The sequence below is a fragment of the Tenacibaculum caenipelagi genome (assembly GCF_004363005.1).
Taxonomy (GTDB): domain Bacteria; phylum Bacteroidota; class Bacteroidia; order Flavobacteriales; family Flavobacteriaceae; genus Polaribacter; species Polaribacter caenipelagi.
The window spans coordinates 1-115,343 of the sequence record NZ_SNYH01000004.1; the positions used below are offsets into that span (position 1 = coordinate 1).

The 115,343-nt window shown below is 31.7% G+C and carries 109 protein-coding genes and 2 riboswitches (1 of these 111 running past the window's edge); of the genes, 57 read left to right on the top strand and 52 right to left on the bottom strand.

All coding sequences use genetic code 11. From position 1 onward, the window contains the following. Window positions 1-548 precede the first annotated feature (548 nt). The 6 genes from dsrP to DFQ07_RS08790 are packed head-to-tail and all read right to left on the bottom strand — an operon-like array spanning window position 549 to window position 6,803. Entirely contained in the window at window positions 549-1,766 is a 1,218-nt protein-coding gene (gene dsrP, locus DFQ07_RS08765) for a sulfate reduction electron transfer complex DsrMKJOP subunit DsrP (RefSeq protein WP_133535945.1), read from the bottom strand. Between the two features lie 10 nt (window positions 1,767-1,776). Then, window positions 1,777-2,904, bottom strand: a complete 1,128-nt coding sequence (locus DFQ07_RS08770; protein ID WP_133535947.1) for a 4Fe-4S dicluster domain-containing protein — start codon at window positions 2,902-2,904, stop codon at window positions 1,777-1,779. Between the two features lie 8 nt (window positions 2,905-2,912). Continuing rightward, on the bottom strand, window positions 2,913-3,539 hold the full coding sequence (locus DFQ07_RS08775; RefSeq protein ID WP_133535949.1) for a multiheme c-type cytochrome: 627 nt from the start codon (window positions 3,537-3,539) through the stop codon (window positions 2,913-2,915). Beyond that, on the bottom strand, window positions 3,540-4,229 hold the full coding sequence (locus DFQ07_RS08780) for a nitrate reductase cytochrome c-type subunit (RefSeq protein ID WP_133535951.1): 690 nt from the start codon (window positions 4,227-4,229) through the stop codon (window positions 3,540-3,542). Between the two features lie 3 nt (window positions 4,230-4,232). Further along, on the bottom strand, window positions 4,233-6,560 hold the full coding sequence (locus tag DFQ07_RS08785) for a molybdopterin-dependent oxidoreductase (protein WP_133535953.1): 2,328 nt from the start codon (window positions 6,558-6,560) through the stop codon (window positions 4,233-4,235). A gap of 3 nt (window positions 6,561-6,563) precedes the next feature. Further along, window positions 6,564-6,803, bottom strand: a complete 240-nt coding sequence (locus tag DFQ07_RS08790; protein WP_133535955.1) for a hypothetical protein — start codon at window positions 6,801-6,803, stop codon at window positions 6,564-6,566. A 475-nt stretch (window positions 6,804-7,278) separates the two neighbouring features. Between DFQ07_RS08790 and DFQ07_RS08795 the strand changes: the two genes are divergently transcribed. The 11 genes from DFQ07_RS08795 (at window position 7,279) to nadB (ending at window position 18,708) form a co-directional block, all read left to right on the top strand. Beyond that, complete coding sequence (locus DFQ07_RS08795) at window positions 7,279-7,755, top strand: c-type cytochrome (protein ID WP_133535957.1); 477 nt, start codon at window positions 7,279-7,281, stop codon at window positions 7,753-7,755. Between the two features lie 13 nt (window positions 7,756-7,768). Continuing rightward, the gene (locus DFQ07_RS08800; protein ID WP_133535959.1) at window positions 7,769-9,103 is read left to right on the top strand and encodes a cbb3-type cytochrome c oxidase subunit I; all 1,335 of its coding nucleotides are present in this window, start codon (window positions 7,769-7,771) and stop codon (window positions 9,101-9,103) included. A gap of 212 nt (window positions 9,104-9,315) precedes the next feature. Beyond that, window positions 9,316-10,194 (top strand): CbbQ/NirQ/NorQ/GpvN family protein, encoded by an 879-nt coding sequence (locus DFQ07_RS08805; RefSeq protein ID WP_317126694.1) that lies wholly within the window; start codon window positions 9,316-9,318, stop codon window positions 10,192-10,194. 60 nt (window positions 10,195-10,254) lie between these two features. Further along, on the top strand, window positions 10,255-12,024 hold the full coding sequence (locus tag DFQ07_RS08810; RefSeq protein ID WP_133535961.1) for a nitric oxide reductase activation protein NorD: 1,770 nt from the start codon (window positions 10,255-10,257) through the stop codon (window positions 12,022-12,024). Window positions 12,025-12,057: 33 nt separating this feature from the next. Next, window positions 12,058-12,639 carry a cytochrome c oxidase subunit 3 gene (locus DFQ07_RS08815; RefSeq protein WP_133535963.1) on the top strand — a complete coding sequence of 194 codons (582 nt, stop codon included), beginning with the start codon at window positions 12,058-12,060 and terminating at the stop codon, window positions 12,637-12,639. Window position 12,640: 1 nt separating this feature from the next. Further along, complete coding sequence (locus tag DFQ07_RS15890; RefSeq protein WP_133535965.1) at window positions 12,641-12,880, top strand: cytochrome C oxidase subunit IV family protein; 240 nt, start codon at window positions 12,641-12,643, stop codon at window positions 12,878-12,880. Between the two features lie 3 nt (window positions 12,881-12,883). Further along, window positions 12,884-13,303: a c-type cytochrome gene (locus DFQ07_RS08825; RefSeq protein WP_133535967.1), complete on the top strand. Its 420-nt coding sequence runs from the start codon at window positions 12,884-12,886 to the stop codon at window positions 13,301-13,303. Beyond that, window positions 13,293-14,654: a cbb3-type cytochrome c oxidase subunit I gene (locus tag DFQ07_RS08830; protein ID WP_133535969.1), complete on the top strand. Its 1,362-nt coding sequence runs from the start codon at window positions 13,293-13,295 to the stop codon at window positions 14,652-14,654. Before DFQ07_RS08825 ends, DFQ07_RS08830 begins: the two co-directional genes overlap by 11 nt. A 130-nt stretch (window positions 14,655-14,784) precedes the next feature. Continuing rightward, a complete protein-coding gene (locus DFQ07_RS08835) occupies window positions 14,785-16,050 on the top strand; it encodes an acetyl-CoA hydrolase/transferase family protein (protein ID WP_133536755.1) in 1,266 nt (421 codons plus the stop codon). Between the two features lie 153 nt (window positions 16,051-16,203). Further along, entirely contained in the window at window positions 16,204-17,127 is a 924-nt protein-coding gene (gene nadA, locus DFQ07_RS08840) for a quinolinate synthase NadA (protein ID WP_133535971.1), read from the top strand. A 3-nt stretch (window positions 17,128-17,130) separates the two neighbouring features. Further along, on the top strand, window positions 17,131-18,708 hold the full coding sequence (nadB, locus tag DFQ07_RS08845) for an L-aspartate oxidase (protein WP_133535973.1): 1,578 nt from the start codon (window positions 17,131-17,133) through the stop codon (window positions 18,706-18,708). Between the two features lie 59 nt (window positions 18,709-18,767). On the opposite strand, the gene ric is transcribed toward nadB, so the two are convergent. After that, window positions 18,768-19,487 carry an iron-sulfur cluster repair di-iron protein gene (ric, locus tag DFQ07_RS08850; RefSeq protein WP_133535975.1) on the bottom strand — a complete coding sequence of 240 codons (720 nt, stop codon included), beginning with the start codon at window positions 19,485-19,487 and terminating at the stop codon, window positions 18,768-18,770. 5 nt (window positions 19,488-19,492) lie between these two features. Next, entirely contained in the window at window positions 19,493-20,728 is a 1,236-nt protein-coding gene (locus tag DFQ07_RS08855) for an alginate export family protein (protein ID WP_133535977.1), read from the bottom strand. A gap of 164 nt (window positions 20,729-20,892) precedes the next feature. On the opposite strand from DFQ07_RS08855, the gene msrB reads away from it, so the two are divergent. The 19 genes from msrB to cysM all read left to right on the top strand — a co-directional run bounded on the left by msrB (window position 20,893) and on the right by cysM (window position 40,694). Next, window positions 20,893-21,339, top strand: a complete 447-nt coding sequence (gene msrB / locus DFQ07_RS08860; RefSeq protein WP_133536757.1) for a peptide-methionine (R)-S-oxide reductase MsrB — start codon at window positions 20,893-20,895, stop codon at window positions 21,337-21,339. Between the two features lie 14 nt (window positions 21,340-21,353). Beyond that, on the top strand, window positions 21,354-21,902 hold the full coding sequence (gene msrA / locus DFQ07_RS08865) for a peptide-methionine (S)-S-oxide reductase MsrA (protein WP_133535979.1): 549 nt from the start codon (window positions 21,354-21,356) through the stop codon (window positions 21,900-21,902). A gap of 8 nt (window positions 21,903-21,910) precedes the next feature. Further along, entirely contained in the window at window positions 21,911-23,479 is a 1,569-nt protein-coding gene (locus DFQ07_RS08870; protein ID WP_133535981.1) for a protein adenylyltransferase SelO, read from the top strand. 184 nt (window positions 23,480-23,663) lie between these two features. After that, a riboswitch (SAM riboswitch) is annotated at window positions 23,664-23,776 on the top strand. A 131-nt stretch (window positions 23,777-23,907) separates the two neighbouring features. Continuing rightward, complete coding sequence (locus tag DFQ07_RS08875) at window positions 23,908-25,200, top strand: O-acetylhomoserine aminocarboxypropyltransferase/cysteine synthase family protein (RefSeq protein ID WP_133535983.1); 1,293 nt, start codon at window positions 23,908-23,910, stop codon at window positions 25,198-25,200. Window positions 25,201-25,254: 54 nt separating this feature from the next. Beyond that, on the top strand, window positions 25,255-28,653 hold the full coding sequence (gene thrA / locus DFQ07_RS08880; protein ID WP_133535985.1) for a bifunctional aspartate kinase/homoserine dehydrogenase I: 3,399 nt from the start codon (window positions 25,255-25,257) through the stop codon (window positions 28,651-28,653). Window positions 28,654-28,713: 60 nt separating this feature from the next. Next, window positions 28,714-29,880 (top strand): O-succinylhomoserine sulfhydrylase, encoded by a 1,167-nt coding sequence (locus DFQ07_RS08885; RefSeq protein ID WP_133535987.1) that lies wholly within the window; start codon window positions 28,714-28,716, stop codon window positions 29,878-29,880. A gap of 23 nt (window positions 29,881-29,903) precedes the next feature. After that, window positions 29,904-30,311 (top strand): RrF2 family transcriptional regulator, encoded by a 408-nt coding sequence (locus tag DFQ07_RS08890; protein ID WP_133535989.1) that lies wholly within the window; start codon window positions 29,904-29,906, stop codon window positions 30,309-30,311. A 116-nt stretch (window positions 30,312-30,427) separates the two neighbouring features. Then, a complete protein-coding gene (locus tag DFQ07_RS08895; protein WP_133535991.1) occupies window positions 30,428-30,682 on the top strand; it encodes a DUF2061 domain-containing protein in 255 nt (84 codons plus the stop codon). 11 nt (window positions 30,683-30,693) lie between these two features. Continuing rightward, a complete protein-coding gene (locus tag DFQ07_RS08900) occupies window positions 30,694-31,302 on the top strand; it encodes a phosphoadenosine phosphosulfate reductase domain-containing protein (protein ID WP_133536759.1) in 609 nt (202 codons plus the stop codon). Between the two features lie 11 nt (window positions 31,303-31,313). Beyond that, complete coding sequence (gene cysD / locus DFQ07_RS08905) at window positions 31,314-32,219, top strand: sulfate adenylyltransferase subunit CysD (RefSeq protein WP_133535993.1); 906 nt, start codon at window positions 31,314-31,316, stop codon at window positions 32,217-32,219. A 39-nt stretch (window positions 32,220-32,258) separates the two neighbouring features. After that, window positions 32,259-33,506 (top strand): sulfate adenylyltransferase subunit 1, encoded by a 1,248-nt coding sequence (locus tag DFQ07_RS08910; RefSeq protein ID WP_133535995.1) that lies wholly within the window; start codon window positions 32,259-32,261, stop codon window positions 33,504-33,506. Between the two features lie 15 nt (window positions 33,507-33,521). Beyond that, window positions 33,522-33,872 carry a 4Fe-4S dicluster domain-containing protein gene (locus DFQ07_RS08915; protein ID WP_133535997.1) on the top strand — a complete coding sequence of 117 codons (351 nt, stop codon included), beginning with the start codon at window positions 33,522-33,524 and terminating at the stop codon, window positions 33,870-33,872. A gap of 37 nt (window positions 33,873-33,909) precedes the next feature. Continuing rightward, window positions 33,910-36,012, top strand: coding sequence for a HEPN domain-containing protein (locus DFQ07_RS08920; protein WP_133535999.1), 2,103 nt, complete (start codon window positions 33,910-33,912; stop codon window positions 36,010-36,012). A gap of 13 nt (window positions 36,013-36,025) precedes the next feature. Further along, window positions 36,026-36,793: a uroporphyrinogen-III C-methyltransferase gene (cobA, locus tag DFQ07_RS08925; RefSeq protein ID WP_133536001.1), complete on the top strand. Its 768-nt coding sequence runs from the start codon at window positions 36,026-36,028 to the stop codon at window positions 36,791-36,793. Then, window positions 36,793-37,368, top strand: a complete 576-nt coding sequence (locus DFQ07_RS08930; RefSeq protein ID WP_133536003.1) for a precorrin-2 dehydrogenase/sirohydrochlorin ferrochelatase family protein — start codon at window positions 36,793-36,795, stop codon at window positions 37,366-37,368. Before cobA ends, DFQ07_RS08930 begins: the two co-directional genes overlap by 1 nt. Before the next feature lie 125 nt (window positions 37,369-37,493). After that, complete coding sequence (locus tag DFQ07_RS08935) at window positions 37,494-38,549, top strand: NAD(P)/FAD-dependent oxidoreductase (RefSeq protein WP_133536005.1); 1,056 nt, start codon at window positions 37,494-37,496, stop codon at window positions 38,547-38,549. A gap of 136 nt (window positions 38,550-38,685) precedes the next feature. Continuing rightward, on the top strand, window positions 38,686-39,021 hold the full coding sequence (locus DFQ07_RS08940) for a 2Fe-2S iron-sulfur cluster-binding protein (RefSeq protein ID WP_133536007.1): 336 nt from the start codon (window positions 38,686-38,688) through the stop codon (window positions 39,019-39,021). A 22-nt stretch (window positions 39,022-39,043) separates the two neighbouring features. Then, the gene (epsC, locus tag DFQ07_RS08945; RefSeq protein WP_133536009.1) at window positions 39,044-39,787 is read left to right on the top strand and encodes a serine O-acetyltransferase EpsC; all 744 of its coding nucleotides are present in this window, start codon (window positions 39,044-39,046) and stop codon (window positions 39,785-39,787) included. Window positions 39,788-39,806: 19 nt separating this feature from the next. Beyond that, window positions 39,807-40,694 (top strand): cysteine synthase CysM, encoded by an 888-nt coding sequence (gene cysM, locus DFQ07_RS08950; RefSeq protein ID WP_133536011.1) that lies wholly within the window; start codon window positions 39,807-39,809, stop codon window positions 40,692-40,694. 220 nt (window positions 40,695-40,914) lie between these two features. Here the strand turns inward: cysM and DFQ07_RS08955 are convergent, their stop codons facing one another. The 23 genes from DFQ07_RS08955 to DFQ07_RS09060 all read right to left on the bottom strand — a co-directional run bounded on the left by DFQ07_RS08955 (window position 40,915) and on the right by DFQ07_RS09060 (window position 61,774). Further along, a complete protein-coding gene (locus tag DFQ07_RS08955; protein WP_243743956.1) occupies window positions 40,915-42,054 on the bottom strand; it encodes an alpha/beta hydrolase-fold protein in 1,140 nt (379 codons plus the stop codon). A gap of 259 nt (window positions 42,055-42,313) precedes the next feature. Next, window positions 42,314-42,901, bottom strand: coding sequence for a hypothetical protein (locus tag DFQ07_RS08960; RefSeq protein ID WP_133536015.1), 588 nt, complete (start codon window positions 42,899-42,901; stop codon window positions 42,314-42,316). A 99-nt stretch (window positions 42,902-43,000) separates the two neighbouring features. Next, window positions 43,001-43,834, bottom strand: a complete 834-nt coding sequence (locus DFQ07_RS08965; protein ID WP_208107685.1) for a phospholipase D-like domain-containing protein — start codon at window positions 43,832-43,834, stop codon at window positions 43,001-43,003. A gap of 107 nt (window positions 43,835-43,941) precedes the next feature. Continuing rightward, a complete protein-coding gene (locus DFQ07_RS08970; protein WP_133536017.1) occupies window positions 43,942-45,042 on the bottom strand; it encodes a serine hydrolase domain-containing protein in 1,101 nt (366 codons plus the stop codon). Window positions 45,043-45,206: 164 nt separating this feature from the next. Beyond that, window positions 45,207-46,991, bottom strand: a complete 1,785-nt coding sequence (locus tag DFQ07_RS08975) for a GmrSD restriction endonuclease domain-containing protein (protein ID WP_133536019.1) — start codon at window positions 46,989-46,991, stop codon at window positions 45,207-45,209. 197 nt (window positions 46,992-47,188) lie between these two features. Continuing rightward, window positions 47,189-47,359 (bottom strand): hypothetical protein, encoded by a 171-nt coding sequence (locus DFQ07_RS15585; protein ID WP_166627757.1) that lies wholly within the window; start codon window positions 47,357-47,359, stop codon window positions 47,189-47,191. 334 nt (window positions 47,360-47,693) lie between these two features. Beyond that, complete coding sequence (locus DFQ07_RS08980; RefSeq protein WP_133536021.1) at window positions 47,694-48,206, bottom strand: DinB family protein; 513 nt, start codon at window positions 48,204-48,206, stop codon at window positions 47,694-47,696. Window positions 48,207-48,226: 20 nt separating this feature from the next. Further along, a complete protein-coding gene (locus DFQ07_RS08985; RefSeq protein WP_133536023.1) occupies window positions 48,227-48,709 on the bottom strand; it encodes a YdeI/OmpD-associated family protein in 483 nt (160 codons plus the stop codon). 126 nt (window positions 48,710-48,835) lie between these two features. Beyond that, on the bottom strand, window positions 48,836-49,201 hold the full coding sequence (locus DFQ07_RS08990) for a VOC family protein (protein WP_133536025.1): 366 nt from the start codon (window positions 49,199-49,201) through the stop codon (window positions 48,836-48,838). Between the two features lie 5 nt (window positions 49,202-49,206). After that, complete coding sequence (locus tag DFQ07_RS08995) at window positions 49,207-50,412, bottom strand: serine hydrolase domain-containing protein (protein WP_133536027.1); 1,206 nt, start codon at window positions 50,410-50,412, stop codon at window positions 49,207-49,209. 141 nt (window positions 50,413-50,553) lie between these two features. Beyond that, window positions 50,554-51,075 (bottom strand): DinB family protein, encoded by a 522-nt coding sequence (locus tag DFQ07_RS09000; RefSeq protein ID WP_133536028.1) that lies wholly within the window; start codon window positions 51,073-51,075, stop codon window positions 50,554-50,556. A 263-nt stretch (window positions 51,076-51,338) separates the two neighbouring features. Further along, window positions 51,339-52,343 carry a C45 family autoproteolytic acyltransferase/hydolase gene (locus DFQ07_RS09005; RefSeq protein ID WP_133536030.1) on the bottom strand — a complete coding sequence of 335 codons (1,005 nt, stop codon included), beginning with the start codon at window positions 52,341-52,343 and terminating at the stop codon, window positions 51,339-51,341. A gap of 56 nt (window positions 52,344-52,399) precedes the next feature. Further along, window positions 52,400-52,837 carry a GNAT family N-acetyltransferase gene (locus DFQ07_RS09010; RefSeq protein ID WP_133536032.1) on the bottom strand — a complete coding sequence of 146 codons (438 nt, stop codon included), beginning with the start codon at window positions 52,835-52,837 and terminating at the stop codon, window positions 52,400-52,402. Window positions 52,838-52,862: 25 nt separating this feature from the next. Further along, on the bottom strand, window positions 52,863-53,495 hold the full coding sequence (locus DFQ07_RS09015; protein ID WP_133536033.1) for a LysE family translocator: 633 nt from the start codon (window positions 53,493-53,495) through the stop codon (window positions 52,863-52,865). A 153-nt stretch (window positions 53,496-53,648) separates the two neighbouring features. Then, the gene (locus DFQ07_RS09020) at window positions 53,649-55,091 is read right to left on the bottom strand and encodes a ligand-binding sensor domain-containing protein (protein ID WP_133536035.1); all 1,443 of its coding nucleotides are present in this window, start codon (window positions 55,089-55,091) and stop codon (window positions 53,649-53,651) included. Between the two features lie 158 nt (window positions 55,092-55,249). Continuing rightward, a complete protein-coding gene (locus DFQ07_RS09025; RefSeq protein ID WP_133536037.1) occupies window positions 55,250-56,158 on the bottom strand; it encodes a hypothetical protein in 909 nt (302 codons plus the stop codon). Between the two features lie 187 nt (window positions 56,159-56,345). Next, window positions 56,346-57,005, bottom strand: a complete 660-nt coding sequence (locus tag DFQ07_RS09030) for a hypothetical protein (protein WP_133536039.1) — start codon at window positions 57,003-57,005, stop codon at window positions 56,346-56,348. 43 nt (window positions 57,006-57,048) lie between these two features. After that, on the bottom strand, window positions 57,049-58,122 hold the full coding sequence (locus DFQ07_RS09035; RefSeq protein WP_166627758.1) for an NAD(P)-dependent oxidoreductase: 1,074 nt from the start codon (window positions 58,120-58,122) through the stop codon (window positions 57,049-57,051). 454 nt (window positions 58,123-58,576) lie between these two features. Next, window positions 58,577-58,957, bottom strand: a complete 381-nt coding sequence (locus DFQ07_RS09040) for a VOC family protein (RefSeq protein WP_133536763.1) — start codon at window positions 58,955-58,957, stop codon at window positions 58,577-58,579. A 137-nt stretch (window positions 58,958-59,094) separates the two neighbouring features. Next, window positions 59,095-59,922, bottom strand: coding sequence for an AraC family transcriptional regulator (locus tag DFQ07_RS09045; RefSeq protein WP_133536041.1), 828 nt, complete (start codon window positions 59,920-59,922; stop codon window positions 59,095-59,097). A gap of 154 nt (window positions 59,923-60,076) precedes the next feature. Next, on the bottom strand, window positions 60,077-60,451 hold the full coding sequence (locus tag DFQ07_RS09050; protein ID WP_133536042.1) for a VOC family protein: 375 nt from the start codon (window positions 60,449-60,451) through the stop codon (window positions 60,077-60,079). A gap of 189 nt (window positions 60,452-60,640) precedes the next feature. Next, entirely contained in the window at window positions 60,641-61,273 is a 633-nt protein-coding gene (locus DFQ07_RS09055; protein ID WP_133536044.1) for a dioxygenase family protein, read from the bottom strand. A gap of 246 nt (window positions 61,274-61,519) precedes the next feature. Further along, the gene (locus tag DFQ07_RS09060) at window positions 61,520-61,774 is read right to left on the bottom strand and encodes an aminotransferase class I/II-fold pyridoxal phosphate-dependent enzyme (protein WP_133536765.1); all 255 of its coding nucleotides are present in this window, start codon (window positions 61,772-61,774) and stop codon (window positions 61,520-61,522) included. Window positions 61,775-62,032: 258 nt separating this feature from the next. Between DFQ07_RS09060 and DFQ07_RS09065 the strand changes: the two genes are divergently transcribed. Continuing rightward, window positions 62,033-62,788 carry a ThiF family adenylyltransferase gene (locus DFQ07_RS09065; RefSeq protein ID WP_133536045.1) on the top strand — a complete coding sequence of 252 codons (756 nt, stop codon included), beginning with the start codon at window positions 62,033-62,035 and terminating at the stop codon, window positions 62,786-62,788. On the opposite strand, the gene DFQ07_RS09070 is transcribed toward DFQ07_RS09065, so the two are convergent. Beyond that, the gene (locus DFQ07_RS09070; RefSeq protein ID WP_133536047.1) at window positions 62,785-63,543 is read right to left on the bottom strand and encodes a response regulator transcription factor; all 759 of its coding nucleotides are present in this window, start codon (window positions 63,541-63,543) and stop codon (window positions 62,785-62,787) included. The two genes, DFQ07_RS09065 and DFQ07_RS09070, sit on opposite strands and share 4 nt — an antisense overlap. 156 nt (window positions 63,544-63,699) lie before the next feature. On the opposite strand from DFQ07_RS09070, the gene DFQ07_RS09075 reads away from it, so the two are divergent. The 7 genes from DFQ07_RS09075 (at window position 63,700) to DFQ07_RS09105 (ending at window position 72,166) form a co-directional block, all read left to right on the top strand. Continuing rightward, on the top strand, window positions 63,700-64,350 hold the full coding sequence (locus DFQ07_RS09075; protein WP_133536049.1) for a hypothetical protein: 651 nt from the start codon (window positions 63,700-63,702) through the stop codon (window positions 64,348-64,350). Window positions 64,351-64,401: 51 nt separating this feature from the next. Beyond that, a complete protein-coding gene (locus DFQ07_RS09080) occupies window positions 64,402-66,894 on the top strand; it encodes an outer membrane beta-barrel protein (RefSeq protein WP_133536051.1) in 2,493 nt (830 codons plus the stop codon). 90 nt (window positions 66,895-66,984) lie between these two features. After that, window positions 66,985-67,170, top strand: a complete 186-nt coding sequence (locus DFQ07_RS09085; protein WP_133536053.1) for a hypothetical protein — start codon at window positions 66,985-66,987, stop codon at window positions 67,168-67,170. Window positions 67,171-67,231: 61 nt separating this feature from the next. Further along, on the top strand, window positions 67,232-68,425 hold the full coding sequence (locus tag DFQ07_RS09090) for a radical SAM protein (protein ID WP_133536055.1): 1,194 nt from the start codon (window positions 67,232-67,234) through the stop codon (window positions 68,423-68,425). A gap of 2 nt (window positions 68,426-68,427) precedes the next feature. Continuing rightward, a complete protein-coding gene (locus tag DFQ07_RS09095; RefSeq protein WP_133536057.1) occupies window positions 68,428-69,519 on the top strand; it encodes a hypothetical protein in 1,092 nt (363 codons plus the stop codon). A 15-nt stretch (window positions 69,520-69,534) separates the two neighbouring features. Continuing rightward, window positions 69,535-71,748: a peptidase domain-containing ABC transporter gene (locus tag DFQ07_RS09100; protein WP_133536058.1), complete on the top strand. Its 2,214-nt coding sequence runs from the start codon at window positions 69,535-69,537 to the stop codon at window positions 71,746-71,748. Next, entirely contained in the window at window positions 71,738-72,166 is a 429-nt protein-coding gene (locus DFQ07_RS09105) for a hypothetical protein (protein WP_133536060.1), read from the top strand. The genes DFQ07_RS09100 and DFQ07_RS09105 overlap by 11 nt, the downstream gene beginning before the upstream one ends. A gap of 390 nt (window positions 72,167-72,556) precedes the next feature. On the opposite strand, the gene DFQ07_RS09110 is transcribed toward DFQ07_RS09105, so the two are convergent. The 12 genes from DFQ07_RS09110 to DFQ07_RS09170 form a co-directional block, all read right to left on the bottom strand. Then, window positions 72,557-73,072: a hypothetical protein gene (locus DFQ07_RS09110; protein WP_133536062.1), complete on the bottom strand. Its 516-nt coding sequence runs from the start codon at window positions 73,070-73,072 to the stop codon at window positions 72,557-72,559. A gap of 74 nt (window positions 73,073-73,146) precedes the next feature. After that, a complete protein-coding gene (locus tag DFQ07_RS09115) occupies window positions 73,147-73,881 on the bottom strand; it encodes a class I SAM-dependent methyltransferase (RefSeq protein ID WP_133536064.1) in 735 nt (244 codons plus the stop codon). A gap of 174 nt (window positions 73,882-74,055) precedes the next feature. After that, the gene (locus tag DFQ07_RS09125; protein WP_133536068.1) at window positions 74,056-75,045 is read right to left on the bottom strand and encodes a hypothetical protein; all 990 of its coding nucleotides are present in this window, start codon (window positions 75,043-75,045) and stop codon (window positions 74,056-74,058) included. Between the two features lie 249 nt (window positions 75,046-75,294). Next, window positions 75,295-75,897: a hypothetical protein gene (locus DFQ07_RS09130; protein WP_133536070.1), complete on the bottom strand. Its 603-nt coding sequence runs from the start codon at window positions 75,895-75,897 to the stop codon at window positions 75,295-75,297. 16 nt (window positions 75,898-75,913) lie between these two features. After that, window positions 75,914-76,306, bottom strand: coding sequence for a hypothetical protein (locus DFQ07_RS09135; RefSeq protein WP_133536072.1), 393 nt, complete (start codon window positions 76,304-76,306; stop codon window positions 75,914-75,916). 227 nt (window positions 76,307-76,533) lie between these two features. Next, complete coding sequence (locus DFQ07_RS09140; protein WP_133536074.1) at window positions 76,534-77,496, bottom strand: hypothetical protein; 963 nt, start codon at window positions 77,494-77,496, stop codon at window positions 76,534-76,536. A gap of 835 nt (window positions 77,497-78,331) precedes the next feature. Then, window positions 78,332-78,784, bottom strand: coding sequence for a hypothetical protein (locus tag DFQ07_RS09145; RefSeq protein ID WP_133536076.1), 453 nt, complete (start codon window positions 78,782-78,784; stop codon window positions 78,332-78,334). A 161-nt stretch (window positions 78,785-78,945) separates the two neighbouring features. Beyond that, on the bottom strand, window positions 78,946-79,710 hold the full coding sequence (locus DFQ07_RS09150) for a hypothetical protein (RefSeq protein ID WP_133536078.1): 765 nt from the start codon (window positions 79,708-79,710) through the stop codon (window positions 78,946-78,948). 260 nt (window positions 79,711-79,970) lie between these two features. Beyond that, a complete protein-coding gene (locus DFQ07_RS09155) occupies window positions 79,971-80,768 on the bottom strand; it encodes a TrmH family RNA methyltransferase (protein WP_133536080.1) in 798 nt (265 codons plus the stop codon). A 345-nt stretch (window positions 80,769-81,113) separates the two neighbouring features. Next, on the bottom strand, window positions 81,114-82,406 hold the full coding sequence (locus DFQ07_RS09160; RefSeq protein ID WP_133536767.1) for an amidohydrolase family protein: 1,293 nt from the start codon (window positions 82,404-82,406) through the stop codon (window positions 81,114-81,116). A gap of 91 nt (window positions 82,407-82,497) precedes the next feature. Further along, complete coding sequence (locus DFQ07_RS09165; RefSeq protein ID WP_133536082.1) at window positions 82,498-85,440, bottom strand: amidohydrolase family protein; 2,943 nt, start codon at window positions 85,438-85,440, stop codon at window positions 82,498-82,500. A gap of 76 nt (window positions 85,441-85,516) precedes the next feature. Continuing rightward, window positions 85,517-86,566 carry a WD40/YVTN/BNR-like repeat-containing protein gene (locus tag DFQ07_RS09170; RefSeq protein WP_133536084.1) on the bottom strand — a complete coding sequence of 350 codons (1,050 nt, stop codon included), beginning with the start codon at window positions 86,564-86,566 and terminating at the stop codon, window positions 85,517-85,519. A gap of 150 nt (window positions 86,567-86,716) precedes the next feature. On the opposite strand from DFQ07_RS09170, the gene DFQ07_RS09175 reads away from it, so the two are divergent. Next, window positions 86,717-87,670 carry a patatin-like phospholipase family protein gene (locus tag DFQ07_RS09175; protein WP_133536086.1) on the top strand — a complete coding sequence of 318 codons (954 nt, stop codon included), beginning with the start codon at window positions 86,717-86,719 and terminating at the stop codon, window positions 87,668-87,670. Window positions 87,671-87,672: 2 nt separating this feature from the next. Further along, on the top strand, window positions 87,673-88,566 hold the full coding sequence (locus DFQ07_RS09180) for a DUF72 domain-containing protein (protein ID WP_133536088.1): 894 nt from the start codon (window positions 87,673-87,675) through the stop codon (window positions 88,564-88,566). A 275-nt stretch (window positions 88,567-88,841) separates the two neighbouring features. Here DFQ07_RS09180 and DFQ07_RS09190 read toward each other — a convergent pair whose 3' ends face one another. Beyond that, window positions 88,842-90,290 (bottom strand): S41 family peptidase, encoded by a 1,449-nt coding sequence (locus DFQ07_RS09190; protein WP_133536092.1) that lies wholly within the window; start codon window positions 90,288-90,290, stop codon window positions 88,842-88,844. Window positions 90,291-90,449: 159 nt separating this feature from the next. Here DFQ07_RS09190 and DFQ07_RS09195 point away from each other — a divergent pair, with 159 nt between their 5' ends. The 8 genes from DFQ07_RS09195 to DFQ07_RS09230 all read left to right on the top strand — a co-directional run bounded on the left by DFQ07_RS09195 (window position 90,450) and on the right by DFQ07_RS09230 (window position 97,402). Beyond that, window positions 90,450-90,959, top strand: coding sequence for an RNA polymerase sigma factor (locus DFQ07_RS09195; protein ID WP_133536094.1), 510 nt, complete (start codon window positions 90,450-90,452; stop codon window positions 90,957-90,959). Next, window positions 90,946-91,416 carry a hypothetical protein gene (locus tag DFQ07_RS09200; protein WP_133536096.1) on the top strand — a complete coding sequence of 157 codons (471 nt, stop codon included), beginning with the start codon at window positions 90,946-90,948 and terminating at the stop codon, window positions 91,414-91,416. The genes DFQ07_RS09195 and DFQ07_RS09200 overlap by 14 nt, the downstream gene beginning before the upstream one ends. 40 nt (window positions 91,417-91,456) lie before the next feature. Next, on the top strand, window positions 91,457-91,972 hold the full coding sequence (locus DFQ07_RS09205; protein WP_133536098.1) for a DUF4252 domain-containing protein: 516 nt from the start codon (window positions 91,457-91,459) through the stop codon (window positions 91,970-91,972). A gap of 52 nt (window positions 91,973-92,024) precedes the next feature. Next, the gene (locus DFQ07_RS09210; RefSeq protein ID WP_133536100.1) at window positions 92,025-92,585 is read left to right on the top strand and encodes a DUF4252 domain-containing protein; all 561 of its coding nucleotides are present in this window, start codon (window positions 92,025-92,027) and stop codon (window positions 92,583-92,585) included. Between the two features lie 118 nt (window positions 92,586-92,703). Further along, window positions 92,704-95,151 (top strand): M1 family metallopeptidase, encoded by a 2,448-nt coding sequence (locus DFQ07_RS09215; protein ID WP_133536102.1) that lies wholly within the window; start codon window positions 92,704-92,706, stop codon window positions 95,149-95,151. Window positions 95,152-95,235: 84 nt separating this feature from the next. Beyond that, entirely contained in the window at window positions 95,236-96,432 is a 1,197-nt protein-coding gene (locus DFQ07_RS09220) for a hypothetical protein (protein WP_133536104.1), read from the top strand. Between the two features lie 46 nt (window positions 96,433-96,478). Next, window positions 96,479-96,724: a hypothetical protein gene (locus tag DFQ07_RS09225; protein WP_133536105.1), complete on the top strand. Its 246-nt coding sequence runs from the start codon at window positions 96,479-96,481 to the stop codon at window positions 96,722-96,724. 69 nt (window positions 96,725-96,793) lie between these two features. After that, window positions 96,794-97,402: an alpha-ketoglutarate-dependent dioxygenase AlkB family protein gene (locus DFQ07_RS09230; protein WP_133536769.1), complete on the top strand. Its 609-nt coding sequence runs from the start codon at window positions 96,794-96,796 to the stop codon at window positions 97,400-97,402. A 25-nt stretch (window positions 97,403-97,427) separates the two neighbouring features. On the opposite strand, the gene DFQ07_RS09235 is transcribed toward DFQ07_RS09230, so the two are convergent. Together DFQ07_RS09235 and DFQ07_RS09240 are read right to left on the bottom strand one after the other, a co-directional pair. Continuing rightward, window positions 97,428-98,729: a WG repeat-containing protein gene (locus DFQ07_RS09235; protein ID WP_133536107.1), complete on the bottom strand. Its 1,302-nt coding sequence runs from the start codon at window positions 98,727-98,729 to the stop codon at window positions 97,428-97,430. A gap of 111 nt (window positions 98,730-98,840) precedes the next feature. Further along, window positions 98,841-99,959: an ABC transporter substrate-binding protein gene (locus tag DFQ07_RS09240; protein ID WP_133536109.1), complete on the bottom strand. Its 1,119-nt coding sequence runs from the start codon at window positions 99,957-99,959 to the stop codon at window positions 98,841-98,843. A gap of 57 nt (window positions 99,960-100,016) precedes the next feature. Further along, a riboswitch (cobalamin riboswitch) is annotated at window positions 100,017-100,245 on the top strand. An 89-nt stretch (window positions 100,246-100,334) separates the two neighbouring features. Between DFQ07_RS09240 and DFQ07_RS09245 the strand changes: the two genes are divergently transcribed. Continuing rightward, complete coding sequence (locus DFQ07_RS09245; protein WP_133536111.1) at window positions 100,335-102,215, top strand: TonB-dependent receptor plug domain-containing protein; 1,881 nt, start codon at window positions 100,335-100,337, stop codon at window positions 102,213-102,215. 50 nt (window positions 102,216-102,265) lie between these two features. Here DFQ07_RS09245 and DFQ07_RS09250 read toward each other — a convergent pair whose 3' ends face one another. Then, on the bottom strand, window positions 102,266-102,679 hold the full coding sequence (locus tag DFQ07_RS09250; protein WP_133536113.1) for a thiol-disulfide oxidoreductase DCC family protein: 414 nt from the start codon (window positions 102,677-102,679) through the stop codon (window positions 102,266-102,268). Between the two features lie 147 nt (window positions 102,680-102,826). On the opposite strand from DFQ07_RS09250, the gene DFQ07_RS09255 reads away from it, so the two are divergent. Genes DFQ07_RS09255 through DFQ07_RS09270 form a run of 4 tightly spaced genes read left to right on the top strand, consistent with a single transcriptional unit; the run spans window position 102,827 to window position 107,124 of the window. Then, the gene (locus tag DFQ07_RS09255) at window positions 102,827-103,531 is read left to right on the top strand and encodes an ABC transporter ATP-binding protein (RefSeq protein WP_133536115.1); all 705 of its coding nucleotides are present in this window, start codon (window positions 102,827-102,829) and stop codon (window positions 103,529-103,531) included. 2 nt (window positions 103,532-103,533) lie between these two features. Next, the gene (locus DFQ07_RS09260) at window positions 103,534-104,763 is read left to right on the top strand and encodes an ABC transporter permease (protein ID WP_133536117.1); all 1,230 of its coding nucleotides are present in this window, start codon (window positions 103,534-103,536) and stop codon (window positions 104,761-104,763) included. A 2-nt stretch (window positions 104,764-104,765) separates the two neighbouring features. Continuing rightward, on the top strand, window positions 104,766-105,983 hold the full coding sequence (locus DFQ07_RS09265; protein ID WP_133536119.1) for an ABC transporter permease: 1,218 nt from the start codon (window positions 104,766-104,768) through the stop codon (window positions 105,981-105,983). 34 nt (window positions 105,984-106,017) lie between these two features. Further along, complete coding sequence (locus tag DFQ07_RS09270) at window positions 106,018-107,124, top strand: efflux RND transporter periplasmic adaptor subunit (RefSeq protein ID WP_133536121.1); 1,107 nt, start codon at window positions 106,018-106,020, stop codon at window positions 107,122-107,124. 262 nt (window positions 107,125-107,386) lie between these two features. On the opposite strand, the gene gcvT is transcribed toward DFQ07_RS09270, so the two are convergent. Beyond that, entirely contained in the window at window positions 107,387-108,469 is a 1,083-nt protein-coding gene (gene gcvT, locus DFQ07_RS09275; protein WP_133536123.1) for a glycine cleavage system aminomethyltransferase GcvT, read from the bottom strand. Between the two features lie 168 nt (window positions 108,470-108,637). On the opposite strand from gcvT, the gene DFQ07_RS09280 reads away from it, so the two are divergent. From DFQ07_RS09280 to DFQ07_RS09290, 3 genes are all read left to right on the top strand, one after another. Beyond that, window positions 108,638-110,266 (top strand): aminopeptidase P family protein, encoded by a 1,629-nt coding sequence (locus DFQ07_RS09280; RefSeq protein ID WP_133536125.1) that lies wholly within the window; start codon window positions 108,638-108,640, stop codon window positions 110,264-110,266. Between the two features lie 77 nt (window positions 110,267-110,343). Then, window positions 110,344-110,889 carry a TlpA family protein disulfide reductase gene (locus DFQ07_RS09285; protein ID WP_133536127.1) on the top strand — a complete coding sequence of 182 codons (546 nt, stop codon included), beginning with the start codon at window positions 110,344-110,346 and terminating at the stop codon, window positions 110,887-110,889. An 18-nt stretch (window positions 110,890-110,907) separates the two neighbouring features. Continuing rightward, the gene (locus DFQ07_RS09290; RefSeq protein WP_133536129.1) at window positions 110,908-111,129 is read left to right on the top strand and encodes a VF530 family protein; all 222 of its coding nucleotides are present in this window, start codon (window positions 110,908-110,910) and stop codon (window positions 111,127-111,129) included. Window positions 111,130-111,141: 12 nt separating this feature from the next. Here DFQ07_RS09290 and DFQ07_RS15590 read toward each other — a convergent pair whose 3' ends face one another. Beyond that, the gene (locus DFQ07_RS15590) at window positions 111,142-111,309 is read right to left on the bottom strand and encodes a hypothetical protein (RefSeq protein ID WP_166627760.1); all 168 of its coding nucleotides are present in this window, start codon (window positions 111,307-111,309) and stop codon (window positions 111,142-111,144) included. On the opposite strand from DFQ07_RS15590, the gene priA reads away from it, so the two are divergent. Beyond that, the gene (priA, locus tag DFQ07_RS09295) at window positions 111,301-113,745 is read left to right on the top strand and encodes a replication restart helicase PriA (RefSeq protein ID WP_133536131.1); all 2,445 of its coding nucleotides are present in this window, start codon (window positions 111,301-111,303) and stop codon (window positions 113,743-113,745) included. The genes DFQ07_RS15590 and priA overlap by 9 nt on opposite strands. Window positions 113,746-113,892: 147 nt before the next feature. On the opposite strand, the gene DFQ07_RS09300 is transcribed toward priA, so the two are convergent. Further along, window positions 113,893-114,750, bottom strand: a complete 858-nt coding sequence (locus tag DFQ07_RS09300; RefSeq protein ID WP_133536133.1) for a hypothetical protein — start codon at window positions 114,748-114,750, stop codon at window positions 113,893-113,895. Between the two features lie 114 nt (window positions 114,751-114,864). Then, a protein-coding gene (locus DFQ07_RS09305) for a (S)-benzoin forming benzil reductase (RefSeq protein ID WP_133536135.1) crosses the window boundary here: on the bottom strand, window positions 114,865-115,343 show its 3' portion. Its footprint extends 247 nt past the window's final position; 479 of the gene's 726 nt are visible here — the last part of the coding sequence; the start codon falls outside the window, past its right edge; the stop codon is at window positions 114,865-114,867.

Consider the following 115,343-nt stretch of genomic DNA (forward strand, 5'->3'; position numbering starts at 1 on the left):
AAGCCCATTAGCGCCGATGGTACTGCCACTGGTGGGAGAGTAGGTCGTTGCCTTTCTTTTAAACCTCAATCTTTTATTAGATTGAGGTTTTTTTTTGTTCTTATTTTTCGAAAACTCCTTTTGCTATGACTGGATGTCGTAGCTTTTTATCCTTTACCCGTTATTTTTATAACTTTTTTGCTTCTATTTTAAGGAAGCTTTTTTTGTTATTGAAGAGAAATCACTACTTGAATCTTTATAGTAGGATCGCGTAGTAGAACCACAAGATAAATTTCTAAGGAATCTAGTTAGTAATTATACAAGTCAACAAGCTTTTACTACCTTATAATACAAACTCCATATAAGTTATCATTAAAGAATTGGAGTATGAACTAGAGGTTTATAATGAGGGTTATTTGGTAGAGGATATATTACAGCTAGCATATATAGATGAAAAGTTAGAGTATATAGAGTCGAAATTGAATAAAGACTATATGAATAGGTTAGATATCATAGAAAAAAAGGGTAGCATAAATTTGCTACCCTTTTTTGACTTAGTAAGAATAATTTTATTTTTTATACTTTAATTTTCCTGTTTCTATACCAATAGCGGTTTTAGCAAGTACTGTAAATATAAGAGCTCCTAAAGCCCAAATACCTAATGTAACACCTATTTCTATAGCTGTTGGTGTATATTCTGCAATTTTACCATAAGGACCAGGAATAAATCCAGGAACAATTAAGCCGAAACCTTTTTCAATCCATATTGCAATAAAGAGTATAAAACAAGCGAAGTATAAAATTTTTAAGTTGTTACGAAGCTTATGAAAAGTTAAAATAACTGTAGCTATAACATTTAAAGTAATGGCTGTCCATATCCAAGGTAATAAGGCTGTTTTTCCATCTAAACCAAAGAATAGATAATAAGCACTTTCACTATGATGCGTCGGAGCATAAAATTCTTTAAATAGCTCAGATACCAACATAATTATATTAATTTGAGCAGCTACAGTAACTACTAAGGCTATTTTCTTAATTGTTTTATCTTCTATTTTAAATTCGGTAAAGGTTCTAATAATAGCAAGAACTAAAATAATTAAGGCAGGACCTGCTGCAAAAGCAGAAGCTAAAAATCTAGGACCTAAAAGAGCATTATTCCAAAAAGGGCGCGCTTGTAATCCTTGGTATAAAAAAGCGGTTACTAAATGAATTCCAACAGCCCAAAAAACTGATAATAAGGCACCAGGTACATAAACACTAGCTTTTGCTTCTTTTCCTTGATAATGTCTAAATAAAATATAAAATGGAATTGTAATATTTAAAAATAAGTACCCGTTTAATACTATTACATCCCAAGTAAGCATTGAATTAGGAAAGTTAAATACCCCAAAACCAGGTATCATATGCCATAATACCGAAGGTCCACCCATATCGGCAATAACAAAAGCTAAACACATAATAAGTGCAGCAACTGCTAAACCTTCACCAATTAAAACAGCTTGCTTAAAATCAATATCTTTTAAGACATAAGTAGGCATCACTAGCATAACGGCTGCAGCTGCAACACCAACTAAGAATGTAAAGTTTGAAATATACAAACCCCAGCTTACTCTATCTGTCATTCCTGTAACACTTAAACCATGTTCTAATTGAATGGAATAACAATACATTCCTATTAATATTATTAGGGTTAAAAAGCCCATCCATAAATGGTACTTTTTAGAACCTTTAGTGATAATATCTAAACTATCTCTGACTAAACTTGTAAAAACTTTAAGTCTTCTCATTGTATATATTTTAATCCATAAAGTACCAGAACTTTGGTTCTGTACCTAAATCTTCTTTTAACCTGAACACCTTCTTGTTTTCTAAAACCCATCTAATTGTACTATTAGGATCTAAAAGATTACCAAAAATTCTAGCTCCTGTAGGACAAGCTTCAACACACGCTGGGTTTTTACCAGCTCTGGAGCGTTGTACACAGAAAGTACACTTTTCCATAACTCCCTTTTTTCGTAATCGATTTCCTAAATAATGTTGATTTTTATTAATTTCTTCTTCAGGAACTTCAGGCTTACTCCAATTAAATCTACGCCCATCATAAGGGCAGGCAGCCATACAATAACGACAACCTACACACCAGTCGTAATCAACCACAACCAATCCGTCTTTTTCTCTCCAAGTAGCTTGTACAGGACATACTTCTACACAGGGTGGATTATCACAATGAAAACACTGTGTCCCCATATAGAAATGCCCTTCAGCAGGAACTTCATGGTAGTAATTGTCATCTGCTTCGTTGAAGTTAAATCCTTTTCCGTCTTTCATTTCATGAATACGGATGTATTGCATTTGTGAATTTCTGTCTTGATTATTTTCTTTAACACAAGCACTCACACAATCCATATATCCTTGACATTTTGAAATGTTAAAGGCATAACCAAAAAGTACATCTTCTTCAGCATTTTTAGAAGACATATTAATCGTTTTTCCTGTTCTTAATTGATAGGAACGAACTAATCTGTTTACAGTGGCTTCTTTTTCTTCATCTGTCATTAGTTTATAGTTTCCTTTAAACTGTTCTTCCCAATCTATTTGAGCTTTTTCTTTAGATTCATCACTAGAAACTACACTTGTACATGATGATACAGCACCAGCACCAATTAATAGACTTGCAGTTAGTTTTTTAAAAGCAGATCTACGATCCATTTTTACATCGAAAACTTGATCGAAACCGTCTTTGTGTCTTTCATCTCCGATAGAGGCATTAATAGCCGCTTCAAAGAATTCTTCATTACTTAATTCTTCTTTTTTAGTGTGTGAACTGCATCCTTCTGATGTTTTACCACAACCACAAGAACTATCTTGCTGCTTATGTTTACTATTTAGGTTTAGAGTAAACCATTTTTTATTGTTATTGCTCATACCTAAATTTATTTACGTTCTTTAACTTTTTGAGTATTGAATCTTGCTGGCCATTTTGGGCTAAAACTAGGTGAATGTGGATTATGACAATTTACACAAGTCATAGATGCTCTTGGTGTAGCCCAACTTTCAATTCGTTTTCCATGAGCTCCACCTGTCCAATCTTTATACTGTTTTTGATGACATTGACTACATAATTTATAGCTCTTATTAAGATCAATAGAATGCCCAGTAATACTTTTTAAATCATCCATGTTAGCATCATTATGACAGGTAATACAGTTCATGGTATTTAATGTTGCATGGTTTAATTTAATGTTCCAATGTGCTTTTTTTATATCTTTAGCTTGCATTTTAACTAAAGGTTGTGTGTGGCACTCTGTACATTTGTATGATTTGATTTTATCTTTTCTAGTAGGAATTAAAAATGTGATTTCATTTTCTGTAACCTCCATCATTTTCATTCCTTCTAGGTACTTTTCTGAAGAAATAGAAGTTCCTTTATAATTTATACTTTCTGCTTCTATTTTATCTGTAATACTATGGTATTCATCTTCTTTATGTTTACAAGAAACTGATATTATAACAAACAAAATAGTACAAAAGACGAACTTTATATATTTATGGTTTCTCATTTAGTTTTCAATTTTTCTGATAAAATTACCAATGTCTTCAGTTACTTTATTATTGGGTACATGACATTGTCTACAATTAATTCTCTCAGGGTGTGTAACTCTAATTTCTTTTGGAGCACTTGGACCTGCATGACAAGCCAAACAATTTTCTCGTAATTGTAATTGATGTGGGATTACAGGAGGGCTTCCAGCCAAAGCATTATTGATTCCTACTGCTGGAATGGTGCCTTTTTTAAAGTTAGTTCCTTTAAAAAGTGATTGTGTTTTTTGAGGCACGTGACATTGACGGCAGTTCACCATTTCTGGATGCGGTGTTACCGGAGCATAAGCTTCAAATTTATCTACATAGCCACCATTTTCATGGCACTTTAAACAAGTGTTTTCCCCCATACTACGCTCGCTAGTAACTTCATGAGGAATACTAGGAGGAGCTCCATGAAAAGCTCTATTATCGTAATAAGTTTTCATACTTCGTTGATGGTTTTCATCAACGGGCATGTTAGCATAATCTAAGGCGAATTCTGAGCGTTGAAAAACTCCAGTTTCAGATGGGATTATAGGTATAGGACGATTATTTTCAATAGGAATATACGCTTCCTCTTGTCCTTGATAATAACTATAATTCCAAATAGCAATAAATGCAATACATAAGATTATGAATAATGATATGATACCTAAACGTTTCCTCATAATTTATGCTTTTTCTACCTTAACGGCACATTTTTTATAGTCAGGCTCTTTAGAAATAGGACAAAATGAATCTAACGTAATATCATTAATTAGCATGTTTTCATCAAAGAATGGAACAAATACTTGCATTGGTGCAGGAACTCCTCTTTGATTTACAGATGCAGGTAATATTATTTCACCCCTACGTGTTGTAAGTTTTACTTTATCTCCATTTTTTATCTGCATTCGTTTTGCATCTTCTGGGTTTAGCTCTACATAAGAATGAGGCATGGCTTTATGCAATACAGGGATACGTCTTGTCATAGAACCAGTATGCCAGTGCTCTACTACACGACCTGTATTTAACCAATATGGGTATTCAGCATCAGGTTCTTCAGCAGCTGGTTCATATGGTCGTTGCCAAATAATTGCTTTTCCATCTTTTTTACCATAGAAATGAAAATCTTCTCCGTTAGAACAAGCAGGGTCATATTTAGAGTTGAAACGCCATTGTGTTGGTTTTCCTTCTACGTACGGCCATTGCATTCCCGGATTTTCTTTAAGTACTTCTAGAGGAGCCATATTGTGCTTTTTGTTATCGTGATGTTTACGATATTCTGTATAAATTTCTTCAATATGAGTATCTTCATTATAGTAGAATTGCTTTTCATAGCCTAAACGTTTTGCTACTTCAATCAATTGCCAAGTATCACTCATCGCTTCACCTGGTGGTTGTATCATCTGTTCGAAGTATTGTGTTCTACGCTCTGAGTTACCATACATTCCTTCTCGTTCAATCCACATAGCAGAAGGTAAAATGACATCAGCTATATCAGTAGTAGGAGTAGGGTAAACATCAGAAACTACAATAAAACGACCTTCTTTTTTTGCAGCGTCTCTGTAACGTTTTAATTTAGGCATGGTTACCATTGGGTTAGTAACTTGAATCCACATAAAACGAATATCTCCTCTATCTAAAGCTCTAAACATTTCAACTGTATGATACGTAGGTTTAGGATCTATATTTTCAACAGGCACATCCCAAATTTTTGCAGCAAATTCACGGTGTTCTTTATTCATTACTACTCCATGAGGTAATTTGTGAGTTAAGGTTCCTACTTCTCTCACAGTTCCACAAGCAGAAGGTTGTCCTGTTAATGAGAAAGGACTGTTACCAGGAGTAGATATTTTTCCCGTTAGTAAATGAATATTATATATTAAGTTATTCATCCATGTACCTCTACTATGTTGGTTAGGTCCCATACACCAAAGTGACATTACTTTTTTATTAGGGTCACCATAATAGGCTGCCATGTATTTTATATCTTTAGCAGAAACTCCTGATATTTTTTCAACTTTTTCTGGTGTGTAATCCTCTAAGAATTTTTTATAGTCTTGAAAACTAATTTTTTCAGGTTTGTCTTTAAACTTGTATTTATCTTCTAGACCATACCCCATGTTAGTTAGTCCTTTATTGAAATTACAGTGTTTTTCAACAAAGGATTTGTTAACCCAACCATTTTTTATAATTTCATAACATATTGCGTTGGCAACTGCTAAATCGGTTTGAGGTAAAAATAAAATAGATTTATCTGCAGCCATACTAGTACGAGTAGTACGAGTGGCAAAATCAATAATTTTCACACCTCTTTTTAGGCGTTGATCTAACAATCTAGAAAATAGTACAGGGTGCATCTCAGCCATATTGTTTCCCCATAAGACAAACACATCAGCATGATCGATATCTTCATAGCACCCCATTGGCTCGTCAATTCCAAAAGAAGTTAAAAAACCTGTTACAGCACTAGCCATACACAGACGAGCATTGGCTTCAACATTATTAGTACCAATACAGCCTTTAAAAAGTTTAGAAGCTACATACCCGTCGGGGATGGTCCACTGACCAGAACCATAAATAGATACTGAATCTTTACCATGATCTTTAATGGTTTCTTTCATTTTAGAAGCAATTAAATCTAAAGCTTCTTTCATTGAGGTTTCTACATATTTACCATTCTTTTTAACTAGAGGTTTTGTTAAACGGTCTTTACCGTACATTGCCATTACTGAATGATATCCTTTAACACAGCATAGTCCTTTGTTAACTGGCGATTTTGGGTCTCCTTTTACAGCGACAGCTTTTCCGTTTTCAATCCCAACTAAAACTCCGCATCCTACACCACAAAATCTACAGGGAGCTTTTTTCCAGTCTAAATTTCCTCCTTTAGGTAAGTTTTTTTCTTGTTCTCCAGCAAACATAATTCCAGGAAACATGGTAGCGGCAGCAGTCATAGCAGATAATACTGCCATCTTTTTTATAAAACTTCTTCTGTTTGTTGTTGAAGTGTACATGGGCTAATTCTTTTTAGGTGTATTAAATCCTGAAACCATAGCCAATAGTTTTAAGCTACTTATGGTTTCTAGTTTCTGTTTTAAAATATCTTCTTCTGCCTTAGTTTCTGTTTCTGTAATAAGTACTAAAACATCTTTGTTTTCTGCAGGGATAACATCACAATGATTAAGGTTAGAAAGTGCTTGGATAAGCTCTTCTTTTTTGCCATCATGCGGATGGGCTAAATAACTTTTTATAGGCATAAAATAGTGGTATTTAATCTTTAACAAATTAATAAATATATCAATATAAGAAACATGATATTTATCATAACTCATGGTTTTTTAAAGAGTCATGTTTTTGAAAATGTAATTATTTGGTGTTGTTAATCAGGTTTTTAAAGAAATTTTGGCTGTTTGTTAATTATGAAATATCCAGTAATTTATTTTCAATTTAAATAAGGTGATATTGAATGTACTATTTATAGATTTAATAGAAGATAAGGTGAAAATTTATACTGATTTATTGACTCTACTTAAATATAAAGACCTAGTAATTGAGTCATACTATTGCCTTATTTACTAATCATGATGATTTAAAAGTGGTAGTTTGATTCTCGTTAAAAATACTTGTTATTAAATAACAAAAAATGACATTTATCATATTCCTTTTTTGCCTTTGACCATATTTTTGCTAAATAAAGGACAAAAAAGTCTTTTACTTTAAAATCATTTAAATATGTTGTCAAAAAAGCAAGCTAAAACATTTTTTCTCGGAGGAACTTTAGTTACATTCTTGATATTTATTGGTTTAACGGTTTATTCTTTTTCGAAGAGTAATGATCAAACAAACTATAATGAATTAACAGAATCTGCAATTAGAGGGAAAGAAATCTGGGAGTCTAACAATTGTATGGGATGTCATACAATTTTAGGAGAAGGAGGTTATTACGCTCCTGAATTAACAAAAGTTGTTGATCGTTTAAATAGTAAGTACGGTGGAGAAGGAGAGGAAGTAATTAAAAGTATTTTAATGTCACCAGCGCCATGGCAACCAAACGGAAGAAAAATGGTTGCATATGAGATGAGTGAACAAGAAGCTGAAGATGTAGTAGCTTTTTTTAAATGGATTGGAAATATCGATTTAAACGGATTTGGAGAAATAGTAGGGGTAGATAGAAAAATATCTCCTTTATCAAAAAAGAACAACGAATAAAATTTAGAGTATTATGAAATATAAATCACAAAAAGTAGCGTATTGGTTTTTTGCTTTATCAATGCTCTTATTAGTATTACAATTAGTGTATGGATTTATTATGGGATTCGCACGAGTTGGATTAGATAATTTACACGACTTTATACCTTTTAATACAGCCAGAGCTGTGCATACTAATTTATTAGTTGTTTGGTTGCTCTCTGGATTTATGGGAGCAGCGTATTATATTATTCCTGAGGAAGCACAACGAGAATTAGTTAGTGTTAAACTAGCTTATGTACAACTTATTTCTCTAGCGTTAGTAGGAGTAACAGCTATAGTAGGATATCATTTTAACTACTGGGAAGGACGTAAGTTTTTAGAAATTCCTAGACCTTTAGATTTCTTAGTAGTAATTAATGTGTTGTTGTTTTTAGGGCTGATATTATTAACACTTTTTAAAGGAAAACGAAAAACAACTACGGCTTTAGTATTATCAATGGGACTTCTTTTTGCGGCATTATTGTATTTGCCTGGGATGTTACCATTTGATAGCCAAGTAACAGATTCTTTTTTCCGTTGGTGGGTAGTTCACTTATGGGTTGAAGGTGTTTGGGAATTAATTATGGGTGGTATTTTATCATTCCTATTAATTAAGCTAACAGGAGTTGATAGAGAAGTTATTGAAAAATGGTTATATGTAATTGTAGGACTAACTTTTCTTTCTGGAGTTTTAGGAACTGGACATCACTATTATTATATAGGTGTAAATAAAATATGGTTAGTAGTAGGAGGTGTTTTCTCAGCTTTAGAACCTTTAGCTTTCTTAGCTATGGCTTTATTCGCAGTTAATATGTATCGAAAAGGAGAGAAGAAGCATCCAAACAAACTAGCATTATATTGGACTCTAGGAGCAGCAATAGTATCATTTATAGGAGCAGGGTTATTAGGTTTTGCCCATACATTACCACAAACCAATCTTTATACCCATGGTACTTTAGTTACAGCAATGCACGGACATTTAGCCTTTTGGGGAGCATATGGCATGATTGTACTGGCTATTATTAGTTATTCTTTACCTAACATGACAGGGAGAAAACTTTATGAATCTACAAGAGGACGAATGGCATTTTGGCTTTCGAACATAGGAATGATAGGTATGACAGTTGCTTTTGGGGTAGCAGGTGTAGCACAAGTATATTTAGAAAGAAAATTTGGTATGGAATTTATGAAGGTGCAAAATGAAATAAGTATTCACTTTGTAGTATTAATCTTATGTGCATCATTATTTACTTCAGGAATAATTTTATATATCATCGATTTTTATAAGCATGGTAAACCTACTGAAGAAGCTTTAGAATTAAGCTAATTTATATTGTTATTATGAGTGTTATATGACTAAACAAAAATAAATAAGTGTAGAGTTTGTAGACATTGTTAAAAGTTTAACAAAACACTTTGAGTAATAACAAATGATTATAGAAAAAATGTATTTAAAAACTTACTAAATTCTAAATCAGTGAAGCTATTTGAAGGTTGGGGGTTTATATTCTTCTTTCCCTTTTTTCTCTTTTTTTAAAAATGAAAACAAACTGTCAACCTAAAAATAGTGGAGATTTTAACCTAAATAAATTTAAAAAGTATATAATGAAAGAAGTAGTTTTTTCACCAAATAAAAATAAAATAGAAGAAGTTCCGTATTACAAACCTATAGCAAAAGAAGTAGAGGTTTTTACTCATTCGTATAAACAAAAACTTCCATTTTTGTTAAAAGGTCCTACTGGAACAGGGAAATCTAGATTTATAGAATATATAGCACATGAACTAGGAAAAGAATTGATTACGGTAAGTTGTCATGAAGAAACTTCATCTACTGATTTGATAGGTCGTTACATAATTAAAGGTGCTGAAACTACATGGATTGACGGACCGTTAACAATAGCTGTTAAAAATGGTGCAATTTTATATTTAGATGAAATAGCAGAAGCTCGTCCTGATGTTATAGTAGCAATACATTCACTTACCGATCACAGAAGAGAGTTGTTTATTGATAAGCTTGGAAAAACAATTAGAGCACATAAAGATTTCATGTTAGTAGCTTCATTTAATCCAGGTTACCAAAGAGGTTTTAAAGAGTTGAAGCCTTCTACAAGACAACGTTTTGTTGCGGTTTCTTTTGATTATCCTGAGGCAAAAATTGAAACAGAGATTTTGGTAAATGAAACTTCAATTAAAGAATCAGACGCAAAAAAGTTAGTCAATATAGCTAATAAAATAAGGAATTTAACAGAATTAGGATTAACTGAAACAGTATCTACAAGGTTATTAGTTGATGCTGCAAAATTGATAGAATCTGGTTTGCCAAAAAGATTAGCTGTTCATGTGGCTGTTGTAGAGCCATTGACCGATGATTTGGAAGTAATAAAAGCATTGAAAGATTTATGTGATTTAATGATATAATAACCATAAGCAGTTTATAAGTTATAGGATAACAAAAACTGATTATAGAAAACGAAAGCTATGTTCGAATTTGAACCAGATGAATATATTTTTACCAAGCTAGCACACTATTTTAAACGTCGTAGTAAGAAAAAAGAAGCAAGTTTAACTCATGTGGCAAAGTTAAATGAGATAAAACCACGTTTAACCATTTTTGCTAGAGCTATAACAGGTAAGCCAATTGAAGTTTATGAAGCTGAGAGAGAAGGAGGATATAAAAACAACAACTTTTTTTTACCCTCAAAATATGCAGAGTTTTCAACCATTGAAGAAAATAATTCTTTTTATGTTTTTCGAATTTTATACTTAGCCACTCAAAAGAGTTTAGGTTTAAACTGGGAAAATGTTGAAGATACTTCTCTAAAAGAATCTCAAGCAAAAGCTAGAGAAACATCATCAAAAGTTTTACATCAGTTATTTAAAGAATTTCCTATTACTGAAACATACTATCATAAATTTATTACGCATTACACAGATAATAGTAAAGCTAAGGAACCTGATTATACCTTTATATATGGAAAATGGATGCTAAATTCACCAGAGGAAACTTCAACAGATACGTTAAAAAACTTTTCAGAAAAAGTAAAAGAAGCAAACAAAGAACAACCTAAAACAATAATACAAGCTAATGCAGTAGAAGAAATCATATCTGTTCAAGTAGATGAAAAACAATTAGAAGATGCTGTTTTACAACATCAATTTGAAAAAGTGGAAACAGCCGATGAATTTGGAGGAAATTTTAGAGATATGGATGGAGATGATGAATTAGATGATCATGCTAATGCTTTAGAAGATTTAAATATGAAGTATACTGTTCGTGTTGATGATACAGCACATTCGGTATATCAAGCAGACTTTGTAGAAAATACAACTATTGCAGAAAGTGCAGTAACTGACGGAGAAGGTTATTTTATAACTTATGACGAATGGGATTATGCTAAGAATAAATACAAAGAAAATTTTTGTAAAGTATATCCAAAATCCATTTTGAAAAATGATGCTGCTTACTACAAAAAAGCAATTACTAAAAATAAATCTACATTACTTGGATTAAGAAAAATGCTTACAACAGTAAATAATAGATATCAGCAACAGCGTAGACAAATTCAAGGAGAGGAGTTTGACTTAGATGCTATTACTGACTTATTTGTTGATGTACATTCAAAAATTACCCCGTCAGAAAAAGTATATGTATCAAAAAGAAAAAAAGAAAAGGATCTTTCTATTTTATTGTTGTTAGATAGTAGTTTGTCTAGCGATGGATATGCAGCAGGAAATAGAGTCATAGATGTAGAAAAACAAGTTTCAATTCTATTTGGTGAGATTTTAAATGAGTTTGACATTGATTTTTCAATTAATTCATTTCATTCAAAAACTAGAAATCATACTAGCTATATAACTATGAAAGATTTTGATGATAATTGGGATGTAGCTAAAAATAGAATAGGCTCTATAGAGCCCAGTGGTTACACACGAATTGGTCCAGCATTAAGACATTCTGGAGCTTTACTAGATAAGAGACAAACTAAAAATAAGTGGATAATATTAATTTCAGATGGAAAGCCCAATGATTATGATCGTTATGAAGGGCGGTATGGAATTAATGATATTAAACAGGCATTACGAGAGTTAAATGAACGCCAAATAAATTCATATGCCTTGGCTATTGAAGCTGAAGCCAAATATTATTTACCACAAATGTTTGGGCAAAATCATTATCAAATTTTAACATCACCAACAGCTTTATTACAATCTTTAGTAAAGCTTTATGATAAAATAAAACATCAATAAAAACTCTCTTTTTATTAGAACTAAAACAGTATAATGAAAGCAGTTATTAATTATAAAAATATTTACTATCCACCTGGGGGTATTCTTATGTGGATTATTATTTACCTAGAACTCATAACCTTTGGTCTAGCTCTTTTAGCTATGGTTTATTATAGTTTGGAAGAACCCGAAGTGTTTCATAATTCTAGATTGTTGTTAAACCCTACTTATGGGCTGATTAATACCATTTTATTACTAACCAGCGGCTTTTTTATGGCTGCAACACTTAATGAGTTTAAAGAAGGTAACAATACTAAAAAAGTAAAAAAATACTTACTGCTTACTATTCTATTTGGTATCCTGTTTTTAGTATTAAAAAGTATAGAGTATAATGATAAGTTAGAAGCTGGCTTAACGATAGGTTACAATACGTTTTTTAGTTTTTATTGGATGCTAACATTGTTTCATGTAATTCATGTAATTGTGGGGCTGGTTATTATAGCAACTGTTTATTTCGGAGTTAAAAAAGAAAGAGACACTACGAAAATTGAAGATGTTGAGGCAAGTGCTGCTTTTTGGCATATGTGCGATCTCATTTGGTTATTACTTTTTCCTGTCATTTATTTAATTTTTTAATATGAATGTATCTACAATTGTTACCGGTGTAATATTATTCGTACTTACAATAATGTCTGCTCTTTTTTTTCTGGGGATGCAGAGTATGTATACAGTACATATTATTTTGGCACTAGCAGTATTAAAGTTTGGAGGCGTAGCATTTCAGTTTATGGAATTAAAAAAAGCTCATGCCTTTTGGAAAATATTAATACTTAGCTTTTTATTCATTTTTACAGTATTAGTTATAAGTATGCTATAGCCTATGAATATTAGAAAAAACATTGCGGTTATTGGAGTTTTGATAACATTTTTTTGTTTTTATAATTTTTTAATCTACACATCTAAAGAAAAGGAAACACCAGTAAAGTTGTCTAAAAAAGCTATAAAGGGACAAAAAATATGGCAAGATAATAACTGCTGGTCTTGTCATCAAGTTTATGGTTTAGGGGGGTACTTAGGTCCCGATTTGACTAACATTTATTCGACAAAAGATTCAAATTATATAAAAGCTATGTTGAATAGTGGTATTCAATCTATGCCAAAATTTTCTTTTACAGAAGAAGATAAGGAAGCAATTGTAGCTTACTTAAAAACAATAGATAGCACAGGATATTACCCAAATTACGAAGCGATAATTAAACCAAATGGATGGGTAGAATTAAAATATAAAGATGAAAAATAAAACCGCTTTAACTTTTTTAGTTTTTGCTTTAGTTACATTAGCCCTAGGTATATTGTTTGGGCTTTTGGCTTCATTGCAATACATTTTTCCAACATTTATAAAATCGGTCATACCATTTAGTAAAATGCGACCATTTCATGTTACAACAGTAATTTCTTGGATAATACTTGCCGCCACAGGAAGCATCTATTTTTATATGGTTAAAGAAGAAAAGTTATCTCTGTTTTCTTTTAAACTCCCAAAAGCTCACTTGTTACTGTTTTTAGCTACCGGGGTAACTATTTACTTTTCTTTCATGTTGGGATATACTGAAGGAAGAGAGTATTTGTCTTTTTCACCTATTTTAACAATTCCTGTATTGTTAGGGTGGATTTTATTTGGACTCAATTATTTTAAAACACTAAGAAAAAGTGTCAAGAACTGGCCTGTATATTATTGGATGTGGGGAACAGGAATTGTATTTATGGTTTATCACTTATGTGAAGCACATTTTTGGTTAATTCCATCATTTAAAGAACATTTTGTTAAAGACATAGCGGTGCAATGGAAATCATACGGATCGTTTGTAGGTTCTTGGAATATGTTGGTGTACGGAATATCTATTTACATCATGTGTAAAATTAAAGGAGATGAAAAGTTAGCTAGAGGAAAAAAAGCATTTTTCTTTTATTTTTTAGGGTTAACTAATTTAATGTTTGGTTGGGCACATCACACATATATTATACCAATGCAACCTTGGATAAGATATGTTGCTTATGGTATTTCAATGACCGAATGGATTATATTAGCTCATATTATTTATAGTTGGAAACAATCTTTATCAATACAAAAACAAGAGGAATATCCTATAGCATATAAATTTTTAGTTGTAGCTGATCTCTGGGTGTTTTTAAACCTCATTTTAGCATTGGTGTTTTCAATTCCTGCGATTAACTTTTTTACTCACGGAACACATATTACTGTAGCACATTCTATGGGGACAACAATTGGTATCAATACATCAATTCTTTTTGCTTCTTTATTTTTTATAGCGTCTAAACTAAAGCCTGATTTTACATTTAAAAAGATAAAACAATACGTTACGTTATATAATGTTTCTCTGTTACTATTTTGGGTAGTACTACTCATGGCAGGAATAAAGAAAAGCCATTGGATGTATTTTACTAAGAATGTGCTATTTTCTGAAATGCAAGAATCACTATTTTATGTATACATTGCTTTTTTTTCGTTTGGTTTACTATTGGTAATATCTATTTTACGAATTATTACCCCTTTATTTTTTGTGTTTATAAAGAACATATATCAAAACCGAGTAATGATTAAAGATGAAGAAAAACAAGCGGTTTTATAACATATGATTAAAAGAAAAGCTATATTCTTTACAGGCAAAAATAAATATTGTTACATGACTTTTGTCATTCATTAAGCTTGATTTTCTGAAGACCTTTGTGTTTTAAAAGAGAGAATTCATGGCAAAAAAAATGAGTATTGTTACAGCTGAAGAAGCGGTAGCTTCTGTACAATCAAATAATAAAATCTTTTTTCAAGGAGCAGCAATGACTCCTAATTTATTGATAGATAGTTTGTGTGATCGTTATCAAGAATTATCAAATGTAGAAATCATACAAATTCATACCCATGGTAAAGCTAAGTATTTAGAAGAACCTTATAGTAAATCTTTTAAATTGGTAAGCTGCTTTGTGGGCGATAATGTTAGAAAAGGGGTAAACACTAATAATGGTGATTATGTACCTATCTTTTTAAGTGAAATTCATTGGTTGTTTAGAAGAAATATTTATCCGTTAGATGTAGCTTTTATTCAGGTTTCTCCTCCTGATAAACACGGTTATTGTTCATTAGGAACTTCAGTAGATATTACGCTTCCAGCTATTTTAACAGCTAAGAAAGTAATTGCTTTAGTAAACCCTAATGTACCAAGAACACATGGAGATGGTATTATACATATGAGTCGCATAGATTATGCGGTTGAAGTTAATACGCCTATACATGAATCTATTTCAGAAACTCCTTCTGAAATTGAAATCAAAATAGGAAAACATGTTGCTGAGTTAATTGATGACGGAGCAACTTTACAAATGGGAATAGGCAATATACCTAATGCGGTCTTACATAATTTAACCAATCATAAACGTTTGGGAATTCATACAGAAATGTTTTCTGATGGAATTCTTCCGTTAGTTGAACAAGGCATTATTACTGGAGAAGAAAAAGAAATCAAGACAGGAAAGATAGTTACCTGTTTTGCTGTTGGTTCTAAAAAATTGTATGATTTTATTGATGATAATCCGTTAGTACACTTTAAAGAAGCTGGATATACAAATGATACATCTCTTATAAAATTAAATCCTAAAGTTACTGCTATTAATAGTGCTATTGAAATAGACATTACAGGACAAGTTTGTGCAGATACTATAGGGCAGTATCAATATTCTGGGGTAGGAGGTCAAATGGATTTTATCAGAGGAGCATCGCTCTCAAAAGAAGGAAAAGCGATTATTGCAATGCCATCACTTACTACAAAAGGAATTTCTAAGATCACACCTTTTTTAAAACAAGGGGCTGGAGTAACGACTACTAGAGCTCATGTACATTATGTAGCCACTGAATATGGAGTAGTGAACTTATTTGGTAAGAGTTTAAAGCAACGAGCAAAAGCTTTAATATCGATAGCACATCCTAATTTTAGAGAAGAATTAGAAAAAGAAGCATATAAAAGATTTCATTAGTTTAGGTTGGTTGTAGAAACTATATAGTTTCATTTCTTTTAAAAGCCTTCTTGTCAATCAAGAAGGCTTTTTTGTATAGTCATAAAGATGATTATTATCATGTTTTTCTTGCTAGGTCAATATTATTTTTGTGTTTGCTTAAAACAAACACTGATGGACATTATAGAAGAAATACAGAGATTAAAGAAAGAGAAAAATGCTATCATACTAGCTCATTATTATCAAGAGCCAGCGATACAAGAAATAGCAGATTATGTTGGAGATAGTTTAGGGTTATCGCAAAAAGCTGCAGAAACTGATGCAGACATTATTGTTTTTGCAGGAGTTCACTTTATGGCTGAAACAGCTAAAATATTAAATCCTACTAAAAAAGTATTATTACCTGATTTAAACGCAGGTTGTTCCTTGGCAGAATCTTGTCCACCAGAAGCATTTGAAAAGTTTATAAAAGCACACCCAGATCATACAGTTATAACTTATGTGAATTGTAGTGCGGAGGTAAAAGCTTTAACCGATGTAGTTTGTACCTCATCAAATGCTTTAAAAATAGTAGAATCTATACCAGAAGAAACCCCAATTATTTTTGCTCCAGATAGAAATCTTGGTAAGTATATCATGCAAAAAACGGGAAGAGAAATGTTACTTTGGGATGGAAGTTGTGTGGTACACGAAGCTTTTTCGATAGAAAAATTAATTCAGCTACATAAAAAATATCCTGATTATAAAATTATAGCGCATCCAGAATCAGAAGAACATATTTTAAAAACAGCAACTTACATTGGTTCTACAGCAGGAATGATTAATTATGTTAAAGAACATGCAAATGAAAAATTTATCGTAGCGACCGAAGCAGGAATTTTACATAAAATGCAGCAAGAAGTTCCAAATACCGAATTGGTTCCAGCTCCTGCTAAAGAAGATAATACATGTGCTTGTAGTGAATGTGCTTATATGAAGGTAAACACCATACAAAAACTGTATGATTGTTTGTTGAATGAAACTCCGCATATTGAAGTTTCAGAAGACATTCGTAAAAGAGCCTTAATTCCTATTGAACGAATGCTTGAATTGTCTTAAAAAATGTTGACAACCGATTATTTAGTTATAGGCTCAGGAGTTGCAGGCTTAACTTTTGCAATTAAAATAGCCGAGCGTTTTCCTGATAGAAAAGTAATTATAGTAACCAAAGGAGATAAAGATGAATCGAATACCAAATATGCGCAAGGTGGTGTTGCTGTAGTGATTGATAAAAAAGAAGATTCTTTTCAAAAACATATTCAAGATACGTTAATTGCGGGGGACGGACTCTGTGATAGAGCTGTTGTAGAAATGGTGGTAAAAGAAGGTCCTAAACGATTACAAGAATTGGTGAATTGGGGAGCCAACTTTGATACAAACTCTAATGGAAATTATGATTTAGGTAAAGAAGGAGGACATTCAGAATACAGAGTTGTACACCATAAAGACATTACAGGGTATGAGATAGAACAAACCTTACTCAGGTGCATACAACAATTAAAAAATATAACAGTACTAACGCATCATTTTGTTATAGATTTAATCACACAACACCATATAAAAGAAGTTAAAGAGAAAGAATTAACTTGTTACGGAGCGTATCTATTAAATGAAAAAGATAATACAATTAAAGCCATACAAGCAACAAATACTTTATTAGCTTCAGGAGGTATAGGAAGTGTTTACGGACATACTACGAATCCTGTAATTGCTACAGGAGATGGTATTGCTATGGCATACAGAGCCAAGGCGCTTGTAAAAGATATGGAGTTTGTACAATTTCATCCAACTGCATTATACATGGCAGAAGGAGGGGCTTTATTTTTAATTTCTGAAGCAGTTAGAGGTTTTGGTGCTTATTTACGAAATAAACAAGGACATAGGTTTATGCCCGATTATGATGTGAGAGCGGAGCTTGCATCTCGAGATATTGTATCACAAAGTATTGACAATGAGCTTAAAAAACACGGAGATACACATGTGTTTTTAGATTGTACTCACCTAAATGTTTTAGAGTTTACAAAGCATTTCCCTAATATTTATCAAAAATGTAAAGACTTGCATATTGATATCAGTAAACATTGGATTCCAGTGGTTCCAGCATCGCATTATTTATGTGGAGGAATTGTGGTTGATACCTACGGAAGAACAAGTGTAAACAATTTATTTTCATGTGGTGAGTGTTCAAGAACTGGACTGCATGGAGCTAATAGATTGGCTTCTAATTCTCTTTTAGAAGCATTGGTGTATTCACACAACATTTTTAAATATTTAGCAAGCAATTATACAAAACACTATCAAATAGTAATTCCAGAATGGAATGATAAAGGCACAACTATACCTGATGAACATGTTTTAATTCAGCATAACTTAAAAGAATTACAAGCACTTATGAGAAATTATGTAGGAATTGTTCGTAGCAATAGTAGGTTGCAAAAAGCTAAAATAAAGCTCGATAATATATATCAAGAGGTCGAAGAATTGTACAAAACATCCAAAATAAGTGTAAGCCTTTGCGAACTACGAAATATGGTAAATGTGGCACATTTAATTATTAATCAATCAGTAAAGCGAAAAGAAAATAAAGGGGGATATTTTAATATTGATAATGTATACAATACATCTCAAAAAAGTTTTTAAATGTATTAATACAAAACGAAATTAATAGGCAATCTGATTACAGATTGCCTATTAATCAACTATAAAATCTCCTTTTCAAGTAAAATTGCTTTAGGGTGTAATATATTATTTTCAAGGTGTATATGTGTATGTAAGTCTTGTTCGAATTCATCTAACTTAGCATACAATGCTTTAAATGTATTACAAGCTCCTTCAGGTGGAGTATAATTGTTACTTAGTTTAGCAATTTGTTTAAAGATATTACCAGCATTTTCATGTTCATATTCCATCATTCTAATAGGATTATTTACAGTGCCAAATGGAGGAGTTATATTTTTTATGCCCTCTTTTTTAGCTTGTACTAATTGTTTTATAAAAGGAAATAATACTTGTTCTTCTTTCTGCATATGAGATAGTAACTCATTTGCTACTTCATGAAATAATTGATTAATTTCAATAACTTCAGAATAATGATGTCCGTGTACTTTTGCCACTTTATTGGCATATTGTGAAATAATAGGCAAACTCTCTCTAATATACATGTGATGTACATTTTCAATATAAATAATTAAAAAGTCTAACTCCCATTTATCATAATCTTCAATCACATCTTTGATTGCATCAACATCAGCAAGTTCTTTTTCTAAATCAGCTTGATTTACTTTGTTTTTCTTGCAAGCTTTTTCAACAGTTATTCCACCTCCACAACAAAAATCGATTCCGTATTTTTTAAAAATATGAGCTGTTTTAATATTTTCAGTTACATATTCAGCTACAGTTTTGTCTTTTGAAATTATCATGGTATTTAATTTTTTGATGAGAATAGAGTAGGATTTATAGTTACCATAACCCATCCCCAATTGTTAGTATTATCATCAGCATTTCCTTTTAAAACTTCCATTCCTTCAGAAGCAAACATTTGAGAGTATCCAGCTTTAAAGCCTATTTCTTTGGTAAATTTATATGCATATACTAAATCTACTTCTGTACCTAATTGTTTTGATACTGTCGTGTTAATATCTGAAGCTGCAGAAAAATTATGTACAAATGCTGTTATATTTGATTTTGAGTTTAAAGAGAAGTTTGCTTTCGCATAAATATCTAATAAACCAACGCTATTCATATGGTTTCCTACATAGAAGTAATCCATAAACCCGTTGAACTTGTGATTGGTTCCATAAAAAGGAGAAAAGGCTTTGTTTTCGTCAGCAGAAGTATTGTAGTCATTACCGCTTTGTAATTCTGCTCCTAAACCAACTTTGGTAGTTTTAGATACCTTATAATTGGCTTCAATACCAAGTAAGTAAGCGTTTAAATCTCTATTTAATGCATCATTCCCGAATTGATAGTACAAGTTAGCAGCAACATTTAAATTATCTTTTTTAGCTTTTAAATGTGTACCAATAGTTTGACTGTATTTAAGACCAATAGGAGTTTGCATTCCGTTATTTAAGAATAAGAAACTTCCAGAAAAATCATTCCAATCTTTATGCAACCATGCATATTGCATCGCCTTATAGGTATTAGGAGTTGTTAAATTTGTACCTGTTAAATTTTCAGCTGATTGATTAAAAGCTAAACCAATATCAAACTTAAAATCATTTTTTTGATATTTAAGCATAGCCATATCGTGGCTACGAGCTTGTTGTACCCAACCTACATTACCAAAAATTCTACTATCATCGTAAATAACCTCTTGACGTCCTAGTTTTACTGAGAAATTAGAATCTAAAAATATTTCTCCCCATGCTTGGTGAACACTTAAACCACTGTTGTCGGTATTATTAAGCTGCGGAACATCTCCCCAAACCCTTACATCTTGAAAACTAACATAAAAGTTTAGTTTTTCAATGTTGTAACTTGTGTTTAGTCGAGTTCTTTGCGAAACAAACATTGCTGGGTTTGTGTTATCAGGGAATAAGGTTTTAAATCCGTGTCTATACTCAGCACGAGGGCGTATCTCAGCATCAATTTTAAACTGAGCAAATGTTGTTGTAATTGCAAAAAGAAGTAATGCTGTAGTTATTTTATATGTTTTCATAAAATTTTGTATTTCGTATTTTTACACAAATTACAAGGTTTTTTACTCTATAAAATATGATAAAAATCATCCTTTTAAGAAAAAGGATAAAAATATCTTTTTTGTAAGTAATGCAAGTAAATAGCTACTAATGAAACTAAAAGAACACAAAAATGAATGATAAAATATTGACTTGGAAAGATGTTATCTATTTTGCGGTAAATGGTAATCCAATTCCTGATAAAAGAGTAGAAAAAAAAACTGAAGAGTGGAAAGCGGTTTTAACTCCTGAACAGTTTAAAATTACAAGACAAAAAGGAACAGAACGTCCTAATTCTGGAGAATTGTGTAGTGTTTATGATGCAGGTAAATATAAATGTGTGTGTTGTGGTACTCCATTGTTTGATTCCTCTATAAAATTTAGCTCAGGTACAGGTTGGCCAAGTTTTACACAGCCAATTAAAGAAAATGCTATTAAGTATGAAAAAGACACTACTTTTGGAATGGTACGAGTAGAAGTAATGTGTAATGCATGTGATGCACATTTAGGACATGTGTTTCCTGATGGACCAGAGCCTAGCGGATTACGTTATTGTATTAACTCAGCATCTATGGTTTTAGATACTGAATAGAATGTGTGAAATAAATGGCAAAGAATAATAAAGAAGTATTAACTGTTGGAGGTGGTTGTTTTTGGTGTGTTGAAGCAGTCTTTAATCAAATAGAAGGAGTAGAAAAAGTAATATCAGGATATATGGGAGGAACCGTTCCTGGTAAACCAACCTATAGAGAAGTATGTTCAGGATTAACAGGACATGCAGAAGTAATACAAGCAACCTATAACCCAGAAATTATAAGTTTTGAAGAGTTATTGGTGATCTTTATGACAAGCCATGACCCTACAACACTAAACAGGCAAGGAGCTGATGTAGGTACACAATACCGTTCGGTTATTTTTTATCATTCAGATGAGCAACGAGCAATAGCAGAGAAAATAATTGAAGAGCTAAAGCCTTACTATGATAATACTATTGTCACCGAAGTGAGTCCTGCAACAACATTTCATTCGGCAGAAGACTATCATCAAAACTACTATGAAAATAACAAGGAGCAAATGTATTGTGCAGCGGTAATTTCGCCCAAATTAGCAAAATTGAAAAAGCTATATGCAAACAAATTAAAACCTGTAAATTAAAACAAAACGTGTTAAACCTAATAATAAAAGATACTTTTAATAAAGAATTACCTGCGGATTCAATTCAAGAGAACACCCGAAGACAGGTAACGGAAGCTTGTTTTTCATTTGTAACACCTAAGAAGACATCCAATCCAAAGATGTTACATGTTTCAGATGAAATGGCTAAGGAGTTAGGATTTTCAGCTGAAGAAATAGCTTCAGAAGCATTTAAAAATGTTTTTACAGGAAACGAGGTGTATCCTAATACGTATCCGTATGCGATGTGTTATGGTGGGCACCAATTTGGGCATTGGGCAGGTCAATTAGGAGATGGTAGAGCGATTAATTTGTTTGAAATAGTTTACAATAATAAAAACTGGGCTTTACAATTGAAAGGAGCTGGAGAAACTCCATATTCACGTACAGCAGACGGATTAGCAGTATTGCGTTCTTCTATTCGTGAATATTTGTGTAGCGAGGCGATGTACCATTTGGGTGTGCCTACTACAAGAGCTTTGTCGCTGGCATTGTCAGGAGATCAAGTGCTAAGAGACGTGATGTATGACGGAAATGCTGCGTATGAAAAAGGGGCTATTGTATGTAGAACGGCCGAGTCATTTTTACGCTTTGGAAACTATCAGATTTTAGCAGCTAGAGGAGACGTTAAAACATTGAAAACACTGGTAGATTATACTATTAAGCATCATTTTTCTAATTTAGGTAACCCTTCAAAAGAAACTTATGTTTCCTTTTTTAAGGAAGTTGCAGACCGTAGTTTAGAAATGGTAATTCATTGGCAACGTGTTGGGTTTGTACATGGGGTAATGAATACAGATAATATGTCTATTCTAGGTCTTACAATTGATTATGGACCTTACGGATGGTTAGAGGGTTATGACGATGGGTGGACGCCTAACACAACTGATAATACTCATAAACGTTATCGATATGGTGCTCAGCCTGAGATTGTGTTGTGGAATTTATATCAGTTAGCTAATGCTTTATATCCTTTAATAGAAGAAGCGGAGCCATTAGAAGCTATTTTGGAATATTATCAAGAAAAGTTTCCTGAGGTTTACATACAAATGATGCGAGAAAAATTAGGACTTTTTTCTTCAAAAGAAACAGATGATAAATTGGTTTCTGACCTTGAAGAAGTACTTCAAAAAACAGAAACAGATATGACTATTTTTTTCCGATTGTTGGCAAATGTTTCAAAAAAAGATACTGTTCAAGAGGCTATCAAAAAAATAGAAAAGGCATTTTATACTCCTTCTGAATTTGTTGATGAAATAAAATTAGCTTGGGAAAAATGGTGTCAAAATTACTTGGAAAGATTGCAAAATGAAACTACATCTGATAAAGAAAAAAAGGCAAAAATGAATGCTGTAAATCCGAAATATGTACTTCGAAATTACATGGCTCAATTGGTAATTGATGATGCCGATAAAGGAAATTATACACTCTTAAATGAGTTATATGAGCTATTAAAAAAGCCATATGATGAGCAACCTAAATATGAAAAATGGTTTGCAAAACGACCTGAATGGGCACGAAATAAGGTTGGTTGCTCTATGTTATCATGTAGTTCTTAGATGAAAACAATACATAAATGAATAGACTAAGTAAATAGGTTTATTTATTTGGTTTTTAGGGATTTACATTTTTGATTGTAGGTCTGTTTAAACATTTGTTGTAATAAAAAATGTAAAAAAATTTGGATATTCCATTTTTATAATTGAATATTTGTGCTCGTAAAAGTTCAAACACTTATTGACGATGTTATCAAGAAAGGTGGAGGGATTAGACCCTATGAAGCCTTAGCAACCCTTTGTGCAAACAAAGAAGGTGCTAAATTCTACCAGAGCGAAAAACTCGTGGATAGATAACCCAGAAGAAGTTTCAATAAAAACTACTGAGACTTCTTGTAATTTCTTAATAACATTTTTCTAGTGAGCAACATCTAAAAATAGATGTGTTTTGGCTTTTGTTTTAATTTTTTATTAACTCAAAAACAAGAAAAATGAGTACACAAAAATTCGCAACGAATGCGTTGCACGCAGGTCACGATGTAACACAAACAAGTGGAACAAGAGCAGTTCCAATTTATCAAACTACGTCGTATGTTTTTAACGATGCAGAACATGCAGCAAATTTATTTTCGTTAAAAGAACTCGGATTTATTTACACCCGATTAAATAATCCCACCAATCAAATTTTGCAAGATCGCTTAGCTGCTTTAGAGGGAGGTATTGGTGCCGTAGTGTTTGCTTCTGGTACAGCAGCTATTTCGACTGGACTATTAACCTTGTTAAAAACAGGAGATCATATCGTAGCTTCGAGTAGTTTGTACGGAGGAACCTACAATTTGTTAAACGTTACTTTACCAAGATTAGGAATTACGACTACGTTTGTAGATGCTTCCAATCCTGATAATTTTTCAGCAGCGGTACAAGAGAATACCAGAGTTTTTTTTGTGGAATCTTTAGGAAATCCGAAGTTAGATGTATTGGATTTAAAAGCGATATCTGCACATGCTAAAAAAGCAGAAGTGCCTTTTATTGTAGATAATACAGTGGCTACACCAGCATTATTAAACCCGATTGAACATGGAGCCAATATTGTAATTCACTCGTTAACAAAGTACATTGGCGGACAAGGAAATTCATTAGGAGGAGCAATTATTGATGCAGGAACCTTTAACTGGGCAAATGGGAAGTTTCCTGAGTTTACAGAGCCTTCAGCAGGATATCATGGATTGGTCTATCACGAAACTTTAGGAGCAGCATCGTACACGTTTAAACTGATTTTAGAAGGATTGCGAGACTTTGGAGGTGCGTTAAGTCCGACAAACGCATTCAACATTATTCAAGGATTAGAAACCTTAGAAGTACGAATTCAAAAGCATAGTGAAAACGCATTGAAACTAGCAAAGTGGTTGCAAGAACAAGATGAAGTTGCTTGGGTAAACTATCCAGGTTTAGAAGGAAATACATACAAAGCTTTAGCTGATAAATACTTGCCAAAAGGTCAAAGCGGATTAGTAACCTTTGGTGTAAAAGGAGGTTATGAAGCTGCTAAAACCATTGCAGATAACACCAAACTCTTTTCATTATTAGCCAACATAGGAGATACCAAATCTTTAATTATTCATCCAGCGAGTACTACACACCAACAATTGAGTGATGAAGCGCAAGAAAGTACGGGGGTAACGAAAGACTTAATTCGTTTATCAGTTGGTTTGGAAAATATTGAAGATTTAAAAACCGATTTACAAGAAGCATTTGCTAAAATTTCTAAAGAAGTATTGGCATAATAAAGCTAGTTACTAGTTCTGAATTTGCTTTAGAACAATAAAACAATATCGGTAATGAAAAGTAATTTACAGCATATACATATTCTTAGTTATACCACAATAAGCGGTACGCAATTCGATACAATTCCGTTGAGTTACCAAGTTTTCGGAAAAACATTGGGTACCGCTCCTGTGGTACTTATTAACCATGCACTAACAGGAAACAGCAATGTTGCGGGAACTAATGGTTGGTGGCAAGATTTAATAGGAGATAACAAGGTTATAGACACTAAAGAATATACCATTTTGTGCTTTAACATACCAGGAAATGGGTATGACGATTTTTTAATTGATGATTATAAAAGTTTTGAAGCACGCGATGTTGCCAACATCTTTTTGCAAGGATTAAAGCAGTTGCAAATAGACAAGTTATTTGCTTTGATAGGAGGTTCTTTAGGGGGAGGGATCGCATGGGAAATGGCTGTGTTGAATCCGAAAATTACCGAGCATTTAATTCCTGTAGCAACCGATTGGAAATCGACCGATTGGTTAATAGCGAATTGTCAAATACAAGAGCAATTTTTAATCAATTCTAGCAATCCTGTACACGATGCACGCATGCATGCAATGTTGTGTTACAGAACACCAGAGTCGTTTAAAAAACGTTTTCAGCGTTCAAAAAATGAAGAATCCACGCTTTTCAATGTAGAAAGTTGGTTGTTACATCATGGAAAAAAGTTACAAGAACGCTATCAATTAGCTTCTTACAAATTGATGAATCAATTATTAAAAACCATCGATGTAACAAAAGGAAGAGAAGGACTGGATGTATTGGAAACAATCGAAGCAGATATCCATATTGTTGGCGTAGATTCAGATTTGTTTTTTACTGCGGAAGAAAACAGAGAAACACACAAACAACTGGCATCTGCTCATGCGAATGTAACCTATAATGAAATTAATTCAGATTATGGGCATGATGCTTTCTTAATAGAATACAAGCAATTAGAAAAAATTATTGAACCGATATTCAATCAAAAAACAACAAATAAAAGAATGAAAATTTTAAAGTTTGGCGGAAAATCTTTGTCGAATGAAGGGATACAAAATGTAGTATCTATCATAGAACAGAAAATTAATGAAGGAGAAAAAATAGCAGTGGTAGTATCTGCAAGAGGAAATGCCACAGATGAATTAGAAGAACTCTTAGAAAGAGCCGCTAAAAATGAAGCTTTTAAAGAACAATTAGAAGCGTTTCGATATGAGCAAACTAAATTAACTCCGTTGGTAGATTTTTCTACAGAATTTAATCGCTTAGAAAAGTTGTTTGAAGGGGTGAGTTTGTTAGGAGATTATAGTCAAAAGATAAAGGATGAAGTACTAGCACAGGGAGAGTTATTGTCTATAAAAACGGTAACCGATTTATTACAACAAAAAGGAATCGATGCCCTTGCAACGGATTCAAGAGCGTTGTTAAAAACAGATGAAACAGTAGGAAAAGGACAATCGATAGTTGAGGTATCTAAAGAAAATGTGTTGAACCATTTTAAACAGTATAACGAAACAACAGTGAATGTGGTAGCTGGGTTTATAGCATCGAATTTAAAAAACGAAACCACTACTCTGGGTAGAAACGGAAGTAATTACACAGCATCGTTGTTAGCGAACTATTTAGATGCTGAGGAGTTGCAAAACTACACACATGTAGATGGAATCTTCACTGCCAATCCTGATTTGGTTGCTGATGCTAAAAAGATAGAAGAACTATCATTTTCTGAAGCGAATGAATTGGCAAATTTCGGAGCGAACATTTTACATGCTAAAACAATTATTCCGTTGTTAGAGAAGAACATTAATCTTCGAATTTTAAATACTTTCAATCCTAATGACAATGGTACGTTAATTACTGCAAAATCAACCTTAAAAGGAATCAAATCCTTATCGGTTTTAGACAAGGTTGCTTTAATCAATTTTGAAGGAAGAGGTTTGTTAGGTAAAGTAGGAGTAGATGCGCGTATTTTTAAAGCATTGAGCAATCACGGAATTAGTGTAAGTATCATTTCACAAGGCTCTTCAGAAAGAGGTATTGGTTTGGTGGTTGATAAATCGAATGCTGCAGCAGCTGTAAAAGCCTTAGAACAAGAGTTTGAAAATGATATGCAAACGAAAGATGTCAATCAGATTTCGATTCAAGAAGAAGTATCGGTAATTTCAATTATAGGTCAAGACTTAAGTGAGTTTCACCACCCATACAACGCTTTAATTAAGAACCAAATAGTTCCATTATTGTTTAACAATACGATTACAGGTAAAAATGTAAGCTTGGTAGTGAAGAAAGAGCAATTACACAAGGCGTTGAATGTGATTCATGGTCAAGTATTTGGAGTCGCTAAAAAGATTAACATCGCTGTTTTTGGTAAAGGTTTAGTGGGAGGAACCTTGATAGAGCAAATTTTAGAGAATTCAAAATCGATTTTAGAAAGGCGAAAAATTCAACTGAATATTTTTGCCATCGCTAACTCTAAAAAAGTACTCTTAACTAAAAATGGAGTCGATACTGACTGGTCGAAGGAGCTAGAGAAAAATGAAGAAAATCAGGATATAGTTAACAGTGTAATCAACTATGCGAAAGAACATCACTTAGAGAATTTAATCGCAGTAGACAATACAGCTAGCTTAGATTTTATAGAGAATTACATTCCGTTAGTCGATGCTGGTTTCGATTTAGTTTCTTCTAACAAAATAGCCAATACAGTTTCGTATGATTTTTATAAAAAACTGCGCACAACCTTAGATAAAAATAAGAAGAGTTATTTGTACGAAACTAATGTAGGAGCAGGTTTACCATTGATAGATACTATTAAATTATTACACGATTCAGGAGAGAATATTACAAGAATCAGAGGGGTATTCTCAGGGTCATTAAGCTATTTGTTTAATAAGTTTTCTGCGGAAGATGTACCGTTTTCATTGGTGTTGCAAGAAGCAATTGATAAAGGGTTTACAGAACCAGATCCTCGTGAAGATTTATGTGGAAATGATGTTGCCAGAAAACTATTGATTTTAGCTCGTGAGTTGGATTTAGAAAATGAATTTGAAGATATTCAGATAGAAAACTTGATTCCAGAGGAGTTTAGAGAAATATCTTCAGAAGAGTTTCTATCAAACTTAGAAAAACTAAATGCTACGTTTCAACAACAAAAAGAATCACAAGAAGAAAATCATGTATTACGATACATTGGTGATTTGCATGGTGATTTACAGCAGTCGAAAGGAGAATTGGATGTAAAATTAGTATCTGTACCAGAGAATTCACCCTTAGGAAGTTTAAAAGGTTCAGATGCCATTTTTGAAATTTATACAGAATCTTACGGAGAACAACCTATAGTTATTCAAGGAGCAGGAGCAGGATCAAAAGTTACTGCAAGAGGTGTATTTGGAGATATTTTACGATTAGCAAAGAATAATAACTAAAGGGATAGGGGAAACAAGAATAGCTTAATAACGAAACGGTCTAACATCTAAAAAAATAACATGAGTCAATACTTTGAAACACAAGCCATACGAACGCAAACAGAACGTTCACAATTTTCAGAACATTCAACACCATTGTACTTAACATCAAGTTTTGTGTTTGATGATGCTGAAGATATGCGAGCATCTTTTGCAGAAGAAAAGGAGAAGAATTTATACAGTAGATTCTCAAACCCGAATACCACAGAATTTATCAATAAAATAGTAACAATGGAAGGAGCAGAAGCAGGGTATGCTTTTGCAACAGGTATGGCAGCAGTGTTTTCAACTTTTGGAGCTTTGTTAAATGCGGGAGATCATATAGTGTCGTGTCGTTCTGTTTTTGGATCAACCCATACCTTATTTACAAAGTATTTACCTAAATGGAATATAGAAACGAGTTACTTTAAAATTAATGAAGTAGATAGGATTGAAAGCTTGATTCAGCCGAATACAAAAATATTGTATGCAGAAACTCCAACCAATCCAGCAGTTGATATTTTAGATTTAGAGTTGTTAGGAAACATTGCAAAGAAGCACAATTTACTATTGGTGATAGATAATTGCTTTGCAACACCTTATTTACAGAATCCAATTAAATTTGGAGCAGATTTGGTAATTCACTCAGCAACAAAGTTAATAGATGGTCAAGGTCGTGTTTTAGGAGGTGTTACAGTGGGAAAAGAAGAGCTGATAAGAGAAATTTATCTGTTTTCAAGAAATACAGGTCCATCAATGTCACCATTCAATGCTTGGGTGTTGTCTAAGAGTTTAGAAACCTTGTCCATACGAGTAGAAAAGCATTGTGAAAATGCGTTGAAAGTAGCGCAGTTTTTAGAAGAACATCCAAAAGTGAATTTGGTAAAATATCCTTTTTTAACATCGCATCCACAGTATGAGATTGCGAAAAAACAAATGCGATTAGGTGGAAACATTGTCGCTTTTGAAGTAAAAGGAGGTATCGAATCTGGTCGTAAATTTTTGAACAATATAAAAATGTGCTCATTATCAGCAAATTTAGGAGACACACGAACAATTGTAACACATCCAGCATCTACAACTCACAGTAAACTAAGTGAAGAAGATCGATTAGAAGTAGGAATTACAGATGGCTTGGTACGATGTTCGGTAGGGTTAGAAAATGTAGAAGATGTAATTAACGATTTAAATCAAGCATTAAATAATTAGGAAGTAAAGCATATATTTGTAATATGCTTTCTAAGAAAACAAAATACGGAATTAAGGCACTTACTTTTATTGCTAGGCAAGAAAAGGGTACCATGGTACAAATAGCCACTATATCTGAAAGTGAAAATATTTCACATAAATTTTTAGAAAGTATATTACTTACCTTACGCAAATCAGGAATTTTAGGAGCTAAAAAAGGTAAAGGTGGTGGCTATTATTTGCTAAAACCCTCTCACGAAATTAAAATGACTGATGTTATTAGAACACTAGAAGGCCCCATAGCAATGGTACCATGTGTTAGTTTGAATTATTATGAGAAATGTGATGACTGTCCAGATGAGGATGCCTGTTCAGTACACAAACTAATGATTCAAGTAAGAGATAATACGCTACAAGTACTTCGTAACAATACACTTGCAGATTTAGTGTAGTATTAACAAATTGTAAAATTCAAATATTTTTTTGATTTCTCCTTGGAGAATTAAAATGCATATGTATATTTGTCGACTTAAAACCTAGTATTCCGATAGGGTAAAGGTATTTTAAAATGATTGCAGAACAAATAGTAGAAAATAAAACGAATTATAGAGACGATAAACTATCTGAAAAACCAGTAAGAAGCGTAGTAAAATCAATAAGTTGGAGAGTAGTTGGAACCATAGACACTATATTAATTTCATGGATAGTCACAGGTCAAATAAAAACAGCTTTTTCAATAGGAGCTATAGAGTTGATTACTAAAATGCTACTGTATTTTTTTCATGAGAGAGTTTGGAACAGTATAAAATGGGGCAAAAAATGAGTATAGAAATTATGAATTTAGAATCGATAAACGCAGAGTTAAAAAATAAATCTCCTAAAGAGATTATTGTTTGGGCATTGTTACAAGCTAATAAGGCGGTTGTAACCACAAATTTTCGACCTTATGAAGGAGCCATTTTACACGCTGTATCGTCAGTTAAAAAGAATATAGAAGTTATTTGGTGTGATACTGGTTATAATACACCACAAACCTATAAACATGCAGAAGAGTTAATCGATAAATTAGGTTTAAATATTCAACTATATGTGCCTAAACAAACAGTAGCACATAGAAACATCACTTTAGGGTTACCAACAATAGATGATCCTAAACATGCTGAGTTCACTGAACAGGTAAAATTGGAGCCTTTTAAAAGAGCAATGAGAGAGCATGAGCCAGGTGTTTGGTTTACAAACTTAAGAAAAGGACAAACTGCTTTTAGAGATAGTATTGATATCGTTTCAAAAAGTAAAGATGGTGTGTTAAAAGTAAGTCCGTTTTACCATTGGTCAGACGAAGAGCTAGATGCCTATTTACAAGAACATCAATTACCAAACGAGTTTAAATACTTTGATCCTACTAAGGTAGAAAATAACAGAGAATGTGGTTTACATATTTAAAGAACATGATTATGAATACAGAAGTTATACAAGTAGGAGCTTTAGAAAGTGAAGCCATATATATATTAAGAGAAGTAGTCGCACAATTTGAAAAACCAGTGCTATTGTTTTCTGGGGGAAAAGACAGTATTACACTGGTGCGACTAGCTCAAAAAGCTTTTTATCCAGCTAAAATTCCATTTCCATTATTGCATATTGATACTGGGCATAATTTTCCTGAAACTATTGAATTCAGAGATCGCTTAGTAGAAGAATTAGGAGTTGATTTAATTGTTCGTCAAGTACAAGATAACATTGATGCTGGTAAAGTAAAAGAAGAAACAGGAAAGTACGCGAGCCGAAACATGTTACAAACCGAAACGTTATTAGATGCCATTGAAGAATTTGGTTTCGATGCATGTATCGGTGGAGCGCGTAGAGATGAAGAAAAGGCGAGAGCCAAAGAACGTATTTTTTCAGTACGAGATGATTTCGGTCAATGGGATGAAAAAAACCAACGCCCAGAATTATTTGACATGTTGAACGGAAGAATAGATTTAGGTCAAAATGTACGTGTTTTTCCAATTTCTAACTGGACAGAATTAGATGTTTGGTCGTATATACAACAAGAGCAAATTGAAATTCCATCTATTTATTTCGCACATAAAAGAGCCACTTTTGTTAGAGACGGACTCATTTGGTCTGCAAATGACGAAGTAGTGTATAGAGAAGATGAAGAAGAAGTACGAGAACGTATGGTGAGATTCAGAACAGTAGGCGATATGAGTTGTACAGCTGCAGTATTATCTGATGCCATAGATATTGATACCGTAGTAGATGAAATTAGAGAGTCTACCATATCAGAAAGAGGAGCTAGGATTGATGACAAACGATCTGAAGCAGCGATGGAAAAACGCAAACAACAAGGATATTTTTAAAAAGGCTACAAACAATAAGCCTTAAAAAAAGCATAAAATATGAACGTAGTAAAAATAGCAACAGCAGGAAGTGTAGATGATGGAAAGAGTACACTAATAGGACGCATTTTATACGATACAAAGTCATTAACTCAAGATAAACTAAAAGCTATAGAAGAAAAAAGTAAACAACGTGGATTTGATTACTTAGATTTTTCTTTGGCGACAGATGGTTTGGTAGCTGAACGAGAACAAGGAATAACCATTGATGTAGCTCATATTTATTTTTCGACTCCAAAAACGAGTTTTATCATAGCCGATACTCCTGGTCATATAGAGTATACCAGAAATATGGTTACAGGAGCATCTAACTCGCAAGCTTCTATCATATTGGTAGATGCAAGAAACGGTGTAGTAGAACAAACCTATCGCCATTTCTTTATCAATAATTTGTTGAGAGTGAAAGATGTAGTGGTGGCAGTGAATAAAATGGATTTGGTAGATTTTTCAGAAGAAAAATTTAACCAGATTAAAGGTGAAATAGAGTATTTATCACAAAAAAGTGCCTATAAAAATCAAAACATCACGTTTATACCACTTTCAGCATTGAAAGGAGATAATGTAGTGACACCTTCAGAAAATACACCTTGGTATAAAGGAGATACCTTATTAAATCATCTTGAAAACTTGGAGACTGAAGATATTCAAGAAGTATCAAAAGTACGTTTTCCTGTGCAAACAGTTATTCGACCTAAAACAGACGAGTATCATGATTTTAGAGGATATGCAGGGAAATTATACGGAGGAGATTTAGCAGTTGGTGATGCTGTAACTGTATTACCATCAGCAACAAAATCTACGATAAAAAGCATTCAGTTTTTTGATAAAGAATATGCAAGAGCTAAACGAGGTAGCTCAATAAGCATCACTTTAGAAGATGATGTAAATGTGAGCAGAGGAGATATGTTGGTAAAAGAAGGAGAAGAACCATCTGTCGTAAAGCAATTAGAGGCTACGATTTGTTGGATGGATAAAACTCCACTGCAAGCTTCAGAAAAATATTATATCAAACATGGAGTAAATGATGTACAAGCGAAGATAACAGAGTTAAAAACAATCGTTCGTACCGATTTTTCTGGAGTAGAAGAAGCTCCAACTAAATTATCATTAAATGAAATTGGTGAAGTCAGTTTAAAAGTAAGCAAGCCTTTGTTTGTTGATTCGTATGAAGAAAATAAGGCAAACGGAGCATTTATCATTATCAACCCCAAAACGAACAATACGTCAGGAGTTGGTTTTATCAAGTAATAAAATTTAAAAGTTATGGCAATAATCATTACAGATGAGTGTATCAACTGTGGAGCATGCGAACCAGAATGCCCAAACACAGCCATTTACGAAGGAGCAAGTGACTGGAAATATAGCGAAGGAACTTCATTACAAGGAAATGTAACCTTATTGGATGGAACTTCTGTAAATGCAGATGAAGAGAATGCACCAGTATCAGATGAGTATTATTTTATAGTACCTGATAAATGTACCGAGTGTAAAGGGTTTCATGAAGAACCCCAATGTGCGGCAGTATGTCCGGTAGATTGTTGCGTGCCAGATGATGCACATGTAGAAACCGAAGAACAATTGTTAGCAAAGCAAAAGTTCTTACATAACGAATAACAACGCTTTTATAAGCAAACAATTATTAAAAAACCACATGCAAAGTTTTAGATCAGAAATAGAAAATCCTGTTGTAGAAAAGGATATCCTAGAGTTAGAGCGTAAGATACGTTTGTTTAACGAAGGAAAAATAGATGAAGAACGTTTTAGAAGCTTACGTTTAGCAAGGGGAATTTACGGTCAACGCCAATTTGGAGTACAAATGATTCGTATTAAGTTACCCTATGGTAAAGTTACGAGTGAACAATTACACAGAATAGCCGATGTTTCTGATGAATATTCAAGAGGGCGTTTGCATATTACCACACGTCAAGATATTCAAATTCACCATGTAAGTTTAGACAGAACCCCTGAGTTATGGGCACAGTTAGAGAAAGACGATATTACGTTGCGTGAAGCATGTGGTAATGCCGTACGTAATGTAACGGCTTCTGAAACTGCAGGAATCGATCTGAAAGAACCGTTTGATGTAACACCGTATGCACACGCCACTTTTCAGTTTTTCTTGCGTAATCCAATCTGTCAAGAAATGGGAAGAAAGTTTAAAATGTCTTTTTCGGCTTCAGAAGAAGATACTGCGTTGAGTTTTATTCACGATTTAGGATTCATTGCTAAAACGAAAACTGTAGATGGTAAGGAGGTAAAAGGTTTTAAAGTGTTGTTAGCTGGAGGATTGGGTTCACAACCGCGTCATGCCGATGTAATTTATGAGTTTTTAGAAGCAGAATTACTAATTCCTACTATTGAAGGTGTGTTACGTGTATTTGATCGTTACGGAGAGCGTGTAAAAAGAGCCAAAGCTCGTTTAAAATTCTTGGTAAAAGATTTAGGAGTAAATACCTTTTTAGAATTGGTAGCCGCAGAAAGAAATGCATTGGCCTATAAAACCTATCCAATTAATACTGCCGATTTTGAGCAAGATATTGTTTTTGAAACCAATGAGGTTCCTTTAGTAGTGATAGAAGATGAAGAGGCATATCAAAATTGGAAAGAAACTAATGTAATTCAGCAAAAGCAAGATGGATTATACGCGATAGGTATCAAAGTACATTTAGGAGATTTTTATACTGATAAAGCACGTTTATTAGCAGATTTAATCAAGAAATATGGAGCGAATGAGTTACGTTTTACACTACGTCAAAATATCTTGATTCGTCATGTAAGAGAAGAATTTTTACCATTTTTCTATACAGAATTACAAAAGTTAGGTTTTGCAGATGCAGGATATAATAGTTTGAATGATATCACTGCATGTCCTGGAACAGATACATGTAACTTAGGTATTGCTAGTAGTACAGGAATTGCAGCAGAGTTAGAGCGTGTGTTAAAAGCTGAATATCCGCAGTATGTAAATAACAAAGACATCACCATTAAAATTAGTGGATGTATGAATGCTTGTGGACAACACAATATGGCACATATTGGTTTTCAAGGAATGTCAATAAAAGTAGGGAATCTATTGGCTCCAGCTTTACAAGTGTTGATTGGAGGAGGAGTTTTAGGTGGCGGAAATGGTCGTTTTGCTGATAAATTGGTAAAGATCCCAAGTAAAAGAGGGCCAGAGTCCTTGAGAGTTTTACTAAACGATTTTGAAACTCATAAACAAGCAAACGAAGATTTCTTAAGCTATTATGATAGACAAGGAAAAACATATTTCTATGAGCTGTTAAAAGAATTATCAGACACTACCAATTTAACAGAAGATGATTTTATTGATTGGGGACACGATAAAAACTATGTAAAAGCCATAGGAGTAGGAGAATGTGCAGGAGTGGTGATAGACTTAGTAGCAACCTTACTGTTTGAAAGTGAAGAAAAGCTAGAAAATGCTTCACAGGCCTTGAATAATCAACAATGGTCAGATAGTATTTACCACGCTTATGCAGCTATGGTAAACACTGCTAAAGCCTTGTTAACAGCAGAAGGAGCAAAAACCAATACACAAGCAGGAATCATCACCAATTTTGATGAAACCTTCGTAGTAACAAATAAAATAGAATTATCAAGTTCATTTAAAGAATTGATTTATCAGATTAATAAGAATGAACCTACGGAAGCTTTTGCAAAAAAGTATTTAGAGGAAGCAATAGCATTTTATAAAACAATTGATGCTTACCGAAAAGTAGCCGTAGAAAGTTAAAAAGGAGAGTCCAATGAAAAATCAACCGAAATTAACCGTAGTAGGTGCAGGACCAGGAGACGCTGATTTAATCACCTTAAAAGCCATCAAAGCATTAGAACAAGCAGATGTAGTATTGTACGATGCATTGGTGAATAACGAACTGTTAGGGTATGTAAACCCGAATGCAGAATTAATTTTTGTAGGAAAACGTAGAGGATGCTATCGCTATCAACAAGAACAAATCAATGAGTTGATTGTTACGAGAGGATTTTCTCACGGACATGTAGTGCGTTTAAAAGGCGGTGACCCTTTCATTTTTGGTAGAGGGGCAGAAGAAATGGAATATGCTGCCAAATACGGATTAGAGGTTGCTGTAGTTCCAGGAATTTCTTCATCGTTAGCGGTACCGGCTTATCAGAACATTCCGTTGACAAAAAGAGGAAGTTCAGAAAGCTTTTGGGTCATTACAGGAACCACAAAACAGCACCAATTATCAAACGATGTTGCTTTAGCAGCAAAATCGAGTGCAACGGTTGTTATTTTAATGGGAATGGGTAAGCTTTCAGAAATCATTCAGCTTTTTAAGGCAGAAGGGAAGAACGAATTACCAGTAGCAATTATTCAAAACGGAACGACTCCTGAAGAAAAAATAGGAATTGGTACTGTAGATACTATAGAAGAAGTAGTCGCTAAAAATAACTTGAGTAATCCTGCGATTATTCTGTTAGGAGATGTGGTAAATCACAGACAACAATTACTACAAGTGCAACAAGAAGTAGCTTTAAAAGAGGTGGTATAATGGAAGAAAGAAATAATTTATATCCAATTTTTTTAAAGACTAAAGAATTGGAAGTGCTAATTGTAGGAGGAGGGTTTGTAGCTGAAGAAAAACTACGATTTTTATTAAAATCGAGTCCCGATGCTAAGGTAACCATGGTAGCTCCTTTTTTTAGAGATGAAACTGTTGCCATTGCTCAAAAAGGTAAAGTGAATATGGTAATAGATAGCTATAATGAAACGTATTTGAAGGAAAAACATTTGGTGATTGCAACAACAGATGTTCCGGAGGTAAATATGCAGGTATATAAAGATTGTAGAAGCCAAAATACCTTGGTGAATGTAGCTGATAATCCACCGTATTGTGATTTTTATATGGGCGGAATTGTCACCAAAGGAAATGTAAAAATGGCTATTTCAACCAATGGAAAATCACCAACAACCGCTAAGAGATTGCGTCAGTTTTTTGAGGAAGTAATTCCAGAAGACATCAATCAATTAGTACAAAATTTAAATAGTTACAGAAAAACCATCAAAGGAAACTTTGAACAAAAAGTAGAAACATTAAATAAGCTAACAGAGAGTTTAGTAAAGTAATCTTTCGCCTAAGTTTATCTTGAGCGAAGTCGAAAGGCTCAAGATAGGCTAAAATAAAGCAATTTATAAATTTATAAAATAGAAAGAGGGCACTGAGCGTAGTCGAAGTGACAAAAAAAGAGAACATGATACAAACAGATATATTAATTATTGGAGCGGGTCCAACAGGACTATTTACAGTTTTTGAAGCAGGATTATTAAAACTACGTTGTCATTTAATTGATGCCTTACCACAACCAGGTGGGCAGTGTTCAGAAATTTATCCGAAGAAACCTATTTATGATATTCCAGCTTATCCAGAGATTTTAGCAGGAGATTTAACTAAGAACCTGATGGAACAAATCAAACAATTTGAACCAGGTTTTACCTTAGGAGAAAGAGCAGATACTATCGAAAAACAAGATGACGGAACGTTTATCGTAACTACTAATAAAGGAACCAAACATCAAGCACCTGTGGTAGCCATTGCAGGTGGTTTAGGAAGTTTTGAACCTCGTAAACCTATTATTCCAAATATTATCGATTTTGAAGATAAGGGAGTGGAGTATATGATTAAAGAACCAGAATTGTATCGTGATAAAGATGTGGTAATTGCTGGAGGTGGAGATTCTGCTTTAGATTGGTCTATTTTCTTAACAGACATAGCTAAGTCAGTGACGTTAATTCACCGAAGAAATGAATTTAGAGGAGCATTAGATTCTGTAGAAAAAGTTCAAGAGTTAAAGAATTTAGGAAAGATCAATTTGATAACACCTGCTGAGGTAAAAGCAGTGTTAGGAAAAGAGCACGTAACTGGGGTAGTAGTAGAAGAAACAGGTAAAGAACCATTCATCATAGATACAGATCATTTTATTCCACTATTCGGATTGGCACCAAAATTAGGGCCGATTGCCAATTGGGGATTAGAAATTGAGAAAAATGCTATTAAAGTAAACAATGCTTTAGACTACCAAACGAATGTAGAAGGTATTTATGCGATTGGTGATGTGAATACCTATCCAGGAAAGCTAAAACTAATTTTATGTGGATTCCACGAAGCAACGTTAATGTGTCAGAGTGCTTACAAACGTATTCATCCAGATAAAAAATATGTAATGAAATATACCACTGTTGGCGGTGTAGACGGTTTCGATGGAACAAGAAAAGAAGCACCCAAAGCGGTAGTAAAAGCAATTCAATAATTTGGGATTAGGATGAAAGTAGTTAGGAGTTGGCATAAAGGTTTGTTGTAATTATTTGTTTCAAGTAATTACCCTCTTCATCAATAAACCTTTATGCCAACTCCTAACTACTGATTCCTGTAAGAAATTGTTAAAAATGGATAGTCAAGATATCACGATAAAAATAACAGACCGCGATGGTGTAATGCATGAGGTAGTTGCTCCGACAGATATGGCAATGAATTTAATGGAGGTGGTTCGTTCTTACGAACTCGCTTCTGAAGGAACTATTGGAATCTGTGGAGGAATGGCAATGTGTGCTTCTTGCCAATGTTATGTAAAATCAAATCATGAATTGCCAGAGATGAACGAGGATGAAGATGCAATGCTAGCAGAAGCTTTTCATGTAGAAGAGAATAGTCGGTTAGGGTGCCAAATTCACATAACTTCTGAATTAGAAGGACTAGAAGTAGAGTTAGCACCTGAAAATTAGTTATTTTAGTAAAAAAGAGTAAATGCGATTCAAACAATACGATTTATCATTAAAAGATGATGTAGAAGTTTTTACCAAACAATTGTTTTATGCGTTGTTTAATGATGCATGCCAAGAAAAAGCAAATCATTTAAAAGAAAAGTTCGTAAAGATTTTAAAAGGATTAGCTATCGAAAATGCTTCGGAAGTATGGGCAGCATACCAACAAACATTTTGTAAAATACGAGAAAAGTTAGATTTAGATGCCAAAGCATTTGAAAAGACTGATCCAGCCTGTAAAAGCTTAGGAGAAGTGTATTTAGCTTATCCGGGGTTTCATGCCATTGCCGTATATCGATTGAGTCATGAATTGTACAAAATGGAAATTCCGATTTTACCAAGAATGATGAGCGAATATGCTCATGGACTCACAGGAACAGACATACATCCTGGAGCAACCATTGGAGATTCATTTTTTATAGACCATGCTACGGGAATTGTCATTGGAGAAACCACGATTATTAAAGAAAATGTAAAAATATATCAAGGAGTCACTTTAGGAGGAATTCAAGTAAAAAAAGAATTGGCATCCACAAAAAGGCATCCAACGATTGAAAGTAATGTAACCATTTATGCCAATGCAACTATCTTAGGAGGAGATGTAGTAATAGGTAGCGATAGTATTATTGGCGCCAATGTTTGCGTAATTACTTCTGTACCCGAAGGATCTATTGTAACCTATGAGTCAGAAAATAAAATAACCACAAGAAAATCCTATGTTAAATGATGTAGGTACCAAATCAACCATGAAAACTAAAACGATCATAGATAGTATAGGAAATACGCCATTAATTGAAGTTTCTAACATCCTTCAAAAAGAAGGAGTGAAGCTATTGCTAAAATTAGAAGGAAATAATCCTGGAGGAAGTGTAAAAGATAGAGCAGCGTATAATATGATTGCGGAAGCTATCAAGAGAAAAAATATCCGCCCTGGAGATTATTTAGTAGAAGCAACGAGTGGAAATACAGGAATCGCTTTAGCACTCATGGCAAAAATATTAGGCGTAAACATGGTATTGATAATGCCAGAAAATTCTACCGAAGAACGTGTAAAAACCATGCGTGCTTATGGAGCTGAGGTTATTTTAACGGATGCAGAAAAAGGAATTGAAGGTTCTAGAGACGTTGCACTAGAGTTGCGTTATAAAAAAGGCTATTTTATGCTCAACCAGTTTGAAAATTCCGATAACTGGAAAGCACATTATAAAACCACAGGTCCAGAAATTTGGAACGATACCGAAGGGGAAGTAACACACTTTGTATCTGCGATGGGAACTACAGGAACCATTATGGGAGTTTCTACCTATTTAAAAGAACAAAATCCTGAGGTACAAATTATTGGGGCACAACCTAAAGACGGAGCTAAAATCCCAGGAATTCGTAAGTGGACACCAGCTTACCAGCCAAAATTCTTTAACAAAAGTAAGGTAGATCAGGTGATTGAATTAGATGAAAACGATGCTAAAAACATGACGAGAAGGCTAGCACAAGAAGAAGGTGTTTTTGCTGGAATGAGTAGTGGAGGAGCGGTACATGCAGCCTTAGAAATAGCTCAAACGATTGATAAAGGGGTAATTGTAGCAGTTATTTGCGACAAGGGAGATCGTTATTTATCTTCGGATTTATTCCAATAGATTGTCTTTACTTATTTTATAATATAGAAATTCCCGCTTATGCGGGAATAGGAGCAAATGGTTTTTATTTTTTAATTTGTTTGGTAACGTTTTTCGTGTATGATTTGTAGCTGTTTTCAAAGCTATTTCTTGTAGGCTTGCACCAAATTTATTTAAAAGTTCAAAACTTAAATTTACCACTTTCCATGCCATAAGTTATACACGTTGTTAGCACACGTATTTAATTTTTAAGTTCCTCCAATCGTTTTTTTATGCCAGTGTTTTTCGTATTCAACTCTAATGCTTTTTCATAATATTCAATAGCTTTCTCTTTATCTCCTTTTAACATGTAAAACTCCGCCAAGCTATCCCAAGCATTACTTGATGAAGGATAATTTTCTGTGTTATATTTAAAATAGAAAAAAGCTTTGCCTAAATCCTTGAGAGTGTATAAAAATTGATAGCCATAGTAATTGACTAATTCTTCCCGTAAGAAAACTTTATACCCAAGTCTATCTGATAATTTGTCAAACCTTTTTTTAATCAATGTAGGGTTGGTATACATTTCATCATAGTTAATCATATGTCCTCTAAACAAGTATTTCATACCATCCATAAATGAAACCAAAGGCATGGTATGGTGGTTTTCTTCTTTATAACCATATTTTTTATATCCTAGACCTATGTTATATGGATGTAATTGCTCGAATTTTTGAATAAATCTCCAAGTCAGATTAGCCTTTTCAGGGTAAACAGTGTTCTCTACTCTATCTACGGTAGCTATATATACATCTTTATAGGTTCCATTATATTCTTTGAAGAATTTCTCAAGATTCTTAAGACTAACTTCATTATCCCACCAGGCGCTAAAATCAATTACCAAATATGAATTAAATAATTCAGGTTTAGTAAATAAAGCGTGCAGTATAGGTAACCCAGTAAATGAATATCCCGAAAAAATTCGATAATTATTTGTTCTGTAGGTACTATCAATATATGGTATAAGCTCTTTCTCGATAAATTTTATAAAATCGTTTGCACCACCGCTTACCTCTAGTCCTTTTTCTTCTTTTCCAGAGTAACCTATCATGGACTTTGTAGGGGATGAATCTTTTACTCTATCTAAACTAGTAATACCTACTACTATCATCTCAGGAATTTGTGGACTAGCATCGCTACTCATTTGGGATACAGCTCCGGTGAAAGGGTGAAAAAATTTCCTACCGTCAAGGATGTAAAGCACAGGATAGTTTACATAATCATTGTTGTTATATGAATTAGGGAGATATATTGAAATTTCTCTATCTGAATTAAGTATTTCAGATTTGATTGCAAATCTTTTGCCAATAATAATGTCTTTATTACTCTGTCCATATGACAAATTTGAAAAGATAGTTATTAATAGTATAGTAAATAATATTTTCATTTTATTTTTTTAAGTGTCGACGAATATAAAACAAAATAATAAAGCCGTACAAAAAATGTATGATGGTTATATTGTACAATGTGATAACTATTGCTATCTATCTTCAGATTTGTTTCAATAGATTGTCTTTACTTATTATAATATAAAGATTCCCGCTTAGGCGGGAATCTCTGTATCTAAATAACTAATTTTCTATTGAGAAAAATAGTTAAAGCTAATTCAGTTTTATGGTCGCACCTAATTTTTTGCGCTCATTTGAAATTTCAATTACAGCTAGGGATTTATTAGTGTCTTGTATCTTTTCAAAAGAAATCTTGTCAAAAATTTCTCCTTCTATCTTCATATCAGTAATACCTTTTAATTTTTTATCCTTGAAATCATTTAATTCAAATTCAATTGCTATTCCAAAAGGTATTTGACTGGATTCAGTATGTACAGTTCCTTTTAACTTTTTGTTTAATAAAGAAAGTTGGTTGTAGTGTATGAGTATTAGAATGAAAGGTACTAAATAGAATAGATTAAAACTTAAAACCATTTTACCAAATGAAATACTGATACTTGATGAGTAAAATGTTAGTAAATTAAAGTTAACAGCTTCATTGATAAGAGTAGCAGATAAATACCAAATTAGTACTAATAAGATTAAATTTTCTTTAGTGTATTTAGATATAATCGAAACTGCAATACCAAATAGACTTAAACCAATGCTTATATAATTATAGTCATTACTAATAAATGTGCTTAATAGTGTAATAATACAGGTTGCTATACAGTAATAAATAATAAAGTTAAATAGTTTCATATGATTTTTAAATAAGGTATTGAAGCTAGTAATTCTGAGTAAGTTTGGGTGTACTAGAATCCGCCGTAATTGCGGTTATACATTGTTAGGCATTGCTATTTATGTTCCAATTCTAAATTCAGGTTCAATCCAGTCCTTTTCCCAGTTCAGTTTTTCTGAAATACAAAAAATTTGATGATGCTCTTTTAAATAGCCATTAATAATTTCATTTTTTCCGCTGTTGTCGTTCAATGAAATCGCATTTTCAATTGAATAAGTCGCATTTTGGGTTAGATTAAAAGAACCAGTCCAAGCGGAAACAGCTTTGTAGCTGAAATTTTCCACCTTTTCACTTTCTTTTACTCGGCAGAAAACCAAAAATTTGTTATGCATTCTCGGGAATGCTGGTTTTTTCTCTGAATTATGATTTCCGACACATCTAATTCCGTCCACAGTTGGGTCAGCACAAACACTTAAATCTCCCATTGGTGACTTAAACATAAATCTCTCCATATCACAATTTACTTGATTATATTTTTGTTGTAAAGTCGATTTCGAATCACTTTTATTTTTGTAATTCATGTCTGGTCTTAAAAAATCCTCTTTTTGAACTACAATTTGAACATTTTTGCATTTTGCTAAAGCGTTTAAAATTCGATAAGATGTTAACCAAGCAACACAGCCAACAATTAAGTCGTCCTTAAATTCTAAAATTTTGTCTATTAAAGTTTGCTCGATATTTCTAAAATGCGTTTCAACACTGTCAAAATTCGGTGAGTCTACTTTAGTTGAATTATTTTGAGAAACAATCATTTCATTCGCTCCGATTGAGTCAGTATAAAAACGGTCGTTGGGAATTACAAAGTCATTTAAATTTTCTTTAGTGTTTTTCATTTTTGTAAATTCTTTTTGTAATTCCGAAGAAGTCAATGGATGTTCTCGATGTTTTTTCATAGTTGTACCTAACGCCCAACTAAAATGAGTATGCGCCCCTGTGGCCAGGAACAGTCGAATTTCGTGTTTGCAACTTCCCTTCAAATAGCTCAGTTCACATATTCATTTTAGTGTTTGTTATCTGTTTTTTCTTTATCTAATAATTTTAAAACTTGTTCTATAGTATCATAATTCGATTGATTTGTTCTATCCGTATTTGTCAATATTGCAATAAAACTAGTGTTAGTATAGTCTTTGGCAATTACGTTATATACACCAAATGATGGTCCGCCTCCTTTTTCGCTATACCAATCGGACTTATCTTTCGAACCATTTGTATGTGTCCGCCAGCCATATCCAAAATATTCACTTTGAGCAGATTTTGTGTGTAACTCCCAAAGCTTATTTCTATATTCTTCAGATAAAAGCTGATTAGTAATTAGAGACTGATACCACTTATACAAATCCTTCGTACTTGAATAACAGCCCGTTGCTCCTTTACCAATTGCTCGATTAAAAGATGGAGCAGGTTTTAATTCACCGTTGGTTCTGGTATATAATTTTGCTATAGGATTTTTTTCGGCTCCGAAATATCCCGAATGGTTCATTTTCAAAGGTTTAAAAATTTTCTCGACAAGAACCTCATTATATGGCTTACCCCTTAGCTTTTCGATTACCAATGAAAGTAAATAGTAGTTGGTGTCGGAATAATTATCACTAGTCCCTGCTTCAAAAAGTATTGGTTTTTGACATCTTTCAAACATTTCGGTTTTTGAAACTGAATCTATGAATCCGGGACCATTTATAAATTCATTGTCTTCATAGAATTCTTGTAATCCTGAAGAATGGGAAAGTAAATGGTGAATGGTAATTGTCTTACCAATCCCCTTGTCATAATTAGGTAAATAGTTAAGTATGGAAGCGTTTAGATTCACTTTTCCTTCTTCAACCAACTGCATAATGAGTAATGCAGTAAATTGTTTGGAAATTGAAGCTAAGTAAAAGCTGTGATCAGGTTTTAACTTTTGATTTGCTTCAAAGTCAAAAAAGCCAAAGGATTTGTTAATAATTACCTCCCCTTTGTGTGCAACCAAAATATTTCCATTGAAGTCATTTGATTCATATAACTCTTGAATTAGTTGCTCAATTTTGGAAGATTGCCCAACCGATTTATGAGGAAAAAAATATAAGCCTGGCAAAGTAATTATTAGCAGTAAAATCCTATTCATATGATCGAGCTGTTTTTTTATTACAGATAACGGTTTTGTGTATGATTAGTGGCGTGTTTAAGCACCTAATTTAGCAAATAAAAACTGAATAGAAAATCCGCGAGGATTTTCGTAAGTAGGCGATAACCAAGCCATTAATTATACACGGTGTTGGCATTAGTATTTTAATTAAAAAGTTTAAATATTTCTCCTTGTTTGGCTCCTTTCACTTCTACACAATTTGCTCCATCTCTTTGATACATTTTATCATTAAAGTAAATTGGTTCAACTCCACATTGAACTTCTATCATTAAAATAGTCATTCCGTGATAAGTAATCGGTGTAATTGATTTAGAAATTTTAGTTCGCAAATCACTTGGTAGTGAACTATCTGAAATTTTCTTTGTTATGAAACTGATATAGTCATCTAAACTAACTCCTTTAAGTATTGCTTCTCTTTCTAGTCCAACAATTCCAAATCCATTGTATCTAGGAACATTTTTTAGTAAATCTAATTTCTCCACTTGAAGAGTGTCAGATTCTTCATCTGTAACACCAAGAAATAAATATCCTGTTTTTTCTTTGCCAAGATTCGCTAAAGCAGCAATGTTTTTTAGAATCTTATTTTCAAAAACCTTTTCCTCAAATTTGCGTTCTTTTGGATTAAGAGAGTATAGACCTTGTTTGAAATCATAGACAGCACTTTCTACTTTTGAACGCATTAAATATACTTGAAAGTCAATTGTATAAGTAGATGCACTTCTAAAGGTTAATTTTGATTTTTTAAAATAGTCAATAATTAGAGCTTTACATATTTTAATATTTTCTAATCTGCCAGCGCTAGTGGTATAATTTCCTTTTCCTTTTGGAAGTTTTTTATGTAAATTATCTATTGCTTTTTTAATGTTTTTATAATCAAAAGGATGCATATTTTGATTTATCATTAAATCATAAAATGCCATAAATAAAGTATAAAAAGCCTCTTTTACTGGATTTCCTCCAGCTGAAGGGTTTAAAATGTTTTTAAGTCGTGCTCCTTCAATTTGATGGTCGGCAAAGTTGAATAACTCAGATATAACTATTTTAATATCCTGACTGATGTTATCAAATCCAATAGCGTTTAATTTTAGTTCTATTTCGCTTGATTTATCTTTTTCTCCAATTCCATAATAATTGTCAAATTCTTTTTTATTCGCAGGAAATGGACTCCCTAGCAATATGGATAATACAATATCAGCAATGAATTGCTCGTCTTCACTTTCTCGAAGGTCAGAAACTCGTAAAACTCCGTGTTTACACCAAAAAGTGTTTTCTGCTGAAATACCATAACCAAATGAAGATTGTTTAGAATCAATACTAATTTCTGGCATTTCTGCTAACAATAAGACATCTTTGGAAGCATCTCCTCGTATTTCAGAAGCTAATGTTCTAATAATTGACGAAAATTTAGAGGTATTTCCTGCTTGTCTAACTTCTTGAGGTGATAAGTGTCGTCCACTTGCATTAATTCTTCGAAAGGTTTCATTAATATCATCATAACTATTCGATTTGAAAATAGTAGCAGGAAAAGGATAAGATATAAAAGAAGATACTTCGTCTTGCGTTATGAAATCTACTCCTGTTTTACTTTTAAAAACTCCTTTGTCAGCTTGTGATTGAGCAAATGTATAGTCCTTTACATTAAAGAAAATTTCTTTTCCTTCTCGAATAATTGGAAATTGATTCTCTATAAACCCAAAGAAAGCATTTAGCCTTTGCATTCCATCAATTATTTCAAATTTTCCATCTTCTACAGAAGCTAACAAAATTAGAGGAACAGGATACTTTGAAAGTATAGAATCTATTAATTTTTGTTTTTCATTTATTGTCCAAACTAATTTTCGTTGATATCGTCTGTTAACCAAAAGCATATTTTTACGATGTAATTCATATGCCTCCATTATTGTCATTCCTCTTGGTGATTGAATCATATTTCTTTATTAGTTCGGTTGTTTTTTATATTAATGCCAACTTGTTTATATACAGAATAAACTTCCTGTTATATTCCTTTTATGGCGGTATAAGCAGAAGTTTTTAGCAATTTTATTCTTTTATTTAAGTCTCTAATATAAATAAAAAATCACACAAAATACAGTGATCAAAAGAGTGAGTACTAACGACAAACACCTTATTTATTTTCATCCCAATGAAACTTATGTATAATTCGGTGAATGATAGGACTCATTAATATTCCCAAAGAAGCTATAAATACCAATCCAGCATAAAGCCCATAGATACCTGCAAAAATATGTCCGTTTTGAGAACTTGGCTTTTCAATAAGTCCTAAGCCTGATAACATGATAGATGAATGTAAAAAAGATTCGCTTAACGTTAAGTTTTCAAAAGTCGTAAATCCTAAAATTCCAATTAAAAGTGAAAAGAGAATCAGCAGTAAGATCCCCCAAAAGTGTTTTAATAGCCTGATATAGAATCTTTTTTTGTTAATAGGAGTTTCTGTTCTTTTTTCGTACATGGTTTAATTTTATAGATTACCCCTAATTTAGCAATTAATTTTATACAGTATTACTGCATATTTTTATTTCAGAAAATTAGTTGTGTGATTTGATTTCCAATTTTTAATTAAGTTTTTTAGTCAATTTTAGAGACATAACCAACGAGATAGGTAACTGCTCTTATTCCTTTTGTTCTGATTGTTTAACTACATTATAAAAATTATAATCTGTATTGGTAGCATCGGTAATTCCAACATTTCTGCCAATAGTTACTATTTGCCCTCTATGATAAGTACCGTGATTAATTACTTGCATCAAATATTCATATTTCGGAAGTTCACATTGAAACCAAGGGCTTTCGATTTTAACCAACTTCATAAGGTCTTTTTCTGAAAAGGAATGGATTAATTCAGATAAACGTTGAGAACTTTTCAGCCATCCGTCCATTATTTGTTCTGTACTTAAATCCTCAACTTTCTGTTCATTATTTGTTTTAGGTTCTTCTGCTAGAATGGAATACCAATACTCTTCAGTATCTGAAATATGTTTAATGGTTTTGAGAATGGTCGAAAAACTTGAAGGAACTTCTTTAGTAAGAATCTCATCCGGTTTTGTTGAAAGCCATTTGGTGAATTTTTGAGTGTTCCAAAAATTATAATCAGTATAGTTTGTTGCTAATTTTGTTAGTGCCATTTTTTTTGTTTTTTAGTTATTTACGGTTTGTCTCGCCCAATAAATCTGGTATTTCCCAGCAGAAATTCGATAGCTCGTTCTACATTTCTATCAATACTTTTTTCTGTTTTCAGAAATGATAAATACCTCAATATTTCTTTTTGTAGAGAAGGAGTTAAATGATCGAATATCTTTCTTGCTTTTTCATTTTCGTTCAACGCCTTTCTAAATTTTGGATGAAAGGGTATTTTTCTTTCGTTCGGGTCAAATTCGATTTCAATTCTTACTATTTCTCCAACTTCTTTTTTTGCAGATTTCCTCATTGGAGTGTTTAAATAAAGTCGCCAATGACCACTGTATTTTATCAGAGTTTGCTCAAATTCGTTTCCTTCAACTTTGATACGAATAGGAATCTTTCCTTTATCTTTTCCAGCCTTTTCAAAAATATAATTCAAAATGTAATCTGGGACAAAAACGAAAGGGTTAATTCCTATAATTTCAATTTTAGCTTTAAATTCTTTCATTTCAACTATTTATTTTAAGTAGTTTTTTGTCAACAATCTCGGCTATGAGAATGGTTGAGTAGGGGCGCACTTGACTTTGCAAGTACTTTTGTTTAGAATGTGCTTTTTCCTTTCACAAACCATTTTTTATTCCTTTAATTTAAAATACGGATTATAAATCAGTCCGATTATATTTCCAAAAGGATCTTTAACGGTTGCGGTCATTAATTCTCCTCCAACATTATAAGGTTTTTCGTTTTCGGTTGCCCCCATTTTAACCAATCGGTCGTACGTTTCTTGAATTTTATCCACTCCCCAATAAGAAATAACACTTTCAATCTTATCGGTTGTCGGGTTATCTTCTGGTTGAAGACCTAATTCATAGCCTCCAATGTCGAACCCAACATAATAGGGTTCTTGAAAGTACGGTTTTGTACCAAAGGCTTTTGAGTACCATTCCGTAGCTTTTTCAATATTTCCAACTTTATAAATTGTTGTTCTTAGTCCAAGCATATTTTTTATTTTATATTATCATAAGGAATGTAGTCTTCCCAGTACCAAGGCGTGTAAATATCTCCGATTCCTATTTTAAGAACTTCTTTAAAAATACTTTCTGCATTATCGCTATTCGACATTATGAGAATTCCAATATGTTTTTCTGGAAAAAGAATTGAATAGTGTTGAAAACCTTCTCCGTGTCCTTCTTTAAAATATCCGTGACCATATGGTGATGTTAAAATACCCCATCCCAAACCATAATTCAAATCGATACTATCATTTTCGTTTGTTTTTTCTAATGAAAGTGGTCCGAATTGCTTTTTTGAATTAATCCGAATATTGGGTGAAAACATCAATTGGGTAACAGAAGAATTGTTAGCGTATAAATCAAGTATTTTGGCTAAGAATTTCGAGTAATCTACGGGTGTTGTAGACATAGAGCCTGCAGCTGTTGTTTCATCTGCCTTATCTATATCAATTACATTTTGTTTTTTTGTATGCCCATTGCAATAGTTGTTTTCAAAGCGTTTTTGCCATAAATAGCTGGTCATACCCATTTTTAAAGGATTAAAAACATGTTCTTTAGCCAACTGTTCCAATCCTTTTCCTGTCATATTCTCTATAGCATATTGTAATAACATCATTCCTTCTCCAGAATAGCCGTATTCAGTTCCGGGATCAAAGAAAAATAAGATATCTCCTTCTGGAGTAAACTTTCCAGTTCTACTTAACCATCTCCAATTAGGAAAACCTGTAGTATGTGATAAACACATTCGTGCAGTTATTTTCTTATACCGTTCATCGTTAGCAAGATTTTTAAAACCTCTCCATTCTTTTTCAAGTTGCAATTCAGGAATAGGAACGTCAAAATATTCTTGCAGTGGCCTATCTAAATCAATAATTCCCTCATTAGCCAGTTGTGTCACTAAATAACCAAAAACAGCTTTACTTAATGAAGCTCCATAAAACACATGGTGAATACTTAAGCTGTCTTTTTCAGTAAGGTTTGAGTAGCCAAATGCTTTTTGATAAGTAACAGTATCTTGGTTAAAAATGGTAACTGTTAACCCTGTAACATTTGCTATATCAACAAGGGTTTTAAAACTAGAGTCTAATTTAACTCTTGTTATTGATGAGCCATCTAGTCGCTGAATTTGTTTTCTCTCTATTTTTTTTGAACAACTAGTGATTATAGATAGTATGATTATTATTCTTAAGTATTTCATATTTCAATATTAAGTAAAACGGCAAAGGTTTTGGCTATGGTTTCGTTACATGAGAATCCGCAAGAATTTTAAGAAGTAGGCGAGAACAAGCAAATATTTACAGTCATTGTTAGCAATAAGATTAATTGATTTGTTAATTCTTTATTTATCTAGCGGAAAATATCTTTCTTTTATAATGTTGAAATGATGAATTTGATGTGCCGTTATTGTCAGACCAATTGTGTATAGAGGCATTTCGTATTCAAAAAAGACACAATTTGTTTCGAGAATATTTCGATTAAAAGACTTAAACATCATAATGGTTGATTGACGTACAATTCGAAGTTCATTTATCAATTGTTCAATTGTCAATTCATCTGCATTTGAGTTTTTACCCATTATTTCCTGATCGAGTGCTTCAGGAATATGTCCTTCATTACGAGCAAAAAGTATAGAACGATAGCACCAAATCCTTTCCCAATCTATCAAATGCTGTAGTATTTTATGAATAGACCATTTATCTTTTTCATATGTTTTTAAACCAATTCTCTTTAATTTAGCAATATCCAATTCATTAATTTTCGCTAAACTTAGTTCAAAAGCCTCGTTGAGTTCAATATCGCCATTAAGGCTTAAAACGTATTCTAAAAATCCTGGATTTTTTTTGATTTCTGATTTTTCCATTATAGCTATTTTGGTTGCTAACGTCTTGTGTAATTATTAGTTGCGGTTTTAAATTTACGTTTTTAATTTAAAAAAACTAAACTAAGTAATTAATGAATGGATTCAGGTGTAGTCTAATTCGTTGTAATTACGATTATATATTGTTTACCTGTTGGTAATATTTTTTAAAGTTCTCTTGTGCAGAACAACTTGAAATAATAAATATTAAAATGAGAAGTGTGATGTTTTGTTTCATGCTCAATTTTTTTAGCTTGTGCACCATATTATGGAGCACTTTTTTTCATCCACCAATCAAGTCTTGTTTCTGGTTTATAATTCCTTACTGTCGGTTTAGTTTCTGCTCGTTCAATCTTCAAATCGTTCAAATTTGCAACTACTGACCAAATTGTACCAAATTTTTCTTTCTTTAAATTCAAACACACGCACTTGTCAGAAAGAATCTCTTTGGCTTTTTCTAAATCCATTTGCTTAACGGATTTTAAATTGTTTTTCAGTCCGTTATATCTTTCTGCACTTTTACTCCATTCGACTCCACCACGGTCGTACGGTTGCATTTCTTCTGATTTAAATTCGTTTGTTATGTAAATGAATTGTTCATTTTTCTTAGGTCGTCTTACGTTGCTTTTTTGTGGTGCTGATTCCACAACTACGATTTCTCCATTTTTGTCTGCAATCAAAAAATTGTTCGCAGTTGAAACTTTGGCTTTTTCAATTAATTCTATCGCTTGTTTTGTGTTTTTACAATCTTCTAAAATTTTCCTTACAATAAAATGGAAGCTAATACCCGTTTGGATTTCAGTTCCATTAACGAATGACATTGCAACAGATAATCCTTTTTCGTTAATTCCGTCTGAGCGACCTATAAAAACGTCTGATTGGCTGATGTACGAGTATTTGTTTTTTGGCGCTATCAGACTACTTTCCGTAAATTTTTTAAAATTGAAAAGCATATCATAATTCCGCCCGATTATCGTGTCATTGCTGTTTTTGAAAGCAAACACACTACATTGTCCAGTCGGATTGAAAACACCAAGGCTCAATAAAAATGCACCTAACTTTTCAGGTTTGTCATTAATTCCTTTTGCAAAACCTTCAATCTCTTCAATAACTTCAGGGAAAAATAATTTTAAGTCTTGATAGGATTCAAGTCCAAAATTCATTTTTTGTTTGCTGATTGTCGGAATGACGAAATTTGCTTTTTCATACAGTAGTTTACCATACTTTAAGCCCATGTCGTAAAATTCTCCATATAGTCTCGGGTGATACATTTTATTTCATTTATATGTTTTTCAGATTTCTCTAATCATTAAATGCAGCATTTTTTTTAGCCATTGTTAGCAAAGGTTTTTTCCATAATGACATAATCAATTCCATCTTTCTCAAATTTTTTATCTGTAGGTTTTAAGTTGAATTTCTCATAGAATTTTGATTTTTCTACTCGAGCATTACACCATAATTTTTTAATTCCTTTTTTCTCTAATAAATCGATTATACTTTTTAATAGAATTGTTCCGTATCCTAATCCTTGATATTCAATTAACGTTGCAAATTTTCTGAATTGTACCACATTATTCTCAGCAAATAAGGAAATTATAGATGTCAGTTCTCCATTTATAAATAAACCAAAATGTCTCGCATTTTCATCATTTGGTAATTTAACATATTCTATCGGCTTATTTGGCCACATAACTTTGTGTCGAATCTGTAAAGTTTCGGAAGAGGAGATTTGTTTAATTTCAGAAATTATTTTTTCACTTGACATTTTACTAATGGTTTGTATATGGTTTTTATTTCGCTTTTGCCAATGCCATTTTCATAGCGAGTCCAGTCAATACAGAAGTCATAAACCACTTCTGTATTCTTAACCAAATTGGCTTTTTCGAGAACCAACTAGCCATTTTAGCAGCTGATATAACAATTAGAAAATTAACTGAAAAACTTATTATTATTTGTATAATTCCGAGTTGAAAACTTTGACCTAAGATAGAACCATATTCAGGTTTTATAAATTGAGGAAAAAATGATAGATAAAATACTGCCATTTTGGGATTTAGGATATTTGTCAGAAGTCCAATATTAAAGAGTTTAAGAGGTTTGTCCGATTTCAGGTTTTGGTCAGCGTCAAATATTTTGTTTTTGTATTTTATAGTGTTATAGGCTAAGTATAATAAGTAGCCTACTCCAAGAAATTTAACCACGACAAAGGCATAAGGGATGGCAAAAAATATTGCAGTAAGTCCAAAAGACACCATCAATATATGGAATAAAAATCCGCACATTACACCAAAAAGAGAGATGATTCCAGCTTTTTTTCCTTGTGACAAAGACCTTGAGATTAAATAAATCATATTCGGACCAGGAGAAATTACCATTATCAATGCCGCTAATCCAAATAGTAATAAATCATTTATTGGTATCATATTTCTGTTTTTAGTTCTAGTTTTTTATTAGTAGTTGTGTGGTTAAGTAACAAATTTAGTAAGTATAAATTGAGTAGAAAATCCGCGAGGATTTTCAGAAGTAGGCGAGAACAAGCAATTACTTACAGCCATTGTTATCAGTAGTACTTTATTTTATTCTATTTTTATTTTTAATAGTCCAGCGAAAGTCGCACACCATAAATTACCTTTATTATCTAAAGTCATTCGTTGAACATAAGTACTTGGCACTTTAGAATTTTCAGGTGTGAAGGTTTGCCAATTCTCTCCATCAAACATTGAAATTCCGACTCGATTTAGGCTTAACCAAATTCTATTATTTTTTTCATCTATGGCAAAGTCCAATACGTCATTTCGTGGCATGTCCGAATTATCTGTGTTTATTATTTCCCAAGTTCCATCTGTTTTAAATTTGGCAAAACCTTTGGTTTGAGGAAATTTCTCGTACAAAGAGAACCAAATTGTTCCAGTTGAATCTTCAAAACCTTTGGTTAAAGTTGAAGTAGATAATGGTGAACCATCTTTAAATTCAATTACTTTTTCACCATCAATTCTGATATTTCCTTTATTCGTTCCTATCCATAAGCGACTTTTGCTATCAAGAAAAACTCCCATAACTCGATTTGAAGGAAGTTTCGAATTAGTAGTGTCCATAACAGACCAATTTTTTCCATCATATTTTATCAACCCTTTTGAAGAAGGAAACCAAACATTACCAATTTTGTCAGCATAAATTTTAGTTGTCCAACGTAAAGGTGAGTTTATAGTATCAAAAACTTGCCAATTTTCATCATTATATTTATAAGCTGATTTTCCTCCAACAAACCATTTGTTTCCTTCACTGTCAATTGCAGAATGCATAATGGATTGCAATTTATTCTTGTTGTATGGCGTTGCTTTGATTGGTGTGTTTTTTGAACCGAACAAAGTCATATTTCCATTTTCTACTTTTACAATTCCATTATCTGTTCCGTACCATATAACACCATTTTGCTCACTTATAATTGCTCTTGACATATCCCAAGGGACAATAGAATTTTGAGTTGTAAATACTTCAAATGAATTAGAGTCAAGCTTATTTTTATATTTTCTTTTTCTATCAATCTCAACTGGTCCGACAGATTTCATATTTGACTGATTTTTTGTGTCAAATCGTTTGTATTTTGTCTCTACCTGTCCATTATTAAATAAGAACTCCAAAACCACTGTTGCACTTCTTTCTTTTCCTTTACATATAGCAGGTTTCCAATTGGACATTGAATTAATCTTGTCTTTTAGTTCAAGTTTTTTTATGCTTTTGTTAGTTTTTGACTGAAGGCTCTTTACACATTGATTTCCTATCGAGTCAACTATGACTTGTACAAAAACTTTCCCTCTTAATTTTGGAGAAAAATCGGTCAGATGTTTTTTAAAGTATTCATTTATATCTGATTCAGATTGGGCTTTAGTCTCTCCACAATCAAGACAAAAACTAAATCTTGCTTGATGGCAATCATCAAATTGTTCAGAGAATAGATTTTGGGCTTTACTATTGAAAAATGTCAATAGAATTATAATTGTAAAAATTTGTTTTGTCATTTGTTCGTATTATTGGTAACGGTCTTGTGTATGATTAGTGGCGTGTTTAAGTACCTAATTTAGCAAATACAAACCTAATAGAAAATCCGAGAGGATTTTCGTAAGTAAGCGAGAACTAGCCATTAATTATACACTGTGTTGTGAGCAGTACTTTTATCTTATATATAGAATTTATCAGCCTGTTTTTCGTCTATCTTCATTCTTTTAATTTTCAATAAACCTGTGTTCAAAGCAGGTGAGAAATCTTCCCAAATTCTATTTAAATATCTAATATGCCTTTCATTCTGCTCGTTTGGAATTTCTACAATAACTAAAATCAGAATTGCATTTGTTTTCCTTAATTGACGATAATGATGAATTTTACTTAACATTTTATAAAGTCTATCCGTAAACATTGGTGAAATAAAGTTACCAGGTCTAATTTCCAAGAATATTTCTTTATCAACTTCTTTTATATAACCATCATAAATTGGACTAGAATCACTAATTGGGTCAATTCCGTCAAACTCTTTTAGTTTAACTTCTTTAAACATTTTTGAAATGTCAACATCATTTTCCTCAACATACCTATCTAAAGCATATTCTTCAATTTTTCTGTAATCAAGTCTTTTTCGTGCAGTAACATTGGTCTGAATTTCATCGATTTCTTTTTCATTTTCTTCTTTTTCTTCTTCACTTGCTTTGTGGACACCAAAATGCTTTGAAAAATCAGAAGGAAGACCGTAAATATTAGTGTTACTTTGTCTTTGACTTACATTATTAGTTAGACTTATTAGTTGGTTTAGAAGCTCTTTTTTTTCGGTTTCGACCTTTGTTATTTTTTCTTCTTTCTTTTTTATTTCACGGGATAGTGAGATTACTTTTCCAATTGAAAAATTGTCAAAAGATTCTGAAAGAGCTAAAATCAGCAGAAAGGCGATTAGAATAATCAGTCCAGCAGAAATGTCTGAAATGGGTTCATTATAGAAGAACTTAAAAATTACCATTGTAAATATTAGTCCAGCTAAAAGGATTAAAGCGATTCGGACGAACCAATTAATTTCTTTCTTATTTTCTTCTTTTCCCATAGTTTGTTATTGAAAATTGGTGTTTGTTTGTATATCGTACCGTATTGCTCACAACGTTTGGTGTATGAAAAGTAGGCGATTTCGTAGCACTTCATTTTCAATGATTAGATGTAGGCTGTAATAATCTAAACTCCTTGATTTTACTATTGAATCGCCTATTTTTTATACACATTGTTGTAAGCCGTTTTTATCTACAGTCCATATGAATATGATTTTTGTGACCAGAAATTTGACGGCAAACATTCTTTCCAGTGGCTTTATTAACAGCATCAACTACCGCTTGGTCGCTGAAAAATACTTTTGTCGCACCAGATTCAACACAATATAGACACAGATAAGCGCAAGCCATTTGGTCATAGTTGCTTCCATTTGACATCATCCTTCCTTGTAATTTGACATCAAATGCTCGTCCTTTGTTATGTTGGCTAGTTGGTGTGGAGGGTCTGGTTCTATTAAATCGCATAGAACTCATTCCAGAAACTGTTACGGTTCCACTTTTCCCAAAATGAGAATAAACACATGCCTGAACTCCTTTCAACAAAGTGCTTTCTTCTGCATATACATTGGTTAATCCATAATCAACTTTATAAATCCCTTTGATTTCAGAAGGTAAATCACTTGGTGAAGTGAGCTTACAGGCGTTTGACTGTCCGCTTACTCTGTAACAAGTATAAGGATAGTTGATATCTCCAAGTAACTTAATTGGAGAAGAACATAGACTAATTACATTCTCGTTTTCCTTTACAAAAGCGTGAAACTCTTTAATTTCTGGGACAAGTAAATCAGCAATATCATCAGGATACATTGATTCAAAATGCTCTTCGTGGTTTAAATTTTCGTCATTCATTTTTATTTATTTTGGAGTTATTAATTAGAATTCATAGCAATTGTTATTTTGGTAATCCAAGTTTTAAACTTTCTGGATAATCCCAAACTTTATCTTCAGGTGCATCAGAAAATGTAGGTGAGTGGGCTCTTAGCCATGCTTTTGACACTTCATTTTGAATATACTCTTCTGACTTATGCAGACCTTTTTTAACTTTTCCATTTACAACTTCTCTTAGGCAAACAAAGAGCTCACAATAAATCATATCGAGAATTGTCCCCAAAATGCTCTTATCTCTAAAATTAATAGGAGTCCCATTGTTAAGTATGTAGAATGATTTGTTATCAGCATTTCGAGTATATCTAGTAATTACCTCATTAATTTTCTCAACTCTACATTTTGTAGCAAACCCATCTAAATCAAATTCTATATTTTTTGAGCTACCGCTTGCTAGAATTGCTCCTTCCTTTATGTAAGGCATATCTACTAATCGGATAGATGTTTGACCTGTACAGCCAACAATTAAGTCAGATTGTGTGAGTAATTGATTTAAAGGAAATGGGTAAAATCCTTCCACTTTAGCACTCATGTTTTTTGAAGGGTTTATATCATATATTGAAACAACGGACTCTCGCCCTTTAAGAGCAACAGCACTAGAACGTCCAATTTTCCCAAATCCAATGACGCCAGCTCTCATTCCTTGAAGTATTGCTGAATAATCTTCCCTAATAACCCTTTCTACGCTGTATATTATTGCATCTCCAATGATTGTGTCTTCAACAAACTTTAAGGGGCTTTGAGCCATAGAAAGAATTGGACAGTTATGAGGTGCGGTTTGCTCATATCTCCAGTGTCCATTATTAGTGTCTTCAACAATCCCAATAAATTGTTCAAACTCCGAAAGTTTATTGGTTGATTTTGCTAAATACCCTCCTACTTCCTGAATTACCAATGGCTCTTTGTTGTTATTTAAATAATCTAGTGCCATTTCTTCAGATTTCGTAAATGTATCAGATACAGAATCAGGTACAATTATGTTGAACCCTTCTTTTTTTAACTGTTCGACAGCATTTAAATCTGCTGAATAAGGAACTGCAACGATTCCTTTTACGGGGTAGATGTTATTTAGAGTTCTCACATATTCAACGGCAGTGTGAAGTATATGAGTAATCAATATCGAATTAACTTTTTTAGGGTTAGAATCAGTCTTGGATAATTCTGTTAAAGCTGGTAAGTTGGAATCTTCTCCAATGAAGGATTCTCTTATTTGTTTGCTTTCACTTGCGATGAAATTGTTTAGTCTCATATTTGTTTCGATTTTCTAATGGCTTACAACTTGTTTATATAAATACTTTTAGTGCTCTTATACGACTAATTTGGGCGTATAAGATTACTTTACTGTTCTTTTATTCTTGTTGCTATCTTCCCTGTTAGGGGAATAAAAAAAGGAAATGGTAGCAATTTTATTTCTTCTTATTCAAGAATGCCTAATATAGACAAAATAAAAAACCGTACAAAATGTACGGTTAAAATAGTGTTTTTCAGCTTTGATAAGTAAGTTTATGTGGTTGTATATTGTTGTGCATGGTGTTTTATTCTTCGGGTTTGGTGTAAGTAACAATATCAATTCCAATTCCGTTTGGGTCTTTGATTGCAAAATGTCGGTCTCCCCAAGGTTCGTCTCGGATTTCAATTTCTATCTGAACCCCTTTGTCTTTTAGTTGTTTGTATACTTCATCTACGTTCTCAACTTCAATCGTTAAATAAACTCCTTTTCCATTAAATGCCGATTGAAAAACAGGCTTTTGGCTTGGGTGGTTCGGCTGTAAAAAGCTAATTTCAGCAGATTGATTTGGTGTGTGAAGCAATAAATAAAATTCGTTTTCAAAGCTTACTCCAAAGTTCAGAACTTCTGTGTAAAATTTCTTGGTTTCCTGTAGTTCTTCGGTAATTATTCCTGCGTTAAGTTTCATTTTGCTTGTTGTTTGTGCATTCGTCCAACTTACTGTTAAAAGAAATGTGATTAGTAATAATTTTTTCATTATCAATGTTTTTATAGCTGTAAATTTAGGACGAAGAGAAACCGTAACATTGTAAAAATCGGACAAACTTAACGGAAGGCTTCCGAAGGAGTTACTTCGTAAAACGTTTTGAAGTTTTTAATGAAATGAGCTTGGTCGAAAAATCCAACATCAAAGTACAGTTTGTTTTCTTTCAGACTTTGTATTGAAGGATTTGCATTTAAAATATGCTGAAAGCGTACAACATTACTAAACGATTTTGCTGTTGTACCAATATAGAAATTAAAAATTCGACGAAGTTGTCTTGGACTTAACCCTGTATTAAGGTCTTTTTCAGTATCTAAATATCCGTTTTTTTGAAAAATCAGGTTTAAGGAATTTAAAAAGCGGTAGTCGTAATGAATGTCTTGATTTTTTGAAAATTCGATTATTTTTTGATTCAGGATTTTTGTAATTGTTTTAAATGAATCTGAAGGTTTTATTTCTGAATTAATCCACTCAGAAAAATTGGGTAAAATTTTATTCAGTTCTTGAGATTGATTGCTTAAAGTTTTGGCATTGACATTGAACAAGAGTGGAAAAGCAGAAGGTAAAAAACGAATGCCGATATAATCAAATTCTTTTCCAATAGGGAATTGAACATACTTTCGGCAAAATCCCATTACAAAGTTTGCAGCTGGTTGTTTATGGTTAAAAAATATGTCAATGCAACCGTCAGAAACAACTCGATAATTGTAGTCTTTGTTTAAGGGTGTCTGTGTTTTAAGTTGCCAAAAGCAATAAACATAGTTTTCAATTTTTTTATTTGGTTGAATTTCTTGATAGCTTATTTCGTTATCATTAGCCGCAACTGTTGGTTGAATCGGCCTGTAATATTTTCTTATGGTTTTCAGTTCATTCACTGTGTTTTTTTGCATTATGCACAATGGTTTTACATATGGCTTGTGGTGGTTTTTGAAACACTTCACTTTCCTTCCTAGACGAACTTTACTAAGAGCCGAAACTCTTGATTTTAGTACTTAATTCGTCATAAGCCATACATATTGTTGACGGTTTGTTTTATTGTTCAAGTTAATTGGTTTCTCTTTTTTGCAGGTTAAATACTGTTCCTGCCGGATCCTGAATCCAATGCATATTTTCAGGAAGCTCTTCAAGTTCATCACAAGTTTCTACACCGTTTGATTCCAGATAGTTTGTTGCTACTTCTACGTCTGGAACCGTAAGTTGTAACCAAGTTTCTGAATGTGTATAGTTATCCACACAGTCTAGCCATATTATATTGTTTCCGAATTTCACTTCGTGTGTTTTTGAAACGGTAGGATTGTCAATGGGCTTTTCTTCGACTTCCAACTTCAGAATGTCTCTGTAAAAAGCAACGGTTTTATCATATTTACTTTTAGGAATTTTTATCGCAATGTTAATTCCTGCTTCAAATTTTGTATTCATACTTATCTAAATCTGTTTTTTGTTTTTCGCATAATTGTTAGTTGCAATGACAGTCAACGGTTTCGGCTATGAGTAGTTGTGTAGTTTAGCGGTTAACTATGCAAGTACACACCAAACTGAAAACCCTCACGGATTTTCAGAAGTAGGAGAGTAGAAACAATTATTTATAGTCATTGTTGTGCACAGTTTTTATTCATATTCTGGAATATTCAATCCTAAAATTAAATCTCTGTGAGCTGTCCAAATTCCACCTTTCATTTTGAGTTTTATAATTCCAGAACCTCCTCGTTTTTTTTGAGACTGCTTTTTGTCTTCTGTAAGAAGTGGGTCACTTTCAAAAAAATAACTATCAATGTAATAAGGTGTTGCATTAGGTTCTTTTACATAAATGTGAATATGTTCAGGTTCTTGCATCTTAGGATAAGGCGCAGGTTTGAAAGTATAAAAAGTGAATTTTCCATCGTTACTTGTTTTTAACCACCCACGATATTGTCCGTGAGTTTTTTCCCAACTTATAGGTTTTTCACTTGGTTGATAAATTCCATTTCTGTCTGTTTGATATATGTATAGTATGATGTTTTCAGCGGGTGTTTTCCCATCTTTTTGAAATACTGTTCCTGTTATTTTAATTTTTGGATTGTTCTCATTGAAACCAGGAAGAGTATCAGTTGATTTTGGTGTTATATTAAGCGCCTTATAATCCAATAAGGCTTCACAGTCTTGACAAGGTCCACCAATTTTTCTTTCAATTTTAGAACTGGATTGTCCTTTACAGGAAATTATAAAGAAAGTCAGAAGAAGTATTCCTAAATATTTTTTCATTGTATTTCGGTATTTTACATTGCATAGAACTAGTTTACATACAGAATAAACTTACCATTATACTTCTTTTTTGTTAGGATGAGCAGAAGTTTTTAGCAATTTTATTCTTCTTATTCAATGGTAGCCAAGATAAAACAAAATAAAAAACCGCACAAAAATGTACGGTTAAAATATTGTTTTTCAGGTTTAATAGGTACGTTTAGAATCCACGATAATTGTGGTTATACATTGTTGTTAATAGTTATTTTACTTTAAAGCATTAATAAACTTCTCCATTTCTTGCATAGTTCCAATTGTAATTCTAGACCATTTTCCATCTTCTTCATAAATCTTAGTTCCAACAATGTTGTTTATCTCTAATTGTTTGAAGAAATCTTTTTTATAATTTGAAAGAGAAAAATAAATAAAGTTCGAATACGAAGGAATACATTTAATATCTAGTAACTCTAAATTTTCAATGGTATATTTTTTTTGCTTTCTAATTTTTGTATTTGCTTTAATACTTTTAACACTTTAAAACTAATAAATTAGAGGTTGTGTTACGATCCTTATAATTTGATATATCTTTAATTGTTTTTATTATGTTAATTTATATATTTTAGTGGTTTAATTTTTTTTACTACTCATTTTAAATAGCTATAATTCTAGATCTATTGCATTAAATTATTGAATAGTTTTTTTGGAAAAATATAGAACTACCTTTTTGTGTAAAGTTTAATAATGGGATGCTTATTAATTTTGTTATAAATTATTACTACAATGGATACAAGATACAGTAGAAATAGAATATATGTAAAACCAGAAGAACAAGAATTTATTAAAAATTACCCTGTTTTATTAGGTGGCTCTGGAATTGGTAGTGTTATTGCAGAATGTGCTTTGCGTTTTGGCTTTGAAAATATAACTATTATAGATGGTGATTATGTTGAGAAAACAAATTTGAATAGACAAAATTACATAGAAGATGATATTAATATAGGTAAGGTTGAAGCAATTAAAAAAAGATTATTATCTATAAATAAAGAAGCTAAAATTAATGTATATAATAGTTTTTTAACTATAGAAAACATAGAAGAATACATTCTTAATCATAAGGTAGCTATTAATGCATTAGATTTTACCTCTGATGTTCCATTGATTTTTGATGAGATTTGCCAACAAAATAATATACCTGTATTACACCCATATAATTTAGGTTGGGGAGGTTTAGTAACTGTAATATCTCCTAAGGGGCTATCGTTAAAAGCTATTGCAAAAAACGGACAGCAAATTAATGAACTTCGAGTAGTTGAATACATTTCTAGCTACATGAAGTTTTGGGGAGTACCACAGTTGTGGATAGATGAAGTGTTACATGAATACTTAAATGAAAAAGAGAAAATATCTCCTCCACAATTAGCTATTGGCTCTTGGATGGTTGCTAGTATGTGTACACATCTTCTTTTTAAAATTGCAACAGGTAAAGAGTATAAAAGATTTCCAGAATTTTATTTTTCCTCTATTAATACCGATTAGATTAATTTATTGTTGGTAGCATATACAATGGCTTCTGAGATATTGGTAACTCCCAATTTTTCAAATAATTTTCTTCTATGAAATTTAACTGTATCTGGAGATACATACATGGGTTTAGCCATTTCGTTAATAGTATATCCTCTCACAGAAAGTCTTAAAATTTCCTTTTCTCTGTTAGAGAGCTGAATTTTCTCTTCTGTTTTCCAAAAATTGCCTTTTAAATCATATTTGAAAATTTTATTTTCTCCTTTTTTGTATATCCTAATGTTTCCAGAATTTTGTTCATTAGAAAGAGAAATAATACAAATAGCTTTCCATATTTTTCCTTCATCAGTTAAAAAAATAGGAGTTAGTTTCTGATTAATTAATAACGCTTTACCTTCTTGATTTTTTAAATGAAAATCATAAGAAATGGAGTGATATATCCTTTCTTCTAGTGGTATTTCTTTATAAAAATCAAACCCAATTGTATTTATTTTAAGTAATAATTCTACATCTTCAGGAATAACATAGTTAAAGTAGAAAAGATATCCCATTTCTTTTACTTCTTCAGCAGTGTGCCCACAGAGGAAAAGAGGGTTTTCAGAAACATATTCAAATCCTTTTTTTTGATAGTCTATCACATAAATACTTTTGTAGGTAGTTCTAGCGAAGGCTTTAATTGTTTCTAAATAATTAGCTGTTTGCTTACGTTCGTTTTCAGATACGTTGGTCACGGTATTTCGTGATGTAAAAAAATCATGAATATTACTCATAGTTTCGAAGGGACTTATGCCCAAAAGAAGTGAAAAAATACATACAAAACAATTTTTCTTCTCCTTTTTTTAATTAACAGAGCATAAATATTCTACTAATTAGTGTAGTGCTTTGAAAGTGCTAACTAGATAGTTTTGAGATCAAAATATTATACTATGATACTTATAAAAAATTATTTAGAAAGATTGACTACAAACGAAGTATATAATTTATCAAAGTTTATAGTTGAAGAAAATTTTAATCATCACACAAAAAAAGATGATTTTGAAAGCTTAAAAAAAGATATTTTATCTGTCTATGAGGAAGAAATTGAATATATACAAAATTCCAAAATATTTGTTAGTAGAGATGATTTAGGAAAAATTACTGGGGCTATTAGGGTTTTAAGATGGAACTATATAAACAAACTACCAATACAAAGTTTGTTTGGAATAAATCCGTTACTAACTATTGAGGATAAGTCTTTTAATGATATCTGGCATATTGGTAGGTTTGCTATTAAAAAAGGAATAAAAGATGTCAATCTGTTTAAAAAATTAATGGTTTGTGCGATTTCTCCTGTATGCAGTCATATTGAAAATATTGCTTTTGCAGAATGTGATAGTAAATTATTAAGAGTTATGTCTTTATTAGGGATAAAAGCTAAAGTAGTGGGTAAGTCAATTAATTACTTGGGTTCTGAAACTGTTCCTGTAAGCTTTTCTTATACAGGTCTTATAGGGTTTTATGAAGAGAATAAACATTTGGTGTCTAACCAAGAACTTCTTGAAGAAACAGTTTTTAGCAAAAACTACACTTTTGTGTAGTAGAAGTATAACCATAAGAAAATAGATTTACGATTCGAAAATTAAAACTATATGAACCTATCAAGAACTATTCTTGTTCTTTTACTTTTTTCTTATTCCTCCTATTCACAAATAGAGTTAAAAGATGTTGAAAGGAATTCTTCAAATGCTACAATAGAGTTAAAAGGCGTTGCAAGGAATTCTTCAAATACTACAATAGAGTTAAAAGGTGTTGTAAGAAATTCTTCAAATGTCGCAATAGAATTTGCTAATGTTGTCTTAACTAATCAAAAAAATGAAATTGTTAAAGGAACAATTACTAATGAAAGTGGAAGATTTAGTTTATCGGTAAAAGGAGGAGGTTATAAATTATCAATTAGTTTTTTAGGATATAAAGATTGGTTAAAAGAAATTTCAATAGATAATGGTTATGATTTTGGTGTTATAATTCTTGAAGAGAGTAAGGATAACTTGGATGAAGTTGTTGTAACAGCTAAGAAACCTGTAATTAAAAGAAAAATAGATAGGATAGAATTTAATGTAAATAATACAATTCTTTCAGAAGGAAATGCCTGGGAGGTGTTGAATAAAACGCCAGGAGTAATAGCCTCGTCATTAGGGGCTTTGCAGGTTTTTGGTAAATCTGGTGTTTTAGTAATGATTGATGAGCGTCCAGTACAACTTTCATTAGATGAACTGAAAAATATGTTGGAAGGGATGTCTGCTAGTGAGATTAATTTAATAGAAGTTATTACAAATCCACCTGCTAAATATGATGCTGAAGGAAATGCTATAATAAATATTTCTTTAAAAAGGAAAAAAACGGCAGGGTACAACGGAGAAGTTTTTTCAAGATATACACAAGGAATATTCCCAAAATTAAGCAATGGAGCAAATATTGTTTATAGGAATAATAAAGTCAATATTTCTGCAAATTACAGTTTAGGAAAAGGGAAAAGTAATGTGAAAGAAAATAGTGATATTAATTTTTTAAATTCAACAACTAATACGACTTCTTTTTGGAAAGAGAACTCTGATAGAAATACAGAATATACCACTCATAACTTTAGAACATTATTAGATTATCAGTTATCTGAAAAAAGTGTATTGGGAATTAAAATAGATGGTAATCTTGTTCCTCGTAGAGAAACAATTAATAAAACAAGAACAGATGTTTTTGATGATCAGAAAGATTTAGAGTCTTTTTTTATTAATAATAATAACTCAGATAGTGATACCGAAAACATTTCTTATAACGTAAACTTTAATCAAAAGTTTAAAAGGAAAGGACGTTCATTAGCTTTTAATTTCGATTATATAGATTATGAAACAAAAGGAGAACAAGGAGTTAATACAGATTTTTATAAACCAGATAATAGCTTTGATAGAAATGAATATTTCATTTCTGATAACGAGCAAAATATTGATATATATACGTCAAAGTTAGATTATATAGAGCCTATTGATTCTACTTCTAATTTAGAAACTGGTTTTAAGTTTAATTCGATAAAAACAGATAATAATTTAATTTATTTTAATAGAGATGCTCAAGGTAATTTAGTATTCGATAGTACTAGAAGTAACCAGTTTATATATGATGAGAATACTTATGCTGCTTATTTGTCTTATGATAAAGATTTTGATCGTTTTTCTGTTAAAGTAGGTTTAAGAGGGGAGTATACTAAAACAAAAGGTAATTCTGTAACATTAAATCAGATTACAAATAATAATTATTTTGAGTTATTTCCTTCTGCATTTTTTCAATATAAACTAAAAAATAAAAATTCGTTAGGAATATCTTATAGTAGAAGGATTAAAAGACCAAAGTTTAAATTATTAAATCCTTTTCAGTTTTTTACTAGCCCTTACAGTTCTATAGAAGGAAGTCCTTTTTTACAACCATCTTTTTCTGATAATATAGATATAACTTATAGCTTAAAGAATAAATATTTCTTAACAGGTTATTTTAGTTATACAAAAAATCCTTTCACTCAATTATCTATTCAAGATAATGAAACACGTGTTTTTAAATACAAAGCAGTGAATTTAAATAGTAATGTAGCTTTAGGACTAGTGTTCTCTACTTCATTTAATGTGTTTAGTTTTTGGGGTGTGTATTTCGATATGAATTTATATAATGAAATTTATGAGTTTATAGATATAGATGGTAGTCAATTAATAAGGAATCAGAGGTTTAATATAGACCCTTATTTATGGAATGAGTTTCAGGTTTCTAGAGAACATAATTTATCACTTGAACTTACAGCTAGATATTTTTCACCAAAAGTTCAAGGAGGATTTGATATTAAAGAGATGGGAGAAGTGTCAATAGGAGTGAAGAAAAAGCTTTTTAAAAATAAAGCAACTTTGTCAATGTATATAGTTGATGTTTTTGATACAAATAAGTACACTTTAGAATCTAAATATGCTATGCAAAACCACATTTTTAGAGAAAATCCAGAAAATCAATATGTAAGATTTTCTTTGTCTTACAGGTTTGGAAACTCTAAGAATAAAAAGAAAGCAAAGAAAGAACGTAAATCTGAAGAGAAAAAAAGATTATAAAAATTTATTTATCGATAAATGATATCCAAATAGCCTATTATGATGTAAAACTAACTAGGGGAAAATTAATTAACAAAACAATTTAAAATTATGAAAATCAAATTTTCACAAAAAGATCGCGAAGCATTAGCAAAATCAATGACTTCATTCGAAAATGAAAAATTAGTAGATGCTTTAGACGTAGTAGGAGCAGGTCAAACAGATGATACAGCATGGTCTAGATCATCATGGTCAAGAAGTTCAGCTGAACTTGAGCCTGTAATACTTACTAAATAAGATTTATCTAAAAAAATATTGGGGTGGTTTAAATCGCCCCAATATAATTAAACAGGAAAACATGGAATTAATAGAAGCAACTTTAAAATGTAGGTATGCTATTTTAAAAATAGCTAGTAGATGTAATTTGAATTGCACCTATTGTTATGTATATAACAAAGGAGATAAATCTTACCTGTTACAACCTAAAAAAATGTCAACAGAAATTATTGATGCTTTTATTAATAAAGCCAAAGAGCATTGTGTATTGCATAAAAGTAAAGCGTTTACTTTTATCTTTCATGGTGGAGAACCTTTGCTGGCAGGAAAAGAGTTTTTTGAATACTTTGTTGAAAAAGTAGGTGTTAATTTCAGAGATATAGACACAGAAGCAAGATTCACTATTCAAACAAATGGAGTGCTATTAAGTGAAGAATGGTGTGAATTGTTTAATAAATTAAGAATAAGGATAGGTATTAGTATTGATGGACCAAAAGCTTATAATGATATAAATAGGATAGATCATTCTAATAAAGGTTCATTTGACAACATAATAAAGGGAATTAATGTAGTTAAAAATTATGGAGGAATTCCACTTGGAATTTTATCTGTAGTAAATGTAGAAATTCCTCCTGAAGAGATGTATGACTTTTTAAAGGAGTTAGACGTTACATGGATGAACTTTCTTTTACCTGATGGGAATTATGATAACCCACCAGAAGGTTTAGGCTTAGATTACAGTGAAACTATATATGCAGATTGGCTTATTAGTCTATTTGACATGTGGTTTGAAGATAATAGTAATCGTCTAGATATAGGAATGTTTAGAAGTCTTATTTACTTGGTTCTAGGTGTTGAGGTAGCAGCAGATGAGTTTGGTACTAGAACTACTGATGCATTAGTAATTGAAACTAATGGAGATATTGAATCTTTAGATGTTTTAAAAATATGTGGTGACGGCTTTACTAAGGGAGACGCAAATGTGAAAAATACATCTTTTGACGAAGCTTTGAATACACCTTTAGCAAGGTCATATCATTTGAGTCATAAGATACTATCTAAAAAATGTCAAGATTGTGTAGTAAAAGATATTTGTGGAGGAGGTAATTTACCGCATCGATTCTCTAGTGAAAATAAATTTGATAACCCTAGTGTGTATTGTGCTAATTTATACAAATTGATTATACATATTCAAAATAAAATAATATCTAAACTACCTGAAAGTCTTGTTAAAGAATCAGGGATAAAAGAACTAGAGTATAATAAAATAGAATAATTATGTTATTAAAAGAACAAAATATTGATATAAGATTGGCTGAAAAAGCTCTAATGTTTTATACAGATGAAGCTCAGGAGCTTAATGGTTTAATAAAAAATAATTTTTATAAATTGGTAGAGGTCGAATTTATAAAATTAATAGATAGATATCCAGATGTAAAGAGATATTTTAATAATTTGTCAAATCTAGAGCAAAAAAGTTTAATAAAGGCACCAGAAGTTTTGAGTATGTTATTTGTGTCTGATGAAACTTTATCCAATATTAATATAAATTATTTCTTATTAAGACTAATTGAAGCGGAGAGTGCAAAAAAGACAGGAGCATTTGATGTTGAAAAATTTGGAGAAAGTCTTTGGTCGGCCGACGGTTCCTTTATGATTTCGTATGATAGTGATACGGGAAGCTTCTCTACTTTTGAGCACCCTACTTTATCAAATACGGCAATACCACAAGATTTCTTTAGTCATTTTAACTTAATAAACTCTAAAGATAAGGATCATTACAGTTCAGAAGGTTTAGAACCTATATTGTATTCTTTTGAAGAAGCTGATCTCGTAGCAGATAAAATGAATAGGGTTTTTGATAAGCTAGATGAATGTTTTAAAAACTTTATTTATACGTATACAAACGTATTGATGTTGAAAAAAACTCGTAATGAAAAACTATTCACTTCTGGTACAGATTCAAGACATATTAATAGGGTAATAATAACAAATGCACATACAGTTGAAGATGAGGTGATAGCTGATGCGATGGTGCATGAGGCTATTCATGGTACATTAACAATTATAGATATATTTAATGAATGGCAACCTAGCAGAAAAGTATCTAAAGCATTTGGGAGAAAAATTTATTCTCCATGGACTAATAATTTATTAACAATAAGAAATTTAGTTCAAGCCATATATGTTTGGTATGGGTTGTATAATTTTTGGAAGACAAAACCAATAAATCTTAGTAAGAAATATGCTGAAGATAGGCTTGTTTTTATAGAAAATGGATTTAAAAAATTAGATATTAATCCATACGAGGATATTATTAATTCATTGACTTTTAGAGAATTAACTTTAATTAAAAATAAATTCATATAATTAGAAAAATAATTAATGTTTGTAAATAAGTTTCCTTTTTTTCATCAAATATCAAGTAGAGATTGTGGGCCTACCTGCCTAAGAATAATAAGTAAACACTATGAAAAAGAGCTGAGTTTTAATGACTTAGATAAGGAAAGCCTTTCTTACAATGGAATGTCTATAAATGTTTTAAGTGATTTAGCATCTAAGCTTAATTACAAACCTTTAATAATAAGAACAGACTTTGAATCAATTGAAAATAAAGCTCCTTTACCTTTTGTAGCGCATTGGAATCAGAATCATTATATAGTTGTATATAAAATCACTAAAAAATATGTGTATGTAGCTGACCCTTCTTTTGGAAAAACTAAATACACCAAGACAGAGTTTTTAAGAGGTTGGTTATCTGACAAAAATGTAGAAGATAAGAAAAAAGGAATAGCTCTTTTATTAGAGCCTAACGAGGATTTTTTTAAGGAAACCAAAACTAAACAAGTTTCAGAAAAAAGATTTAATGCTTTTCATTTTTTAAAGAAATATTTTTTATTCTATAAATATCATGTTGGACAATTATTATTAGGTTTTTTTCTAGGAAGTCTATTACAGTTTGCTTTTCCTTTTATAACAAAATCTATCATTGATTTTGGAATAAAAAATAATAATGTAAGTTTTTTAATATTTGTTTTAGGATTCCAGATTCTTTTGTTTGTATTAAATGTTGGAATTGAGTTTTTAAGAGCTCATATATTAATACACGTTAGTAGTAGGATTAACATCTTCATTATATCGGATTTTTTTGTAAAAATAATGAAGTTGCCTATTAGTTTTTTTACATATAAAATAACTGGAGATTTAAATCAAAGAATTAGAGATCATGAAAGAGTAGAGCGATTTATATCTACTTCATTATTAAAGAGTGTATTTTCATTTTTTAGTTTAGCAGTTTTTAGTGCTGTATTATTTGTTTTTAGTAAAATAATATTTATGATTTTCTTAGTTGGAATCATAATAGAATTAAGTTGGATATTTTATTTTCTAAAAAAAGTAAGGATATTAGATCAAAAAAGTTTTTCATTAAATTCTGAAGATCAAAATAAGGTATTTGAACTTATTACTGGAATTCAGGATATAAAGCTAAACAATATAGAAGATAAAAAAAGATGGGAATGGGAAAGAATACAGTTAAATAGATTTGATGTATCTCTAAAAAAGTTAAAATTAAAACAAGTTCAAGAAGGAGGGCAACGTTTTTTTAGCTACCTCCAGATTATCTTAGTCACTTTTTTTTCAGCATATTTAACTATTAAAGGGGAGTTAACTTTAGGGTCTATGATGGCGATCCTTTTTATTATTGGTCAAATGAATGCTCCCATAAGTCAGTTGATTAATTTTATTCTTCAAGGTCAATTAGCTAAGTTAAGTATTGATAGACTTATAGAAATTCATGAAAAAGAAGATGAAAAACAAGTTTTTGAGAATACTTTTGAAAGACCCGGAGTACAAGATATTAAAATAGACAAATTAAAATTTTCTTATTCTGGAAGAATTAAAGAGTCAGTTATAAATAATGTAAGTTTAGTAATTCCTAAAGAGAAAATTACAGCTATTGTAGGGGTTAGTGGTAGTGGGAAAACTACTTTACTAAAGCTATTGTTAAAATTTTATGACCCAACTTATGGTGAAATTTTTGTTAATAATACGAATTTAGGAAGTATTAATAGTAGCCATTGGAGAAATAAGTGCGGAGCAGTACTTCAGGATAGTTTTATCTTTTCGGATAGTATTGCAAATAATATAGCCTTAAATGAAGTAAACGATCAATCCATCGATCATAAAAAACTTATTGAAGCTTGCAAAATAGCAAACATACATGATTTTATAGAGCAATTACCGTTAAAATATGGGACAAAAATAGGTCAATATGGAATAGGGTTAAGTCAAGGACAGAAACAAAGGTTATTGATTGCAAGAGCAGTATATAAGAATCCTGATTACTTATTTTTTGATGAGGCTACAAACTCTCTGGATGCAGAAAATGAAAAAGTAATTATTAATAATTTAGAAAAAGTTTATAAAGGGAAAACAGTTGTTATAGTGGCACATAGGTTAAGTACTGTAAAAAATGCAGATCAAATAATTGTTATGAATAATGGACAAATAAGCGAAGTAGGTACCCATGAAGAACTAGTTGTAAATAGAGAGAGATATTACAATTTAATAAAAAATCAGTTAGAACTTGGAGTATAATAATTTGACAAAAAATAAAGCCCCTGAAACAGCAGCTGTTTTAGAATCAATTCCTAGTTGGATTTTACGTTGGGGTATTTTAATTATGACTATAATTGTAGCTATAGTAATTATTTCAAGTATCAGATTAATTCATTTTCAATATAATTTTAGTACTAATGCTCATGTTGAGTCAGGCTCTTTAGTCTTTAGTAAAACTCTAAATAACGATATTGATATTGAAGAAATTGAATATATCCTTATAGGAAATTCAAAACCACTTAGAATAAATGACTTATATATTTCCTCAAACAAAAAAAATATAATTATTAAAACTCCTTCAGATTATTTGGATACGTTAAATGTAGAAAATACTGTTAAAATTGAGGTATTCCAAAAAAAGAGTCTATTAGAAATAATTGTGGGTGATATAAATTAATTGCATTTTAAACTATTTACCTTAAGGATACGTATTTATTAGATACTAATATCTTAGTAAGTATGTAGCTAATGTCTACCTAGATGACATTGTTAGGAACGAACACCTAAAAGAACATTTTTTAGCAACATGATTCTTTTTAGCGATTACCTCTGTTAATTCAGAAGTTAAAGTAAAGCCCAACCTTATCTATTGCTGGTATCAACACTTTTTTGCATTGCAATTTTAGTTAAAAGTGATGGGATGGCATATGTTTTTTTGTAATTATATACAATGGTCTCGTATAACTGTCAGTTATCGGTTTGGTTTACTTTACTTTGTTTTTCGGTTAAGCATTGTCGTTAGCAATTCCGATGGATTCGGACGTAGTCGAGTCTGCTGTAATTACGGCTATACATTGTTAGTAATTGGCTTTTTTAATTCTCCATTCGAATCAAAGTCAGGTCGTTCTATTTTTATTTCTTTAATAATTTTTACTTCTGTTCCATTTCCATCTCCCCAAATTGTTCTGCTGTCATCAGCCTTGAATATTTTTCCATTTTCAATTATTAAACTCAAGTAAGGATGGTCAGCAAGTTTTTCAGGTCCATTTATTATAGTTCTACAATTAAATTTTTCAGACAACTTTAAAGCTAAAAACAATTCGCGTTCTTCAGAATTTTTTTCATCCGTTCTCAATAATGTTATTTTTGTTGGAAATTCGCTTTCATTTGGCTCTATCTGAAGTGCGAAACAAGAAAAGTCAGAGTTTAAATTGTCATTTTCTATATTTTCAAATCCATTAAAGATGTAGGTCTTTTCGAAATTTCCTTTCCAATTAATCAAATTTTTAGAAGGAAATAGCGAATGAATGAATTCTACCAATTCAATTCTTTTAGGTGATGCTTGAATTCCGATTACTTCCATTGTCTTGATTCAGCTTGTTGCTAACGTGTTTGTATATGAGCTGTGGCGTATTTCGGCACGTTTTTTTTCGCTTATTATTTCTTTATTGCTGAAATTATAATAAATATTGGTCTCCTCATTTCGTCTTTCATTTCTGGATATTTTTTTAAAATTTCCTCCGATGGTTTTGGTTCGGATATTTCTTGAATATCAAAATTTGATTGAATAACTGTATTTATTATAGTTTCCAAAGTCCGATGATATTTAGTTACTTCGTGTCCAAGAAATTGGGCTTTTCTTTTACTCTCGTCTTGATAATTATCAATTGGCCAATGTAGGCGATTCTCGTTTTCGTCTGTAAACCAATCTTGTTCGGCTCTTGATGTAAAAACAGGATGTTCCATTGAGAATACAAAACTTCCTCCTTTTTTTAAGGTTCGGTTAATTTTCCCAAAAACAGTTTTCAGGTCTTTTAGGTAATGGAAAGCAAGCGAGCTAATAACCACATCAAATTGTTCAGTATCAAAGTCAATATCCTCGATTGCCATTTGCTTGTAGTCAATTGCCAAGTCTTTGGAATTTTCTTTTGCTTTATCAATCATTTTTTTTGATAAGTCAATTCCAATTACATTTTCTGCTCCTTGCTGTTTGGCATAAATACAATGCCAACCATATCCGCAACCAAGGTCAAGAACATTTTTTCCTTTAAAATCAGGTAACATTTTTCTTAAAACATACCATTCTCCTGCCGAATTTAAACCGTCTATTGAACGTGGCATTTTTCCATAACTTTCAAAAAAGTCGTTGTCATCGTATTTATTCTGTTTCATCTTAATCTTCTATGTTTCGGTGTTTTTTTTAATGTGCCACAACGATCTCGACTATGAGTAGTTGCGTGGTTTAGCGATTAACTTTGCAAGTACACACCAAACTGAAAACCCGAGAGAATTTTCAGAAGTAGGCGAGAACAAGCAATTAATTATAGCCATTGTTGTAAAACATTTTTATTGTTCTTTAATCAGTGAACATTCTTTATTGTCCTTAATTATTATTTTATCACCACCTAAATAATTTAAAGAGCCCATTATTTCCCCTTGAGAATATTTTAAGGTTATTGGGTCTGCAAATGAATAGGAAATATAATTGTAGTTGTCTTTAAATAATCCATCTTTACTTTTTGGGTAGCTTTTAAAGAGTTCCGTATTATAATTCGGTTCCATAGCTTTGATTAACGCTTTTTCCGCATCAAGAAAAATCGTTTCTTGTTTTGGAAAGTTTTCTCCCATTAGTGTTGCAGTCATTTCTTTAACGTCAGTATCATATCCAAATGCTCTAAATTCAAGATTGTCTTGAAATTCATAACATAACAAAACTATTTCGTGAGCAGGTAAATCTTTGTACGTGATAGGGTTTTCGATAGAAAGTATATCTTGAAATGTATTATGACCTGTTAACCTTTTTAGAATACTTTGTTTAGTCGCTTTTCCTACATAGTGTACATTGTAATTTAGAAAAGATTTATAATCTCCTTCTATTTCACAGTCGATTTGTTTTTTCCACCAATTTTGTAATAGTTTTTCAGGTGAAAACCAAAGCAAAAATTCTCTGCATTCTGGTAATTGTTTAGCTAAAGAGAATCCGTGTAAATTTCCAAGAGGAAACTGTTCTTGAATGTTTTGTCTGTCTAAAAAATTAAAAGCAAGGGCTATTGTGTCTTCTGGTTTACTATCTACACATTCTTGTATTAAGGGTAATTTTCCTTTTAGAATATTAGGATTTCCTTTTTGATGAATCTCAAAGTGTAAAGCATAATTAAAAGAGTCAGGAACAACATTTTCAAACGTTATAATTGGTCTTTGTCCGATTACATATAAACTTGCTTTTTCCATTGCCGATTCTATCAAAGGGTCATTTTTGACAATAGCAAATTCGTAACCCGTTAAAGGCGCATATGCTAATTTAAGTCTATTTAGTATGCTTTTTCTTATATCCACTCAATTTTTTCGGCTTTTGGAAATATTCTACAACTCATTATAAAAAAACTAAAACTACTTTTATTCAGAGTATTAATGGTAATAAGCGGAAGTTTTTTAGCAATTTTATTTTTCTTATTCAATGCTAGCTAAGATAAAACAAAATAAAAAACCACACAAAAAATGTACAGTTTAAAAGAAATGTTTTAGGTATGATAGGTAAGTCTTGAACCCACAGTAATTGCATTTATACATTGTTGTAAAACATTTTTATTTTAGAGTTTTTGGAGGTGGAGGTACTATTTCCAATCTTTTATTCAATTGTAAATTTAATTGTAGGGAGTCCGTTGATGTAGTCTTAATTTCATTAAAAGTAGAGCATATTTTAATAATTAAATTTTCCAAATTATGAAGATCAGTTGTGATAGAAACAATTAATTTTTTAGGTGAGTCAGAAAGACTATCATTCCTGCCAAAATTTTCCAAATCTCTTTTAAGTACAATTTTTAAACTATCTATGGGATATTTAGAGTTTTTTAGGATGCTATCTGAACTTATGCTCAAAATGTTTTTAAATTTGATAATAGGAGGGTAGTCTTGACCAAAAAATGTTGAAGCTAGAATATTATAGGTTGCTTTTTCATCTTCAAGCTTTAGAAATGTTTGTTTGGAACTGTATTTCAAATTTTCAACGCTATCTATTAAAGCATTATAATTTTCAAATGTTTTTATATCTACGAGTTTGTATTTGTCTTTTTCAATAAACTCTTCTTTATTTGGGTAATAAAATTCTACATGATTAATTTTTCTCACATTTTTTTTACAAGATGAGAAAATTAAGATGAAAAGTAGAATTTTTATAGTTGTTTTCAATTTTTTAGTACCTAAGTTATTTTCTTTTCAAAATTAATTCATTGATTCCTATTCCAATAGTTAGTACAATTAGACTTGAAACCCACAACTTATAACCTAATTCAAGGGATTTTATTCGGGAAGTACCCCCAGATTCACTTGTCATTACTGTTTCCATTAAAGAAAATGATATTCCTAGAATACTTGCAGTTAAACTAAAATATAATCCTTTGATTTTTCCCTTTAAAGTTAGTATTATAGAAAAGATGTAAATAGGATTTGCACACCAAATTAAGAAAGGTAAAAAAGCACCTCCCAAAGGAAAAGTCCAACCAAAAAAAAATAAAAGCCAACTTTCAGACCAAGAATTTGGGTTGTCTCCTACAATGTAAAATGCTGGATAAAATAAAGAAGAAATTAATAAAGTCAAACTCAATATTATGGTCAGCTTTAGAATTATAGATTTTTTTTAAAAAATCACTTTTTAATTTTTTATTTACTTAATAAATATTTGGTTTGCATTATTATTTACAACGGTTTAGGCTTTGAGTAGTTGCGTGGATTAGCACTTAACTTTGCAAGTATACATCAAACTGAAAATCCGCGAGGATTTTCAGAAGTAGGCGAGAAAAAGCAATTACTTATAGCCATTTTTAGCTATAGCTTTATTTCGATTGTTTTAGAAGCTAAATCGATTGGATTAGATTTTAAATAAATATACAAGCTATCAATAATGCCATTAGTTTCATAAATCAATATTTGATAATTTTCATAAACGTCCTGTTTAGATAAGTTTTTTATGAATGAATTTATAGATTCATCTGTTAAATTATCTTTTGTTGCAAAATCATAAACTTTTTTTGGAATTTTTGATTTAGATTGACTTGAATGCGTTTCATTTTTAACGTTTGTAGAAGTTATTTCAATATTATCTACTATTTTTGGAAGTATAAAATACGCTTTATTTTTGTCTATTCTTAGAAGCTTTATATTTTTAATATCTCCTAAATTAAATTCAATATCTGTATCATTTTTTTGAAAAGCTTTATAGTTAATCTTTGAATATTCTTTAAGTGTAATTTTAATACCTCCATTTAAGTTGGAGTATTCTTTTATAATTGGAAAAGTTGTATGTATTTGCCCACTATTAAACTCTAATTTTTTTGATTCATTATTTTTAATACTTTTATTTTTATTGATGAAATAAGCTGAATTATTTGCTTCATCAAGGATTTTAATTTCTGATACTTGTACAAACGTATTGGATAAAGCCCCATTGCTTTTGTATATTTCTTTGATAGATTCAAAATTTTTAAGCTTCGAGAAAAAATCTAATTTCCATTCACCAGTGTAATCTTTTTTTACTTTGAACCTTTTATTATCAATTATTTTTTTTACAATGTCTTGTATTTCTGAATCTTGTAATTTTTTAACTTCCCAAGGTTTTTGAAAGACCCCAGAAGTATTCTCATCTAATTGTTTTTCAGGCTTAGGTTGTTGTAAACCTTTAATAATATATGGAAGAAACTTCTTAAAATTATCTAAGTCGTTGTTTTGTCCTATTATAACATTTGAAAAACTCACTAATAATAATAGTGATACTAATTTAATTTTCATCATTTTTATTAAATCTAACTTATTTATATAACATTTTTACTACACTTATACAGTCAAAAAAGGGAGGCATAAGTGTATTATTGTTCTTTTATTTATGTTGCTAAGCTTTCTTGTTTAGGAAATAAAAAAGGAAGTTTTTTAGCAATTTTTATTCTCTTTATTAAACGTTAGCCAAGATAAAACAAAATAAAAAACCGCACAAAAATGTACGGTTAAAATGATGTTTTTTAATATTGAAAGATAAGTTATGAACCCCTCAGCAATTGTGTATACCTTGTTATATATAGTTGTTTTTTAACTGTTGTTTTTCAATTCTTTAATTCTCAGTATTCTATTTGTTATAATTCCAACGTAACAGGTTAAAATTATAATGAGAGATAAAATTATTTGCCAAGACTTTGATTTAGGAGAATCAAATAATAATTTAAATTGTGGGATTTGAATTATAGTCAGAATTATTATGAGAGTTGAGAATATTAGTAATGATTTCAGATTCCGAGCTGTTGATGTTGGTTTATATCCAATTAATATTTCTTTTGCGTAGAATATAAGCAGCCCAATTGTCAAAATATTTGGTATAAGTAAATTCCAAGAATTGTATTGATTGGTTTCAAAATTTCCGAAAGTCAAATAAATAAAAGACAACCAACTAAAAATATAGATTGTGAACAAAGTTAATCCAACCCATAATAGTTTAAATAATATTTCTAGTTTGTTATTTTCCATTTAGTCTAATTGCATATAACGTTTTTGTGTGCGAGGACTTTCCGAAAGGAAAGTCAGAAGTAATGAACTATAGCCGGTGTTACAAGCTGGCTTTTTTCGGTTCCTCATTTTTTCAGTCAGTCAGTTTAATGTTCATTTTATTTTGGGATATATTCTTTATTATATAAAAAATCAAAAACATTGATGAAATCAGAAACGGTGTACTTGTCCAAAATGCAATTTCGTAAAGAGAGTCATAATTCCAATTTCCAGAAGATAATAAGTAAACTGAAATCCATAAAAGTATTAGTCCAAATAATCCAGTTAGATTTTTTGTCCGAGTATTTTTGAGAAACAAGCTTATTATTAAAATGAGTTTACCTAAAATTGAAGATATTATCACCAAAGATAATCTATCTTCAAATCCGCCATTAAAATCAAATTCAATTCCGTTTTTCAGCATTTCAGGAATTTGAATAATTCCGATAACATCAAAGATTCCCATAATTCCAATTCCGTGTCCAGCTCCAATAACTATAAAACAGTGAATTAGTAAAGTGTAAATCTTTAATTTTTTTATATTCATAAAGTTGTGTTCAGCTTGTGCCTAACGTATTTGTGTATGATTTTTTGCGGGAAAAGACGCGAGTCGTTTTCCGTTTTAGCGGAAAGATAATTAATAAGATTGAATTTCCGCTGAGGAAATTCAGCCGCAATTAATTATACACCTTGTTGTGCAACGTATTTTTATTCTACATAGTGATTGTCAGATCCGAAAAAATAATCACTTGTTTGTACATTGTTAAACTCCGTAATTTCTCCATTATTTGCATTTATTTTAAAATGATATTTTACTTCTGGAAAGCAACTCGGTCCAAATATACTTCCTTCCCGAATTAATGTACTCGTTGACCAAACAAACGATTCAATTCTTTTATCAAACCACAAATCAATATTCAGTTTTTTATATGGGATCTTTCGACGAATTAATTCTGAGTGAACAGAATCTATTGGTATCAATTTGTCTGCAAATTCAGCTTTTGGAAAATCAACATCCTTAATTGGTTTTCCATTTGTATCGAGCATTAAATTTATTCCGACTTTGTCAATTCCTATTTCTGGTAATTTTAATTCATAAATGATTGAGTAAACAGGAAAATTAATAATTGAGTCGCAATCTGATTTTTCTTTGTTTTGCCCCAAAATTGCTAAAATTTCACTCTCACTTTTTGTTCTTTCTATTTCAATTGGTTTGTCTGAAAGAGCATAGCCAAACTTAAATTCCAGTTTTTGAAAGTTGTTTATTCCTAATCTATTTTTTAGATAAGAGGTAAATTGATTCTGTATATCAATTGGAATTTTATTTAAGTTATCAAACTCGACAGAATAACAACTGTTTACATATTTATAACTTTCAGTTTTAGTAGCAAATTGAGGATATTTTTCACGAGAATATTTATTGCATGATACAAGTGATATAATTATTAATAAACTTAATATTTTCCCTTTCATTTATTTTTAATGTACTGTTGCGTTATGTTGCACAACTTGTTTATATAGATGTAAAATACATCGTTATACAACCAAAAAGGAGTTATAAGAGTACTTTACTGTTCTTTTATTTTATTGCTAAGCTTACTTATTTTGGAAAAAAAGGAATTCTATAGCAATTTTTATTCTTTTTTGTTAAGCGTTAGCCAAGATAAAACAAAATAAAAAATCGTACAAAAATGTACGGTTAAAAAGATGTTTTTCAATATTGATAAGTAAGTTTACTGTACAAAATTACGTTGACGTTTCGCCTCAAAAGTTAAGATGGCTGCGGCAACCGATACATTCATAGAATCTATTTCTCCTTGCATTGGGATGTTGATATTCTGAGTAGCTTGGTCTCTCCAAATTTGTGTTAATCCTGTAGCTTCGGTACCGACTACCAAAGCAGTGGCTTTCGTATAGTCGTTTTTATGGTATTCGTTTGAGTTTTGTAGGGTAGCACTGTAAATATTAATGTTATGCTCCTGTAAGTACGCTATAATGTCTTCAGAAGTGCCTGTAGCTATCTGATTGGTAAATACACAACCCACACTAGAACGTATGATATTAGGGTTGAATAAATCCGTTTTAGGGTTGGCAATAAAAACAGCATCTACCTTAGCAGCATCGGCAGTACGTAACATAGCACCAATGTTTCCTGGTTTTTCAATACTTTCCATAACCAATACGAGTGGAGTAGTGGTGTTGAATTCAATAGCGTCTAAATCAAAGTTTTTAGCTTTCACTACAGCAATAATACCCTCGGTAGTATCACGATAGGCTAGTTTTTGATATACCTCTTTTGTTATTTCTATACAGTTAGCAGTTTGACTTTTTATTTCTTCTAAGTTTTCCTCAAAAGATAATTCAGTTACAAATAATACGGTATCAATTTCATAGCCACCTTTAAGTACCAGAGAGATTTCGCGTTGTCCTTCAACTAAAAAAAGGCCTTTTTTCTTACGTTCGCGTGATTTTTCTTGAAGCTTTAAAAGCTCTTTTATATAGGCGTTTTGTGTACTGCTAATGTGTTTCATCCCTGCAAAAGTACGAATATAGACTTAATCAATTACCTAGAGAGGAACTTATGAGGTATAGAAAAGAAATGATTTAAAAACAAGTGTCAGTAAATTAAATCTTTGGCTATCGCTCTGCGATAAAAAAGCTCGGTTGCCCGAGCTTTTTGAGAAAAAATGGTTGTTACTTCTAACATAAGTGCAATAGGAGAAGAAACCTGAATGAGATTTCTCGCTATAGCTCGAAATGACTAGATGAATCGTTATGGAGATTCCTTCGTCATACTTCCTCGGAATGAGGGTAAAAATAGTTGTCATAGTGAGGAGTGATAATGATGTGGATATCTCTTTGTTTAGAATAACATTCTATTGATTTTTATATTTATCTGAATAACGTTTCCATAATTTTGTTTGATGTGATTCTAAGCTAATTTTTCTTCCTTGAATAAAAGCAGCTGTTAAAATATTAGTACGCATATCTAAAGCATCACCTTCAGAAATGAATAGGGTAGCATCTTTACCAACTTCAAGGGTTCCTATTTTGTCATTAACGCCTAAAATTTTAGCATTGTTTTGGGTAATTAATTGTAAGGCTTTTTCTTTACCCAATCCGTAAGCAGCATAAGTTCCTGCATAAAAAGGTAAGTTACGTGTACTCATACGTTCCATATCTCCTTCCATACCTAAACCTACTAAAATACCTGCATCGGTTAATATCTTAGCCGCTCTAAATGGTCTGTCATAATCAGCATCTTCACCATTAGGTAAACGGTGTGCACGTTCTAAAATAACAGGTACATTGTTCGCTTTTAATAAGTCAGCAACTTTTTCAGCCTCTTGTCCACGAACAATAACGATATTTTTAACCCCTAACTCTTTACAAATATTTACAGCATCAGTAATTCCTTTTTCTCCTGATACGTGTACAAACATTCTTTGCGAACCGTTTAAAACGCCTTGTAAAGCTTCGTATGGTAAGTTTTTAGGTGTTTTGTTACCTGCTAAGTAGCTTTTTGCGTTGGCAAAAAATTCTTTAAGCTTATCAATGCTTTTTTGATAGTTTTTGTTAGGCTTTAATCCTGGATCTTCACCCATCCACCAACGACCTCTTGAAAAAACTTGAGGCCAGTTCATGTGAATACCATCATCAGTTTTAATAGCAGCATCTTCCCAGTTCCAAGCATCTAATTGTACCACTGAAGAGGTTCCTGAAATAACACCACCACGTGGAGCAATTTGTGCCATCAATACTCCATTAGGACGCATGGTTTCTACTACTTTACTTTCTGCATTATAGGCAATAATACTACGAATATGTGGTAGCATAGAACCTACTTCATCAAAGTCTCTCGTTGCACGAACAGCATCAATTTCAGCTAAACCTAAAGAGGTGTTTGCTGCAATGAATCCTGGGTATACGTGTTTTCCTTTGGCATTAATAACAGTTCCCATACGGGCAATTCTCATGTTAGCACTTCCTACGAACTTAATTTTACCGTCAGAAAACATGATTAAGGAGTTTTCAATTACTTCTCCGTTTCCTAAATGTGCTGTAGCACCTTCAATACTGTAAGCTTCAGTTTGCTTGGGTGCTGGTGTTTGTTGCGCTATTATGTTTCCTATAAATAAGAAGCATAATATGTTATATATATGTTTAATTTTCACGTTTTAAATTTTTGTTACTATTAGTTTATACTTGTAGTTTGTTAAAACAAACAGTAGTTAATCTTACTAAATTCCTATGTGAGGATTATTCTGTATCACAGTGAAATAATTTCTGAGTTTTCTTTTTAGGAGCTTGTGTTTTACCTCCTTTAATCTTCTCTTGTAGCATCATGTTAATTAACTTAGCACGTTCTGCTTTAATAGCTTTACGCTTTTCTAAGTCTTTTTCAATATCAAAATAAATAGCTCCGTCAATAATTGTTTTTTCTGCTTTAGAATATACTGAAAGTGGATTTCCGCTCCAAACTACAACATCAGCATCTTTACCTACTTTAATACTTCCTGTACGATCGTTTAAGTGTAATAATTTCGCAGGATTAATAGTTACGGTAGCCCATGCTTCTTGCTCGCTTAATCCACCATATTTTATCAATTTAGCGGCTTCTTGATTTAATCTACGAGACATTTCAGCATCATCAGAATTGATAGCAACGGTTACTCCTTGATTGTGCATAATCGCTGCATTGTATGGAATAGCGTCGTTAACCTCATATTTATAAGCCCACCAATCAGAGAAAGTAGAACCACCAACTCCGTGTTTTTTCATTTTATCAGCTACTTTATATCCTTCTAAAATGTGGGTAAACGTGTTGATGTTAAAGTTGAATTGTTCTGCCACTTTCATCAACATATTAATTTCTGATTGCACGTATGAGTGACACGAAATAAAACGTTCTTTATTGATGATTTCAGCTAAGGTTTCTAATTCAATATCTTTACGATATGGTTGTCCGCTTTTCTTTTGAGCGTCATATTCTTTAGCTCTTTGGAAGTAATCGATATACACTTGTTCAACTCCCATACGTGTTTGAGGAAAACGAACCGTATTTAAATCGCCCCAGTTAGATTGTTTTACATTTTCACCCAAGGCAAACTTGATAAACTTAGGTGAATTGTTGTATAACATCCCATCAGTATTTTCACCCCATTTTAATTTGATGATTGCCGAACGTCCTCCAATAGGATTAGCTGATCCGTGTAAGATTTGAATAGAGGTAACACCTCCTGCAATATTTCTGTAAATATTAATATCATCGGGATTTACGACATCTTCAATAGTTACTTCAGCGGAAGAGTTATGACCTGATTCATTAACAGCAGAAGTAGCAATATGTGAGTGTTCATCAATAATACCAGCGGTTACATATTTTTCAGTTCCGTCAATAATTTTTGCTCCTCTACTAGATAAGTTTGTGCCAATTTGTGCAATTTTTCCATCTTTAATCAATATATCGGTATTGTTTAATACTTCATTGTTTTCTGAAGTCCAAACAGTAGCATTTTTAATTAAAATGATTTCTTTTTGAGGTTTTGTAGCATTACCATACCCAACATTTGGGAAGGAAACAGCGACAACTTCTGGAGCTTTATTTTCTTTTTTCTTGTCTTTCTTTTTATCCTCAATTTTAGATGTGTAGGTAGCTGTCCATTGACTTTCATTTCCATTATTGTCAATTACAGTACCTATAAGCTGTTTGTTGTTTAATTGACCAGTCAAGCGAATGAAATTATCACCATCTTTTAAAGTGATATTAACCCAATTATCAGCAAAAGAAAATTTTGATTTGATTTTTTCTTCTCCTTTTTTTATTTCTGCAGTTTGTTTAGCACCTTCACCAGTAATTGCCATCGTATAGGTTAAACCATTAATATTAAAGGTGTAATTACCTGTAATATCTTTGATATTCATTGAGTTAATGGTGTTTTTATCACCCTGTACCCAGTTTTCATATAAAGTTGTTTTTTCGTCAAAAATATCACCAGAGGTAATTAAAAAATTCGCGTAGCTACCCGTTTTTAAATTTCCAATTTTGTCATTCTTTAAAATACTCGCGGGTACAGAAGTCAATGCCTCTAAAGCGGTAGTTTTATCCAATCCGTAGATGATTGCTTTTTGAAGATTCGTTGTAAAGTCTTTTACATTTTTTAATTTATAAGTGGTTAACGAAAAAGGAATCTTGTTTTTAGCTAAAATAGCGGGGTTAGAAGGTTCTTGATTCCAAGCACGCATGTCACTCAATGAAATTTTATTAGCCAAAAACGGATTCGATACATCGTAAGCCTTTTTAAAATTAACAGGAAGAATATACGTAGCGTTAGTAGCCTTAATATCATTCACTCTTTCATATTCATTACCTCCACCTACAATAGTATACTGAATACCAAACTCATCTCCAATTTTATCAGCACGCAAGTCGTCTAAATAATTACCAGCATTAAATATTTGAGATAAGTTTTTATTACTATTCAGCGCTTCCAGAGCTAAATCAGTATTTTTTACATTTCCGTTGGCATACCAATCGGCATCTAAATAAGTTTGACGTAAGAGAGCCATAGTACCCATACGTGAAGTAGGGTAGCTTTGACGTGATTTTACACTTTTTGAAAACGATAAGTAGTTTCCTGATTTTTTAGCTAGAATTCGGTATGCATCAGAACTATTAGGGTTTAGAGTAACTAAAATTCCGTTTCCTTGCATAATTCCATCTTCTAAATGGGTATTTACAACACCGAAGCCTGAAGCTAACAATTCTTTTGCTTTTTTTGTATCGAACTTAAATTCTGAAAAAGCGTCTACATCAGGGCGAATATGATCGTTCCAATAATACCCTTTTCTACTTGCATCGTATTGAGGTTTTTGTCCAGGACTGTTTTCTTTTTTAGGTTTCTCAATACCAAAGGTTGAATAGGCATCTACAAAAGAAGGGTAAATAGATTTACCATCAAGATTGATGATTTGTGCTTCTTTAGGAATAGAAACTGATTTACCCACAGCAACTACTTTTCCGTCTTTGATTAACAAAGTTCCTTTTTTTACTACTTGTTTAGGGGTTACATAAATGGTAGCATTGGTAAATGCATACACTTTATTTTTTGATGATTTTACTCCTGTGTTGGTAGGAAAGTACTCTTGTGCAAAAGAACTACTTATACTCAAAGATAAGAGTAATATTAAAATTTGTTTCATTGAAAATTGAGTTGATTAGTTGATAAAAATATACAGTTGTATCTGAAAGCTAGTTCTTTTAACAAAAGATTAAGAATTAATTAAGAATTAACTTTCCAATTTTTTCTGGACCCGATAACCAAGCAATATTATTATCAACAAACTGAATAGCATAGTAACTATCCTTGCTAACTTCTTTCCAAGTATAACCTCCATCATTTGAAAAAGAAACACCTGTTTTACCTACAGCAATTACCTCTTTCCCGTCAGTATTAGGAATGTATTGTACACAACTTTTATAATTAGGATTTTCATTATTAGCAACAAGTTCCCATGTTTGTCCGCCATCCGTGGTAATTGCTTTATTAGCAGAGTTGTCTTCTGGTTTAGAGTAGTTACCACCGATAGCAATTCCGTGATTTTCATCATAAAAATCGATGGAATAAATTCCTTGAGGACCATCTCCTTGAACGATTGGTGTGTCGAAAATCTCCCAAGTATTTCCAAAATCGGTAGATTTTAAAATTCTAGCTTTTGTTCCTCCAGAACCTATCCAAACTGTATTATTTACAATGGCAATGTTAGTATTGCTAGCAGCAAAAAAAGCTTCACCCTCTTCAAAAATGGGTAATTGTGAACAAGGAAGTTTTTTCCAAGTATTTCCTCCATTAGAAGTAAGAATAACTGACGGACAATCTTCTGTAGGGTCTCCAACGGCTATCCCATGTTTTCCATCAGGAAAAAATTTCATACAGTCGTAAAATACTTTTTCATGTTCTTCAGTATAAACTAGTTGATATTCATTTTGAGTCCCTTTGTATAAAAGTGCGGGGTTAGCTACTGATAAAACAAAAATGTGTTCATCGTTTTTAGCAATACTCCTAAAGTGTGGAATGATAGAGTCATTGTAACGTAATTGTTGTGTTTTCCAAGTTTTACCACTATCCTCAGTAGTAGTAATATCTCCTTTAGAACCAGCATATATTAGTTTATTGCTACTAATGGCAAGTATGGCTCTAATACTAGTACTATCTCTTTTGAATTCAGTAATATTAACAGCGTTAATAGTTCTAGGCGTGTGTTTTTTTTCTGTTTTACAAGAGATGATAATAATAGAGATAAAAAAAAGGACAGATAATCGTTTCATGTGTTTGTTTTGGTAGTTTTAGTTGCTGTGTATAGCCTTGATATTTAAAATAATCATAGAAGATTCAATAGAAAGATTACTTTAAGTATGTCGGTTTTATTTTTTTGATATTTTTACAGAACTAAAAATAGACAAATCAAACATAAATCTATGAAAAAAGCCCTAGTAATTTCTGGAGGAGGAAGTAAAGGATCATTTGCAGGAGGAGTTGCCGAGTATTTAATGAAGTATAAAGAGAAAGAATATGATATGTTTTTAGGGACTTCAACAGGTAGCTTAATGGTTTCGCATTTAGCATTAGGAATGATTGATGAATTAAAAGAGTTGTATACATCAGTTGATCAAAAAGCTATTTTTAGTAACAGCCCATTTAGAGTAAAATCGGTACATGGAGAAAAAGTAGTTTCTATACGCCACCGAAATACATTTTGGAATTTTTTGAATGGACGTAAAACTTTTGGAGAGAGTAAAAACTTACGTAAGCTCATAACTAGGAGTATTACCCAAGAAATGTATGATGAAATTAGAAAAATAAATAAAGAAGTAGTTGTTACGGTTTCTAATTTAACAGCCAATCAAATAGAGTATAAATCGATATTGGAATGTGAATATGAAGATTTTTGTGACTGGATTTGGGGTTCTTGTAATTATGTGCCTTTTATGAGTTTGTTAGAAAAAGATTATTGTCAGTACGCAGATGGTGGCTTTGGAAGTTTAGTGCCTATTCGTGAAGCAATTCTTAGAGGAGCCACAGAGGTTGATGCAATTATATTAGCGACAGAAGTAACTCAAATGAATCGATTGCCGGCAAAAAACCCATTTTCATTAATGATGGATACTTTTGATTTTATGCTTGAAAATGTAGAACGTCATAACATCACTATAGGAAAGCTCTCTGCAAAACAGAATGATGTGAAATTGAATTTATATTATACACCAACCATATTAACTACCAATTCGTTAGTTTTTGAAAAAGAAAAGATGAAAAAATGGTGGAAGTCGGGCTATAATTACGCTAAAAAGCTCCATGATGATAGAATGACTGAGTTTAGACCAGAAATGATAGATAATCAGGAAATAGAAGAAGGAATAGAAAATAATTAAGTATGAAGTTCGGAAAGGTTGAACATCCTGAATTAATAGATTTTACATTACCAAAAATACATCCTAAAACAATAGAGGTATTAAGTTCTTTTGAAAAAAGTGAAAAACCAAATGTTTTTGTAGGGTGTGCAAAATGGAACAAAGCAGATTTAAAAGGATTTTACCCACGAGGTACTAAAGATGAATTAGAGTACTATTCGAAACAATTTAATTCTATCGAATTAAACGCTACTTTTTACCGTCAATTTCCAGCGGAACAGTTTGCGAAATGGAAGGCAAAAACTCCTAAAGGATTTAAATTTTTCCCGAAGCTAGGGCAGGAGATAAGTCACTGGAAGCGTTTGGAAGGTGTTCAAGATGCAGTGAATATCTATTTAGATAACGCATCGAATTTAGAAGAAAAATTAGGAACTATTTTTTTACAAATGCATTCTAATTTTGGACCTAAAAACTTTGATAGACTACAAAACTTTGCTGTAAGTTGGCCAAAAGGAATTCCATTAGCTATAGAGGTTCGTCATCCTGATTGGTTTCAAGATACAGTTGTTTTTGATGAGTTTACACAGCTATTAGAAGAAAATAATATCGCGAATGTATTGGTTGATACAGCTGGGAGGAGAGATATGGTGCATATGAGACTGACCAATAATGAGGCTTTTGTACGTTATGTAGGAGCAAATCACCCGACAGATTATACGCGTTTAGATGATTGGATAGTCCGATTAAAAGAGTGGAATGATTTAGGATTACAGAATATTAACTTTTTTATCCATCAAAACTTAGAGGTAGAGTCGCCATTATTAGCTGAGTATTTTATAAAAAAGCTAAACAAAGAACTAGGAATTAATCTGAAAATTCCTAATGAAGAAAATAATCAACAAATGAGTTTGTTATAAAATACAATTATATAATGCTTGAAATAGTTTTACAGTTTTTTAGAGAGATTTTGATGGAGATTCCTGGTGCTTTTATTAGGTGGATTTTTCTTTCTAAACATAAAACATTAAAAGAAATTATTTCAGAAGGAAGTCCATATAATTACTTGTTTAGTTATATGTTTATTAGCTTTTTGGTTTTCATAATTGTTGTTTTTAAATAAAGCTTTTTTGAAAAAGAGGTATAAAAAAATCCAGCTAAATAAGCTGGATTTTATTTTATATAGTTTTGACTTCTATTTCAATTCCACATACATATTGTTATAATCAGGGCGCATCATATCTGAATTCCATGACGGAGAAAATTGAATTCCTTTTTTCATTGTAGGAATTCCTTTAGCTCCTGTTGTAATATATTGAATAGTTCTTTCTAATAAAGGCTCTGTAGGATCTCCTAAAATACCTAAGTTACCAGGATCTTCCTCCATAATTACTTCAGGAATGAATCCTTCTGGAGCATTTTCCCCATTTTTATTTTGAATTTCTAAAACAATCGGTTGCATTGCCCAAGTATGGCTTTTTAAATTTGAACCATTTCGAGTATAATCATCTGAATCGTACAATGTGATAGATCCAACATGTTTGCCATAAGTTTGAATTCCTACTAGCTTTACATCAATATAAGCTTTTAATGCATTGATAACTAATTCAGATGCAGATGCTGTTCCGTCAGAAACAATGAAATACACAGTATTAAGGTTTAAACTATTAATAACTTCGTTTAAAACGACATTGCCTTGTGAGTTTTTATTTAAAATTTGATCAGTAAAGTTATTAATAAGTAAATCAGGGTTTGTTACCTCCATCACTTTGTGGTTCCATATTTGTTTGGCAAACAATTCACCTGTATACTGCCCAGTAATCATACTACCTAAATAAGCAGCCGTTTGTACAGAACCACCACCATTGTAACGTAAATCTATAATTAAATCGGTAATTCCAGCAGTTTTAAAATTTGCAAACTCTGCGTTTAGATCTCCATCAAAATCACTAGAGAACTGATTGTATAGTAAATACCCAATGGTATGACTACCATCTGTAATTACATTACTTACTTTAACAGGGTTTTCAGTTACTTGTGATTTGGTTACAGTAATAGTTGTTCCATTGCTAACAGGGTTCCCTCCATTATAATCAGCCAAATGAATAGTAAGCGTATTATTAGCAAATAAATCGTTTACATTCGCTCTGGTTAACGTTGTACCGTTAACTTCTGTGATAATCATACCACGAGTAACTCCTTGTGTATTGGCATCAGAGCCATTAACAACATCATACACGTATACATAATAACCTCCTGATCCGTTTGCGTAATCAGCACCTTCTAATTTCATACCACTAGTTAATCGTATTCCAGCAAAAGCCTGCTCAAGGGCAATGTAATCATCTACAATCCAAGAATAAGTTCTATCAGGATCTTTTGGATATTCGTTAGGCATGTATAATAAATTGTAAAAGAGATTTGCTGGATTATCATATCCTGATAAATAACTATACACTTCATTATCATTACTAAAACGACTATCAGCCAAATCAGGCACTAAATCTTGCCATAAGTAGTATGCATTGAGTCCTTTCCAAACAAAGTTTTGAACTTCAATATTTTTAGGAGCATTGTCTTTTTCACTACAAGAAATAATTAGTATTGAAAATAAGGCGATAAGGGATAACTTTAATAATTTCATAAGGAATGTGTTAACTGTAATACCAACGCAATTTAATCAATAATATTATTTTTTTTATTATTGGTGTAACAAACTTGAAACTGTATCGTCGTAGATATGTAAACCTGATAGATAAGAAGGATTAATCTAAAAGAGTTTACAGAATTAATCAACCAAACAATGAACCAATCAGACTTTTTAAAAGTTGTATTACCATTTAAAGACAAAGTCTTTCGTTTAGCGAAAAGATTGTTGGTTTCTACAGAAGAAGCTGAAGACGCTACGCAAGAACTGTATTTTAAATTGTGGAGAAATCGAGAAAAACTGTCTAACTATAAGAATGTAGAGGCATTTGCGATGACCATGACCAAAAATTATTGTTATGACCGATTAAAATCGAAGCAGGCAAGTAATTTAACATTGGTTCATAGCAATTATAAAGAAAAAGATACGTCGCTAGAAAAGAAAGTAGAACATAACGACAGTGTAAACCAAGTACATCAGCTTATTGAAAAATTACCAGAACAGCAAAAAATAATCATTCAGCTACGAGATATAGAGCAATATGATTTTGATGAAATATGTAAAATGGTAGACATGAAGCCTACCGCTGTTAGAGTAGCGTTATCAAGAGCAAGAAAAACAATAAGAGAAGAACTCATAAAAAAACATAATTATGGAGTTAGCTAACATAGAAAAATTATTAGATAAATACCTAGACGCAGAAACAACTTTGCAAGAGGAGCAAGTACTACAAGAGTATTTTACATCAAACGATGTGGCACCGCATTTGCAAGAGTATAGTATGATGTTTGGTTATTTTAAACAAAGTAAAGACGAAACCTTTACCAAAACCATTCAGTTAAAACCTGAGAGAACTAAGAAGAACTGGAAATGGTTATCGGTAGCAGCGTCAGTAGTCTTACTATTTAGTGTATTCATGGGTAATGAAGAGTACAAAAAGTATCAACAACGTAAACAGTTTGCGCAAATTAAAGAAGCGTTGCAACTAGTTTCAGTCAATCTAAACAAAGGAAACGATGCATTATATGCAGTTTCAAACAACCTAAAAAAAGGGAGTGATGCTATTGAACACTTAGAAACTTATGAAGAAACAGTAAATAAAGTTATAAACACAGTAAATTAATTAAGAAAGTAAAACCAAGTACTTATAAACCAAGAAAATCATGAAAAAATTAATAGTATTATTCGCATTTATATTTGCATCTAATTTAAGTTTCGGACAATCGATTTTTGATAAATTAGAAGACCTTGATGAAGTTTCATCAGTTGTTGTAAACAAAGATGCTTTTGAAATTTTATCAAAGTTCAAAGTAGAATCTGAAGATAATGAAGCGATGGAAGTTTTTAAAATGATCCAAGACTTAAAAGAACTAAAAGTATTCTCTACAGAAAATGCAGCTGTGGCTGCTCAAATGGAAGGAATGGTAAAGTCAGCTGTAAGTAAAAGCAACTTGATAGAGTTAATGCGAGTAAAAGACAAAGATTCTCGTGTGAAAATTTATATAAAGTCTACTAAAAATAAGGATTTTGTAAGCGAAGTGTTGATGTTTGTAAAGGACAAAGACTCTAAAAATGGAACACCAGAATCTGTAATTGTTTCTTTAACAGGGAATATTGACATTAATAAAATGTCAAAATTAGCAGAAACTTTTTCTAAAGACGGAAAGAAAACCAAATAAATTTATAAAGCAGGGTTAATTTTAACTCTGCTTTTAATTAAAACTAATCACAATGAAAAAATTACTTATATATTCATTACTACTTGTAGCTTTTGTAACTGTTTCATGTAAAACAGAATCATTGCAAAGTTATTTGGTAGAAAGCCAAGATAAAGAAGGCTTTATCACTTTTGATGTTCCTGCTAGTGTATTACAATTAAGTATGGAGAAAGCATCAGAAGAAGATAAAAAAGCATACGAGAGTATTAAAAAGATAAATATAACAGGGGTTCCATATAAGAACTTAGACGAAGCTAGTTATGAAGCTGAAAAAGAAAAGTTAAAATCAATCTTTAAAAAATCAAACTATAAAGAGTTGATGAAATTTAAGAAAGATGGAGCGCATGCAGCTATCTATTATTCAGGAGAAGCTGATGCTATTGATGAAATTGTCGCTTTTGGTTATGGTAAAGAAATGGGAGTGGGAGTTGCGCGTGTTTTAGGAGAAAATATGAATCCAGGTAAGATTTTAGAAATGATGCAAAAAGCTAAGATGAATGCTGATAATTTAGATTTAAAGCAATTCAAAATGATTTTTGATGAAAAGCATCGTTCGTCAGAAGTAACCGAATAAGCTAGTTTTTATTAAAAATATAGAAAAGCCATCATTTTTGATGGCTTTTTTCTTTTTAACGGCTCATTAACAAGCCTCCCAACAGAATTTCCTATTTTTGAGCTTTAAACAAAAAAATATGAAGTTTCAAAAACTCTTTGTTGTAGTCGTTACATTTTTTACATTAACACTATTCTCGCAATCTGATAAAGTTTACAGAGCTGAAAAAGATAAAATCCATAATTTAATTCATACCAAATTAAAAGTAGGTTTTAACTTTCAAGAAAAAGAGTTGAATGGAGAAGAGTGGGTAACACTAAAACCTCATTTTTACGAAACGGATAAAGTTACTTTAGATGCCAAAGCAATGGTAATTCACAAAGTAACAATGAACAATCAACCGTTGGATTATAATTATGATGAGTACGAGTTAATTATCGATTTACCTCGTAAATATAAACGAAACGAAGAGTTTACTTTATATATAAAATATACTGCACGTCCTGAGAAGGTAAAACAAAAAGGAAGTGCAGCGATTACTTCCGCAAAAGGATTGTATTTTATCAATCCAACAGGACTTGATAAGAATAAACCAATTCAAGTTTGGACACAAGGAGAAACCGAAGCAAGTAGTTGTTGGTTCCCAACGATAGATGCACCTAACCAAAAAACATCACAAGAAATTTATATAACCGTTCCGCAAAAGTATGTTACACTTTCTAACGGAAAATTAGAAAAGCAAACAATTAATACAGACGGAACACGTACCGACTATTGGAACTTTACTCAAAAGCATGCTCCGTATTTGTTTTTTATGGGAGTAGGAGAGTATGAAATTATTAAAGACAAGTATAATAATATTCCTGTGGATTATTATGTAGAGAAAGAATATGCTCCATATGCAAAAGACATTTTTGGAAATACGCCTGAAATGTTGGCTTTCTTTTCTAAAATTACAGGAATAGAGTATCCTTGGAATAAGTATGCACAAATTGTTGGGCGTGATTATGTAAGTGGCGCTATGGAAAATACCACAGCGGTAATTCATGGAGAAAGAGCTTATCAAACACCTGGGCAGTTAATTGATGAAAATGTACAAGAAAATACCATTGCACATGAGGCTTTTCACCATTGGTTTGGCGATTTAGTAACTGCTGAGAGTTGGAGTAACTTAACCGTAAATGAAAGTTTTGCGAATTATAGTGAGTATTTATGGTTAGAACATAAATATGGAAAAGATGAGGCAGATGCACACATGTTTGAAGATGTTGAAGGGTATAAGCAAGGGCAAAATTATGACAAACACTTAGTTCGTTTTTATTATAACGATAAAGAAGATATGTTCGATGCGGTGAGTTATAATAAAGGAGGAGCTATTTTACACATGCTTCGTAACTATTTAGGAGATGAAGCTTTTTATGCTGGATTAAACACGTATTTAACCGATAATAAATACGGAACAGGAGAGGCACATCAATTACGTTTGGCTTTTGAAAAAGTGAGCGGTAAAGATTTAAACTGGTTTTTTAATCAATGGTATTTTAATAATGGACATCCGAAGTTATCAATTTCTTATGATTATAATAAGTTAAGAAAAACGGTAACTGTTAATATTATCCAATCTCAAATCAATGAATTTAAATTCCCTTTTGCGATTGATGTTTTTGAAGGAAGCAAACGTACACGTCATACAGTATTTGTAGAAGGTAGAGATGCGTCATTTACTTTTCCTTTTACCAAACAACCAGATTTAATTCAAGTAAATGCTGATGGTGTTTTATTATGTGACATAACTGAGAATAAAGTATTGAGTGATTATATTCATCAATTGAAATATGCAGAGAACTATGTACACAAGAGAGAAGCATTATTAGAAATAGCAAAACATCAAGATGATAAAAATGCTTTTAATGCCGTTGCAGATGCTATGGATGATGATTTTTACAAAATCAGAATATTGGCTTTAGAAAATATTAATCTCATCAATAAATATTCTAAAAAGAGTGTGATTGATAAAATTATGCGAATAGCTAACAATGATTCAAAAACATTAGTGCAAGCAGCAGCTATTGAGACTTTAGGAAAGTTGACAGATCCAGCTTTAAAACCAGTTTTTGAAAAAGGATTAGAAAGTAAGTCGTATTCGGTTTTAGGAAAATCGTTGGTAGGAATGTATTATATCGATAAACAGTTAGCTATTCAAAAATCGAAAACATTACCATTAGAAGTGAAAAAGATTGTCGCGACACCACTAACTCGTATCTATTTAGAAGAAAATGACGACGAAGAGTTAAGTTTTATAGCGAGCAATGTAATGGCAGGAATGTTTTTAAGTCCGAATAAGAAAATTCAGTCTTTATATAAAGAAGCCTTTGATAAAATAGGAAAAAGTAACAATACAGAAGCAATTAAAAACTTATCAGATGATATTGTTGCTAAAGGAATTCAGTACAAACAATATAATTTTGATAAGGTAGGGATAAACCTATTACGTCAAATGGTTCAAATGCAAAAAACAAGTAACCCCTCAAATAAAGAAAACAATTTAAAGGCTATACAAATAGCTATGGCAAAATTGCTTGAATAAATAGTATAAAATCATAAAGTTTAAGTTAAAAAGAATACTTAGTTTTGGCACAATAATTGAATTTTCTTGCGAAACTTAAACTTTATGAGAAAAACTACTTTACTACTTATCTTTTCAATACTAGTTTTAGCTTCTTGTAGTAGTGTAAAAACTACAGAGAAAGCGATTAATTCTGGAAATTATGAAAAGGCGATCTCACTATCTATAGAAAACTTAGCAAAAAACAAAGCAAAGGAGAAGAATCAGCCTTATGTGATTATGCTTCAAGAAGCTTTTGCAAAAGCGACTGATAGAGACTTAGCACGAATATCATTTTTAGAAAAAGAGCAAAATCCAGCAAATTTTGAAGCTGTATACAATCTGTATCGACAATTACACAACAGACAAGAAAGAATAAAACCTTTATTACCATTGCGAATTTTCTCTTCAGGAAGAGAAGCTAAATTTAAATTGGTAAATTATGAGAACAACATCATTGAAGCAAAAGAAAATTATGCGAATTATTTGTACGAAAATGGAGTTGCTTTACTAAACGACGGTGACCGAGATAAAATTAATTACAGAAGAGCTTTTGATGAGTTAAGACACTTAGATAATATCAGTCCTAATTATAAAGACACAAGAGAGTTGTTAGATGAAGCCCATGCAAGAGGAACAGACTTTGTGCATTTATCGGTAAGAAATAGAACAAATCAAATAATTCCGAGAAGATTAGAAAGAGATTTATTAGCAATTGATACCTATGGATTGAACGATTTATGGACCGTGTATCACTCAAAAAAAGATAGAAATATTCGTTATGATTTTGATTTGGAATTAGATTTTAGAGAAATTGAAGTTTCTCCAGAACAAGTTCGCGAAAAAGAAATTATTAAAGAGAAGAGAATAAAAGACGGATTCAAATATTTGTTAGATGATAATGGAAACTATGTAAAAGATAGTTTAGGAAACAAGATAAAAGTAGACAAGTATAGGACAATACGTTGTAAATTTTATCAGTTCACACAATTTAAAAGTAGTCGAGTTACTGGAGTTGTAAAATATATTGATAATAGAACCAAACAACTATTACAAAAGTTTCCAATTGAAAGTGAGTTTGTTTTTGAACATGTATATGCCGATTATGATGGAGACAAAAGAGCATTAGATAATTCACTTTTAGGTTTATTGAACGAACGATTAATAGGCTTTCCTTCTAGCGAACAAATGGTATACGATACAGGTACCGATTTAAAGCAAAAGCTTAAACATATTATTACTAAAAATAAGTTTAGAAATTAGTTACTTTTTGTATATTTGGGCGATTAACCCCCAAAATTTCATTAATATGACGGAAATCAAAACATTAATTTTTAGCTTAAGTTTTATTTTAGCTCCTTTGTTAACAAATCAACCTATTTCAAAAGGTAAAGATTCAAAGGGTAAAGAACCAAAGGTTACTATTTGTCACGTACCTCCAGGAAATCCAAGTAATGTTCATTCAATTACTATTAGTAAAAATGCTGTAGAAGCGCATTTAGCTCATGGAGATTTTTTTGGTAATTGTGGTGGTGGTACAGAGCAACAGTATTAATATAATAATGTAGTTCATATTAGATCAAAATCTCCTGTTAAAAGCAGGAGATTTTTTAGTTATATAATGATGGATTTATTCTCACAATTTGATGAAACTCCTAAAAATTTACTTCCGAAAGATGGAACCGTAAACTACTACGGAATTGTTCTTTCTCAGAAGGAAGCGGACGCTTATTATGAAGCTTTATTAAATTCTATAGAGTGGCGTAATGATGAAGCTATCATTTTTGGAAAACGGATGGTAACCAAACGAAAAGTAGCTTGGTATGCCGACCAACCATTTGAATATTCCTATTCCAACATTACGAAAACAGCCTTACCGTTTACCAAAGAATTGTTAGCTTTAAAAGAATTAGTAGAAAAGGAAACCAACGAAACGTATAACTCTTGCTTATTGAACTTATACCATGATGGTTCTGAAGGAATGGCGTGGCATAGCGATGGAGAAAAAGACCTAAAAAAGAACGGAGCCATTGCTTCGTTAACTTTAGGAGCAGAACGTAAATTCGGATTTAAACATAAACAAACCAAAGAAGTTGTTTCATTAGTACTACAACACGGTTCGTTATTGGTAATGAAAGACGAAACCCAAACCCATTGGCTACACCGGTTACCACCCACAAAAAAAGTTCACCGACCACGGGTGAACTTAACTTTTAGAACGATAGTGAGATAATTTTCGTTAACGTTTTTGAGTATAATTAATATTCTTCGATTTCGCTTAAGCCTGTATCATTCTCTTTTAAATTAAAACTTTTATTCTTTTTATTAATCAGAAGTAAATTTTTAGAATTATCAACAATTGATATACCGTTTTTAAAGTTCTTAGCAGATTTATAAATTGGTTTGATAATAATTTCTCCTTTTTTATTTATAAAACCACAGTTCTTGACACTGTAATATTGGTCAGAATAGCACTTTTGGCAATATTCACAGTACCTTGCTAAACCTTCATAAAAAGGATTTACATGCCCAGAAAACTTAAAATCAATAATAGTTTCATTATTTTTATTAATAAAGCCCCATTTTCTATCTTTATTAACAGGAGCTAAACCTTCAGAAAAGTAACTAGCTTTATCATAAATAATAGGAATTACAATTTTTCCTTTTTTATCTATAAACCCATATTTATTATTGTTGGATACTAAAGCTACTCCTTCTGTAAATGCACCAATTTTATCATAAGTTGGTTGCAATATCGTTTTTAATTGATTATCCAATAATCCATATTTACCATCTTTTTCAGTGTAAAAAAAACTTTCTTCTGAATCTAAAAAGGTAAAACTTGATTCTGTAACATCAGTAAATGTAAATGGACTATATAAATGTATGTCATTATAAATGGGGTCAATTATAATTTCTCCTTTTTTATTTATAATTCCTTTTTTTCTATCTTTTATTATTACAGCAAAATCATTAATAAATTGATTAGCAAAATCAAAATTAGCTTTAATTACCTCTTTTCCTTTTTTATCTAAATACCCATATTTATTATCGGAATTTTTGAAAGCAAATAAATCGGAGTTAAAATAGTTTATTATTGATTTGTATTTAAAATCAGTTATTTTGTCGCCTTTTGATGATATCATTCCATAATTTCCATTTTTTTGGATGATTAATATTTTTCCTTTATGTGTTACTATTATTTCGTTATATTTAGGATTAATTATTTTTTGTCCTTTTAAATCGATTAGTCCAAATTTATTATTCTCTTTAAATTTGAATAAAGTTGCTACAGAAGAAAATTCTAGGTATTCATAATTATTGCTTAAGATTTCGTTTCCATTAATATCTAAAATTCCATATTTACCCTTAAGTTTAGAAATTAAATATGGATGTTCTTCATGAATTTTTAATTTTTGAAAGATTGGTTTTATAACTACTTTGAACTGATTATTTACAGCTCCGAATGTACTTTCTTTCTCAAATATATATAATTCATTTTTGTTTTGAGCAGAAGAGTAAATTGTAAATATTAAAAAAAGGATAAGGATTTTATTCATAATTTTATTTTTTGTGAAATTACACTCAATAATTAATGTATTTGTTGTTTTAATGATATATATTCATCGATAGTGAAACTAGTGATTGGAAGATTAAGTCCTCAAAAAAGTTTATTCTAACTTTTCAAAAAACGTCAATTCGTAATTAGGTAATAACTCTGGGTGGGTTATTTTAATAATATCTTTTAATACTAAATCTGGTCGGGTAGGAGCTAATTCATAATACAAAGTACCTCCAGTTTTCCCTTTCTTTATGGCAGGAGAGTATATTTTATCATTTTTAAAAGCAGTAAACTCTGCGTAATGCGGGTTGCTTTCTAGTAGTTGTTCTTTAGAAGTAAAATGGCCAGGAGCAATCCAAAAATCGGCGTTTTTTCCGGTATCTAAAATACTTTCAAAGCTTAATGATAAACTTCCTTTTCCTTTAGAATCTTTCCATAAATAGTCTAGGTTAGCATCTTTTAAATATTGAGCAACAAAGCTTTCGCCTGCTGGTAAATTCCAGACATCTTTACTCATAATTGCACCAGAAAGAATGGTAGGTTTGGTTGTTGCTTCTTGAGCTATTTTAACAGCTTCTAAATAGTTGTTTTTAATAACCTTAAAAAGACTGTCAGCCTTTTGGTTTTCATGATAAAGGGCTCCAAATAATTTGACCCATTCAGCTCTACCTAAAGGAGTTTCTTCTAACCAATCACCATTTATAATTACAGGAATTCCTGCTTGTTCTACAGTTGTAAGAGTTTTGTTTGTTTTTCCCATAGAAAACCCAATAACTACGTCAGGGTTTAAGTCCAGTAAAACTTCGGTGTTTAACGATTGTTCTTTTCCGAGTTCTTTTACCAATCCGCTATCAATCAAAGCACGAGTTTTTTCAGAAGAAACATAACTGGTATGAGGAAATCCAACCAATGTTTTTTCTTTCCCTAATAGCTCAAGTACTGGAATATGAGTTGTTGATGTTACTACAATTTTCTCTATAGGAGTTTTAATGTCATTCGCACCAGAACCTAAAGTATATGTAAAAGTTTCTTTAGAGTTTGGATAAGGTGTTTTAACAATAATTTGTGTGTTGTTTTCTTTTTGAATTAAATCAAACCCAGTAGCATATTCAATTGTACTCGAATGGATTTGACTTTTTTTAGGACTCTCTTTTGTTTCTGTCTTACAAGATGTTACTGTTAAAAAGATAAGAAAAAGTGAAAGCACCCTAAATAGAGAAGTATACATAGTTGTTAATTTTATCAGCAAGAATACAAAACTATTTTCTAATAACAATTTTTAAACTACATTTGCGCCGATTTTGGTTTTCTAGTAGTATTCTACTACAAGAAATTAAAAGGGAATTTGGTGCAAATCCAAAACTGTTCCCGCAACTGTAAGTTTATGCTGAACGAAGTTCAGTACCTTAACAAAAGGTTGTTGTAAATTACTTTATACCACTGTTCAAACAAAGAATGGGAAGGTTTTACAACGATAAATAAGTCAGGAGACCTGCCAACATCACAATAAGAGTAAAACTTTCGGGACAAAAGTTTATGTACTTAAAACTTTTTTCGTACAAAAAATTTAGCCTGATTAATTGTAAAAATTAAATCATTAAAAATGAACAAACAATTACTAATTGTTGGTGCGGTCGCGCTATTATTTGCGAGCACAAAAACTTTTGCTCAAGAGCAAGAAAAAACGGAAGAGTTGGACGAAGTTGTAGTAACTGCTACAAAAACGAAGACCAATAAAAAAAATGTAGGGAAAATAGTTTATAAAATAACTTCAAAGCAACTAGAAGAAAGAGTAGGGAAAACTTTAGTTGAAGTTTTAAATGAAATTCCTGGTATTGAAATTAATGGAGCTCAAAGTAACAGAGGTCAAAATTTAGGAGTATACATTAGAGGGGGAAGAAACAAGCATGTTGCTGTGTTGATAGACGGAGTGAACATCAATGACCCTTCATCAATTGCAGGAGATTTTGATTTAAGACAATTAGATTTAAATCAAGTTGAATCGATTGAGGTTTTAAAAGGAGCTTCATCAGTATTATACGGTTCTGGAGCAGCTACAGGTGTTATCAATATTATCATGAAGAAATCGTCAAAGAAAGAATTTGGAGGTACTTTTACGACATCGGTTGGTAGTAATAGATCAGCAGAACATAATAAGTTTGCTGCAGATGAACTTGAAGCTAATTTTAATTTTAACGGAACAATTGATAAAGTAGATTATTTATTAGGAGTAAACTCTAATAATTCATCAGGATTATCTTCTATTGAAAATGCAGATGAAAACAACCCAAATAAAGAAGACAAGTTTTATAGACAAAATGCATTGTTAAAAATTGGATACAAGGTTGATAGTAGAGTAAGAATTGGGCTTGAAGGAAGCTTTAATAAATTCTATAACGAGTTTGATTCTAGTTATCCAGCAGGAGATGCTGATTATTTTGCTGAAACAGAACAAAAAAGGGCTGTTTTTAGTACAGATTTTAACTATTCTAAAGGAGAGTTAAAAGCAAGAGGTTTTTATACAAAAATAGATAGAAACTCTACATCATCAAGCAACAGCATCTTTAAAGGAGAAGTTTACGGTTTTGATGTATTTAACAACTATAAAGTTTTAGAAGAACTTTCATTTGTACTAGGGGTTGCTGGTCAATACCAAGATATGTTTCAAGATACTGCTTATGGAAATATAGAAGAAGGAACAGCAAAACAACACTATTACGACCCTTATTTATCAGCAAACTATAATACTGATTTTGGATTGAATGTAAATGCGGGTGTTCGTATGAATATGCATAATGAATATGGTAATAACTTTGTTTATAATGTGAACCCTTCATTTAATTTTGAGGTATCTGAGCAAAGAAACTTAAAAATATTCGCATCATATAGTACAGCTTTTATTACTCCGACATTATCAGAGATTTTTAATAAAGATGATAGTGTAGATGAGTTAAACCCAGAAAAAGATTTTACTGTTGAAGGAGGTTTTGAATTTGATATTTTAGATAATTTAATGGTAAATGCAACCTATTTCTACAGAGAAGAGACTGATAAAGTAGTATGGAGTGGTGGAAAATATTTAAATAATGATGGAACTTATAATTTAAAGGGAGTTGAAGCAATCTTATCTTATAAACCAATAAAGGACTTAACTTTATCGGGTGACTATACCTATGTTAACATTGAAGGAGGAACAAGTTTAATAAATTTACCTAAGCATAAGTTTGGAGCCAGAGCAAATTATAATATCAGCCCTAAAACTTTTGTAGGAGCTACTTATAGATACACAAGTGAAAGAGAAACTTTTGGAGATGTATTGAGTTCTTATGATGTAGTTGATTTATTTGTGAATCACAAAATTTTAAAAGATAAAGTGACTTTATTTGGAAATGTAACTAACTTATTGAATGAAAACTTCCAAGATGTTAGCGGTTATACAGCTCGAGGAAGAAACTATAAATTAGGGTTAAGAATTCAGTTTTAATTCGTTTATATATTAAATGCAAGATCCTCCTTAATTTAAGGAGGATTTTTTTATATAAATTTATCTCTAATATCTTTTGAAGGAATCATACATTCTTCTTTTTTACCAAACCATTTGTACCGGTTTTTAGCAATAAAATCATACATTATATTCCTCAAACCCTCAGGAAATAACCAAAAAAACTGAGTTAATTTCCAGACACCGCCCAAAGCATTCATAATTTTTAAGGCTGCAGACGACTTGATATCGTACGAGACATTGGGTTCGTATAAAATGATAGAATCTACTTTTGAAGTATCTATACCCAAATATTGAGTAATTTCTTTTCCTATGTCAGATTGAAGAGAAGTAAATACAAACTGATTTTTCGTGTCATATCGTATAATTTTTAGCACACTATCATTACAAAAATTGCAGATACCATCAAACAAAATAATTTTTTTATCTCTGGGTAGTTTGTTCATTTGTAGTGTTTTATAAAAAATAAAAGATTAAATTGTAACATTAACCAAAATTAAGCGTCTTGTAAGAAAGTAAATAATGATTTAACAATAATTTAGTAACAATTAGAAATATCAGTATTTATTTTTATCTAAAAATTAACTAGCATTATGATTCGAATAGAAAATCTTCATAAATCTTATCCAATAGGAAAAGACTCACTTCATGTTTTAAAAGGGTTAAACTTACATATAAAAGAAGGTGAATTTGTATCCATAATGGGATCTTCAGGTTCTGGAAAATCTACCTTATTAAACATTGTAGGTTTGTTAGATACTCATGATGAAGGGAAATACTATTTAAATGGGCAGTTAATTGAAAACTTAAATGAAAAAAAAGCGGCTGTACTTCGTAACAAATTTTTAGGGTTTGTTTTTCAGTCATTTAACCTAATCTCTTATAAAACAGCTTTAGAAAATGTTGCATTACCATTGTATTATAAAGGAGTTGCTAGAAAAGAACGATTAGAAATAGCTTTAGAATATCTTGATAAAGTAGGTTTAAAAGAATGGGCAAACCATTTACCTAATGAACTTTCTGGAGGTCAAAAACAACGTGTAGCAATAGCGAGAGCATTGGTAACGAAACCAAAAGTGGTATTAGCAGATGAGCCAACAGGGGCGTTAGATTCTACTACAACAGATTCGGTAATGGACTTACTAAAAGAAATTAATGATGAAGGAATGACTGTTTTTGTAATAACACACGAAGAAGAAGTAGCTGCACAAACAAATAGAGTTGTGCGTTTAAAAGATGGAGTTATTATCAGCGATGAGTTAACACAAGTCGAAACGAAAACAGCTAAAGCAATTTAATTATGTTTGATTTAGACCGCTGGAGGGAAATATTTCAAAGTATTAGTAAAAACAAACTGCGTTCGATTTTATCGGGGTTTACGGTAGCTTTTGCGATTTTGCTATTTACATTACTGTTTGGTATCGGTAATGGACTTCAAAATACATTTAAAAATGAGTTTGCTAAAGATGCAATTAACTCAATATATATATGGCCAAATAGTACAACCAAGGCATACAAAGGGCATCAAATAGGAAGAAGAATTCAATTTACAAATGATGATTTTAATTTTTTAAAAGAAAAATATTCTGATAAAATTCAAATGATTAGTCCACGATTGCAAAGAAGTGTAAAAGTGGTATATAAGACTGAAGAAGATAATTATACTTTAAGGGGAGTATACCCTAAATATGATATACTTGAATCTGCAGAAGTTACAGAAGGACGATTTTTAAATATTAGAGATATAAAAGAAAAATCCAAAGTTGTTGTGATTGGAAGAATGGTTGAAAAAGATTTATTCGGTCAAATTAGTGCATATGGAAAGCAATTGAATATTGGAGGTATCATGTATAAGGTTATTGGAGTTTTTTCTGATCCAGGAGGAGACGGTGATGAACGCTTTATTTATACTCCTTTTTCTACAATGCAACAAATTTATGGGAATAATGATCATGTGGATGAATTTGGAATGACATACAATCCAGAGTTAAGTATTGATGAAGCTATTGCGTTTAGTAGTCAAATGCATAGAGAGTTAAAGAAAAAACATGAAATAGATCCTAATGATCAAAGAGGAATACGAGTACATAACTACGCTTCTGAAAACAAAGAAGTAACTGGAATGATGGTAGGGTTAAGTATATTAATTTTAATTATAGGCTTTGGAACCTTAATAGCAGGAGTGGTAGGGATAAGTAATATTATGGTGTATATTGTTAAGGAGAGAACTAAAGAACTAGGAATACGAAAAGCAATTGGCGCAACTCCTGGAGCTATAGTATCTATGATCATGTTAGAAGCTATTTTAATCACTGCAATATCAGGTTATTTTGGGTTGATTTTAGGTGTTGGAATATTAGAAGTAACAGGACCTAGCTTAGAAAAGTATTTTATTCTTAACCCAGGAGTATCTACTCCAGTAGTGGTAGGAGCTACGATAACTTTAATCTTAGCAGGAATGATTGCTGGATATTTACCAGCAAAAAGAGCAGCACAAATTAAACCAATTGTAGCACTAAGAGCAGATTAATTATGAAGTTTTTATTTGATTCAGATACTTGGCAAGAGATTTACGGTAGTATTCGTAAAAATAAAACAAGAACAGTAATAACTATTTTTGGAGCGTTTTGGGGAATATTATTGTTAGTAGGGCTTTTAGGAGCTGCAAAAGGAATTGAAAACGGGTTTAATAGCATGTTTGGTGATTTTGCTACTAATAGTGTTTTTATGTCTGGTAGTAAAACTTCTAAACCTTTTAAAGGCTTTCAAGAAGGCAGACAAATAGATTTAACTACAAGGGATGTAGAAAAAATTAGAAGTGAAGTAGAAGGGGTAGAATTTGTAGTACCAAGAAATGTAACAGGAAGTCAAGTCGTATATGGTTTAAAAACAGCAAACCTAACAGTTTTTGGAGATTATCCTTTATTGGATAAAGTACAGAAGAAAAAGTTAACAGCAGGAAGATTTATAAACCAACAAGACATAAATGAAAATAAAAAAGTTTGTGTAATCAGTACAGAAGTGTACAAGCAGTTGTTTGATAAAAATGAAGAAGCACTAGGTTCATATGTCAAAATAAACAATATTGGTTATATGGTAATTGGTGTATATAAGCCAAGTAGATTTGAAGGAACAAACAATATACACATTCCTTTTAGCACTTTTAAATTAGTGTATAATCAAGGAGATAAATTTAGGTGGATGGTTATTACAGGAAAACCTGAATATGATATAGAACAAGTAGAATCTGATGTAAAAGTGTTGTTAAGTAGCTTACATAAAATTCATCCTGATGATAATAGAGCCTTTAGAGGGTTTAATTTAGGAAAAGAAATAGCTAAAGTAACAGGATTTCTAACCGGAATGCAATTTTTAACGTGGTTCGTAGGGATAGCAACTTTAATAGCGGGAGTTTTTGCTATTGGAAATATTTTATTAATCACAGTAAAAGAGCGAACTAAAGAAATTGGTATACGAAGAGCTTTAGGAGCAACGCCAAGAAAAATAAGACAGCAAATTATTTTAGAATCTGTTTTTCTAACATTATTGGCAGGATCTTTAGGAATCATAGCAGGAGGTTTGATATTAATGGCAATAGATGCAGCTGATTTATTAACGAATCCAACAGTAGATATTCCAATAGTATTGATAGCATATACTGTTTTAATAGTATTAGGAACTTTAATAGGTTTTATACCAGCTTACATGGCAACAATAATTCAACCAATAGAAGCATTAAGAGAAGAATAAAAAAATCAATTAACAAAAAAATAAATAGATACAAATGAAAAGAATTATCATTTTCGGAGGAATAGCGTTAGCATTAATTGCAGTGTTAATATGGTTTGGAAAGAAAAACAGCGCATCTCCAATTGAATATGAAACAGAAAAACCTTTCAAGGCTAATATTGTAAAAAAGAGTGTAGCAACAGGAAAAGTGATTCCTTTAGAAGAAGTTGAAATTAAACCACAAATAGCAGGAATTATAGATGAAATTGTAGTTGAAGAAGGAACTATAGTTAAAGCAGGTGATTTATTAGCTACAGTTAGAGTTGTTCCTAACGAGCAATCATTACAAAGTGCAAAAGGAAGAATTAATTCTATACAAATTCAATTGAGCAATGCAAAAACTCAATATGATAGAAATAAGAGCTTGTTTGATAAAGGAGTAATCTCAAGTAAAGAATTTGAAGCTTCAGAGTTATCATATAATCAGGCTAAGATAGACTTAAGAAACGCTCAAAATGATTACCAAATTATCAAGAAAGGGTCAGCTGGGTCTTCAGGAGCCAATACGAATATTAGAGCAACTACTTCAGGAATGGTAGTAGAAATCCCAGTAAAAAAAGGATATCAAGTTATTCAGTCTAATAATTTTAATGCAGGAACAACAATTGCAACGATTGCAGACATGACTAAAATGATTTTTGAGGGACAAGTAGATGAATCAGAAGTAGGAAAATTAATAAAAGGAACAAATATTGAAGTAGCTTTAGGTGCTATTGAAGATAAAAAGTTTCCAGCAGTTTTAAATTTTATAGCGCCTAAAGGAACCAATGACGGAGGGGCTGTTCAATTTAAGATAAAAGCTGATGTTAGTTTAGATGAACAATATTTTATTAGAGCTGGTTATAGTGCTAATGCAGAAATTGTTTTAGCCAAAAAAGATAGTGTGCTATCAATTAAGGAAGCTTTATTACAATTTGATAGAAAGACAGAAGAACCTTATGTAGAGGTGAAAGTTGGTGATCAAAAATTTGAAAAAAGAGATGTCAAATTAGGTATATCTGATGGAGTAAATGTTGAAATTTTAGAAGGAGTCTCTGCAGATGATGATATAAAAATATGGAATAAAGTATCTAAAGACGATGAAAAGAAGGGGAATGATTAATCGTTAAATACGATTAGTAATAAAAGCAGCTCTTTTTGAGCTGCTTTTTTCATTTAAGACTCTAAATTAAACACTTATACCAAAAATGTGTCGTTTAAGGAAGTCAAATATTTAAAAGCATTTTTATAATAGATATTTGAAATACTCAGAAGAGAAGCTGAGTATTTAATTTAATTTTATAGAAAAAATTAAATTATTTTAAGGGGAAATAAAAAGCAGCTTTAAAAGGCTGCTTTTTTTTATGGTACTATGTTTCTTTATTTTATCCTTTGTAAAAAGGTAATTTAACCACTTTTGCAGGAATTTGTTTCTTACGAATCTGGATAAAAATATCACTATCAATTTTAGAGTTTTCAATAGTAACGTATCCTAATCCAATTCCTTTTCCTAGAGAAGGACTCATAGTTCCTGAAGTAACACGACCAATGTTGTTTCCTTCAGCATCAACAATTTCATAATCATGACGAGGAATACCACGTTCTGTCAATTCAAAAGCAACTAACTTACGAGAAACACCTGCTTCTTTTTGAGCTTTTAGCTCTTCAGCATTTACAAAGTCTTTCGTAAACTTAGTAATCCAGCCTAAACCAGCTTCTAAAGGAGAGGTAGTGTCGTCAATATCGTTACCATATAAACAATACCCCATCTCTAAACGTAAGGTGTCGCGAGCTGCTAATCCGATAGGTTTAATTCCCCAATCTTTACCAGCTTCAAAAACCTTATTCCAAAGTTGTTCAACATCTTCATTTTTTACATATACTTCAAATCCACCAGAACCTGTGTATCCAGTTGCTGAAACTACTACATTTGGTATTCCAGCAAAGTCAGTAATTTCAAAAGTGTAAAATTTAATAGTCGATAAATCTACCGATGTTAACGATTGCATAGCTTCTGCAGCTTTTGGACCTTGAATAGCTAACAACGACCATTCTTCAGAACGGTTTTCCATTTCAACTTTTAAATCGTTGTGTTTAGAAATCCAGTTCCAATCTTTTTCAATATTAGAAGCATTCACTACTAACATATATTCATTTTCTGCAATCATGTAAATAATTAAATCATCTACAATTCCGCCATCATTATTTGGCATGCAGCTATATTGTGCTTTACCCGGAGTTAATTTAGAAGCATCATTAGAAGAAACTTTTTGAATTAAAGCTAATGCATTCTCTCCTTTTAAAAAGAACTCTCCCATATGGCTAACATCAAAAACACCGACTCCTTTTCTAACGGTTTCGTGTTCAGCAGTTACTCCTTCGTATTGTACAGGCATATTGTAACCAGCAAAAGGAACCATCTTTGCTCCTAAAGCCTCATGTACATGTGATAAAGCTGTATTTTTCATTATTGTGTATTGTTTGTTTTAAAAAAGTGATGCTAAAGTATTGAAAAATTAGCAAACAATATGGGCGAATCTGTGTAATATTATAAGACAATATTACCTAAATGTTTGTTAATATTTTCTTTATTCTACGATAGAATACTAAATTTGAGAGTAACAAATTTTATTACTATGTTAAAAAAAATACTATTTGCTTGTTTCTTACTAAATATGTGGGTTATTGTATTAGCACAAACTCCTACAGATTATTTATCAGCCGATTTTCATAAAGAGCGAAGAGCAATTTTACGATTAAAAATGCCTAAAAACTCTATGGCAGTTATTTTCGCAAACCCAATAAGAAATAGAGCAAATGATGTAGATTATGTGTATCATCAAGACCCTAATTTTTATTATTTAACGGGATTTAGAGAGCCTAATGCAGTATTGATTATATTTTCTGATAATCAAAAAGATGCTGAAGGAAATAGTTACAATGAAATAATATATGTACCTAAAAGAGATTCAATGTTTGAAATGTGGAACGGGAAGCGTTTAGGGGTTGAAGGAGTGAAAAGAGAGTTAGGATTTGCGATGGCAAAAACATCAGAAGAATTTGCTACGGATGCTATTAATTTTAAAAGTTTTGATAATGTTCACATATTAAAATTTAGTGATGATTACAGTAACTCTTTGAGAGATAATGGAGAAATTTACGATTTAGTAACAGCGTTTAAAGATCAGTCTGGATATCATGATATGAAAATTAAGAATCCTAACATTCAATATATTCATAAAGCTATAGCAAATTTACCTGATGCGAAATTAGGAGAAGTAGCAAAGAACTTATCACAAAGCTTAGAAATATATCCAGAATATAAAGAAGATACGTTTATTAAAGCATATATCTCAGCAGATAATGATGGGTTGAGAAAAGAGCTAAAACAAAAAATTAAATTAGATCTTAATAAAAGAGAAACGAACATAGATTTTAAGTTTTTACAAACGGCACTTGCCGAAATGCGAGAAGTAAAAACTATAGAAGAGTTAAAATTATTAACTAAGGCTGTTCGGATATCTGCAATAGGGCAAATAGAAGTAATGAAAGCTATGAAACCTGAGATGTCGGAGACTGAAATTCAGGGAATTCATGAATTTGTCTACAAAAAATATGGTGCTGAGTATGAAGGATACCCATCTATAGTTGGTGCAGGAAATAATGGATGTGTTTTACATTATATTGAAAATAATAAAACTAAAGTAGGAAAGGATTTGGTTTTAATGGATTTAGGAGCAGAATATAGAGGCTACACAGCAGATGTGACTCGTACCATTCCTGCTAACGGAAAGTTTTCACCTGAACAAAAGGCTATTTACGAATTGGTATTAAAAGCTCAAGATGCAGGAATAGCCGCATGTAGAGAAGGAAATCCTTTTTGGAAACCCAATGTAGTTTCTAAAGAGATTATAAATAAAGGCTTATTAGATCTAGGAATAATTAAATCATTAGAAGAAAAACACATGTACTTTCCTCATGGTACTTCTCATCATATTGGGTTAGATGTTCATGACCCCGGAACATACGGTGTTTTTAAAGAGAATATGGTTATTACGGTAGAACCGGGAATTTATATTCCTGAAGGAAGCCCTTGTGACAAAAAATGGTGGGGAATTGCAGTTAGAATAGAAGACGATATTTTAATTACAAAAAACAAACCTGTAAACTTATCAGCTGAAGCTCCAAGAACCGTTGAAAATATTGAGAAAATGATGGCTAAAAAAAGTGTTTTAGACGAGTTTGTATTGCCTGAATTAGATTGATAGAGAAAACACTTACAATTTGTAATACAATAATATTCAAAACGACAAATAGCATCGTTTAATTTAAAAGAAACTACATGAAATTCAACAGTAAAACAATTTCAAATATTGTATTTGTCATTATTATTGGCTTGTTATTATATCCGCCAACAAAAGTCTATTTTATTAGATTGGTTTCGTTTTCACCTTCAACTATTACAGAAGAACAAAGAGAAGAGCTAGTAGACCATAACTGGAATTTAAAAGGGTTAAATACGACCAATATAGATTTTAATGAAACAAAGGATAAAGTAGTTTTTGTAAATTTTTGGGCAACTTGGTGTCCGCCTTGTATTGCAGAAATGCCAAGTATTCAAAAACTATATGACGATTACAAAGGCAAGGTTGAATTTATATTTGTTAGTAATGAAGATTGGATAACAATTGATGCTTTTTATAAAAACAAAGGCTACGATTTACCAACCTATAACATTTTATCAAAAGTTCCAGATCAGTTAGTAAGCAATTCAATTCCCGCAACGTTTATAATTGATAAAAACGGAACTATTGTTGTAGATAAAAAAGGACCAGCCGATTGGAATAGTGATAAAATTAGAATTTTGTTAGACGAATTACTACAATAGAATATTTACCTTTGTAGCATGAGTCAAGAACAACCAAACAATCCGCTTCACGGAATAAAACTAGCCACAATTTTAGAAGAATTATACTTAGAGTATGGTTGGGAAGAAATGGGAGAAATGTTGAATATAAATGCATTTAAAAAGAATCCAACCTATAAATCGAGTTTAAAGTTTTTAAGAACAACACCTTGGGCAAGAGCCAAAGTAGAAAAGTTGTACTTAGAAATGATAAGTATTTGATAATTTATTACCTTAGAAACAATCCTTATTTTTCCATTCTAACGAAGCCATAAATACATAAGTTTTGGTGTTTATAATGTACTCATTTTTGTGTAGTTTTGATTTTAGATGAAAAGGTAATATTGAATATCCTAAATCACTTTTACCAACAGCCCTAGAAATAGAAGAATAATGCCACATTTTATTGACGTTATATTACCAATTCCATTACAGAAAACATTTACCTATTCGGTAACTGAAGCAGAAGCTTCTTTTTTAAAAAAAGGAATGCGTGTGGCTGTTTCTTTCGGAAAAAGCAAGATTTATACTGCCTTGGTGTTCAATATTCACCAAACTGCACCCGAAGTATACGAAGCCAAAGACATTCATCAAATATTAGATGAACGTCCGATTGTAAATGAACGTCAGTTACAGCATTGGCAATGGCTTTCGAGCTACTATATGTGTTCGTTGGGTGATGTGTATAGAGCAGCCTTACCTTCAGCATTTTTGTTAGAAAGTGAAACTATTATTTATAAAAATGAGGAATTTACTGAAGAAACTATTTTAACCGATGATGAGTTTTTAATTTTTGAAGCCCTACAGCATCATTCGCAATTAACCATTCACCAGGTTTCGGATATTTTAGGTAAAAAAACAGTGTTACCAACCATTAATGGCTTAATAGAGAAGAGTGCGGTATATATTAAAGAAGAAATTTACGAAACGTATAAACCTAAGTTGGTAAAATATGTGCGTTTGCACAACAACTATGCCTCAAATGAAGGCTTACAAACACTTTTAGAGGAACTTTCAAGAGCTAAAAAGCAACGAGAAGCTGTATTGACATATTTTCAATTAGCAGCGGCTAAAAAGCCGATAAAAGCAAAAGATTTAGAAGAACAATCGGGAGCTTCTTCTGCAGTTTTAAAAGCCTTGGTAGAGAAAGATATTTTTGAATTTTATCATATTCAAACCGATCGAATCAATTACCAAGGAGAAACGAATCAGATTAAAGAGCTTAATGAATTTCAACAGGAAGCGTTTACGCAAATAAAAACTTCTTTTGAAACTCAAAATGTAAGTTTGTTACACGGAGTTACAGGATCTGGTAAAACGGAGATTTATGTAAAATTGATAAAAGAAGTGATTGCTGAAGGAAAGCAAGTGTTGTTTTTATTGCCCGAAATAGCTTTGACCACGCAAATTATTACCCGTTTACAAAACTATTTTGGAAATTTTATCTCGGTATTTCACTCTAAATATTCCATGAACGAACGGGTAGAAGTGTGGAATAATATATTGGAAAATAAACCGAAGGCGCAAATTATTTTAGGAGCGCGTTCTTCGTTGTTTTTACCATTTTCAAACTTAGGGTTGATTGTAGTTGATGAAGAGCACGAAACGTCTTACAAACAATTTGAACCGTCACCACGTTACAATGCGCGTGATGCTTCGGTAGTATTAGGTCATTTACACCAAGCAAAAGTATTGTTAGGTTCTGCAACACCATCAATAGAGAGTTATTTTAATGCTGAGCAAAACAAATACGGATTTATAGAATTAACGCGTCGTTTCGGAAACATTCAGTTGCCTAAAATCGAGCTGATAGACATTAAAGAAAAGCATCGAAAAAAGGAAATGAATGGTCATTTTTCGGATCGTTTACTAAAAATGATTACCGAAGCGTTGGAGGAAAAAGAACAGGTTATTTTATTTCAAAACCGACGTGGATTTTCGCCTGTGGTAGAGTGTACTACTTGTGGAGTTTCTCCTCAGTGTCCGAATTGTGATGTGAGTTTGACTTATCATAAATTCCGTAAGGAGTTAAAATGTCATTATTGCCATTACCAACGTGCAATGCCGAATAGTTGTGGCGCTTGTGGAAGTGCTACGTTAGACACCAAAGGTTTTGGAACGGAGCAAATAGAACTCGAGTTAAAAGAGCTATTTCCAAATCATACTATTGGACGAATGGACTTGGATACCACGCGCGGTAAATATGGGTATCAAAAGATTATTGGGGCTTTTGAAGCGCAAGAAATTGATATTTTGGTAGGAACGCAAATGCTTTCTAAAGGATTGGATTTTGAAAATGTATCGTTGGTAGGAATCTTAAATGCAGATTCTATGCTAAACTTTCCTGATTTTAGAGCGCATGAGCGTGCTTTTCAGTTGATGGTACAAGTATCGGGTAGGGCAGGACGTACCAAAAAACAAGGAAATGTAGCGATACAAACCTACAATCCGTATCATCAGATTTTGCAGCAGGTATCTACTAACAATTATACAGAAATGTATAAAGAACAGTTACAAGATCGTTGGCAGTTTCATTACCCGCCATACTATCGTTTGATAAAAATTACGCTAAAACATAGAGATTACACGCGTGTAGATAACGGTATCAATTGGTTAGCCAAAGCTTTACAGAATGTGTTTCATGAAAATGTATTAGGACCTACAGCACCTGCGGTTTCTCGTATTCGAAACCAGTATATTAAGAATTTAGTGATTAAAATTCCGCCAAAACAATCGTTGGGAAAAACCAAAGAGCAGCTACAAAAAATTAAAAATACTTTTGAAGTGGTTAAAGATTTTAGACCCATCCGTTTTATTGTGGATGTGGATGCGTATTAGAGAGTTTTGCTAATGGGTATTGTTTATGATACCTTGAGTGGCTTAACATCTATTTAAGTAAACAAATACGAGTTAGAGAAAATTCAGAAGGAATTTCCAATGTACTAGCGAAAGTAATTAATTATACACGGTGTTGGAACCAGTATTTTATAATCCTCCTTTTTTATAAACCTTAAAATCTGAAATCATATCGAAAGGAATATCATAAGTGTTAAATCCTAAAGATTCTTCATCACTATCAATATTCCAACAAACTTTTATAAGATTTGTGTTTTTTTTCTTATTCCCAATAAACATTTCTATGTTTTCTATAGCATTTTCAATTTCCTCTTTTTGAAGATTATAAATATAACGTTGAATATCAAGAATTGATAATGATAAACTGGCAATTAAAGGTCTCAAATCTATATCATCTTCCAATTTCATTAAATCTAGGTGAACTTCATCAAATAGTCTTTTTTCTTTTTGAAGTGTTTCTAGATTTACTGATAAGATGATTTTTCCAGTCATTTTTTCAGGATTTTTTATATTTTTTTCTGCTTCAAAAGATAATCCTTGAAGGGGAAACCCTAAATGAACAATATAGTTCCTAAATTTTTTTAAGAATCTAAATGGGAAATTTTCTTCTGTATGTTTTTTTATGAGAAGATTGAGGTTTGTATATTCATTTGAATTTCTACCATATTTTTTAGACAAAAAGTATTTCCCATTATCCAGAAAAGAAGTAAAAGAAGACAGTAAATTCAAAACTATTTTATTCGCATTGAGTAGCAAATCAGAGTTTGTCAATTTTATAATATCAATTCCATTTACGGGAATATTTGATAGTTTATTCATAAAATCAGAGTAATCAATTCCGTTTAATTGAAGATGTTTGAAAATAATAAGTTGCTTATGTGCATTTTTTATTATTTCGCAATCTGATTTTAAGTGTTCAAAAGCCTCTTCAGTTAAGTTTTGAAAAGGTTCTATTTTCGTATTTTCAAATGTATACAGTTTGTACAACTCAATTTCGGTTTATATTGGTGTTGACTCGTTTAAGAAAAAATGAATCCATTTTAATGGTTTATATTCAATAACAGACAAGTTACTAGAAAGTAATTTATAATCAAATTATTTTCAAAAATTCCGAATATCCACAATATCCCCATTTTTAAGTTTGTTTTGGATGTCTATGGTAAAAATGGTTTCAGCAACATATTCAGGAGTGTACAACTGGTCGTTTTCTTTTAAATCGATAAAACGTTGTACGTTTTTAAAATCTTTTTCATCGGTACTTCTAATATCAGTTTGCATATTGGTATCTACCACACCAGGGTAAATAGCATTGCATTTTACGCCATTTTTAAGCTCGTTTTGTTCCGCAGCAATGGTTTTGGTCATCATATCAATCGCAGCTTTAGACGTACAGTAAATACTCCAGCCTTCATACGGTTTTACCGCAGCTCCAGAAGAAATACTAATGATTTGCTTTTTACAGTTTAGGTGCTGTGTGGCTTTGATAAACAAACTCGACAAAATCAGCGGAGTAGTGGTGTTTAAATGAATACTCTTGGCAATATCTTCCGAAGGAATATTTTCTAGGTTAGCAATAACGC

Excerpts from the sequence above, each read along its gene's own strand:
- DFQ07_RS08830 (WP_133535969.1), top strand. The coding sequence starts at position 13,293 with ATGAAAAATAAAACCGCTTTAACTTTTTTAGTTTTTGCTTTAGTTACA.
- DFQ07_RS09085 (WP_133536053.1), top strand. The coding sequence starts at position 66,985 with ATGAAAATCAAATTTTCACAAAAAGATCGCGAAGCATTAGCAAAATCA.
- DFQ07_RS08785 (WP_133535953.1), bottom strand. The coding sequence starts at position 6,560 with ATGTACACTTCAACAACAAACAGAAGAAGTTTTATAAAAAAGATGGCA.
- DFQ07_RS09230 (WP_133536769.1), top strand. The coding sequence starts at position 96,794 with ATGGATTTATTCTCACAATTTGATGAAACTCCTAAAAATTTACTTCCG.
- DFQ07_RS09200 (WP_133536096.1), top strand. The coding sequence starts at position 90,946 with ATGGAGTTAGCTAACATAGAAAAATTATTAGATAAATACCTAGACGCA.
- DFQ07_RS09110 (WP_133536062.1), bottom strand. The coding sequence starts at position 73,072 with ATGGAAGTAATCGGAATTCAAGCATCACCTAAAAGAATTGAATTGGTA.
- DFQ07_RS08825 (WP_133535967.1), top strand. The coding sequence starts at position 12,884 with ATGAATATTAGAAAAAACATTGCGGTTATTGGAGTTTTGATAACATTT.
- DFQ07_RS09115 (WP_133536064.1), bottom strand. The coding sequence starts at position 73,881 with ATGAAACAGAATAAATACGATGACAACGACTTTTTTGAAAGTTATGGA.
- cobA (WP_133536001.1), top strand. The coding sequence starts at position 36,026 with ATGAAAAATCAACCGAAATTAACCGTAGTAGGTGCAGGACCAGGAGAC.
- DFQ07_RS09225 (WP_133536105.1), top strand. The coding sequence starts at position 96,479 with ATGACGGAAATCAAAACATTAATTTTTAGCTTAAGTTTTATTTTAGCT.
- DFQ07_RS08930 (WP_133536003.1), top strand. The coding sequence starts at position 36,793 with ATGGAAGAAAGAAATAATTTATATCCAATTTTTTTAAAGACTAAAGAA.
- DFQ07_RS08935 (WP_133536005.1), top strand. The coding sequence starts at position 37,494 with ATGATACAAACAGATATATTAATTATTGGAGCGGGTCCAACAGGACTA.
- ric (WP_133535975.1), bottom strand. The coding sequence starts at position 19,487 with ATGATAATTTCAAAAGACAAAACTGTAGCTGAATATGTAACTGAAAAT.
- dsrP (WP_133535945.1), bottom strand. The coding sequence starts at position 1,766 with ATGAGAAGACTTAAAGTTTTTACAAGTTTAGTCAGAGATAGTTTAGAT.
- DFQ07_RS09260 (WP_133536117.1), top strand. The coding sequence starts at position 103,534 with ATGTTTGATTTAGACCGCTGGAGGGAAATATTTCAAAGTATTAGTAAA.
- DFQ07_RS08790 (WP_133535955.1), bottom strand. The coding sequence starts at position 6,803 with ATGCCTATAAAAAGTTATTTAGCCCATCCGCATGATGGCAAAAAAGAA.
- DFQ07_RS08835 (WP_133536755.1), top strand. The coding sequence starts at position 14,785 with ATGAGTATTGTTACAGCTGAAGAAGCGGTAGCTTCTGTACAATCAAAT.
- DFQ07_RS08980 (WP_133536021.1), bottom strand. The coding sequence starts at position 48,206 with ATGGCACTAACAAAATTAGCAACAAACTATACTGATTATAATTTTTGG.
- DFQ07_RS08775 (WP_133535949.1), bottom strand. The coding sequence starts at position 3,539 with ATGAGAAACCATAAATATATAAAGTTCGTCTTTTGTACTATTTTGTTT.
- DFQ07_RS15890 (WP_133535965.1), top strand. The coding sequence starts at position 12,641 with ATGAATGTATCTACAATTGTTACCGGTGTAATATTATTCGTACTTACA.
- DFQ07_RS15590 (WP_166627760.1), bottom strand. The coding sequence starts at position 111,309 with ATGTGGCATTATTCTTCTATTTCTAGGGCTGTTGGTAAAAGTGATTTA.
- DFQ07_RS09080 (WP_133536051.1), top strand. The coding sequence starts at position 64,402 with ATGAACCTATCAAGAACTATTCTTGTTCTTTTACTTTTTTCTTATTCC.
- DFQ07_RS09020 (WP_133536035.1), bottom strand. The coding sequence starts at position 55,091 with ATGACAAAACAAATTTTTACAATTATAATTCTATTGACATTTTTCAAT.
- DFQ07_RS09005 (WP_133536030.1), bottom strand. The coding sequence starts at position 52,343 with ATGTATCACCCGAGACTATATGGAGAATTTTACGACATGGGCTTAAAG.
- gcvT (WP_133536123.1), bottom strand. The coding sequence starts at position 108,469 with ATGAAAAATACAGCTTTATCACATGTACATGAGGCTTTAGGAGCAAAG.
- DFQ07_RS08810 (WP_133535961.1), top strand. The coding sequence starts at position 10,255 with ATGTTCGAATTTGAACCAGATGAATATATTTTTACCAAGCTAGCACAC.
- DFQ07_RS08795 (WP_133535957.1), top strand. The coding sequence starts at position 7,279 with ATGTTGTCAAAAAAGCAAGCTAAAACATTTTTTCTCGGAGGAACTTTA.
- nadA (WP_133535971.1), top strand. The coding sequence starts at position 16,204 with ATGGACATTATAGAAGAAATACAGAGATTAAAGAAAGAGAAAAATGCT.
- DFQ07_RS08780 (WP_133535951.1), bottom strand. The coding sequence starts at position 4,229 with ATGAGGAAACGTTTAGGTATCATATCATTATTCATAATCTTATGTATT.
- DFQ07_RS09000 (WP_133536028.1), bottom strand. The coding sequence starts at position 51,075 with ATGGAAAAATCAGAAATCAAAAAAAATCCAGGATTTTTAGAATACGTT.
- DFQ07_RS08910 (WP_133535995.1), top strand. The coding sequence starts at position 32,259 with ATGAACGTAGTAAAAATAGCAACAGCAGGAAGTGTAGATGATGGAAAG.
- DFQ07_RS08915 (WP_133535997.1), top strand. The coding sequence starts at position 33,522 with ATGGCAATAATCATTACAGATGAGTGTATCAACTGTGGAGCATGCGAA.
- DFQ07_RS08855 (WP_133535977.1), bottom strand. The coding sequence starts at position 20,728 with ATGAAAACATATAAAATAACTACAGCATTACTTCTTTTTGCAATTACA.
- DFQ07_RS09075 (WP_133536049.1), top strand. The coding sequence starts at position 63,700 with ATGATACTTATAAAAAATTATTTAGAAAGATTGACTACAAACGAAGTA.
- DFQ07_RS09170 (WP_133536084.1), bottom strand. The coding sequence starts at position 86,566 with ATGAAACGATTATCTGTCCTTTTTTTTATCTCTATTATTATCATCTCT.
- DFQ07_RS09050 (WP_133536042.1), bottom strand. The coding sequence starts at position 60,451 with ATGAATACAAAATTTGAAGCAGGAATTAACATTGCGATAAAAATTCCT.
- DFQ07_RS08805 (WP_317126694.1), top strand. The coding sequence starts at position 9,316 with ATGAAAACAAACTGTCAACCTAAAAATAGTGGAGATTTTAACCTAAAT.
- DFQ07_RS09090 (WP_133536055.1), top strand. The coding sequence starts at position 67,232 with ATGGAATTAATAGAAGCAACTTTAAAATGTAGGTATGCTATTTTAAAA.
- DFQ07_RS08965 (WP_208107685.1), bottom strand. The coding sequence starts at position 43,834 with ATGAAAAAACATCGAGAACATCCATTGACTTCTTCGGAATTACAAAAA.
- DFQ07_RS15585 (WP_166627757.1), bottom strand. The coding sequence starts at position 47,359 with ATGTTATCAGGCTTAGGACTTATTGAAAAGCCAAGTTCTCAAAACGGA.
- DFQ07_RS08940 (WP_133536007.1), top strand. The coding sequence starts at position 38,686 with ATGGATAGTCAAGATATCACGATAAAAATAACAGACCGCGATGGTGTA.
- DFQ07_RS09045 (WP_133536041.1), bottom strand. The coding sequence starts at position 59,922 with ATGCAAAAAAACACAGTGAATGAACTGAAAACCATAAGAAAATATTAC.
- msrA (WP_133535979.1), top strand. The coding sequence starts at position 21,354 with ATGGCAAAGAATAATAAAGAAGTATTAACTGTTGGAGGTGGTTGTTTT.
- DFQ07_RS09270 (WP_133536121.1), top strand. The coding sequence starts at position 106,018 with ATGAAAAGAATTATCATTTTCGGAGGAATAGCGTTAGCATTAATTGCA.
- DFQ07_RS09065 (WP_133536045.1), top strand. The coding sequence starts at position 62,033 with ATGGATACAAGATACAGTAGAAATAGAATATATGTAAAACCAGAAGAA.
- DFQ07_RS09245 (WP_133536111.1), top strand. The coding sequence starts at position 100,335 with ATGAACAAACAATTACTAATTGTTGGTGCGGTCGCGCTATTATTTGCG.
- DFQ07_RS08885 (WP_133535987.1), top strand. The coding sequence starts at position 28,714 with ATGAGTCAATACTTTGAAACACAAGCCATACGAACGCAAACAGAACGT.
- DFQ07_RS09265 (WP_133536119.1), top strand. The coding sequence starts at position 104,766 with ATGAAGTTTTTATTTGATTCAGATACTTGGCAAGAGATTTACGGTAGT.
- DFQ07_RS09290 (WP_133536129.1), top strand. The coding sequence starts at position 110,908 with ATGAGTCAAGAACAACCAAACAATCCGCTTCACGGAATAAAACTAGCC.
- DFQ07_RS09190 (WP_133536092.1), bottom strand. The coding sequence starts at position 90,290 with ATGAAATTATTAAAGTTATCCCTTATCGCCTTATTTTCAATACTAATT.
- DFQ07_RS09010 (WP_133536032.1), bottom strand. The coding sequence starts at position 52,837 with ATGTCAAGTGAAAAAATAATTTCTGAAATTAAACAAATCTCCTCTTCC.
- DFQ07_RS08770 (WP_133535947.1), bottom strand. The coding sequence starts at position 2,904 with ATGAGCAATAACAATAAAAAATGGTTTACTCTAAACCTAAATAGTAAA.
- DFQ07_RS09195 (WP_133536094.1), top strand. The coding sequence starts at position 90,450 with ATGAACCAATCAGACTTTTTAAAAGTTGTATTACCATTTAAAGACAAA.
- DFQ07_RS09145 (WP_133536076.1), bottom strand. The coding sequence starts at position 78,784 with ATGAATATAAAAAAATTAAAGATTTACACTTTACTAATTCACTGTTTT.
- DFQ07_RS09175 (WP_133536086.1), top strand. The coding sequence starts at position 86,717 with ATGAAAAAAGCCCTAGTAATTTCTGGAGGAGGAAGTAAAGGATCATTT.
- DFQ07_RS09210 (WP_133536100.1), top strand. The coding sequence starts at position 92,025 with ATGAAAAAATTACTTATATATTCATTACTACTTGTAGCTTTTGTAACT.
- DFQ07_RS09280 (WP_133536125.1), top strand. The coding sequence starts at position 108,638 with ATGTTAAAAAAAATACTATTTGCTTGTTTCTTACTAAATATGTGGGTT.
- DFQ07_RS09155 (WP_133536080.1), bottom strand. The coding sequence starts at position 80,768 with ATGAAACACATTAGCAGTACACAAAACGCCTATATAAAAGAGCTTTTA.
- DFQ07_RS08960 (WP_133536015.1), bottom strand. The coding sequence starts at position 42,901 with ATGAAACTATTTAACTTTATTATTTATTACTGTATAGCAACCTGTATT.
- DFQ07_RS09235 (WP_133536107.1), bottom strand. The coding sequence starts at position 98,729 with ATGAATAAAATCCTTATCCTTTTTTTAATATTTACAATTTACTCTTCT.
- DFQ07_RS09255 (WP_133536115.1), top strand. The coding sequence starts at position 102,827 with ATGATTCGAATAGAAAATCTTCATAAATCTTATCCAATAGGAAAAGAC.
- DFQ07_RS09215 (WP_133536102.1), top strand. The coding sequence starts at position 92,704 with ATGAAGTTTCAAAAACTCTTTGTTGTAGTCGTTACATTTTTTACATTA.
- DFQ07_RS09140 (WP_133536074.1), bottom strand. The coding sequence starts at position 77,496 with ATGATGAAAATTAAATTAGTATCACTATTATTATTAGTGAGTTTTTCA.
- epsC (WP_133536009.1), top strand. The coding sequence starts at position 39,044 with ATGCGATTCAAACAATACGATTTATCATTAAAAGATGATGTAGAAGTT.
- thrA (WP_133535985.1), top strand. The coding sequence starts at position 25,255 with ATGAAAAGTAATTTACAGCATATACATATTCTTAGTTATACCACAATA.
- DFQ07_RS09220 (WP_133536104.1), top strand. The coding sequence starts at position 95,236 with ATGAGAAAAACTACTTTACTACTTATCTTTTCAATACTAGTTTTAGCT.
- priA (WP_133536131.1), top strand. The coding sequence starts at position 111,301 with ATGCCACATTTTATTGACGTTATATTACCAATTCCATTACAGAAAACA.
- DFQ07_RS08995 (WP_133536027.1), bottom strand. The coding sequence starts at position 50,412 with ATGAAATACTTAAGAATAATAATCATACTATCTATAATCACTAGTTGT.
- DFQ07_RS08875 (WP_133535983.1), top strand. The coding sequence starts at position 23,908 with ATGAGTACACAAAAATTCGCAACGAATGCGTTGCACGCAGGTCACGAT.
- cysD (WP_133535993.1), top strand. The coding sequence starts at position 31,314 with ATGAATACAGAAGTTATACAAGTAGGAGCTTTAGAAAGTGAAGCCATA.
- DFQ07_RS08985 (WP_133536023.1), bottom strand. The coding sequence starts at position 48,709 with ATGAAAGAATTTAAAGCTAAAATTGAAATTATAGGAATTAACCCTTTC.
- DFQ07_RS09250 (WP_133536113.1), bottom strand. The coding sequence starts at position 102,679 with ATGAACAAACTACCCAGAGATAAAAAAATTATTTTGTTTGATGGTATC.
- DFQ07_RS09040 (WP_133536763.1), bottom strand. The coding sequence starts at position 58,957 with ATGAAACTTAACGCAGGAATAATTACCGAAGAACTACAGGAAACCAAG.
- DFQ07_RS08815 (WP_133535963.1), top strand. The coding sequence starts at position 12,058 with ATGAAAGCAGTTATTAATTATAAAAATATTTACTATCCACCTGGGGGT.
- DFQ07_RS09100 (WP_133536058.1), top strand. The coding sequence starts at position 69,535 with ATGTTTGTAAATAAGTTTCCTTTTTTTCATCAAATATCAAGTAGAGAT.
- DFQ07_RS08970 (WP_133536017.1), bottom strand. The coding sequence starts at position 45,042 with ATGAATAGGATTTTACTGCTAATAATTACTTTGCCAGGCTTATATTTT.
- DFQ07_RS09205 (WP_133536098.1), top strand. The coding sequence starts at position 91,457 with ATGAAAAAATTAATAGTATTATTCGCATTTATATTTGCATCTAATTTA.
- DFQ07_RS09055 (WP_133536044.1), bottom strand. The coding sequence starts at position 61,273 with ATGAAAAAATATTTAGGAATACTTCTTCTGACTTTCTTTATAATTTCC.
- DFQ07_RS09180 (WP_133536088.1), top strand. The coding sequence starts at position 87,673 with ATGAAGTTCGGAAAGGTTGAACATCCTGAATTAATAGATTTTACATTA.
- DFQ07_RS08900 (WP_133536759.1), top strand. The coding sequence starts at position 30,694 with ATGAATTTAGAATCGATAAACGCAGAGTTAAAAAATAAATCTCCTAAA.
- DFQ07_RS08920 (WP_133535999.1), top strand. The coding sequence starts at position 33,910 with ATGCAAAGTTTTAGATCAGAAATAGAAAATCCTGTTGTAGAAAAGGAT.
- DFQ07_RS09015 (WP_133536033.1), bottom strand. The coding sequence starts at position 53,495 with ATGATACCAATAAATGATTTATTACTATTTGGATTAGCGGCATTGATA.
- DFQ07_RS08895 (WP_133535991.1), top strand. The coding sequence starts at position 30,428 with ATGATTGCAGAACAAATAGTAGAAAATAAAACGAATTATAGAGACGAT.
- DFQ07_RS09025 (WP_133536037.1), bottom strand. The coding sequence starts at position 56,158 with ATGGGAAAAGAAGAAAATAAGAAAGAAATTAATTGGTTCGTCCGAATC.
- cysM (WP_133536011.1), top strand. The coding sequence starts at position 39,807 with ATGAAAACTAAAACGATCATAGATAGTATAGGAAATACGCCATTAATT.
- DFQ07_RS09165 (WP_133536082.1), bottom strand. The coding sequence starts at position 85,440 with ATGAAACAAATTTTAATATTACTCTTATCTTTGAGTATAAGTAGTTCT.
- DFQ07_RS09285 (WP_133536127.1), top strand. The coding sequence starts at position 110,344 with ATGAAATTCAACAGTAAAACAATTTCAAATATTGTATTTGTCATTATT.
- DFQ07_RS09150 (WP_133536078.1), bottom strand. The coding sequence starts at position 79,710 with ATGAAAGGGAAAATATTAAGTTTATTAATAATTATATCACTTGTATCA.
- DFQ07_RS09030 (WP_133536039.1), bottom strand. The coding sequence starts at position 57,005 with ATGAATGACGAAAATTTAAACCACGAAGAGCATTTTGAATCAATGTAT.
- nadB (WP_133535973.1), top strand. The coding sequence starts at position 17,131 with ATGTTGACAACCGATTATTTAGTTATAGGCTCAGGAGTTGCAGGCTTA.
- DFQ07_RS08800 (WP_133535959.1), top strand. The coding sequence starts at position 7,769 with ATGAAATATAAATCACAAAAAGTAGCGTATTGGTTTTTTGCTTTATCA.
- DFQ07_RS08990 (WP_133536025.1), bottom strand. The coding sequence starts at position 49,201 with ATGCTTGGACTAAGAACAACAATTTATAAAGTTGGAAATATTGAAAAA.
- DFQ07_RS08890 (WP_133535989.1), top strand. The coding sequence starts at position 29,904 with ATGCTTTCTAAGAAAACAAAATACGGAATTAAGGCACTTACTTTTATT.
- DFQ07_RS09070 (WP_133536047.1), bottom strand. The coding sequence starts at position 63,543 with ATGAGTAATATTCATGATTTTTTTACATCACGAAATACCGTGACCAAC.
- DFQ07_RS08975 (WP_133536019.1), bottom strand. The coding sequence starts at position 46,991 with ATGATTCAATCACCAAGAGGAATGACAATAATGGAGGCATATGAATTA.
- DFQ07_RS09240 (WP_133536109.1), bottom strand. The coding sequence starts at position 99,959 with ATGTATACTTCTCTATTTAGGGTGCTTTCACTTTTTCTTATCTTTTTA.
- DFQ07_RS09095 (WP_133536057.1), top strand. The coding sequence starts at position 68,428 with ATGTTATTAAAAGAACAAAATATTGATATAAGATTGGCTGAAAAAGCT.